The following is a 113,073-nucleotide window of genomic DNA, read 5'->3' as shown; positions in this document are numbered from 1 at the left end:
CCAAGACTGACGTCTCAACCAATCGAATTGGTCAGATCACATCTGGTGGCCAATGCAATCGCATGGCCACCCTGGTGAAACGGATCCGCGTTGCGTGACACCAAAACCCGTCACCGGTGACGGTGCTCAAGCAATCTGCTGGTAGATTTCAGCAACTTTGGTAACGGCCGCCTCGGGGCTCAGTTCCTCGCTTTCGCCGGTCCGGCGGCAGGTCAGTTCAACAACGCCATTCTTCAGACCGCGCGGGCCGACCGTGATCCGCCAGGGCAGACCAATCAGGTCCATGGTCGCAAACTTGCCCCCTGCCCGTTCATTGCGGTCATCATAAAGCGGCTCCAGCCCCAAGGCCGTCAGAGCGTTATAGATTTTGTCGCAGGCGGCATCCGCTTCTTCATCACCCTGCTTCAGGTTCACGATGCCGCAATGGAACGGGGTCACGCCCTCGGGCCAGATGATGCCTTTGTCGTCATGGCTGGCTTCGATGATCGCGCCGACCAGACGGCTGACACCGATCCCGTGGCTGCCCATATGCACCGGAACCGGTTTTCCATCCGGGCCCTGCACGGTCGCACCCAGCGGCTCGGAATACTTCGTGCCGAAGTAGAAGATCTGCCCAACTTCGATACCACGCGCCACGCGGCGGCGTTCTTCGGGGATCTGATTGAACAGCGCCTCGTCATGCGTTTCATCCGTGCGCGCGTATTTCGAGGTGAACTCTTCCAAGATCGCCTGACATTGTTCGCGGCTGTCATAGTCAATCTCACGATCACCAAAGGTCAGGTCGGTAACGGCGCTGTCATAGAAGACCTCGGATTCACCGGTATCGGCCAGCACCAGGAATTCATGCGTATCATCGCCGCCGATGGGCCCGGAATCCGCGCGCATCGGGATCGCCTGAAGGCCCATACGCTCGTAGGTACGCAGATAGCTGACAAGATGGCGGTTATAGGCGTGCAGCGCGTCTTCCTTGGTGAGGTCGAAGTTGTAGCCGTCCTTCATATAGAACTCGCGGCCCCGCATCACGCCGAAACGCGGGCGGATTTCGTCGCGGAATTTCCACTGGATCTGATAGAGGGTCAGCGGCAGGTCTTTGTAGCTGTTCACGTGGCCACGGAAGATATCGGTCACCAGTTCTTCTGCCGTGGGCGTGAACAGCATGTCCCGGTCATGCCGGTCCTTCATCCGCAGCATCTCCTGACCATAATCGTCATAGCGGCCGGATTCGCGCCACAAATCCGCCGACTGGATGATGGGCATCTGAATCGCGATGTGACCGGCCCGCGCCTGTTCTTCGTGGACGATATTTTCCAACTTGCGCAGCACTTTGAAGCCCAGCGGCAGCCAGGAATAAATCCCGGCAGAGGCCTGCTTGATCATCCCGGCACGCAGCATCAGCCGATGGCTGACGATCTGGGCCTCGGACGGGTTTTCCTTGAGAACGGGCAGAAAGTAACGGCTGAGGCGCATGGGTTAACCTTCAAAGGTAAATTTCGACTTCAAAGGTGATTATGTCAAACCACCGCCGGGGGCAATCGGGCATTGGTGTTTTTGCGACTTCGCGTCAGTCGGTTTTTTGATTGACCCTGCAATCGGGAATTCCAATTGTGGCGCTAACTCAAAACCCATGAGGCCTTGATGCAGACCATTCAGGAACCCGCCCGCAGCATTCCCGTTGTCCACTCTACAGACGTGCTGGTCGTCGGGTCCGGTCCTGCAGGTTTGGCCGCAGCACTGGCCGCAGCGCGGACAGGTGTGGACGTCTCGCTGGTTGACCGGTTCGGGTGCATGGGCGGCAACATCACCGCCGTCGGCGTCGAAGGATTCGCGTGGTACCGGCACGAGCAAACCGTCGAGGCCGGCGGCATCGGGATGGAATTCGAAACCCGCGCCAAAGAGATGGGCGCGGCGGTGCCCGAAAGCCAGTCGCTCAGTTATGAACTGGACAGCGAAGGGTTCAAGCTGGTGGCGGACAAGCTGGTCGAAGAGGCGGGTGTTCACCCGATGCTGCACCGGCAATTCGTCGCCCCCGTCATGGAAGGGGACCGGATCATCGGCATCATCACCGAATCCAAGGCCGGGCGCGAGGCGATACTGGCCAAGGTGGTAATCGATGCAACTGGCGACGCCGATGTGGCCCATCGCGCGGGGGCCCCGACGCATAAAACGCCACGGGAGGACATGATGGCCGCCTCTGTCATGTTCCACCTGGCCGGAGTGGACAAGCGCGCCTTTATCGAGGGCGTCAAGGCCGACCCGCAGACCTACAAGGACTGGGGCGGCGGCGGTGAGTGGAACATCGAAACCAGCGGCAAAGAGGACGACATGTTCTCGCCCTTCGTGCACAAGCCCTTCCAGCAGGCCATCGATCAGGGGCTGATCCCGCCGCATCTGAACACCATCGCCGGCACCTGGGGCGCGATGCATGACACGGGCGAACTGACCTACATGAACCTCATTCACCTGGCCGGGATCGACGGGACCGACCCCGACAGCCTGACGCGCGGTGAAATCGAAGGTCGGCGCCAGTCAATGTTGGCCATCGAAGCCCTGCGCCGGTTCATGCCCGGCTGCGCGAACGCTCGGCTGCGGAATTTCGGTATGACCATCGGCATTCGCGACACCCGCAAAATCGATGCGGTATACAACATGACCGAAAACGACGCCCGCCATCAGGGCCGGTTCGAGGATACGATCGGCATCTACCCCGAATTCATCGACGGGTATGGCATCCTGATCCTGCCGACCACGGGGCGGTACATGCAGGTCCCGTACCGCTCGATGCTGCCCAGGGGCGTCAAGGGCCTGCTGGTCGCGGGGCGGTCACACGGTGCCGACCGGGTAGCCCATGCCGCCACGCGCAACATGGCCTGCTGCGCCGTCATGGGTCAGGGCGCGGGCGTTGCAGCCGCGATGTCGCTGAAAAGCAATCAGGACCTGGATCAATTGAACCTGGCACCTGTTCACACGGAACTAGAGCGTCAGGGGGTCAGGATTCACTGATGGACAGAATTCCGACAATAGACATCTCGCCGCTGTCCGATCCTGGCAGCGCAGCCTTTGATGCAACGGTACAAAGCATTATTGAGGCCTGCACGGGGATCGGGTTTCTGTCCATCACCGGAACAGGTGTGTCCCAGCAGACGGTGGATCAGGTCCGTCAGACCACACGAGAGATCTTTGCCATCAATGAAGCCCGCAAATGGGATCAGGCCATCACACGCGAGAATTATCGCGGTTATATCCCGATGGGTTTTTTCACACCCAACGATGGATCCGGCAAAGCCGACAAATACGAGGGTTACAAGCTGCACCACGAGGTTGCCGCCACCGACCCCGTGCGCGCCGAGTGTGCCCTGTACGGCCCGAACCTGTGGCCCGCTGAAGTCCCCGAGGCAAAAGAGGTCATCCTGGATTATTGGCGTCAATTGGATCAGGTCACTGATGTGTTGTTGGGCGCCTTGGAATCCGGCCTAGGCTTGACCTCTGGCATTTTGCGCGACGCGTTCCGAAACCCGATGACCAATATGACATTGCTGCACTATCCCCCGCAGGCTGCGGATGAAGCGGGTTATGGCATCCATCCGCACAAGGATACGGACGCACTGACCATCATCGCGCCCGATCCGGTGGGCGGGCTCGAGGTGCAGACCCGCAGCGGCAAGTGGATTTCACCTGACTGCCCACTCGGCGGTTTTGTGGTGAATATCGGCGACATGCTGGAGCTGTGGTCAGGCGGGCGGTTGAAGTCCACGCCACACCGGGTGGTGAACAGATCGGGCAAGGAACGGTACTCGTTCCCCTATTTCGCCGTACCCCGCCATGACGTCATTGTTGAGCCATTGTTGCCCGCCCTGCCCGGCTTTGACCGCCCAGCGGTTCATTGTGGTCACTGGTCGGCGGAAATCTGGCGCACCAACTGGCCCGATGAAACCGCAGAAGAAGACACCCCGGAACTGGGGACCTTGTACGATTGATACCGGCAAAGCCCTTCCCAATGAAGCGCTTGCATCATGGGCTTTGATGCGCCAAGAACGCCTGCAAGGGCCTGAACAAGGGGATTGCCATGGCTTTGCCGGTAAAGGATCAGCTGAGATACTGGGGCATCGCCGCTGCGGTTTTTGTTTTGATCCTCTGGGCCTTGGGGGATGTCCTGCTGCCCTTCGTCATTGGCGGAGCAATTGCGTATTTTCTTGATCCCGTTGCGGATCGACTGGAGCGGTTGGGCCTGTCGCGCGTCGCAGCCACAGCCATCATCACCGTCATCGGCGTTCTGGGATTTATGTTGGCGGTCCTGATGGTCGTACCTGCCCTGATTACCCAGCTGCTGGATCTGATCGACGTTCTGCCCGATCTGTTCAAGCAATTGCGCGGGTTCATTGAAAAACAGTTCCCGTCGCTGCTGGACCGGGAATCAAACACTCATCAGATGCTGGTGTCCTTCGGCGACATGCTGAAATCCAAGACCGGGGATGTCCTGCAAACGGTTCTCGCGTCGCTTGGATCTGCGATCAACATCGTCGTCTTGCTGGTGATCGTACCCGTCGTGGCTGTTTACCTGCTGCTGGACTGGGATCGCATGATCGCTCGCATCGGAGAACTCCTGCCGCGTGACCATGCCCCCACCATCAGGCGGCTGGCCGGTGAGATTGACACCGTGCTGGCCTCTTTCGTGCGCGGGATGGGAACGGTCTGCCTGATCCTTGGCACCTATTATGCGGTTGCCCTGATGCTGGCCGGTCTGCAATTTGGCCTGATCGTGGGTTTCATTGCCGGATTGGTCACGTTCATCCCTTACCTGGGCGCCCTGATCGGTGGTTCGCTGGCGATCGGGCTGGCGCTGTTTCAGTTCTGGGGTGATTGGGCGCATATCGGGCTGATCGCGGGCATCTTTGCCATCGGACAGGTCACCGAGGGGAATTTCCTGACACCCAAGCTGGTGGGCAACTCTGTCGGGCTGCACCCGGTCTGGCTGCTGCTGGCCCTGTCTGTCTTTGGGGCTTTGTTCGGCTTTGTCGGTATGCTGATCGCCGTGCCCGTGGCCGCCGCATTGGGCGTGCTGGCCCGATTTGCCACATCGCTGTACCTGGACAGCCGACTTTATACCGGTCTTGAAGGTCAGGATCAGGAAACCGAGTAAATGCCCCGACAACTCAGCTTTGATCTGCCCGCCAAGACTGCGCTCGGGCGTGAGGATTTCTTTGTGTCGCCTGCCAATGCTTTGGCTGTGGCGATGATCTCGGCCACATCCTGGCCGGGAAACAAGCTTGTTCTGACTGGCCCGGCTGGCGCAGGTAAAACCCATCTGGCGCATGTCTGGGCCGCGGAAACCGGCGGACGCATCATTCAGGCCGCCGACTTGCGGTATGACGACGTCCCGGATCTGGCAAGCAGGCCAATTGCCGTCGAAGACGTGCCCATGATCGCCGACGATGCCGAACAGCAGAAAACGCTGTTTCACCTGCACAATCTGGTTCTGGCCGAAGGGCACGCCTTGTTGATGACAGGTCGGCTGGCCCCGAAATTCTGGGAATTGCCGCTGGCGGACCTGCAAAGCCGGGTCGAAGGTGCCCATCACGTGGCGCTGGACCCGCCCGACGATGCATTGCTGGGCGCGGTTCTGGCCAAACTGTTCGTAGATCGGCAGTTGAACCCCGGTCCCGAGGTAATCGCCTATCTCGTCAAACACATGGATCGGCGATTTGAAACTGCGGCCGACGTGGTGGCGCAACTGGATCAATTGGCCCTTATGGAAAAGCGCGATATCACCCGTTCCCTGGCCGTGCGGGTTCTGAACATGAGCCCGGATGAGATCGAGACGGGTGATTGACCCGCACCCGCCAATTTCGCATCCTCACACAGCATTACCTGGAAGACACATGGATCAGACCGCTGCAACCGACATCCCTGACTGGGGACCTTTCGGAAAGCCACTATTCGACGAGCCCGGAACCCGGGCTTTGTCGCGTGTCGGCGTTGTCGATGTCGGATCCAACTCGGTCCGGATGGTCATCTTTGACGGTGCGGCCCGATCACCGGCCTATTTCTACAATGAAAAGGTCATGTGCGAATTGGGCGCGGGCCTGTCCGAGACCGGGCGGCTGAATCCGCGTGGGCGCGAACGCGCGCTGGCGGCGCTGCGACGGTTTCAGAATCTGGCGGTTGATCTGGAATTGCCGGGTCTGCATGTCGTGGCCACGGCTGCTGTGCGCGAGGCAAAGGACGGACCGGATTTCTGCGATCAGGTGAAGGCGGAAACCGGGCTGCACGTGGAAGTCATCACCGGGGAAGAAGAAGCCCGTTTTTCAGCTCAGGGTGTGCTGCTGGGATGGCCCGGCGCCTATGGCCTGATCTGCGACATCGGCGGGTCTTCGATGGAGCTGGCCGAGATCGGGGACGGTCAGGTGGGCCGCCGCCTGACCTCGGCGCTCGGGCCACTGAAACTGCGCGATATCAAGGGCGGACGGCGTGCACGCAAGGCTCATATCAAAAGTACCATGGAAAAGCTGCGCGATGAGATGGGTCCGCAGCGGGATCGTCTGTTTCTGGTTGGCGGCAGCTGGCGGGCCTTTGCCCGGCTGGACATGCTGCGGCGCGGCTATCCGCTGAACGTGCTGCATGAATACCGGATGACGACAAAACAGGTTCGTGAAACGATCAAGTTCATTGAAAAGAGCGATCATGAAAAACTGCGCAGCCAGGCCGGTGTATCCAGCTCGCGCATGTCGCTCATCCCTTACGCAATGGACGTTCTGGCCCGGCTGATCCGAACGTTCAAACCCAAGGACATCGCCATTTCCAGCTACGGGATCCGTGAAGGATTGCTGTATGAACAGATGTCGCAGGAGTTGCGCGACCGGGACCCGTTGATCGAAGCAAGCCTTTTTGCCGAATCCAAGGATGCCCGCCTGCCCGGATTTGGCCGAAACCTCTATGATTTCGTGATGCCGCTGTTCAAATCAGCGCCCCCCAGCAGCGTTCGGCTGATCAAGGCTGCGTGCCTGCTGCACGATGTCAGCTGGCGTGCTCATCCCGATTACCGGGCCGAAGTCTGTTTCGACAATGTCACCCGCGCCAATCTGGGCGGTTTGAAGCATTCGGAACGTGTCTTTATCGGGCTGGCCTTGCAGCACCGGTATCGCAACAAACGCGAGGGCAACCGCTTTGCGCCCCTGTATGATCTGCTGGACGAAAAAGGCCAAAAAGACGCCGAGATTCTGGGCAAGGCCATGCGCTTTGGCGCGATGCTGTGGATGCATAATGACGCCAATATGGGTCGCCTGAAATTCTATCCCAAAAAGCGCGAGCTGGAGCTGTACCTGCCCGAAGCAGCGGCCCCCCTGTTCAGCGAAGTTGCCGAAGCGCGCCTGGATTCTCTGGCAAACGCCCTGAAATCCGAAACGCGCGTGATCATCAGGGGCTGACCATCGATCCGATCAGATATCAGTTGCGCCTTCGGGCAACGCTTCATCTTCGTTTTCAGGCTCTGGCGGTCCCTCGGCCTGTTTCCTGCGGATGATGATGTCACCATTGGGCAAGATCTCGGGCGCTTCATAAGCGCTCCAGTCCTTGATCTCGGCCCCCAGCTCGGCCAGTGCCGGGCCCATTTCCCGCAAGAACGACTGCATCGCCGGGCCAAACTCATCCGCGAGGCCCAGCAGCTCATCCAGCGCCGGTTCCATTTCCTTGCGCAGACCTTCGAAGAACAGCTCGGCCCCCTGCTCCATCAGGGATTTGCTGTTGTCCTCCTGCGACATGGCGGGTGCGGCAATGCCAGCCGTGATCATGCTGATCAGCAAAACGTGTTTCATACCTGATATATAGTCCCCCTGCAGCAGGCGTGAAAGGTCACAGGTCGATGTCCAGCGTGACCGGGAAATGATCCGACGCCGTCAACAGCGCCTGTCGCAGGTCCGGTGCGGACCAGCAGAACGCATCGCGAAACGGATGCCAAATACGCCAGGCCGGACGGTAGGCACGCAGATCCTGGGTAATCATTATATAATCCAGAAGAGCCTCGAGAAACCTGCCTTCTTCCGGACGGGCAAAGCGGGCCGTGGAAGGTATCGATCCGGGCCGAAAACCATGAGCCGTCACCGCGTGCGGATCGAACAAACCCGCTTGCAGCAAAATCTCGACCGAAGACCGGCCGAACAGGTGTTCGAACTCATCCAGCCCGGGGCCATCGTTCAGGTCTCCCAGCAAAATGACGGGTTCTTGGTTTGCAACGTGCATCTCGACCCGCCTTGCCAGCCAGACCGCCTGTGCCAATTGCTTGCGGCGGTTGGCAATCGAGATACGGATCGCCTCATCCCGCGACCCAGCCCCATGCGGAGCCTTTGATTTCAAATGAGCTCCGATCAGCCGGACCTCGCGGCCCGATTGCGTGGTCACCGCCAATTCCATCGGTGGTTTGGAAAACCGCACAACATCCTCGGTCGCATCTATATCCAGGTCGATTCTGAACTCGCCATCAAACCGGGGGGCCAAGGGGTCGTCGATGTCACCCCTGGGATCATGGCGCGCGGTAAGAACGGTCCTGTCGTAAAGCAGCGCCAGCTCCTGATGGGTGTCGTTGGCAAACCCCATCACCGCGTCAGAGGTGCGCAGATCAAAAGCCTCGGCAAAGGTTTGCAGGGCCCGCACCGTATTCTGGCGTTTGCCGGTGTTCGGAGCCTCGACGATCAATACCGCGTCTGCGTCAATCGCGGTCAGCACTTTTGCAATCGCCTCGACCTGCTGCGCCTTGGTGACGTCATGCCGCCCGGACCAGGTGTCATCGACAATCAGATTGTCTTTTTGATCAAAAAGATTGGCGAACCATTCGATATTGTAGGTCGCCAGCCGCATCCTGTCAGGCCCGCGCGCCGTTGATCTCATCCCAGGCGCGGTTGATGTCGATCATCTTTTTCTCGGCCAGTCTGATCGCCTCTTCCGGGACACCGCGCGCCATCATGGCGTCCGGGTGCGTTTCGCGGACCAAGTGTCGCCAGACTTTGCGGATATCGGGCAATGGCATGTCCTGCGGCACACCCAGAACCGTGTAAGGATCTTTTGGCGCATCCGGAACAAATCGCGCCCGCAATGCTTTGAATTGAGCGTCGGTCTGCCCGAAGATCTTGCTCACTTCTTCCAAGAACGCGTTCTCATTGGGGTGGTAGAACCCATCGGCCATGGCGATGTGAAACAGCCCTTCCATCAGGTCGCAAAGCGTGGTGCTGTCTTCGGCAAACATCCGGGCGATCTTGCGGGCATAGTCCTGATACCCCGCCACATCCGTGCGGGCCATGTTGAAGACCCGCGCGGCACCTTCCTCGTCTTCACGCGCGATCTGGAACACATCGCGGAATGCCGTAACCTCGTCTCGTGTCACCTGACCGTCTGCCTTGGCCATTTTTGCACCCAGCGCAATCACTGCAATCGTGAAAGCCACCGAACGTTCCGGGGGCGAACGCAGCTTTTCAAAAACTGCGGTCAGGCTTTCGCCTTGGGCCAGCGCACTGAGCGCTTCGGATATGCGGGTCCAGATCGACATGGGCATACACTAGCGTCACAATCCGGGACTGTCAGGTGCGACAGATCACTCAGGCGAAAGAATTTTCTGCATCAGCACAAGATCCAGCCGTTGACCCCATTTGAACCCTACTTCGGGCATGCGACCAACCTGCGAAAAGCCCAGCGCCGCGTGGAACGCCACAGCGCCCGGATTGGCCGAGGAGATGCCTGCGACCAGCACATGCACCCTTTCGGTTTGTGCGACCTGCTCCAGCGCGTGCATCAAAGCACGCCCAACGCCCTTTCCGCGCGCGTCCGGTGACAGCTGGATCGAGTGTTCGCGCGTCTGCGCATATCCGGGCCCCGCACGAAACGGGGCATGGGTGGCAAAACCAACAACTTGCCCATCAAGTTCGGCGACCAGAAATCCGGTGCCCCGCGCCGCGATGTCCTCGGTGATTTGCGTCGTGCTGCGCTCAACGGTCGTGAACGTGATCAGGGACTCGCGAATGATCGCATTGGTGATCCTGGCGATTGCGGGCGCATCAGCCCCCACGGCCCGCCGAATGATCATTCCAGCACCCGGACCCCATGGGGCGTCTCGAATTCAGCCCTGAGCGCGGCCGGGCCGGTGTCGAACACCACATATTCCAATGCACCCAGATGTCTGGCCAGCGTCAATGCATCCGGGTGGTACACAACCAAACGTCGCAGCCGACAGGCGCTGTCTTGCAGCATGTCGGCCGGGTGAAGGTCGCCCTGCCATTCGATAAGTGCGGGAAACAGATTGTCGAACGGCAAGCGCCCGGTTGGCGGAACCGCCATGCGCCATCGTAACGCCCCCCGGGTCAGGTCGATCGGTTGCCCGACACCATCGGGAAACACGGAAAGCGAGGCTTCGATATCGTCGACCCTGCAAATCCAGTTGGTCAGACGCGGGCTGCCCTCGAAGCGGTCCAGATCGAACCATCGCGTTCTGCCCGGAGTTTGCGCCTGCGGGTCGATCGCGATCGCCTCCAGATAGAGACCGTCCCTGAGGCCAAGCAATTTGTTGTATGTCCCGAACGTCTCGTGCTTGCCGCCGGGTTGCAGCGCAACGCCAAGCGCTTGTTCGATATGGGCAGTTGCGTCTTCCAGCGTTTCACCCGCGACGGCCAGATGATCCAGTAACATGCGCCACCTCCTGCAAGTATTACGGCCAGATCCTTGCGGATCTGGCCGTATGTTTTCGCCAAAGAGGCGCAATCGCAAGATGTTTCGAAGAAAACCTGACCTTCGTCAGCCGCGCGCTTCGCGGATCAGGCGCAGGATGTCCTGAGCGGCCTCGGGAATGTTGGTGCCCGGGCCAAAGATGGCCTTGACCCCATGATCATAAAGGAACTGGTAATCCTGCTGCGGGATCACCCCGCCGCAGATCACGATGATGTCCTCGGCCCCGGCCTTTTTCAGCTCTTCCACCAGTTGCGGGGCCAATGTCTTGTGCCCTGCCGCCTGCGAGGAGATGCCGACCACATGCACGTCATTGTCGACCGCGTCCTGCGCGGCCTCGGCCGGTGTCTGGAACAAGGGGCCCACGTCCACGTCGAACCCGATATCGGCAAAGGCGGTTGCAATGACCTTGGCCCCACGGTCATGACCGTCCTGCCCCATCTTGACCACCAGCAGACGGGGGCGACGGCCTTCGGCGTCGGCGAATTCCTCGATAGATTTCTGGATCGCGGCAAAGCCTTCGTCACCCTCATAGGCCGCCCCATAAACGCCGGCCAGGGTTTTCACTTCGGCGCGGTGGCGGCCGAATTCCTTTTCCATTGCCATGCTGATCTCTCCTACGGATGCGCGGGCACGGGCGGCCTCGACCGCAGCGGCCAGCAGGTTTCCGCCCTCTTGGGCAGCCTTGGTCAAAGCGTCCAGCGCCTGTTGGCAAGCGGCCTCGTCACGGGTTGCACGGATGCGTTCCAAACGCGCGACCTGGGCCTCGCGTACGGCCACGTTGTCGACGTCCAGAATGTCGATCGGGTCTTCCTGTTCCTTGCGATACTTGTTGACCCCGACGATCACCTCTTCGCCCCGGTCGATCATGGCCTGGCGGCGCGCGGCGCTTTCCTCGATGCGCAGCTTGGGCATGCCGCTGGCCACGGCCTTGGTCATGCCGCCCATTTCCTCGACCTCTTCCATCAGGGCCCAGGCTTTCTCGATCAGTTCATTGGTCAGGCTTTCGACGTAATAGGACCCCGCCAGCGGATCGACCACATCGGTCACGCCGGTCTCTTCCTGCAACACCAGCTGCGTGTTCCGGGCGATACGCGCCGAAAAGTCGGTGGGCAGCGCGATCGCCTCGTCCAGAGCGTTTGTGTGAAGCGACTGTGTGCCGCCCAAAACCGCGCTCATCGCCTCATAGGCGGTGCGGATCACGTTGTTGTAGGGGTCCTGTTCCTGCAAGCTGACACCTGACGTCTGGCAGTGGGTGCGCAGCATTTTGGACCGTTCGGATTTCGCGCCGAACTCGGTCATGACCCGGTGCCACAGCGTGCGCGCGGCGCGCAGTTTGGCGATCTCCATGAAAAAGTTCATGCCGATGGCAAAGAAGAACGACAGCCGGCCTGCGAACTTGTCCACGTCCATCCCGGCCTGTGTCGCGGCCCGAACGTATTCGCGCCCGTCAGCCAGGGTATAGGCCAGCTCCTGCACCAGGTTCGCGCCGGCCTCTTGCATGTGATAGCCCGAGATCGAGATCGAGTTGAACTTGGGCATCTCGTTCGAGGTATACTCGATGATGTCCGAGATGATCCGCATCGAAGGTTCCGGCGGGTAGATATAGGTGTTGCGCACCATGAATTCCTTCAGAATGTCGTTCTGAATGGTGCCGGACAGGACGGACTTGTCATGACCCTGTTCTTCACCCGCAACAATGAAGTTCGCCAGGATCGGGATCACCGCGCCGTTCATGGTCATCGAGACCGAGACCTTATCGAGCGGGATGCCATCGAACAGGATCTTCATGTCTTCGACACTGTCGATGGCCACGCCAGCCTTACCAACATCACCAACCACGCGGGGATGGTCGCTGTCATAGCCGCGGTGGGTGGCCAGATCGAAGGCGACCGAAACACCCTGCTGGCCCGCCGCCAGGTTGCGGCGATAGAAGGCGTTGGATTCTTCGGCAGTCGAAAAGCCCGCATACTGACGGATCGTCCAGGGACGGCCCGCATACATCGTGGCCTTCACACCGCGTGTAAACGGACCAAAGCCCGGCAGCGAACCCATATGCGGCAAACCGGCGGTGTCTTCCTGCGTATAGAGCGGTTTGACCGCGATGCCCTCCAGCGTCTCTTTGGTCAGGTCGTCCAGCGGACGTCCGCGCAGCTCTTTCTCGGCCAGCGCTTTCCAATCCTTGGTGTCGGTCATTTCGGTTTCCTCTCGTCAATTCGGATGGCGGCAGTCGATAGCTTCCGCATTGAGGTCTTGCGCTTGGCCGTTTCATTCAGGCGCAAGCGCGACATTTTGAGTGTTTGGTACAAATCGTCGGTCGCAATCGGTGGCACAGAGGCTATATTCGAAGGAACAGGAGGCCACATGACACGCACGCTTGCCTTTGTTTTTTCGACACTAATCCCGCTGTCCGTCTGGGCGGCGGATGGCACGGCGACGACGGAAGACAGTTTTGTCCGCCCGGTAGGTGACAGCGAACTCAGCGATTTTCTCTGGGTCAGCCGCCCGATCGTGGTCTTTGCCGACACGCCGGCGGACCCGCGGTTCCAGCAACAGATCGACATGTTGCTCGAAGGTGAAGCCGCAATGCGTGAGCGTGACGTGGTGGTTCTGACCGATACCGATCCATCGGCGCGGTCGCCGATCCGGTCACAGCTGCGCCCGCGTGGGTTCCAGATGGTATTCGTCGACAAGGACGGCGTGGTCAAACTGCGCAAACCTTCTCCGTGGAGCGTGCGCGAGATTGGCCGGTCCATCGACAAGACACCCCTGCGCGAACGCGAAATCCGCGAACGGCGCGAAGGCGGCTGAACGCTTTCGCCAGCCCGAAAGACCCCGGCACGGAATGCCGGAGGCTTTGACTGGTATGGCAAAAGCGCGATCATGATCACTCGAACTCGATGATCACTTCGTCCACGGCGAGGCTGTCGCCGGGGCCTGCATTGATCTTGGCAACGGTGCCCTTCCTCTCGGCGCGCAGGATGTTTTCCATCTTCATCGCCTCGATGGTGCACAGCGCCTGGCCTTCCTGCACCTCTTGCCCCACTTCGACGTCGATCTTCACGACCAGGCCGGGCATCGGGCACAGCAGCATTTTCGAAGTGTCCGGCGGCAGTTTTTCAGGCATCAGACGCGCCAGTTCGGCCTGGCGCGGGGTACGTATCTGCACCTTGAGATCCGCGCCGCGGTTACGGATGCGGAACCCGCCCGAGATCTTGCCCACCTTCATGACCAGCGGCGCGTCATCGACCGTCATGACAGCAAGCTGATCGCCCGGAGTCCAATCACCCGTCACCCGCATTTCCTGACCGTCGTCAAACCTGATCGTGGCCCCATCCTGATCCGCGTCAACCTTGACGGGCCACTGGATCTCGCGCCCGAAGGAGACGACCCAATCGGTGCCGACCTTGCGTTCGTGATTGTCCATCCGGCCCGACACCCGGGTCCGGCGAATTTCAGCGACGCGATGCATGGCCGCGCAGGACGCCGCAATCCGGCGCAGGTCTGCCTCGGCCAGTTCGACGCCCTCGAACCCGTCGGGGTATTCCTCGGCGATGAAGGCCGTGGTCATATCGCCGCTGATGAATTTCGGATGATCCATCACGGCGGACAGGAACGGCAGGTTGTGGCCAATGCCTTCAACCTCGAAACTGTCCAGCGCCACGCGCATCGCCTCGATCGCCTGATCACGGGTCGGAGCCCAGGTACACAGTTTGGCAATCATCGGGTCGTAATACATGCTGATCTCACCGCCTTCATAGACGCCGGTGTCATTTCGAACGGCAACATCGCCTTCGGGCGCATCCCCCTGCCATTTGCCGTTGGCCAGCATCGGTCCGGCTGCCGTCTCCTGAGGCGGGCGATACCGGGTCAGACGGCCAATCGAGGGCAGGAAGCCGCGATACGGATCCTCGGCGTACAGGCGGTTTTCGATCGCCCATCCGGTCAGTGACACGTCGTCCTGCGTGATCGACAGCTTTTCACCCGCTGCCACGCGGATCATCTGTTCGACCAGATCAACACCTGTGATCAGTTCGGTAACAGGGTGTTCCACCTGCAAGCGCGTGTTCATTTCAAGGAAATAGAAGTTCTTTTCACCGTCAACGATGAACTCGACTGTGCCTGCGCTGGAATAGCCCACGGCCTTGGCCAGCGCCACGGCTTGTTCCCCCATGGCCTTGCGCGTCGCTTCGTCCAGAAACGGCGACGGTGCCTCTTCCACGACTTTCTGGTTGCGGCGCTGGATCGAGCATTCGCGCTCGCCCAGGTAGATACCGTTTCCATGACTGTCGCACAGAACCTGAATTTCGATGTGACGCGGTTGGGTCACAAATTTCTCGATGAAGATCCGGTCATCCCCGAACGAGCTTGCTGCTTCGTTCTTTGACGACTGGAAGCCCTCGCGCGCTTCGTCATCATTCCACGCGATCCGCATGCCCTTGCCACCGCCCCCGGCGCTGGCCTTGATCATGACAGGATAGCCGATCTGGTTCGAGATTTTGACCGCCTCTTCCGCGTCTTCGATCAGCCCCATGTATCCGGGAACTGTCGACACGTTTGCTTCCTGAGCGATTTTCTTCGAGGTAATCTTGTCGCCCATCGCCTCGATCGCGCCTTTCGGAGGACCGACAAACGCCACGCCTTCGGCTTCCAGCGCCTCGGCAAACTTGGCGTTTTCGGACAGGAAGCCATAACCGGGATGGACCGCCTGCGCGCCGCTCTGGCGGATGGCGTCCATGACCTTGTCGATCACGATGTAAGACTGGTTTGCAGGTGGCGGGCCGATATGAATGGCTTCGTCCGCCATCGACACATGCAGCGCGTTCTTGTCCGCGTCCGAGAAAATGGCGACGGTGCCGATACCCATCTTGCGGGCGGTCTTGATAACCCGGCAGGCGATCTCGCCCCGGTTGGCGATCAGGATCTTATTGAACATGGAACGTCCTTTGGCTTGGTGTTCTGGAAACGCAAAACGCCGCCGCAGGGAACAATCCCCACGACGGCGTGATCCGCGATGACGGGCGGGACGACATGCGCCCCGCAAAATATGCGTTAGTTACAGGTGTTCTGCGTTTTGCAGTACAGCACGTTGCCCGCCGCGCCGACGGCTGCGCCAAACAACGGGTCCGCGTTGAGGACCGCCGCCCCCACTGCCCCGGCACCTCCGCCGAGGATTGCCTGTTCGCCCGTGGTGTCTCCGCAGGCGGCCAGGCCCGCGCAGGTCGCCGCAGCAAGGATGAAGCGTGAGAATCGCATTGTATCTGCCCTTTTTGGTTTCTTGGTTCTTTTGGGGTCAGATGCGCGAAACACGCCCTGTTATTCAATATCAACGGGTGCGCAGACGAGTTTTGTGCGGGATTTTGCCTTTTTTTGTCCGATACAGGCAAAAAGAAAAACGCGGACAGGACTATGTGGGGAACACAAGCCTGCCCGCGCAAGGAAGGGGTACGGAATAGTAGGTGCATGTGCGGCGCAGGCAAAGTAGAGCCGCACGGCCTATCCAGTTTGCACAGCACAATATTGCCAGCAAACACAGGATTGTTTCCGATCGGGATTTCGGCTGGAATCTGCCCACACCGGGAAATGCCGCGCAACTTCGCGCCGATACCGGTTCGGTACTTCTCGGGCGTTTGAGGCCGCTTTGCCGTCACAGTTTCGTGACAGATCAAGCTGCTTTCCGCGCGTTTCGCGGTTGCAGCATCACGACCTTCTGCCAGCGACGGGCATACAGAACCGCCTTGCGCCAATGCGTTGTCCAAGCGGCTCAAGACGTCGTGTTTAAGCGCAATGGAAAACACACATTTTCTTGAAAAATCAACGCCTTCACTTCCCACTCTCGTGATTTCCCAAGGTTTGAACCTCGTGAAACGGTCCGTGTGCACACTCGCACTCAAAGGAATACCCACATGACGAAGACTAGAAAAAAGGCACTCCTGCTTGCTGCCTCCACGCTCAGTGTGACCGGCACGCTTGCCTTTGCCCAGGATGCCCAAACCCAAGCCGAACTTGACGCCTTGCGCGCCCGGGTCGAGGCGCTGGAATCTGGCAGGAACAGCCCCGCCAACGGAGACTTCCGCATCGGCAACACCGTTCTGGATGTTTATGGCTACGTGAAGGCCGACTTCTTCTACGATTTCGATTTCGATCAGGGGGATACGGCGTTCGTGAATGTCATCGGGGAACCCTCGGCTGCGACCGATGGCACATTTGGTGCCACCGTCCGCCAATCGCGGATCGGTCTGCGCACCACCACCCCAAGCGGCATCGGCGATATCGGCGGGCAACTGGAACTTGATCTGTTCGGTTCGGGCGGAACAGCCGAATTGCGTGTACGCCACGCCAATATCACCATCGGTGACAACTGGCTTATCGGTCAGACCTGGACCAACTTCATGCCGCTGGACACTTACCCGACCTCGGTGGAATTCAACGGCCCCGTTGGCATTCCTTTCGCACGGGTTCCGCAGGTTCGCTATACCAACTCTTTCGGAACGAACACGTCCTTCGCAGTTTCGATCGAAGAGAATGTCGGCGGTTCGAATTCGGATGATCCGGTTTTGACCGCATCCGCCGAGCACAATGACGGGACATATGTCGCGCGCGTGTCCGGCCTTTATGGCAAGGCGCAATCCGGCAATATCGAAGTTGATCAAACCGGGTTCACGATATCCGGCTCGGTTCGCCCGTGGCAGGGCGGCCTGTTCCAGGTCAACTATGTGAACGGCGAAGCACTCGGCCCGTACCTGATCGGCCTTGGTGATCCCATCGTGAATGGCCAGGCCAACGACGTGGATGGCTACACCATCGAATTCCGGCAGGATCTGAGCCCGAAATGGAATGTTGGCATTGCATACGGCAAAGAAGACTATGACCTGCCGACCTCGACCGGAACCCTGTCGTTTACCGAGCTGGAAACGATCCACGTCAACGCATTTTACAAGGCAACCGAGGATCTGACACTCAGCGCCGAGTACATCTATGGCGAACGGAACGACGCGCCGACCGGCAGAACCTTTGATGGAAGCCGCGTTCAGCTCGCCGCTCAGTTGAACTTCTGATTCCGCACACGGACCCTGCCCGGATTCGGGCAGGGTCATCCCGAAACCGGTCCTGAAGGGCTGATATGCGGCGGCTTTGATCACGATCAGCCTGTCCCGTCGATTACGTCGGGAAAGGACGCACGTGCGGCGTCCACATCGATCACCAGCATCGCGTCATAGCTGGCCGGATCAAATGGGTCTTCCGCCGGAATGACTTCGCGCCCGAAAAGCCAGCTGAGCCGTCCGGCATCCAGATTGCCCCGCTCGAACGGCTGATCGCCGAAATGGGCCCAAAGGGCCTCCATGAAGGCGGCATCGGCACGTTTGTCCGCCGGTTTGCGATCCCGGAACCGTTCCCGCCGCGTCAGCGGCGTCACGCCTTTGGGATTGGCGCGCCGAATTGTGAACTGATAATCGGTGCCTGAAAGACGCCCCGGGAACCCGCGATGTTTCAGCATGGCGACACTCCACAGCTTTGTTTTGCAGACAATAATAGTTCGAACCCGAACCTGGATGGGATCATGTTGCGCACCTCCAAAGCCGCACCGTTGGTCTGAGATGCTTTGACGTCATGAATGTGTAAGTTCATGGTCAAAGCCCCTCCCAGATACACCGGGACTGCTCCAGCCGGTAGGCTTCAAAATACTGTGTCGCGTCCGGCGCGGTGTCGCCGAATTCCACCGGGCGATCAGACAGGGAAATGACAACTCTTGATGGCTGCAATTCGTGCTGAGCCACGTAGGGAACGGCAAGAATCTGGCACAGATGCTCCATATCCTTCGACGCCACGTCATAGCCGATCCGTCCCACTGAGGCTCCGATCTTCGGGGCAACAAATCGAAAGCGCACCCAAAGCTCACCGGGGTTGTTGTCCAGCAGGACATCGCTCAGATGCACCGGCTGACCGGACGGCACCGGCAAAGAGCTATCTGTCTGGGCAAAAACGGAAGTGCCGAGCGCGCACAACACCAGACATATGGCACGATCCCGGACCCACCGAAGGCAGGCTCCTCCTTCCGGGATCGCGCGCGCAGTGCTTTTGGCCTGCGCGGTTCTATGTCTGACGGGTCGGATCATTCAACCATTTGTCGCTTTTTGTCAATTCCGCCGCAATTTTGAGCATTTTTCGCTCAGAATCGGACTGCCAGTGCCAACAACCGGGGCGAACAAAGCCGCCCCGAATGGATCAAAGCGGAATATTGTCGTGCTTTTTCCATGGGTTCTTAAGCTTCTTGCCGCGCAAACTGGCAAAGGCCCTGGACACGCGCCGGCGGGTCGAATGCGGCATGATCACCTCGTCGACGAACCCGCGTTCGGCGGCGACAAAGGGGTTTGCAAACCGATCTTCGTAATCGGCGACATGCTGTGCGGTCTTTTTCGCATCATGCAGATCTGCCCGGTGAATGATCTCGGTTGCGCCCTTGGCACCCATCACCGCGATTTCGGCGGTCGGCCAGGCATAGTTGAAATCGCCGCGCAGGTGTTTGGACGCCATAACAACATAGGCACCGCCATACGCCTTGCGCGTGATCACCGTGACCTTGGGCACAGTCGCCTCACCATATGCATAAAGCAGCTTTGCGCCGTGCTTGATCACACCGCTGTATTCCTGCTGTGTGCCCGGCAGAAAGCCCGGAACATCGACAAGCGTCAGGATCGGAATTTCGAAACAGTCGCAGAACCGCACGAACCGTGCCGCCTTGCGCGAACTGTCGATATCCAGACATCCCGCCAAGACCATCGGCTGGTTTGCCACCACACCTACGGTCTGACCTTCCAGCCGGATAAAGCCGGTGATGATATTCTTGGCGAAATCTTCCTGAATTTCGTAGAAATCACCCTCATCGGCTATTTTGGTGATGAGTTCCTTCATGTCATAGGGCGTATTCGGATTGTCCGGAACCAGAGTGTCCAGCGAATCCTCGATCCGGTGCGGGTCATCAAAGAACGGACGCACCGGAGGTTTCTCGCGGTTGTTGAGCGGCAGGAAATCCACCAGACGGCGCACTTCTGCCAATGCTTCCACATCGTTTTCGAACGCCGCATCGGCGACCGAGGATTTCCTGGTGTGGGTCGAGGCGCCACCCAGTTCTTCGGCCGTTACAACCTCGTTGGTAACCGTTTTCACGACGTCGGGGCCCGTCACGAACATGTATGACGTGTCTTTGACCATAAAAATGAAGTCAGTCATCGCAGGGCTGTAAACCGCACCGCCGGCGCATGGGCCCATGATTACGCTGATCTGCGGAACCACACCCGAGGCCGTGATGTTGCGCTGAAACACTTCGGCATAACCCGCCAGAGATGCCACACCTTCCTGGATTCGCGCACCGCCCGAGTCGTTGATTCCGACAATCGGTGCACCGTTTTGCACCGCCATATCCATGATCTTGCAGATTTTCTGGGCATGCGTCTCGGACAGCGATCCACCAAAGACCGTAAAGTCCTGGCTGAACACATAGACCATGCGTCCGTTGATGGTGCCCCAACCCGTGACAACGCCATCACCCGCAGGTTTTTGTTTTTCCATTCCGAATTCGGTGCAACGATGACTGACGAACATGTCGAATTCTTCAAAGCTGCCCTCATCCAGCAGCAACTCGATCCGCTCTCGCGCCGTCAGCTTTCCGCGCGCATGCTGGGCATCGATCCGCCTCTGCCCGCCGCCCAGTCGCGCGTCGTTGCGGCGGTTTTCCAACTCGGAAAGGATGTCTTTCATGACGATTATCCCCTGTAAAATTTGCCGGGACCCTACCCCTTTGCGCCTCTCATCCAAAGCTCTTTTCGGCAAATTTGCAAATATTCAGCAACAACAATCTGGATAACTGTAAACTTGCAAAGTCTCTCGTTGAGATAACTGGATGGCTGGCAATCCAGAATTCCATGATTATACATGTGAACCATGCAGTTCAGCTCTCGCGCGGTTCGCCGCACACCACCCACATTGGCGACACTTGTATTGCTCGCGGGCTTGTCTGCGCTGAGCATGAACCTGTTTCTGCCGAGCCTGCCGAACATGGCAGCGTATTTCGGCGCCGATTACAAGGTCATGCAGTTGTCGATCGCGTTGTATCTTCTGGTCAATGCCGTTCTGCAAATCCTGATCGGGCCGCTCGCAGACAAGGCTGGTCGCAGGCCGGTTCTGCTGTGGGGGATCGGCTTGTTCCTGCTGGCCACGCTTGGATGCATCTATGCGCCCAACGTTGAAATCTTTCTGGCGTTCAGAATGTGCCAGGCGGTCGTGGTTGTCGGCATGGTCCTCAGCCGGGCTGCGGTAAGGGATATGTACGATCAGGACCAGGCGGCATCGATGATCGGATACGTGACAATGGGTATGGCCGTGGTCCCGATGATCGGCCCCGCGATCGGCGGGCTGCTGGAGGAAAGCTTTGGCTGGAAGGCGAACTTCTGGCTGCCTTTCGCCGTGGGCGCCTTGACGCTTGCCTTGACCTTCGCGGATTTTGGCGAAACGTCAGCCAAAAGCGGCAAGACCCTTGTTCAGCAATTCAAGGAATATCCTGAACTTCTGACCTCGCCACGGTTCTGGGGCTATTCGCTGTCCTGCGCGTTGTCTTCGGGCACATTCTTTGCCTATCTCGGTGGTGCGCCCTTTATCGGAACCGAACTGTTCGGTCTAAGCGCGGCACAGGTCGGCATATATTTCGGCGCCCCCGCAGTCGGCTATTTTGTTGGCAACTTTCTGAGCGGTCGGTTTTCCATGCAGATTGGAATCAACCGGATGGTGCTGTGGGGCAGCCTGCTGAACGCCTTGGGCGTTGCGCTTTCGGCATCCTTGTTCCTCACAGGTCTGGGCACCGCCCTCAGCTTTTTCAGCTTGATGACCTTTGTGGGCGTCGGAAACGGCATGGCCATTCCCAATGCAACTTCCGGCGCACTGTCGGTTCGTCCGCATCTGGCGGCAACCGCCTCGGGGTTGAGCGGCGCAATCATGCTGGGCGGCGGCGCAGGCCTGAGCGCGCTAGCAGGCACCCTGCTGACCCGGGAAACCGGCGCCATGCCCTTGCTCTGGCTGATGCTCACCTCCGCAGTTCTGGCGATTTTCGCAATTGGATCCGTCATTCGGCGAGAGCGGCAATTGGGGCTGTAACGACTTGCCCCGAAAACTTTGCAAAGTTAATCTTCCAAAAAAGAAAACTTGCAAAGGCACCTCATGGCCACCCAAAAGCTCTATGCCGGCGCGAAACTGCGTGAAATGCGCACGCGACTGACCCTGACACAACGCGAATTCGCTGCGAAGCTGGGTGTTTCACTCCCATACCTGAACCAGATGGAGAACAACAACAGGCCGATTTCGACCACGGTTGTGTTGGCTCTGGCGCAAGAATTCGGCATGGATGTCACCGAGCTCAGCACCGGCGACAGTGAGCGACTGGTGTCGGATATGCGCGAGGCTCTGGCCGACCCGGTTTTTGCGGATATTCTGCCGCCACTTGCCGATTTACGCCTGACGGCATCAAACGCCCCGGCATTGGCCCGCGCATTTATCGAGCTGCACAAAACCTACCGCCAAACACATGAGCGTCTCGCCTCTCTGGACGAAGCTTTGGGACGGGAAGACGCCCGAATGCAGGCCAGCCCCTGGGAAGAGGTGCGAGACTTCTTCCATTATTGCGACAACTATATCGACGCCGTGGACCGGGCGGCAGAGCTGTTCGCCAATCGCGCGGAAAGCCCGGGCAGTATCCGGCAGGCCGCTTTGAACAGCCTGACTGAGCGTGGCATTCAGGTGATGTTCTCTGACATCGCCCCTTTGCGTACCTATGACGCCGAAAGCAAAATCCTGCGCCTTTCCTCCCGCTCGACTCCGCAAACGCAAGTGTTTCAACTGCTGTTGCAAGTGGCATTGATCAGTCAGGACAAACTGCTGGAAGCGACACTGGATTTTGCCAAGTTCCAAAGCGACGAGGCGCGGTCCATCGCCAAGATCGGCCTTGCCAATTACTTCGCCGGCGCGTCCTTGATGCCCTATTCCGCATTTCTGACCGCCGCTCAGGAAGAGCGCCACGATCTGGAGCTGCTCAGCAACCGGTTCGGCGCATCGATCGAGCAGGTTGCGCATAGACTGTCGACTCTGCAACGCCCCGGCGCAAAAGGTATCCCGTTCTTTTTTGTCCGCGTGGATCAGGCCGGGACGATCACGAAACGGCACTCGGCCACGCGCCTGCAATTTGCGCGGTTCGGTGGCGCCTGCCCCCTTTGGAACGTGCATCGGGCCTTTGAAACGCCGGGCCATTTCCTGAGGCAACTGGCAGAAACGCCGGATGGTGTGCGTTACATCTCGCTGGCTCGGGATGTGTCGAAATCAGGCGGCTCATTCGGCGCACCGGTCAGGCGGTACGCAATTGCGCTGGGGTGCGAGGTGCGCCATGCCCCGGCGCTCGTGTATGCCGACAACCTCGACATAAACAACGCCAGCGCCTACGAGCCCATCGGCATTTCCTGCCGCATCTGCGAGCGCCAAAACTGCCACCAGCGTTCGGTCCCGCCGCTGGAACGCCGCCTCAGCATCGATACCCATACGCGCGGCACCCTGCCATACGAAGTCACCTGATGTCCCATGGCCGAAACTCTACCGGGAGAGCCCCGACCCGGGCCGGGGCAGCGAGTGCCCCGGCACTGGCGTTCAGGCCTTGGACAAAATCGCCCAGATTTCGTCTTTCAGCGCTGCCCGCTTCTTGCGCAAATCAACTTCGGCCAGCTCTTCCATGGGTTCGACGTTGGTTTCAGCCCGATGCACAACGCGATTGACCTCGTGATACTCATCAGCCAGACGGGCAAAATGCGCGTCCGTTTGCTTGAGCTGGCTCATCAGTTCAACCTTGTCCGGAAACTCTTCGGCCAGTTCATGCGGGGTGTGGGACATGTCTGTTCGCTCCTTCATATGTCGTTGCATATCAGTGGTAGAAGCGTGACGCGGTGCCCTCTTTGACGCGGATCAATTTCATACAGGAAAAATTCAGAATTCAGCGCCGCGCAGCACGCCAACCCGCAGAACGTGCTTCGGCAGCAGAGCAGAACCATCGCTCGCCCTTGGCTGCACTGATCCGGGTCTTGGCATAGTACCTCTGGCCCGGTTCGTGAAAGATCCTTTCGCCCTTTGACGAAACATTTCCTTTGATCAGGCATGTTTCAGAGGATTTCGGCTTCTTGCGGGCCCTGTGCACCCAAGGCACCTGAATCTGTGTCTTGTGCAATCCCCTGTTTCCAATCCTCGCGACCTGCTCGGCACCTGCGTACGCGTCCGAATATTTGCGGTACGCAAAGGCCAAGCCCTGCTCTACAATCCGGGCAGCGACATCTTCGCGTTCCACGCTGCACCGGGCAACGATGCGACCGTAGCGATCCCGATCCACCGGGACACAAGTGGTCATCCGTCCCTGAAACTGGTTCTGAACCATATTAGTGACCCACGCCCCGCATGGCCAGTTTGATCCGTCGGAATCCTGACAGGTCTGATCCAGTTCGGGCGCATCGATACCGTGCAGCCGCACCCGGACACCGCCGACATGCCAGGTATCCGCATCAACGACGTCAACCCGACCTGTAAACTGTTCTGCGGCATGAGTCAGACCCGGCACCAGAAGAACAAAAATGAAACAAATCCTTAACATGCCCCCGATATGCGCGGTATTTCACACACATTCAACCGGGGGCCGTTTGGATAGGTTAACGTTGAGCGGTCGCCCAGTTGGGGTGAATCCACGGACGATCATTGGCCTTCGGCAACGGATCCCTGCCCAAAAGCGAATCCGACACTTTTTCGCCCACCATGATCGACGGCGCATTCAGGTTGCCGTTGGTGATTTGCGGAAAGATGGAACTGTCCGCAACGCGCAACCCGTCCACGCCGATGACACGGCCTTCGGGGTCGACCACCGCGTTCTTGTCATCCGCGCGCCCCATCCGGCAGGTGCCGCAGGGGTGATAAGCGCTTTCCGCATGCTCCGCGATAAAGGCGTTCAGTTCTTCATCCGTTTGAACCGCGGCACCGGGCTGGATTTCTTTGCCCGCAAAGGGCTTGAAGGCGGCTTGTCCAAAGATTTCGCGGGTCAGTCGGATACAGGTGCGGAAATCCTCCCAATCCTTTTCATGGCTCATGTAGTTGAACTTGATCACCGGCGCGTCTGCGGCTTGGGCCGAGCGCAATGTGACCGCCCCGCGTGACGGCGACCGCATCGGGCCGACATGCGCCTGAAACCCGTGCCCCTCGGCAGCGGCCTGCCCATCATAGCGAACCGCAATCGGCAGGAAGTGGTATTGAATGTCGGGGTATTCCACGCCCGGTTTCGACCGGATGAACGCCGCGCTTTCGAACTGGTTCGATGCGCCCAATCCCGTTTTGGTAAACAGCCATTGCGCCCCGATCAGGCCCTTGCTGACCAGGTTCCAGTGCTTGTAGAGCGTGATCGGTTGCAGCGACGCCTGTTGAATGTACAGCTCCAGATGGTCCTGTAGGTTGGCACCAACCCCCGGGCGATCCGCCACGACGTCGATCCCATGCTCGGCCAGATGCGCTGCTGGGCCGATACCGGACAACATCAGCAGCTTGGGCGAATTGATCGACGATGCAGCCAGAACGACTTCGCGCCGGGCCCTGATGACTTCTTTCCTGCCGCCACGGATCAGTTCGACCCCAATGGCGCGACCGTCTTCCATGACAACCCGAGACGCAAGACCGCGCACGATATCGCAATTGTCCCGCTTGAGCGCGGGTTTCAGATAGGCATTCGCCGCAGACCAGCGCCGCCCCTTCCAGACGGTCTGCTCCATCGGGCCAAAGCCTTCCTGCTTTTCACCGTTGTAGTCACCCGTGACTTCGTAACCGGCCTGCTGACCTGCGTCCACAAAGGCCTGAAACAACGGGTTTTCGCGCGGGCCGCGCGACACGTGCAACGGACCGTCAGTGCCGCGCCAAGCCGGATCGCCCCCATGGCCGCCGTCGTGCCAGGTCTCCATCCGTTTGTAATAAGGCAATACATCCGCGTAAGACCAACCGTCAGCCCCCATCTCGGCCCAGGTGTCGAAATCGCGCGCGTGGCCGCGAACATAGACCATGCCATTGATCGAGGACGACCCGCCGATCACCTTGCCGCGCGGACAGGCCAGGCGACGGTTGTTCAGGTGCGGCTCGGGCTCGGACTGATACCCCCAGTCATAGCGCGACATGTTCATCGGATAGCTCAGCGCCGCCGGCATCTGAATGAACGGCCCCATATCGGTGCCGCCGTGTTCAATCACCAGAACCGAGGCCCCCGCCTCGCTCAGACGATATGCCATTGCGCAGCCTGCGGACCCTGCGCCGACGATGACAAAATCTGCTTCCATTTCCACAACTCCTGCCCCACCGAGAAGGTTGGATGCCTCCGGCGGGAGTACTTTCGAAAAGATGAAGAGGTTATTCGCCGCGCGGGAACCGGGCGTTTTCCTCGACGATGTTGAGATCCATGTGATTGCGCATGTAGCGTTCCGACGCTTTTTGCAGCGGCTGATAATCCCACGGGTAGTAGCCGCCCTGCCGCAGCGCTTCGTACACAACCCAGCGCCGCGCCTGGCTGGCGCGGACATCGGCGTCGAAGCGATCCAGATCCCAACGGGTCTCGGATTTGGCGCGCAGTGATTGCAGCGTACCTGCGTGTTCGGGGCTGTCGGCCAGGTTGTTCAGTTCGTGCGGGTCGGCTTCAAGGTCAAACAACTGATCGGGGTCCAATGCGCAGCGATTGTATTTCCACTTGCCATATCGCAATGAGACCAATGGCGCGTAGGATGCCTCGGCCGCGTATTCCATGGCCACCGGTGCGGTTCGTTCTTCGCCCAGCGCCAATGGCACGAGGTTTTCGCCATCGGTCCAGGGAGCGATTTCGGCCATGTCTACGCCGGCCAGCGCCCCCAGGGTCGGCGTCACGTCTAATGTTGATACCGGAGCATCTATCCGGCCGGCGGGCAGATCAGGCGACGCGATCATAAGCGGCACACGCGCCGAGCCTTCGTAGAAGTTCATCTTGAACCACAAGCCGCGTTCGCCCAGCATGTCGCCGTGATCCGAAACGAACAGGATGATCGCCTCTTGCCGGGTCGTTTCCAGCACTTCGAGGATTTCGCCGATCTTGTCGTCCAGATAGGAAATATTGGCGAAATAGGCGCGGCGCGATTTGCGGATATCTTCTTGGGTGATGTTGAAACTGCGCCAGTCATTGGCATCAAAAATCCGCTGAGCATGCGGGTCCTGATTGTCATAGCCGATATCAGAAACTTCGGGCAGCAGATGCTCGCAATCCTCATACAGATCCCAGTACTTGCGACGGGCTACGTATGGGTCATGCGGATGGGTGAAGCTGACGGTCACACACCATGGGCGGTCATCCTTGCCGCGTGCCAGATCATAAAGCTTGGCTTTGGCGTTGTAGGCGACCTCGTCGTCATATTCCATCTGGTTGGAAATCTCGGCAACGCCCGCGCCGGTGACGGACCCCATGTTGTGATACCACCAGTCGATCCGTTCACCCGGCTTGCGGTAATCCGGGGTCCAGCCGAAATCGGCCGGATAGATGTCGGTGGTCAGGCGGTCTTCGAACCCGTGCAACTGATCGGGGCCGACGAAATGCATCTTGCCGGACAGGCAGGTGTAATAGCCCGCGCGGCGCAGGTGATGCGCGTATGTGGGGATGTCGCTGCGGAACTCGGCCGCGTTGTCATAGACCCCTGTGCGCGACGGCAATTGACCGGACATGAAGCTGGCCCGCCCGGGCGCACACAAGGGCGACGCCGTGTAGGCATTGGCAAACCGGGTTGACCGTTCCGCCAGTTTCTTCAGGTTCGGAGCGTGAAGCCAGTCAGCGGGACCATCTGGAAAGAGAGTCCCGTTCAACTGATCCACCATCAGGATCAGAATGTTCGGTTTTGTCATTTTTCAGCCTCGAGCAGAGTGTCGAGCACACGCATCGCGTGGCTCACGGCCAGTTGCGGTTCTTCGGGGGCGCTGAGTGCGGCGCGGATGTACAGACCATCAATCAGGGCAACCATGTTCTCGGCCGCCTCTTTAGGGTCGGCCAACTTGTGCCGCAGGGCGTGGGTCAGATTGGATTTGATGCGGGCCTGGTAGATCTGCCACAGGCGCAGGGCGTCATCATTGGTCTGAGCCAACACATAGAAGGTCATCCAGGCCGCGATCACATCGGGTGTGAAACAAGAGGGCGCAAAACACGCCCTGACGATCGCCTGCGCCCTGTCGTCCGGCGCGGCTGCTTTCAACTCGCCTCGCGCCTCTTTGCCGAAGTCCGACAGGATCTGCCGCATGGCAGCCAGAAAGATCTGATCCTTGCCGCCGAAATAGTGGTGCGCAAGCGCGCTGGACATGCCCGCACGCTTGGCAATCTGGCTGACGGTTACATCAAGGGATTTCTTCACGCCCAATTCAGCGATTGTCGCACGAACAATCGCATCCCGGCGGATTGGCTCCATTCCGACTTTTGGCATCGTTCTCCCCTTGAGCAGGCGTCACGGGACCACGCTAGGGGGTTTTTATTGACTCGTCAATTAATGAAAAATCGGGGAGCGTTGTCGTTACAGCTTCGGCGCAATACTCGGAGGCGTCAAGTCCCGGCGGTTCAACACGAATTCGCGCCATGAGATAAAGCTTACGGCGGCAAGGATCAGCGTGCCGCCCGCGACAACCCACACGTCAACGCTTTCATGGAACACTGCGGCGCCCAGGATCGTGGCCCATATCAGCTGAAGAAACGTCACCGGCTGCGTGACGGCCACTGGCGCCGCCTGAAGTGCCAAGGTCATGAAGTAGTGCCCGGCTGTCGCAAAGCTGGCCACCAGAAAAAGAACCCCGAGATCCCGCAGGCTTGGCTGCGTCCAGACGGCGACCGCAAATGGTATCAGGGCTATGGTCACCCAGATCGACAGATGCGCCACGACGACGGATGGCGGTACATCACGCACCAGAATCTTGGCCAATAAATACGACCCCCCAAGTGTCAGGGCCGTTCCCAGCATGGCCAGATGGCCTGATGACACGTCGCGAAAACCGGGCCGCAGGATGATCAGGACGCCAACCAGAGCGACCAGAATGGCTGCAATCCTGCGAAAGGCCAGTTTTTCACCCAGAAACAGGGCCGCCCCCAGGGTGACGTAAACCGGCGTCATGTAATTCATGGCGGTGACCTCGGCCAATGGTATCTGTGTCATGGCAAAGAACCAGAGCATGACCGCAACCGCATGCACGACCCCTCGCAGGCCGAACAGCGTCAGCAGGCGGGGTGTCAGATGTGTCGACATGATCGACCGCATGGCTGGCAAAAGAAACACCAAACCCAGCACATACCGCAGGAAGGCGGCCTGGATGGAATTCATCGATGTGCCCAGCGACTTCACCAGCGCGGTCATCACGACAAAGGACAAGCCGGCGGCGAACATCCAGAACATGCCGGCAAGCGGGCGGGACGATACGGTGGATGAAGTCATGTTCAAGGTTGAACACCGAAACCCGGCCGGGAACAACCCTTCACATGATAACAAGTTTCAGTGCGATACCCAGCATGACGATGCCAATCCCGGCATCCAGCACCTGCCACGCCCGGGGGCGCGCAAAAACCGGGGAAAGGATACCCGCGCCGTAACCAAGCGAAAAAAAGAACACGAAGCTGGATGTCATCGCGCCAAGGGCGAAACCCAGCCGGTCGTCATATTGGGCCGAGATCGAGCCGATCAGCACGACCGTATCCAGATACACATGCGGATTCAGCCAGGTGAACGCGAATACCGTCAGCAGCGCAGCCTTGAGGCTGGTTCGCTTTCCATTGCCGATTTCCATCACCGAACCTCCCAGCCAGGATGACCGCAGACTGCGCAAGCCATACCAGATCAGGAATGCCGCCCCACCGTATCGCATCACGGTTTCGAACCAGGGTGCGGCCTGTGCCAGAGTGCCAAAACCTGCCACGCCTGCTCCGATCAGGATGGCATCAGACACCGCACAGGTCAGGCACAGAAAAAACACATGCTCGCGCCGCAAGCCCTGCCTCAGGATAAAGGCGTTCTGCGCCCCGATGGCGAGGATCAGGCTGAAACCCAGCGCAAAACCGGCGATCACGGATGTAGGCATGATATCTCCTGCGTTGTCACTGCGTTGACTAATGGCCGCGATACGATCTATCAAATTAAAGATGTTGCCCTCTGTTAAGTTTTGCTAATGCTGCTGGACCCTCACCAACTGGCCGCCTTGTCCGCCATTCTGCGCCATGGCAGTTTTGATGCAGCGGCGGCGGAGCTGGCCGTGACCCCTTCGGCGATATCCCAGCGGATAAAGGCGCTGGAGGATCGGGTGGGCGCCTCGCTCATCCATAGGGGAACCCCTTGCACCGGAACGCCCGCCGGGCAGCGCATCGCGCGCTACGCCGAAGATGTCGGTCTGCTGGAATCGCAACTGGCCCGTGAATTGGCGCTGGTACAAGAACCCGGGTCCGCGCGGGTTCGCATTGCGGTTCCCGCCGACATTCTGGCGACCTGGTTCATTGACGCGATGGCGCGTGTGCCCGACATGCTGTTCGACCTTGTGATCGACGATCAGGACCATTCGGCAGATTGGCTGAGGCGCGGTGAGGTCAGCGCCGCCGTCACCGTCGGCGGACAAACCATAAGCGGTTGTGACGCGCTTGAACTGGGCGTGTTGAGGTATCTGCCCACCGCCAGCCCGGACTTTATCAATGCGTGGTTCAAGGACGGCGTGACCGAGGAGACGCTCAGAAAAGCGCCTTGCCTTGTCTTCAACCGGAAAGACGGCCTGCAAAAAGCGTGGATCGCTCGTCACACCGGCAACCGTCTTTCACCGCCTTCCCACTTCCTGCCGTCTTCGCAAGGGTTCGTTGATGCCGCGATCGCGGGAATTGGCTGGGGTATGAACCCGGCAGCCCTTGTGCAAGACGCCATGGCGCGTGGACAGTTGCGCCCGATCGTTCCCGATGCGCCACTGGACGTCGCGCTCAGCTGGCAGGTCGGGCGTGTTCTTGCGCCAGCGCTCAAACCTCTTACACAGGCAGTCCAGCATGCTGCGCAACGGGTTTTGCTCCCGGCGCAACGCAAATAGTCAGACTCATTCGATCGGAGGAACCAATGTTCTCACGCGACGCCCTCAGTTATGACCCCATTCCCCTGCCCGACCGATGCGAGATCAGTGATGCAGACATGCAGGGCGCGGCTGTGGCTTTTTTTGAAAAAATGCGACGGCGTCATACCGTTCGGGATTTCACCACGCGCCCGGTGGCCCGCGATGTGATCGAAACCTGCCTGCGCACCGCGGGAACAGCGCCGTCAGGTGCAAACCATCAACCCTGGCACTTTGCTGCCATATCGGACCCAAAGCTGAAACTGCGCATCCGCGAGGAAGCCGAAGAAGAAGAGCGCCGGTTCTATGCGGGAGGGGCGGGCGATGAATGGATCAAGGCACTGGAACCCATCGGGACCAATGCGGTCAAAGAGCACCTGACCACCGCCCCGTGGCTGATCGTGGTCTTTGCCCAACGCTGGGGGCAATTCGAAGACGGGACGCGGTACAAGAATTACTACGTGCCAGAAAGTGTGAACATTGCCACCGGCTTTCTGTTGGCCGCGCTACATCACGCCGGTCTCAGCACCCTGACCCATACCCCGAATCCGATGCGGTTTCTGAACGACGCGCTGGACAGACCCGCATCCGAGAAACCGACAATGATCATCGCAGTTGGTCATCCCTCGGACACCGCGACCGTACCTTCTGTGGCAAAGCTGAAGAAGCCTTTGGAAGAGATTTCCTCGTTCTTCTGAGCGGACCTGCATTAGTTCTGAGGCCGGGGGGAATCTTCCCGGTCGGGCGACATCGTCAGGTAGCACGTCACGCAAGCCATCAGACTGGCCGCGACTATGAACGCGACCGCCAAGGCAACCTCATGCATATGGGCGACTGCGGCCAGCGCGGCCGAAAGCAGCACCGCCAACAATCGAGTAAACGATTTGATAGCTGCGGATCCCTGAACGCGTTGCTCCTTGGGCGCGACGTCCAGGAAATAGAGCTTGCGCGCGCTGCTGATCCCGGTCACCGCGACGGTGACGACGAACAGCGCTATCGCGTGCAGGTGTACATCGTGATCGATACCCATGTAGTGGAATGCCAGCAGAACACCTCCGGTAGCGGCCACCATGAGTGTCCCGACCACCATGACGGCACGATGAGATTTCATGTTCACGACCTGCCACAACGGCCCCGAAACAAGATAGCCCGAAGCGGATGAAACAATCATCGCGGTCAGACCCTTGGCCGAGCCATGATGCGCCTCTGCCGCTATCAGCGCGAAGAACGGGACGGATAGCGACACAGCCACCAAAGGTATACGCATAACCATGTAACGCCGAAACCAGGTGTATTCGAACATGCCAAGGATACCCCGGGCATTGGCCGTGAACGACAGCTTGGGTTTGCTTCCAGTCTTTTTTGCTGGTTCCGCAGAGCGGGCATTCTCGGTCATTGCCAGCATCAACAGCCCTGAAAGCATGAAAAACGCAACCGATACGCCGATCATGGTTGAATGGCGTGAAAAAGGTGGGTTTTCCTTGGTGATCTGATGCACCAGCAGGGCCAGACCGATGGCACACAGGCCCCCGCCCCCAAGTTGCAGGTAATGCATGACCATGCGCGAACGCGAGTGGACATGATCGCCCAACAGATCGGTGAACATCAGGTTCTGAACTTCATCCACCAGACCGATCACGAAGAAGACCGCCACGAAAACCACTGCGATCAACGGAACGACCCCGGTCGCGGCGGCCACCATCGCCAGAACAAGACAGGCACCGATAACGGCTTCGGTCAGAGCGATGGCGCGCTTCTTTTGCGATTTCGCCGCTATGGGTTGCGCCAGAAAAAAGTCGGAAATCATACTTCCAACCATCCGCACCGAAACCAGCGCGCCCGCCACGAACATCGGCAATTCGAATGACACGGCCAGAAACGGCAAAACCACCGATGGGCTGCCCAAAGTCCACGCAACCTGAGACACGATACTCTGCCCAGCAAGAACCGGCACGTTTCGCTTGGTCTTATCAGAGGTCACATCCGTCATGGATCTTTCGGTGGCATCGTCCCAGAACTTCCGAGTTGTAACAGCCTAAGCGTTTCGAGGGTTTCAGCCAACACCTCTTCGAAACTGCCCGAAAACGAAAAAACCCGGCGGTCGAGCCGGGTTTCGCCATCAAGTTCCGCAACAGCTCAGAGCTGCGCCATCACCTCATCCGAGGCTTCGAAATTGGTCGTGACACGCTGTACGTCGTCATCGTCTTCCAGCGCATCCACCAGCTTCATCAGCTTTTGCATGTCTTCCAGACCCAGCTCGGTCGTGGTGGTCGGTTTCCAGACCAACTTGGTGGATTCAGATTCACCCAGCGCAGCCTCCAACGCGTTCGAAACGTCGTTCAGATCCGTATCCGCACACCAGATGATGTGGCCATCCTCTGAACTTTCGACATCTTCCGCGCCAGCCTCGATGGCGGCTTCGAAAATGGTGTCTGCGTCACCTGCCGTCGCCGGATAAATCACTTCGCCCTTGCGTTCGAACATGAACCCGACCGAGCCCGTTTCGCCCAGATTGCCACCGTTCTTGGAAAAGGTCGAACGCACGGTCGACGCAGTGCGATTGCGGTTGTCCGTCATGGTTTCAACGATCACGGCCACGCCGTTGGGGCCATAGCCTTCATAGCGGATTTCTTCGTAATCGTCGCCTTCACCGGCAGTGGACTTTTTGATCGCGCGGTCAATCACATCCTTGGGAACCGAGTTCGACTTGGCCTCTTTCACGGCCAGACGCAAGCGCGGGTTCTTTTCAGGATCGGGGTCGCCCATCTTGGCGGCAACGGTGATCTCTTTCGACAGTTTGGAAAACAGTTTGGACCGCGCGGCGTCCTGACGCCCCTTGCGGTGCTGGATGTTGGCCCATTTTGAGTGGCCTGCCATAATGCGTCCTCGTCATCGTGATTGCGTGTTCGGCGCTCATATAGACGTTTGCAGGGGGCAGGATCAAGAGAGCGGCTTGCGACGGCTTCACCGGCTAGTATGGTGACGGCATGACAACAGACCAGATCATTCTTTTTGCGCTTTTCATCACCGTCTTCGGAATGCTGCTATGGGGCCGGTTTCGATACGACCTTGTGGCCTTTGCCGCACTGATGATCGGCGTCGTGCTGGGCGTCGTGCCCGTGGATGGCGCCTTTGCCGGGTTCGGCCATCCGGCGACTATCATCGTGGCGCTGGTTTTGGTGGTTTCTGCCGGTTTGGTCCGATCCGGAGCAGTGTTCCTGATCACCCGCACGCTGGTTGATGCCTCGCGGGGCTTGGGCGCGCATATCGCCCTGATGGGTGGGATCGGCGCGGTTCTGTCGGCCTTCATGAACAACGTGGCAGCCCTTGCACTGCTGATGCCCGTGGACATTCAGACCGCACGCAAAGCCGGCCGGTCTGTGGGCCTGTCGCTGATGCCGCTGAGCTTTGCCACGATTCTCGGCGGGATGGCCACGCTGATCGGGACCCCCCCGAACATCATCATCGCCTCGATCCGGGCCGAAACACTGGGCGAGCCGTTTCACATGTTCGATTTTGCCCCGGTCGGTGGGCTGGCCGCGATTGCCGGCCTTGCCTTTGTTGCACTGGTAGGGTGGCGCCTGATCCCCAATCGCGGGCCGCAGGCTGAAACATCGGAAACCTTGGCCGAATACATCGCCGAGCTGACCGTTCCCCCGGAATCCGCCCATATCGGCAAACGGGTCAGCGAGCTTTATGAGGCGGCCGAGAAATCGGACGTGGCCATCATCGGTTTGATCCGGGATGGCAAGCGTCGCTATGGCCGGTCGGCGCACGCCGTTTTGCAACAAGGTGATGCGCTGGTTCTGGAAGCCCGACCCGAGGCGCTGGACGAGTTCCGTGCCGCGCTCAACCTGGATTTCTCGGACACGCGCCGGCAGGAATTGCTGACGGCTGAGGGGGACGGGCTGGAAGTGATCGAAGTCGTCGTGCCGGAAAGCGCGCGCATCACAGGTCGCACGGCACAAGGGCTTGGGCTGGCCTGGCGGCAAAGCACCGTTCTGATGGGCATCTCACGCCAGGGGCGCAGGATCACCGAACAGGTCCGCAAGACCGAGGTGGAACCGGGCGATATCCTGCTGCTGCTCTGCCCCCGCGACCGCGCTGCGGATGTTACGGAATGGCTGGGTTGCCTGCCCCTTGCCGGACGCGGGCTGAACGTTACGGCAAACGACAAGGCGTGGCTGGCCATCGGCCTGTTTGCCGCCGCTGTCTTGGCCGCAAGTGTCGGGTTGATCTATCTTCCCATTGCTTTGGGGCTGGTGGTGATTGCTTATGTGCTGACCAAGATCATGCCGATCACCGAGATTTACAATCACATCGAATGGCCGGTGGTCGTACTGCTGGGGTCTATGATCCCTCTGGGCAGTGCTTTGGAGACCTCGGGCGGAACCGAACTGATCGCAAACGCCCTGATCCAGCTGACCGATGGTCTGCCCGCCTGGGCCATTCTGACCGTACTGATGGTCGTCACGATGACTTTGTCAGACGTGTTGAACAACACCGCCACCGCCATTGTCGCCGCGCCGGTCGGGATACAAATGGCACGCACGCTCGAGGTGTCACCCGACCCGTTTCTGATGACCGTGGCCGTTGCGGCCTCGGCTGCGTTCCTGACCCCCATCGGGCACAAGAACAACACGCTGGTTCTGGGCCCCGGCGGCTATCGTTTCGGGGATTACTGGCGCATGGGATTGCCCTTGGAGATGCTGATCATCGCCGTTTCTGTTCCCGCCATTCTTGTGTTCTGGCCGCTGTGACGGGTAAAGGCTGCGCATGAAACCCTTTTTGATCCTGCAACTGCGCCCCGAAACCGATGCATCCGACGCCGAATACGCCTCGATCCTGAACCGGAGCGGGTTGTCTCCTGAACAGACGCGTCGCATCCGTCTGGATTGCGAAAACCTGCCAGGGGAGATGGATGTCACAGACTACGCCGGTGTCATCGTGGGCGGCGGACCTGGATGCGTCAGTGACGACCCGGCGACCAAATCCCCGCTGGATGCCCGGATCGAGGCGACGATCATGGGGTTGATGCCGCAGATCATCGCACAGGATCACCCGTTCATGGGCTGCTGCTATGGCCTTGGCATTCTGGCGGCGCATCTGGGTGGCGACGTCAGCAAGGCCCGATATGGCGAACCCGTCGGACCATCCACGTGCCACCTGACCCCGGAAGGGCAGCAGGACCCTTTGACCGCAGGGTTGGAACCCACCTTCGACGCATTCGTTGGTCACAAGGAAGCGGTTCAGGCGCTGCCCGAGGGTTGCGTTCACCTTGTCACGTCAGACCCCTGCCCGTTCCAGATGATCCGCTGGGGGCAGAACGTATATGCCACGCAGTTCCACCCCGAGGCCGATGCCAGGGATTTTGAACAACGCATCAATATCTACAAGAACCACGGCTATTTCCCGCCTGAAGACGCGCAAGAACTGATTGACCGCTGCCATTCGGCCGATGTCACACAACCCGGCGAGATCCTGCGCCGGTTCGTCCGGCGATACGAGTGACCCAACGGCGCGGTTGCCTGCGCCTTGCCCCCTCGCTTAGGCTGATCTGACGCAACTTTGGGAGGAGTTGTCCTTGGATCTGCTCATTAACGTCGGTCTGCCGGTTTCACTGGCCGTTATCATGCTGTCTCTGGGCATCGGGCTGGAGGTGGCAGACTTCCGCCGTGTCCTGAGCCGACGACGCGCCTTTGCCATCGGGGCGGCAAGTCAGGTTGTTCTATTGCCGGTGGCGGCCTTTGTGACGGTCAAATTTTTTGCTTTGCCGCCTGAGATCGCCGTTGGTTTCATGCTGCTCAGTTTTTGCCCGGGCGGCGTAACCAGCAATATCCTGTCAAAGCTCGCCAAGGCCGATGTCGCGCTTTCAGTCAGCCTGACCGCCGTGATCAGCCTTCTGTCGATGGTAACCGTACCAATATTGGCCGCGTGGTCGATCGCGCATTTCATGGGCGACGAAGCCCCCGAGGTTTCGATCACCGGGCTGGCTGTTGCATTGTTTCTGATAACAACGCTACCCGTGGCAATCGGAGTCGGAGTTCGCAACTTTGCAACAGGGTTTGCAAACCGTGTCGAGCCGGGGTTGTCGGCGCTCGCGACCGTTTTGTTCGTGCTGATCATTGCCGCGGCACTGGCCGGGAACTGGCAATTGTTCGTCGACAATCTCGGCATCATGGGCGCAGGCTTGATTTCTTTGAATATCGCCCTGCTGTTCATCGGATTGGGGCTGGCGCGGATAACAAACCTGTCCTGGAATGAGTGCAAGACGATCTCGATCGAAACCGGAATTCAAAATTCCACGCTGGGCATTACACTGGCGGCGCTGATCACGAATACCGAAAGCGGGTTCAGCCCGCTGGCCCTGCCCTCGGCGGTTTATGGTATTACGATGTACGCCGTGGTTCTGCCGTTTCTTGTCTGGTTCCGCAGGCGCTGAAAGGACCGTTATGACAAACAACACTGCTGATGCGATCGTTGTCGGGGCTGGTCTGGCCGGATTGGCCGCCGCTGCCGAACTGGGCGACCGAGGCAAGAAGGTAATCATACTCGATCAGGAACCAGAAGGTTTTCTGGGCGGTCAGGCCTTCTGGAGCCTGGGTGGCCTGTTCATGGTCGACACGCCGGAACAACGCCGCATGGGGATCCGCGACAGCCACGATCTGGCGTTGCGCGACTGGATGGGCAGCGCGCAGTTCGACCGCGAAGAAGATACCTGGCCCCGTAAATGGGCCGAAGCCTATATCGAGTTCGCCGCCGGTGAAATGCGTCCCTGGCTGCATGACATGGGCCTGCGCTGGTTTCCGGTCGTGGGCTGGGCCGAGCGCGGCGGGTCCTACGCAAACGGGCACGGCAATTCTGTCCCGCGCTTTCACATCACCTGGGGCACCGGACCCGGCGTGCTGGAACACTTCATCCGCCGGGTCCGCGACCATGTCAGTGCCGGCCTGATCCAGATGAAATACCGCCATCAGGTCAGCCACATCATCATGCAGAACGGCGAGGCCAAGGGCGTCTCGGGCGAGGTGCTGGCCGATGACGCGGCCCCGCGCGGCGGCAAGACCAACCGCGACGAGGTGGGCGAGTTCGAGGTCTATGCCCCGTCGGTCATCGTGACCTCGGGCGGGATCGGTGGCAATTTCGAGATGGTGCGCCAGAACTGGCCCCGCGACCGTCTGGGCGAACCGCCCAAGGACATGGTGGCGGGTGTGCCCTTCCATGTGGACGGTCGGATGATCGCCATCAGCGAAAAGGCCGGCGGCCATGTCATCAACGGCGACCGCATGTGGCATTACACCGAAGGCGTGCGCAACTGGGATCCGATCTGGCCCGCCCATGGCATTCGCATTCTGCCCGGCCCCAGCTCGATGTGGTTCGACGCGCGCGGAAACCGGTTGCAGCCCCCCTGCCTGCCCGGGTTCGATACGCTGGGGACACTGCGCGAAATCCTGAACACCGGGTATGAATACAGTTGGTTCGTTCTGACTCAGAAGGTGATCAAGAAGGAATTCGCCCTGTCCGGGTCTGAACAGAACCCGGACTTCACGTCAGGCAGCTGGAAAGAGGTTATTCGTCAACGCATACTGTCCGGGTCCAAAGCGACCGCCCCGGTCGAGGCATTCAAGGAGAAGGGCGAGGATTTTGTTGTTGCCAACACGCTGACCGAGCTGGTCAACGGGATGAACCATTTGGGTGGGGGGCTGATAGACGAGGCCCATTTGCGTGCCCAGATCGAGGCGCGGGATTCTCAGGTCGACAATCCGTTCTCAAAAGACGCGCAGATGATGGCGATCCTTGCAGCCCGCAATTATCGTGGAGACAAACTGATCCGCACCGCCAAGCCGCACAAGTTCCTGGACCCCAAGAATGGCCCGCTGATCGCGGTCAAGCTGCACGTGCTGACCCGCAAGACACTGGGCGGTTTGCAGACCAATCTGGACAGTCAGATGATCGGCGCCGACGGCCAGGTGGTGCCCGGCCTGTTCGCAGCCGGTGAAGTCGCCGGGTTCGGTGGCGGTGGTTATCACGGTTACAACGCGCTGGAAGGGACCTTTCTGGGTGGCTGCATCTTTTCGGGTCGCAACGCAGGGCGATCGAGGGCCGTCGCCTGACAACCCTGCCCTTTTACTTGCGCTCCAGTTTGATCACCGGCTCACCCTGAGCATCCAGCAAGGCCAGCGCGTTGCCTTGCATCGCGAAGGTCGTGACAGTTTGCATCGCTTTCAGAAACTGCCGCTCGACCTCGTCCAGCGGGGGTGGGCACGCCATGAGCGTTGCAGCCATATTGTCCGGGAACGCGATCCGATTGGCAGAAATCTCGGCCTGGCCACTGTACCTGTTACAGCCACCACTACCTGAAAACGCTCCGCCCTGCCCGAAAGCAAGCTCAGGACGTTTCTCTGTCTCGACAGGCGCACCATTGAGGCCCGAAGCGACCCATTCGGTGTTTTCCAGCATCGCGGCACCTTGGTGTTGCACCTGAATCATCAGCAGGTCAGCTGAATTCTCGGCCCCATCTGTCAGAACCGGGTAGACGGTATCGGTGGTGAACAACAGGTTTTGCCCCTGCATGACCGAAGCACGCACGGCATATCTTCGCCCGTCCTGGATCAACGCATCATCATAGGTCAGTTCAAACTGTGCCGGCACACCGGTCAGGGCATATCTCTGCGCGGCAAGTGTTTCGGCCGGCGCATCCGCCAATGAGATGTCCTGAAGCTCGACGAACAAGGTCGTGTCGGGCGGAAGCGCAATACGCTCTCGGTAGGTTGCGGTTCCTTCGACGGTTCCAGCAAGCGATGTGCCGCTCAAAACGGTGGCGAAGGCAACCGCAGGAAACGTGGTGCGGACGAGTGTCAGCATGGCAGTACCCTTCAAATATCAGTTCTACAAAAGATTGCTGTTCATCCGACATTTACAAGTACGCCGCGAGCAAAGCGGCAAATCTGTGCCGATGTCATAACGGCCAGATCAACGGGATCAGCAGGGACGCCAACAATCCGACCGTCAGGTTCAGCGGCACGCCCACTTTCATGAAGTCGGTGAACCTGTAGCCTCCGGGACCATAGACCATCATGTTCGTCTGGTATCCGATCGGTGTTGCAAAAGATGCCGAGGCCGCCATCATGACCGCGACGACCAGCGGACGCGGATCTATTCCAACAGCCTGCGCCAGACCGATGGCGATCGGGGTGACAACAACCGCAACGGCGTTGTTGGAGACCAGTTCGGTCAGCACCGAGGTCAGCAGATAAATCGCCCAGATAATCAGGAATGGCGGCAAGGCACTGAGCCCCGGCGCAACGGCCTCGACGATCAGGGAAACCGCGCCCGAGCTGTCCAGCGCAGCCCCTATGCCCAGCATCGCGAAGATCAACGCCAACAGACGCCCTTCAACAAAGGAAAACGCCTCATCCGCGTCGATACAGCGGGTCAACAGAACCACGGCGCAGGCCACAATCGACAACAACAGGATGGGCGCAATGCCCAGCGCGGCGAGGGCGACAATCCCTACAAGAGCACCAATCGCAATGGGTGCATGGCTTCGACGGAATGCTCGAGCCGATGGTTGTGTGACGTCCACCATGTCCATATCAGCCGCCAGCCGCTGGATATCCGCCGGGGCACCTTCCAAAAGCAACGTATCCCCAACCCTGACCACCAAATCATCCAACTGACGGCCGATATTCTGGTTGCGACGGTGCACGGCCAGCACGTAAACGCCATAGCGACGCCGAAGCCGCATCATCCCAAGGGTCCGCCCCACCAGACGGCATCCGGGCGTGATCAGCACCTCAACCGTCTTGGTTTCAACGGCGGATACCTGATCCACGCGTTTGAGTTCCCGGTTGCGCTGAAGGCTCAGAAGTTCGGTCATCTCGGTGCGTAAAACCACCCGGTCGCCGACCTTCAGTTCGACGCCTTTCAAGTTGCGCCGCAACGACTCATCCCCCCGGATGACATCGATCAGACGCACGCCGGGGCGTTTGAACAACTGCACGCCCGTCACTTCGCGCCCGATCAGGTTGCTGTCCGGCGGAATGACGGCCTCGGTAAAGAACTTCATCTTGGACCGGTCACTGAGCAGCGACGCCATGCTGTCCCGCTCGGGCAACAGTTTGGGCGCGATGAAGCGCAAATAGATCATGCCGTAGATCACCAGCGCGATCCCCAGCGGCGTGACTTCGAAAATCGTAAAGGGTTTCATCCCCTGCGCGCGGGCCACGCCATCCACCAGCAGGTTGGTGGACGTGCCGATCAATGTCAGCGTGCCGCCCAGAATGGCCGCATAACTCAGCGGAATCAGCAATTTGGACGCGGGAACATTCAGGGTGCGGGCAATTTGCACAAAGACCGGTATCATCACCACGACCACTGGCGTATTCGACACCACCGCCGAGGCCAGCACGACAAACCCCATAAGCAAAGCGATGGCAATACGCGGGTTTACCTGAGCCTGCTTCTGCGCGGTCGAGGTGAACGAGTCCAGGGCTCCGGTCCGCACCAAGGCCCCCATGATGATGAACATCGCGGCAATCGTCCAGGGTGCCGGGTTGGACAGAACCGCAAGCGCGCTTTGATAGGGCAGGATGCCGGTTACAAGCATCAGTGAGACACCGCCAATCGCCACGACTTCGGTCGGATAAACCTCGCGCAGGAACATGATGAACATGCCCGCAACGATGACCAGCGCCAGAACTGCGCTTCCTGTGTCTGTCAGTGAAAGGAAATTCATTCGTGGTATTCTGTCCGAACCCCGGCCCAAGCGCCTGATGACATGCAGTTTCACGCATTGCGCCCGACAGAGCAAGCCTGACGATGACTATTCGGGCCCGGCTTGTTCCAGACGCCCGCCGACGCGCACCATGCGCACGGATTTGGCCTGTCCGTCACGATCATCGGTTTCCACGAACACGCCGCTCAGTGTGGCCTCGCCATTTGCGGGGGTAAAGCGCGCCTTGGGCATACCGGTGATGAACCGTCGCATCGGCTCTTGCTTGTCCATGCCGATGACCGAATCGTAGTCTCCGCACATGCCTGCATCTGTCAGATACCCGGTGCCACCCGGCAGAATCTGCGAATCCGCGGTTGGCACATGGGTATGCGTCCCAACAACGAGGCTGGCGCGCTTGTCGCAGTAATGCCCCATCGCCATCTTCTCGGACGTCGCTTCGCAATGCATGTCCACGATGATTGCTTGCGCCTGACCTCCCCTGGGATGGGATTTCAGGATCGGCTCAATGGCTGAGAACGGATCATCGAACGGACGCTTCATAAAGACCTGACCCAACACCTGAACCACCAGAACCTTGCGCCCCCCCGGCGCCGTGAACAACCGATGACCCCGCCCCGGCGCGCCTTTGGCGAAGTTCACGGGTCGTATGATGCGCTGTTCCTTCTCGATGAATTGCAGCATGTCTTTCTGGTCGAACGCATGATCGCCCAGCGTCAGGCAATCTGCCCCGGCGTCGAGCAACAGCCTGGCGTGATCTCCGCTCAACCCCATGCCGTTCGACGCGTTTTCGCCATTGACCACAACAAAATCCAGCCGCCATTCGTCGCGCAGGCGCGGCAAATGCTGTTGAACGGCAGCGCGGCCCGCGCGCCCCATGACATCGCCAAGAAACAGAATCTTCATGATCCGGGTCGTAGGGGCTGTACAGGGCAATAACAAGGCGGAAGCGTGAAATTAACGGCAGACTTCGGGGTTGAAATCAAATTCTGCCGTGGCAATGTTTCGATACGTCTTTTGAATACAGAAGGAATTCTTCGTGAAGTCGTCAATTGTTCTGACCGGCTGCCTTTTGGCGGTAACTGCTGCCGCGGCCGAAGGCACCAAGACATCCATGCCCAACCCCGCCGCGACCTTCTGCATTGAAAACGACGGGACCTACCAGCTTCGTAAAAACGAAGACGGCAGCGTCTATGGCATCTGCATCCTGAAAGACGGCACCGAGGTGGATGCCTGGGATTACTTGCGCAGCCATTTCGAACAGTAGCAGCTAGAAGGTCAGCACGCGGCTTTCCGTGACAACCATGTCCAGTGGTTGGTCGGTTGGCTCGAGCGGCAGATCCGCAGTCTCTTGCGCGTCAAAAGCAAAGCCAATGGCAAGCGTCGGGCGTTTGGAGCGCAAGCCTTCCAGCGTTCGGTCATAAAACCCGCCGCCATACCCCAGGCGGCCACCATTTGCATCGAAGGCGACCAGCGGCACGATCAGGATTTCGGGGTCGAAATAGTCATCCACCTGGGGCACTTTTGCACCGAACGGGCCATCCTTGAGCACACCGTCCGGCGTCCAGCGAGAGAATTTCAGCGGCTGACCGGCTGCCTGAATGACAGGCACCCCCACCGGGCCATAAGCCGATGCCTCGGCCATCGCAGGCACCGGGTCGATCTCGGTCCGGATCGGCATGTAACCTGACAGGGGAACGCCGCGATGGCCTGCCAGAACCTCGGACAAGCGCCCGGCTGCGCCCGGCAAGCGGGCATCAAACGCGGTCTTGCGGCGGGCAAACGCCGCTTTGCGCGCTGCGGCTTTGATTTCGGTCAGATCGGTCACAGGAGCACCACGCTGGCAAGCCCAAGAAATATGAAGAAACCCATGACATCCGTCGTGGTTGTCACAAAGGTTCCCGACGCCAGCGCAGGGTCGATGCCCAAGCGGTCCAGCACGACTGGTACTACCGTACCTGCAAAGCCTGCGATGATCATGTTCACGACCAAGGCCGACCCGATCACGACACCCAGCAGCGGGGAATCGAACCACAGCATCCCCACTGTCCCCAACACGATGGCAAAGCATAGCCCATTCAACATGCCCACCAGCAGTTCCCGCCTGATAACACGTATCACGTTTGCATTTGTCAGGTCGCGCGTCGCCAAGGCACGCACCGTAACGGTGAGCGACTGTGTTCCAGCATTGCCGCCCATCGACGCGACAATCGGCATCAGGATGGCCAGCGCGACCAATTGATCAATCGCCGCCTCGAATTGCGAAATCACCAAAGAGGCACAGATCGCCGTGCACAGGTTCACCGCCAGCCAGGGCAACCTTCGCCGGCTGGTTGCCGCCACGCTGTCGGACAACGAGCTTTCGTCGCCGACACCGGCAAGACGCAGGATGTCTTCTTCATGCTCTTCATCCAGAACGACCATCGCGTCATCAATGGTGATGACACCGACCAAACGGCCATCCGCATCCACCACCGGGGCCGAGATCAGGTGATACTGGTTGAAGGCATAAGCCACGTCTTCCTCATCCTGATCGACAGGGATGATGTGAAACTCCTCCTCTGCCAGATCAAGCAGCGGCACGTCACGCCGCGCCGCCATCAGCTTGCCCAACGTCACCTGCGCCACAGGTTTCAGGCGCGGATCGACCAGAACGACGTGATAGAACTGCTCGGGCAAATCGTCATTGGCGCGCATGAAATCAATGGCTTGGCCAACGGTCCAATGCTCGGGCGCCATGACCACTTCACGCTGCATGAGGCGACCCGCCGAGTTCTCGGGGTAGGACAGGGCCTGCTCGGCTGCGATCCGTTCGGAATCCTCCAGCGCGTCCAGAATGGTTTCCTGCTGCGGTTCCTCAAGGTCTTCAAGCAGGTCAACGACATCGTCGCTTTCCATCTCGCGCACGGCATCGGCCAGAACATCCGGGTTCAGGACCGAGATCACCTCTTCACGAACCGATTCATCCAGTTCAGACAGGATGTCGCCGTCAAACTCTTTGTCGTACAGGCGAATCAGGCGCGACCGGTCAAACGGATTGATCTGTTCAAGAAGGTCGGCAATGTCGGCCGAGTGCAGCGGCTCCATCAACTCAACCAGCTTGTCGCGGTCGTCTATATCCACCGCGTACAGGATTGCCGCTACTGCCTTGGGATCCAACGCATAGGCGTCTTCATCCCGGGGCTGATCGTGTCCGGCTTCGTCTCTGCCTGTCGTCATGCTCTGCCCCTTTTTTACGATTTGCTCTTAAATAGAAGAAGCAGCTACCGGAAAACAATGACAATGCGCCGATTTACCCACTTCTTTCGTCCGCCTATGCTGGTGTGCGGTTCCAAACAGGCGGAGAACAGGGAAAATGGCGCAAAAGACGCTTTTGAAAGGGCGTGTTCTGAGTTTCACAGGCTCACCCTTCGACGGAGAGCCGACCGAGGCGACCCGGTTGGACGAAGCGGTCGTGATCGAACACGGGCGAATTACCGAGATCGGCACCATCGACGCGCTGAAAAAAGCCCATCCTGACGCAGTCACGAAGGATCACGGATCGCGCTTGATCATGGCTGGGTTCGTCGACCCGCATGTGCATTATCCACAGACGGCGATGATCGCCAGCTGGGGCAAGCGGCTAATCGACTGGCTGAACACCTACACCTTCCCGGAAGAGATGAAGTTCGGCGATTTCGACTATGCGGCCGAGATCGCCAACCGGTATCTGGACCTGACGACCGCCCACGGCACCACGACCATGTGCAGTTTTTGCACGATTCACCCTGAAAGCGTGGATGCCTTTTTCACCGCGGCGCAACAGCGTGGGCAGCGTGTGGTCGCCGGCAAGACCTGCATGGACCGTAACGCGCCCGAAGGTCTGCGCGACACCGCGCAGACGGCTTATGACCAGTCCGCCGCACTGCTTGAGAAATGGCACCGCGTCGATCGCCTGTCCTATGCGATCACACCACGCTTTTCGCCAACCTCGACCCCGGAACAGCTTGAGGCCATGGGCGCGCTTTGGGCCGAACATCCCCATTGTCTCATGCAAACCCATCTGAGCGAGCAAACGGATGAAATCGAATGGGTCCGGTCCCTGTTCCCTGATGCAAGGGATTATCTGGACACCTACGAGAAATTTGGCCTGCTGGGCCAGAACGGCCTGTATGGCCATGTCATCCACCTGGAAGACCGGGAACGGGATCGGCTGCGCGAGGTCGATGCCTCTTTGATTCATTGCCCCACGTCGAACACGTTCATCGGATCGGGACTGTTTGACATGAACGGGCTGATCCATGATGGCCGCCGGATCGGTCTGGCCACGGATACCGGCGGCGGGTCCAGCTTTTCGATGCTGCGCACCATGGCCGCCGCCTATGAGATCGGCCAATTGCGCGGCCGCCCTCTGCACCCGGCGCAATTGCTGTGGTTGGGCACGGTCGGATCGGCCCGGAGCCTGCGTATGGACGACTGCATCGGAAACATCACTCCGGGGATGGAGGCGGATCTGGTCGTGATCGACCTCGCCTCGACCCCCGCCATCGCCCAGCGCGAGGCCCATGCAGAAGACGTTTGGGAAGCGATCTTCCCGACGATCATGATGGGCGATGATCGGGCCGTGGCAGAGGTCTGGATCGGCGGGCGGCAGGCGGCTTAAGCCTGCAACGCCCGGGCCAGCGTGTTCTGACGCTCGATCACGCGGGGCAGATCAATGGTCGTTATGTGCCCGTCACGTACGATCTGGCGGCCTTCGACGAACAGGTGTTTCACCGACATCGGCCCCGCCAGAAGCAGCGCCGCCGGATCCCAACTGCCCGCGCTTTCGATGCCGCAGATATCCCACACCGCAATATCGGCACGTTTTCCGGGCATCAGCCGTCCGCAATCGGGACGTCCCAACACATCCGCCCCGCCGCGCGTCGCGATCTCAAGCGCTTCGCGGGCCGACATGGCATCCGCACCATTGGCGACCCGCTGCAACAACATGGCCTGGCGCGCCTCAAGCATGAGGTTGCCATTGTCATTGCTGGCCGATCCATCCGCGCCGAGGCCGACCTTGACACCCGCATCGCGCATCGCCCGCACCGGCGCGATACCCGATCCGAGGCGGCAATTTGAACAGGGGCAATGGGCCACGCCTGTTTCCGAGCGCGAGAACAGATCAATCTCGGCCCCGTCCAGCTTGACGCAATGGGCGTGCCAGACATCCGGGCCGGTCCAACCCAATTCCTCGGCATATTGCCCCGGGCGGCAGCCGAATTGTGCCTGCGAATAGGCAATATCCTCATCATTCTCGGCCAGATGGGTATGCAGCATCACGCCCTTGTCCCGCGCCAGCAACGCCGCATCGCGCATCAGGTCCCGGCTGACGGAAAACGGTGAACACGGGGCAAGGCCAACGCGGCACATCGAACCCTCCGACGGGTCGTGAAACGCATCCACGACACGTACCATGTCGTCCAGAATGGCGGCTTCCTTTTCCACCAGATGGTCCGGCGGCAGACCCCCATCGCTCTCGCCGATGCTCATCGCGCCGCGTGTCGGATGAAACCGCATCCCCAACTCGGATGCGGCAGCGATCGTATCCTCAAGCCGCGCACCGTTGGGATAGAGGTAAAGGTGATCGGAACTGAGCGTGCACCCCGACAGCGCCAGTTCGGCCAAACCGATCTGGGCCGAGGTGAACATTTCCTCCGGCCCGAAACGCGACCAGATCGGGTAGAGCGTTTGCAGCCACCCAAACAGCAACGCATCCTGTCCGCCCGGCACCGCCCGTGTCAGGGTTTGATAAAGATGGTGGTGGGTATTCACCAGGCCGGGCGTCACCACACAGCCTGAAACATCATGCACCTCACCCTGTGTTTCCAATCCCCGCCCGATCCGGGCAATCTGCCCGTCGCGGACCAAAATATCGGCCTTGGACAATTCCTGCCGGGACTCGTCCATCGTCAGGATCAGATCAGCATTCTTGAGTAGGGTTTCCGTCATTTCGCGCTCCTGCATCTGCCCGTCTCATGCAAGAAGTGCGTCGGCCGGTGGAAAACGGGCACAAGAACCGGCCATCCCCGGTGTAGTTGCCTTTGATGCGCAGGGCAACAGGATTCAGAATTGGCGGAGTATCTCAAGCGCTGCGGCGTGCAGGTCAGCGTTGGCCGCAGCCAGGGCCCGACCGCCTTGATGCGCGGGGCCGCCCTGCCAATCAGTCACGACACCGCCAGCCGCCTGAATAACGGCAATCGGCGCTTGAATATCATAGGAATTCAAGCCCGCCTCGATCACCAAATCCGCCTGCCCGGCAGCCAGAAGCGCATAGGCATAGCAATCCATTCCATAGCGCGTCAGCTGTACCTGATCGGACACGGCCTGAAACCCTGCGCGGTCCTGCGGGGTTCCAACCTCGGGGAAAGTGGTAAACAAAGTCGCCTGATCCAGCGCCCTGGTATCGCGCGTTCGAATTCTTCTGCTGCCCTGCGGACCGGTCATGTGAGCACCGGAAGACGATCCGACAAAGCGCTCTCCGATATACGGCTGATCGATTACACCCATAAAAGGCCCGTCCTGATCACTCAGCGCAATCAAAACACCCCAGGTTGGCGTGCCGCTGATAAACCCACGGGTGCCATCGATGGGGTCCAGTACCCAGGTACGGCCACTGGTGCCCGTATGCGCGCCGAACTCCTCGCCCAGCACACCGTCATCCGGGCACCGCCGCGCCAGAACGTCCCGCATCGCCTGTTCAGCGGCGCGGTCAGCCACGGTGACCGGGTCGAACCCGTCGGTCAGTTTGTTGGCGGTTTCCAGATTTGTTTGACGAAAAAAGGGGAGTATGGCCTCACGCGCAGCCTCGGCCATTTCTTCGGCAATTTCGATATCGCTCAGTGTCGTCGGTTGCATGGCCCCGAGGTGCGGGCAATCCGCGACAAAGTCAAGTCAGTCAGGCAACGTCGCTGAGAACCCGCGCCAGTTCGAACAGGCGGCGACGCTGGTTTTCCGGAATCGCATAGTAAGAGCGCACCAGATCCAAAGCTTCTTTGTCACCCATCAGGTCAGCAGGGACGGATTTCTTGTCCTCATCGCTTTTCTGGGCTTCTTCCAGACCTTCGAAGAAAAAGCTGACCGGAACATCCAGCGCCTCGGCGATGTCCCACAGGCGGGATGCGCTGATTCGGTTGGCACCGGTCTCATATTTCTGGATTTGCTGAAACTTGATACCAACTTGCTGCGCCAACTGTTGCTGGGTCATCCCAATCAGCCAGCGGCGATGCCGAACGCGCTTGCCCACATGGACATCGACGTGATGAGTCATTGGTATTCTCCTATACTACACAAACATCTGCACGGGATTTTGCGACGTCCGATATCGCAGTTTTAGAGAGCTCCCCTTAACCGCTCCCTAATACGGACTGTACCGCCCCCCGTTTACAGCACTGACTGCATATAATGCCGGTTTTGAGATTTTTTTCAAGCTGGTTGAGTCGAACACCCCTGACAGGGATTTGTGGTTGTATTACCCCAAGCCTTTACAGAAACGTATTCCTGCAACTGAATCCGCCTTCAAAATAGGGCCCTTTTCCGCCCGCGCAGCAAACGGATTGACTTTTCTGGCGGCACACGCGCCTATGTCGCAAATTCTTGAGGAACGATATGCGGGCCTATTGCATTCCATCCGACGGGGCGTCTGCCCAGCTTTGTGACGTGAAAATACCCGAGCCGGGCGAAGGTCAGGTGCGGGTCGCCATAAAAGCGTGCGGCCTGAACTTCGCCGATCTGCTGATGCAGACGGGCGCGTATCAGGACACGCCACCTGCCCCATTCACTCTGGGCATGGAGATCGCCGGCGTCGTGGATACAGTCGGTCCCGGCGTTTCGACGCTGAGGCCGGGCGACCGGATCGCGGTCTATTCAGGTCAGGGCGGGCTGGCAGAATACGGCGTGTTCGACGCGGACCGCGCGATCGTGCTGCCGGACGGCACCGGCTTCGAAGACGCCGCCGCCATCCAGATCGCATATGCCACCAGTCACATGGCCCTTGAACACAGGGCACGCCTGCAACCGGGTGAAACCCTTCTTGTCACCGGCGCAGCGGGAGGCGTCGGCCTGACCGCCGTCGAAATCGGCAAACTCATGGGCGCCACGGTCATCGCGCAGGCACGCGGCGAGAACAAGCTTGCCGTTGCCCGTGCCGCTGGTGCCGATCATCTGATCGATGCTTCCGAAGACTTGCGGGAACGGGTCAAATCGCTGGGCGGCGCGGATGTCGTCTATGACGTCATCGGCGGGGATGTGTTCAAGGCCGCTTTCCGCGCGACCAATCCCGAAGGGCGTTTGCTGCCCATCGGATTCGCCGGGGGCGACATCCCGCAGATTCCGGCCAATCATCTTCTGGTCAAAAACCTGACCGTGATCGGGGTGTATATCGGTGGCTATCTGAAGTTCCGCCCCGAAGCTGTGCGCAACAGTTTTGAAACCCTGTTCAAGTGGCATTCAGAGGGCAGGATAAAACCGCATATCAGTCACGTCCTGCCACTTGAAGACGTCGCGCAGGGAATGCAGTTGCTGAAAGAGCGAAAATCGACGGGCAAGATCGTGATCACGCCCTGATCGCGATCACCCAACCACCGCCCGCAACTGCGTACCGCCCAGCAATCTGAAGTTCTGACGCACCAATTGTGCCAGAGCCTCGACAACCGCATCCCGGCCCGGTTCCCCACCGTATAGATTGATCATATGCGCAGGCAAATCCGGCAGAGCCCCACCCGAGTCGATCTGTTCAAGATGCGCGGCCTCGGTTCCGTCCAGCATTGCGTGTACGGCAAGATCGGCACTGACCGTGGCTTCTATTGTCCGGTCGTTTTCGGTTTCCACCGACAGTTCCCACGGTACTCCGGCGGCATCCAGTGCCGAAATGACCTGCGGTCTGAACAAGCAGCGCCGTCCAAGCGCCAGAGGCAACGGACGTTTGCGCCATGCAGATCCGCCCGGCGCACCGATCCAGCGCAACGGCAGCTCTGCGATGGTCTCTGCGCCATCGGCCGAAGACGGTTCGGTCGTCAGGATCACATCACATTCGCCCCGCTTGTACATGTCTTTCAATTGCAGTGAATAGGACGACACCAACTGCACCCTGACACGGGGAAAATCGGCGTTGAACCGTTGCAGGACCCGGGGGATCGCGGGGTAGACGATGTCATGGGGAACGCCCAGAACCACTTCGCCTTCAAAGGCCTGGTCGGTGAGTTTCGAGATTACCTCGTCATTCAGGGCAATCATGCGGCGCGCGTAGGCCAGCAGTTGCTCACCGGATGCGGTCAGGGCAATTGTTCTGCCGCTTCGGTCCAGCAACTCCAGGCCCAGCAGCTCCTCCAGCCGTTTCAGCTGCATGGACACCGCAGACTGCGTCAGGTGCAGAAATCCGGCAGCGCGGGTCACACCGCCCTGATCCGCCACCGCCACAAAGGATCGCAGGGTTGTAATGTCCAAATTCCGCATCTTCACGATTCCTTATGCGTTCCATCAAAAATATTCGTTTTCAAAATATGTCATACGCACCCATATCAATCAAGGAAATTGATGACATCCGACGAAACCATCGAGAATACAGAAAGGACAAGTTATGACGCAACTCGCAATCCATAATCCCTGCAAACCGGCCAAACGTTCTTTGGTGTCCCTGATCTCTCAAGCGTTCGAACTGTCCAGACAGCGGCGAAAGCTGGCACAGCTGGATGCCGCCATGCTGGACGATATCGGTCTGACCCGCGAGGAAGCAACCTCAGAAGCAGAACGCTTCTTCTGGGATGCACCTCAATTCTGGAAAAGGTGACTGTGACTCTCATATTTTTATGGCGATGGGCGACGTCGAGTCGCCTGTTGGCATTTTTGTTGCGTGTTTTAGTCGGTTTTCCCGCGGAATCTCTTGAAACACAGCCCCTTGTTGCCGATATTTAGATGGAAAACCGCCCCGCTCTGCCGGGGCGCTCTAACTTGACGACTAGGGAGACCCTTTGATGGCACAATTCGACACGATCCGGACGGCATCCGGCGCGCGCGCCGCCGAGATTGATCAGGGCCTGCGCGCCCACATGAACAAAGTCTACGGCACAATGTCCGTCGGCATGCTGATCACTGCACTGGCGGCATGGGCTATTGCCGGTCTGGCAGTAACCAGCGATCCAAGCAACGCGGTCGCACAGATCGGCGCAGATCGCTATCTGACCAGCCTGGGTGGCGCGCTGTTCCTGTCGCCGCTGAAATGGGTGGTCATGTTTGCGCCGCTGGCCTTTATCCTATTTGGCTGGGGTGCCCTGATGCGCCGCGGCTCAGCCGCGACAGTTCAGCTTGGCTTCTTCGTCTTTGCCGCGGTAATGGGCATCTCGATGAGCTCGATCTTCATGATCTTCACGCCCTACTCGATTACCCAGACCTTCCTGGTGACGGCAATCGCCTTTGCTGGCCTCAGCCTTTATGGCTATACCACAAAGCGGAACCTCAGCGGAATGGGCACCTTCTTCATGATGGGTGTGATTGGTCTGCTGGTTGCAATGATCATCAACCTGTTTCTGCAATCCGGCGTGATGATGCTGGCCATCTCGGCCATTGGCATCCTGATCTTTGCCGGTCTGACCGCGTTCTACACGCAGGACATCAAGAACACATACGTCGCCCATGCTGCGCATGGCGATCAGGAATGGCTGGACAAAGCGGCCTTTGACGGCGCGCTGAGCCTGTACATCTCGTTCCTGAACATGTTCCAGTTCCTGCTGATGTTCATGGGCCAGCAGGAATAGGGCTTGTTGACACCTGAATTGGTTTGGGGCCGGTCATTGACCGGCCCTTTTCTTTGCGCGCCGGACTTCTTTTGCCCGAAAATGAAAAGCCCCGCCTGACAAGGCGGGGCTTTCTGTTTCCGAAGCGTTTATGTGTTCAGCTACAGTTCAGCGGAATGGCAAAGCCCGAGCTCTTCTCGGATGTTCCTTTGCGGAAAACACCGCCAGCCGGCAGACAGCCGGTGAAACGCTCTGTTTCTTCCGCAAAGCCCACACCGATCGAATTGTCGACTTTCACACTGTTGGAATGCGTGCGCAGCACACCAAACAAAGTGCCGTTCACACTGACAGTGCTGAGGAACAGGTTCGTGTCGCTCCCTTGCAATTGCACCGCAGTGTCCGGCGTCTGGCCGCCGTTGTCGATTGCAACCGATGCGACCTTGGAAGGATCCACCTCATCACTCAAAAGCGTGACTGTCCGCAGTTCCGCCAGTTCTGCCGGAACGTTGGTCGCATCTGGCAGAAAGGCTACGGCTCCGGGTACGTCCGAAATCGTGCGTGGTTCGCCATCGATTCCAGTAAACCCGACACCTTCGCGGTTAAACGGGTCTTCACAGGCCGCTAGGGTTAGAACGGCAATTGTGGATAACAAGATTTTTTTCATGGCGGTCAACATTTTGTGGCGGTTTGCTGAAGCGTACTTGCAGGTTCCCACAAAAAGCAAGCCGCAGGGGATGCGATTGTCCCAAACGCTGATGCGCCACTGCAACGGACTGCCCAGGCCTGCCACCCGCCGAAATCAGGAAACCGGAACTGAAAAAGGGCTCTGTGCACCAGAGCCCTTTTTCGGAATTTCCAAATGGAATGGCAGATTACTTGATCTTGCCTTCCTTGTACTCGACATGCTTGCGAACGACCGGGTCGTATTTACGAATGGTCATTTTCTCGGTCATGGTGCGCGCGTTCTTCTTGGTCACGTAGAAGTGGCCCGTGCCCGCGGTCGAGTTCAGACGGATCTTGATTGTCGTCGGCTTCGCCATGGTTATCTCCTGCGTCCGAAAAGGCAGGGGCCTTTCGGTTGAATTCCTATGAGCGTGCGCTTTTACGCGCTGCACCGCCCATGTCAAGGCCAATCGGATGATACCGGCTCAGGAATCTGGTGCAGGTTCACCCGGGCAGGGTTGGCGCGCCCATATAGGTGTGAATCTGGTCTCTTTCCGCGTCCGAAAGACCCAACGCGGTGGACAACTGCCGCAGATAGGACGCCTCGCGCGCGTTGTCCAGACGGATCGCAGCCAGGGATGTCGCATAGATCTGCGTCTTGAGCGGCGCACCAGAATCAGCCGCCAATCCCATGACGTCAATCGGTGCGTTCAGCTGCTCTTGCACGAATGCGCGCTCTTCCTCGCTGACGTCATCGCCCAATTCACCCAGAATGATTTCCTTTTCCTGCTCATCCAGCTCGCCATCCGCCTTGGCAGCTTGGATCATCGCCCGAAGCATCAGCTTCGCCTGCTCTTCCATCGCCGCACCCGCGGGCGTGCCGCCGAACACGGTTTCCATCATGTCACCCGTGTGTTGATTGGCCGTCTTGGCCGCCCCCTGCATGGCATTCAACAATCCACCCAATCCGGCGGCCCCGGCTGTGCTGCCGCCGATGCCCATCTTGCTCATCATGTCCTGCAAGCCTGACGCGCCACCGGGCAGACCAAACTGTTCTGCCATTTTGCCCAGCTGATCCGCGCCGAAACCACCGCCGGCGCCTTGCATCTTGTCTTGCAGCCCAGCCATGCCGCCCATCTTCTGATATTTTTCCATGCCCTTGGCCGCAGCAAAACCAATGGCAACGGACGCCAGCGTTTTCATAAAGCTCATAATCAACCTCCCAAATCTTCAAATTGGTTCCAAAAGCCTAACAGCCGAATGCAATCCCGAATACTGCGCTCAACCCCAACGCGACTGACGCGCACCATAACACCTGAAGAAGGGGCTTTATCCGGCATCATGTTTGTGCATATCACGAATTCGTGATAAGTTCGCCCATCCAAGAAGCCGAATTCAGGCTCGAAGGCCGAGGCAGCGTGAATGGGGGCAACCTGCAACGAGCAGAGTTGTTCCACGCGACTTTTCTTGGGGGGCTATCATGACAGAATGGGCTATTCAGGCCGAAGAACTGGCCAATTGCAATTGCAATTTCGGTTGCCCGTGTCAGTTCAGCGTACTTCCGTCTCATGGAAACTGCGAGGCGGTTGTCGTTTTCGACATTCAAAGCGGTCACTACGGTGACACTGATCTGGGCGGGCTTCGGGCGGCAGGGGTCTATCATTGGCCGGGACCAATTCATGAAGGCAACGGTCAGATGCAGCTGATCATTGATGAAAGCGCAAAGGCTGACCAGCGGGCCGCGTTGCAAGCGATCATGACCGGTCAGGACACGGATGAAATGGCTACGTTCTGGTATGTCTTCAGCGCCATGGCGCCTTTGAAACATGAAACGCTGTTTGTTCCGATCGAGCTGGATTGGAACCGCGAAGAGCGCAGCGGATACGCCAAGGTTGCCGGGGTTTTCGATGTCGTGGTCAATCCGATCCCTCATATCGTATCGGGCGCACCTCACCGCGCGTCGATACAATTGCCGAATGGCTTTGAATACCGCCATGCCGAGGCGGCATCGGGCAGTGCGACGACAAAAGGTGGTCAGATCAGCCTGACCTTTGACGCGACGCACGCTCATCTGGCGCATCTGAACATCTCGGGCCATGGCGTCTTGGGCGCTTAGGCAGAGAACCCCCATGGCCAAACAGAACGCATCGCCCCGGGGCCGGACGGTTGAGCGGTTGCTGAGACAGGACAACGCGATTGTTCTGGGAAGCGTCCTTCTGATCATCCTCGGTGCAACCTGGTACACGATAGCCGGCGTCGGGATGAACATGTCCGCGGTCGAGATGACCCGGATGGCCGGCCCGGTCGGAGACCCTATGCAAATGGGCCCGGCAGCAGCGTGGAGCGCAAGCTATGCTTTGCTGATCTTTCTGATGTGGTGGGTCATGATGATCGCCATGATGACCCCGAGCGCTGCGCCTGCCGTTCTTCTGTTCATCGCGGTCAAGCGGACAGGGCCTGAAACGCATCGGACGGTTGCGTTCAGCCTGTGGTTTTTATCCGGCTATCTGGTGGTCTGGGGGGCGCTCAGCCTGATTGCAACCGCATTGCAATGGGGGTTGGAACATGTCGGGCTGTCCGACGGGCCGATGATGACGATCAGCTCGGGCGTCTTCGCAGGAAGTATTCTGCTGGCGGCTGGCGCCTATCAGTTTTCAGGTTTGAAAAACGCATGCCTGCGCCACTGTCAAAGCCCCGCACGTTTCCTGGCCGATCACAACCGACCCGGAACATTCGGTGCATTCCGAACCGGTATCCTGCACGGCACGTATTGTCTGGGATGCTGCTGGGCACTGATGTTGCTGCTGTTCGTCGGTGGGATCATGAATCTCTACTGGATTGTCGGAATTGCCGCCTATGTCGCGCTGGAAAAACTCCTGCCCGGGGCCCGGTGGCTTGTGCCGGTGACAGGTTCTGCGCTGATCGGCGCTGGCCTCTGGTTCATCACGGCGCCGTTGTTTTCTGGCACCTGATTTTCGACGGCCCCGGGGTCGGCTGACTTGAAGACCCAAAAACGATTTGATGTAACAGGAGGTATCCATGCCCATTTTCATTACTTACGCATCTTACTCGCAAGCCGGTGTCAAAGGCATGTTGCAAAAGCCCGAGAACCGCACCGGTCCGGTGAAGGCTCTGCTGGAAAAAGTAGGTGGCAGGTTGCTGTCCTTCTACATGACAACCGGCAGCAACGACGTGGTCGTGATCAGCGAAGCCCCTGATGGCACAGACGCCGTGGCCGTTGGCATGGCCGTCGCCGCATCGGGTGCAGTGACGAACATTGAAACCGTTCGCGCCTGGACTGCGGACGAGTTCACGTCGATAACCGAAAAGGCGGCGGCGCTGACCGGCTCCTACACGCCGCCCGGAGGATAGGAGGATACGCGCGGAGGACCTGTAAGCCGGATCTTGTTCCGGGGTTGCCCCCTTCGATGACCATTCCTCTAGGCCGTGCATTGCTGCACGGCTCAAGCTGCCAACCCGGTCCCTCTCGGCCAAGACGCGCTTAGCGGCGGTATCGGCTTGCGCCGACCGGCCCGCGCGGGGACCCTATTTGGCATTGCTCCCGGTGGGGCTTGCCGTGCCGCCGCTGTTGCCAGCGGCGCGGTGGGCTCTTACCCCACCGTTTCACCCTTACCCTTGACCGAAGTCGCAGGCGGTCTGATTTCTGTGGCGCTTTCCGTCGGGTTACCCCGCCCGGGCGTTACCCGGCACCGTTGTCTTGTGGAGTCCGGACTTTCCTCTCGGGCCTTGCGACCCCAGCGGCCATCCGGCCCTCCGCGCTTGGGCTGGGTAGGCTCTGCGCTCTGCATCGTCAAGAGTGGAAAGGGGTTAAGGGGCCAGCCCCTTCTTGGCCTGCGGCCAATTCAACCCCGGGATATTTTCGGCCAGATGAAGTGCGGATCAGGAGTGCCGGATCAACGGGGCGAGGTCGGCTTGCTGCAATGGCCCCCTGCCCCATGGGCGGTATCGAAGACGGACGGCATGCAACAGAGTTTCATTGTCTACATCAGCGTTGAAACCGGCGGCTTGAGCCAGGTTTCGGAACTGGCCCTCTGATGCAGTTGGCAGACCAGCGGCATTTCCGCGGGGCGCGGCCAGCAAATTGCGCTCGAGCCGCGACCAGTCAAATCGCGGACCGGGGTCAAATTTGCGCCCGGGCGCCATGTCCGAATGGCCGATAACACCGTTTGGCAAGATGGCCCAACGGTGCATTATCTGGCGCAACAGCTGTTCCAGCCGGTGCATCTGGGGTTCCGGGAACGGATGCTTGCCGGTGTTGTCCAACTCGATGCCAATGGAACGAGAGTTGATGTCGGTCTGACCGTGCCATTCTCCGGCACCCGCGTGCCAAGCGCGGTGCTCTTCACGCACCATCTGCCACAGCGTGCCATCATTGCCGATCAGGTAGTGGGCCGAGACCTCGGCCTTTGGGTCGCACAGACGATCCAGAGCCGCCTGCGCGCTGTCCATCGCCGTGTAGTGGATCACGATCAAAGACGGCGTCAGACCACCCCGGCGTTCGCCGAAATTTGGCGACGGATGCCAGATCGGGCTCAGGGCGTCAATTGCTGACGGCACTGCGGAACGGGCTTGGGTCCCAGCCACATGCATAGCCGTCCCCATCCGGGTCCAGACCTTTGCGATCACGCTGGGGGCCGCCATTGGACAGAAACTCGATCTGAGCCTGATCGGGGGATGGGAATTGCGCGCAGTTCCTCTGAGCCTTGGCCTGAAGGTTGAAGCCCGAGCGGCTGTAGAGTTGGGTGCCGACGGGATTGGACGTGCTCAACGCGTATTGCACGATGTTTGTCTGGCCGCTCGCCGTACGCTCGGGCACTGCCGTAGGGGCCACGATTTCGTAGGTCTGGCGGTTCTGCTCGATCCGGGCGGCGTCGGATTCGATGCTGCGGCGTTCGGACACGGCAGAAAAATCCTGTTCATCCGAAATCGCACCAGTGTTCGCCACCGGAACCGCCGTAGCAGCGGCTGGGTCTTGGCCAGATGTGCTGGCCAATGCCGCCGCGGCCTGGTTGGCGATATCCGCGTTTTCACCCGTCGCAACAGTCGCCGCACCAGGAGCGCCCAGCGGTTGTTGTGACACATCGACCGGAGCCAGCAGAGGGTTGCCGACCGCACCCTGACCTGCCAATTGAGCCTCGCGCTGCGCCTGGTATTCAGGCGTGTTGAAACCTGTGCTGGTCAGCGGCGCGACATCCGTGCATGCAGCTGCCAGTGCAAGAGCGGGCACCAAAAGCAAAACGCGCATTGTTTGGCTCCGTGTCTAGTGCTTCAGTTGCCCGAGGCTTACCACCATTTCACGGGCTTGGCCACAAAACCGGCCGCATTTTCCAGCGCATAGGCGGTGTTGAGCAGATCGCCTTCTTCCCAAGGACGCCCGATCAGTTGCAATCCCAGCGGAAGGCCTTGTGTGTCCAGCCCTGCGGGGACCGAGATACCGGGCAAACCGGCCAGGTTCACGGTCACTGTAAAGACGTCGTTCAAATACATTTGAACTGGATCTGCTTCGGTCATTTCGCCCAGACCGAAGGCTGCCGATGGGGTTGCCGGGGTCAGGATGGCGTCGACCCCGGCCGCGAACACGTCTTCGAAGTCTTTCTTGATCAGCGTGCGCACCTTGCGGGCACGGTTGTAATAGGCGTCGTAGAAACCAGCCGACAGAACATAGGTACCGACCATGACCCGGCGCTGCACTTCGTGACCAAAGCCCTCGGCGCGGGTCTTTTCATACATCTCGGTGATGCCATCCCCCTGCGCCAACTGCGCACGATGCCCATAGCGGACACCGTCATAGCGGGCGAGGTTCGAAGACGCCTCGGCCGGGGCGATCACATAGTAGGCAGGCAGCGCATACTTGGTGTGCGGCAGCGAGATATCGACGATCTCGGCCCCCGCATCCTTCAGCATCGCGGCACCGTCGGCCCAGAGCTTTTCGATCTCGGCGGGCATGCCGTCCATGCGGTATTCCTTGGGGATACCGATCTTCTTGCCCTTGATGTCTCCGGTCAGCATCGCTTCGAAATTCGGGACGGCCAGGTCCGCACTGGTCGAATCCTTGGCGTCATGACCGCACATGGTTTCCAGCATGATCGCGGCGTCGCGGACATTCTTGGTCATCGGCCCGGCCTGATCCAGCGAGGATGCAAAGGCAACAATGCCCCAACGAGAGCAGCGACCATAAGTCGGCTTGATGCCGGTGATGCCGACAAAAGCCGCGGGCTGGCGGATGGAACCGCCGGTATCGGTGCCCGTTGCCGCAAGGCACAGATCGGCAGCAACGGCCGCCGCCGACCCGCCGGACGAGCCACCCGGCGTCAGCTGCGTATCATCGTTGCCACGACGCCAAGGGCTGACGGCATTGCCATAGACCGATGTTTCGTTGGACGACCCCATGGCGAATTCGTCCATGTTCAGCTTGCCCAGCATAACGGCACCTGCGTCAGCCAGTTGCTGTGAAACAGTGGATTCGTATTCCGGCTTGAATCCTTCAAGAATGCCCGACGCGGCTTGCGACGGCACGCCCTTGGTGCAGAACAGGTCCTTGATGCCGATCGGCAGGCCACACATTGACGGAGCGTCGCCACCTTTGATCCGTTCATCCGCCGCCTTGGCGCGTTCCATCGCGATCTCAGGCGTCTTGTGGACGAATGCGTTCAGCGCATCTGCTTCATCAATGGCTTTCAGGCAGGCGTCTGTCAGCTCAACAGAAGTGACGTCGCCGGCTCGCAATGCGTCGCGGGCCTCGGCCAGACCCATTTTGTTCAGATCGCTCATGTCTTACTCCACCACTTTGGGGACTGCGAAGAACCCTTCGCGGGCGTCGGGGGCGTTGGCCAGAATCTTGTCCTGCTGATTGCCATCGGTGACTTCGTCCTGACGACGCTTGAGGCGCATGGGTGTGACCGAGACCATCGGCTCGACACCTTCCACATCCACTTCGTTCAGCTGTTCGATGAACCCCAGGATGGTGTTGAACTCGGATGCCAGCGCCGGCAGCGCGTCATCCTCGACCTTGATCCGGGCCAGTTTGGCCACTTTGGCGGCGGTGCTTTGGTCAATCGACATCGGCTTCCCTCATCTACGTTAGGGGGCGTTTACCCGTCTGTAGCGACAGTCGCAAGACCGGGGTGCCATGGGCAGGTGCGAGTTTGGAATTCCCTCCACTTCTGCGGCCATTCAAAACTGAATGGCCGGTATGCAAAAAAGTAAACCGAATAGTTCATTATCGATCTTGAAAACTGAACTGTACTGTTCACTTTATTTATGCGACATAACGCAAACCGGAGAAAAAACATGAAACCCCTGATAACAGCCGCAGTCTTGTCCGCCACGATTTTGGCCGCACCGGCCATGGCTTTGGGTATCGACACAAGCAACCTGACACGCACGTTGACCTTCCCGTCCCCTATCGCGGAACCGGTCACGCAGGATCAGGTTAAACCTGCCAAGTAAAGCGCAGGTCCCGGCCGGGTCAGATATCCCCTCTCTGACCCGGCCGTTTTTCATTTTCGAGGATGCACATCCCAGGGCAAGCCGTTAGCATGACGTCGAATACAGAACAGAACTGCGCCGAGGTTTCGTAGTTCAGGCAAGCCAGTGGAGCAGATGATGAGCGCGCAAAAACAAGCGGTTCTGGACGCAATCGACGCAGCCAATGCAAATGACCCCAACCAAGACGATGGCCGCCCTGCGGCACTGCTGTATGGCGAACGCATGAGTGCCGAGTTGGACCGCCTGTTTCCGGACGCTTCTGACGCCCTTCAGATCGCCGCGCGCGGGCAGCATGTGGAACGTTGGAAACTTGCCCGCAGTGAATATCCCGAAGGCCGGGCTGGATACCTATCATGGCGCAAGGCGCAGGGCGAACACCATGCCGACGTGGTCATGGGGTTGATGACCCGTGAAGGTTATGACGCGGAACAGGTCGAGGCCGCAGGGCGCATGCTGCGCAAACAGGGCATCAAGCGCGATGCAGAGGTGCAGGCGCTGGAAGACGTGATCTGCTTTGTATTCCTGAAATGGTATTTCCAGCCCTTTGCCGCGAAACACTCGGCCGAGAAAATCCAGAGCATCGTTGAAAAAACGGCTCGCAAGATGTCGCCCGAAGGCCGCGCTCGGGTGTTGAGCGAATTTGATCTGCCCGACCATCTGGCGGCAGCCTTTCAGAACTAGGATCGGACCAAGGCGGTTTCGTTGACCTCCTTGTCACGAAGCTCGGAGGACACACGCGATCCTTCCGCGCCTCAAGACGCCGGGCCTTTGCCAAAACGGCCCCTGACAAGAGCCGCGCGATACACTTCGATCATCCAACCCAGCATGATGGCATTCAGGATATGCCACATGAAATGCGTCCCCATCGGCCATTGCCTGCAAATTGGCAGATCGACCGCCCGGAAAGTGATCGATAGAATCAGGATCAGAGCCCCAAGCGTCATCCCTCTGGCCAAGTTCGGATCATTGCCCCGCAGCAGGAACGCGTAGATCAGGATCAACAAAGGGACCGGCGCATAAGCCGCCGACCCACCAATCCCCGGCACAAGCTGGAACAGGGGCGCAACGGCCGCCGCATAGGGAAGAAACAGAAGTGTACCGCAGATCGCCAATCCAGACGACATGCGACAGATGTCGCGGTTCACCGCATATATATAGACCAATATGAACAGCAGGATCGGCGCCACATCCGCCAAGGCCGCCCAAACCCGGGCATGGGTGTGAAACAGATAGCTTCCGATCCCGATCATGGCCAAAATCACGACCAGACCCTTGGCCAGCGGCATGTCCTGATCACGCACGCGCCGCCACATGATCCATGCGGCAATCAGAAAAGCAGCGTTCGTGATCGCATTGATCGGCTCGGCCCAATAGTCCGGCGACACGCGTTCGCAATAGCCATCAATTTCTCGAATCCAGTCCATGGAATTTTACATAGCCGATGCTAGGCTGCTGCCAAGAGACCTTATGGGAGGAAAACCGGAATGAACATTATCTGGCTGGGCCATGGCAGTTTTCGCATTGAAACTCAGGGGCAGGTTCTGTTGATCGACCCGTGGCTGACCGGCAATCCGGTCTTGCCGGAAGATCAGCATGATGCAGCGCTGGATGGTGCGTCTCATATCCTTCTGACCCACACGCATTTCGACCATGTGGTTGACATTCTGCCGCTGGCCAAACACCTGAAAATCCCCGTTGTCGGACAGTATGACCTGATGGGATACTGGAGCGAAGCGGAAGGCATCGAGACCATCGGTTTCAACAAGGGTGGCACCGTCGACCTGAACGGCGTCAAGGTGACAATGGTTCCGGCCTCTCACAGTTCGACTTTTTCAACACCAGATGGTCTGCGCACCGGCGGCAGCGAGGTCGGCTTCATGATCGCGGCCGAGGGGCGTATGCTCTATGTTTCGGGCGATACCGACATCATGGCGGACATGGATTGGATGGGGGATTACTACAAGCCCGATATCGGCATCCTTTCAGCCGGCGGGCATTTCACCATGGATATGAAAGCCGCCGCCTATGCCGCGAAACGGTACTTCGACTTCAAGACGGTCATCCCATGCCACTACAGGACGTTCCCCATTCTGGAACAATCCGCACGGGCATTGATCGACGGATTGCCGGGGGTCGATGTGATCGAACCTGAGGTCATGAAAGCCATCACCGTCTGACGACAGCGCAGCGCGTCAACCCGGCGCGTCTTTGCGGCGCGCTTCGAAGAAGGCCTTCAAAAGCGCGGCGGCCTCTTCGCCTGCAATCCCGTCATAGACCTCGGGCACGTGATGCGCCTGTGCATGTGAAAACACGCGCGCGCCATGCGCCACGCCCCCGGATTTGGGGTCTGCCGCACCGTAATAGATCCGCCGGATGCGCACGGCCGCCAAGGCTGCGGCGCACATCGCGCAAGGCTCCAGCGTGACATAGAGATCGTGATCCGGCAGCCGTTCAGAGCCCGCCTGCGCACAGGCTGCTCGCAAGGCCATGATTTCCGCATGGGCCGTGGGATCATTCAACTCGCGCGTCCGGTTTCCGGCCGCGGCCACGACCGTTCCGTCCGGACCAACGACAACAGCCCCCACGGGCACCTCCCCCCTGTCGGCTGCCGCTCGCGCCTCGGACAGGGCCTGTTGCATATGCGATTTGAACACCATGCCCCTGACTGCATCAGAAACCCGCCTTTCGCAAGCGCGCGGGATGCGGTATGGCCCTGACATGAACAAGACCCCACCCCCCGGCGATCGGATCGCCAAAGTCCTGGCCCGCGCTGGTGTAGCGTCGCGGCGCGAGGCGGAACGCATGATCGAAGCAGGCCGCGTGGCAGTGAATGGCAAGACCATCGACAGCCCAGCCCTGAACGTGACGGCGAAAGACAAGATCGCAGTCGACGGCAAGCCGGTCTCGGAACCGGAACCGTCGCGTCTCTGGCTGTATCACAAGCCCGCCGGGTTGGTGACGACGACCAGCGACGAAAAAGGACGAGAGACAATTTTCGACAAGCTGCCCGACGACATGCCACGGGTGATGAGCGTCGGTCGGCTGGACCTGAATTCCGAAGGATTGCTGCTGTTGACCAACGATGGCGGCATCAAGCGCAAGCTGGAACTGCCCTCGACCGGCTGGTTGCGGAAGTACCGCGTGCGGGTGAACGGTCGCCCGAAGGACGAGGATTTCGAACCGCTGCGCAAGGGGCTGGTGATCGAGGGAGAGCGGTTTCAGCCAATGACCGTGTCTCTGGATCGCCAACAGGGCGCAAATGCCTGGCTGACGATCGGCCTGCGCGAAGGCAAGAACCGCGAAATCCGTCGCGCGATGGAAGATATCGGCTTAACCGTGAACCGACTGTTGCGCGTGTCCTATGGCCCCTTCCAGCTGGGGACCCTGAAACAGGGCGAGGTCGAGGAAATCCGCCGCCGCGTTCTGCGCGACCAGCTGGGTCTGGACGCCGAGGACAAACCCGACAACGCGCCCAAACGCCCGTCACGGCCACAAAGAAAACGGCCTCGGATCGGCAAGAATCCCCGCAAGTGATGCGGGTTCGGCAACCTTCCCCCTAGCGCTAAGCCCGCGTATCCCCTAAATTTTCAGTGAAAGCTGCTATTTGGGGGGCGTGATGTCCGGAAGCGGAGTGCAAAAACTGGCCTACGCGGCACTGCTGGTACTGTTGTTCGGCGTCTGCACTGGCTTGCTCGGGGGTCTGTAAGCCATGGCAAAACGGTTTGGCGGCAAATACAGCCCGCACGGCGATGAATCGGAAAACACCCCACTGCCGAGGGGTCAGTTTGACGGCGCGCGGGTCGAGCCCGCTGGCGCACGTGCGAATATTCTGTTTGTGCCCGCCATTCCTCTGGTATTTCTGTCCCTGAACGACGGCGCGATTGGCATGACCATGGGGCTGGTCGCCGCTGGTTTCCTGACGGCGGCCGCATTCTTGCTGCGGGAAGGTCTGAGGGCCGAGGCCGCGTACAACGCCCGCAAAACCGCCCGACGGCCCGCTTTTCCGCGCAAGATATTTGCCAGTGTTCTCACGGGCCTTGGCGCAGGCCTTGCGTCTTACAGATCCGAGTTTCTGGACGCTGAAGCAACAGCGCAGGTCAGCCTGTTGGCCCCCGCGCTGTTTGGCGTGGCAGCGACCGTTCTGCATTCTGTCTCATTCGGCCTTGATCCGATGAAGAACAAGGGCATGGAGGGGGTCGACACCTTTCAGCAAGACCGCGTGGCCCGCGTGGTCGATGATGCCGAGAAACATTTGTCGGAAATGACGGATGCCATAAAACGCGCGGGCGACCGACGCGTCGAAGCCCGGGTCGAGCGATTTCAGGACACCGCACGTGACCTGTTCCGCACGGTCGAGGAAGACCCCCGCGATCTGGCCGGTGCCAGAAAATACCTGACCGTTTATCTACAGGGCGCGCGTGATGCGACTGTCAAATTTGCCGATATCTACGCGCGCACCCGCGACGCGCAGGCACTGGCCGACTATTCCGCCCTGCTGGACGATCTGGAACAGAATTTTGCCGCGCGTACGCGGAAAATGTTATTGGATGACCGCAGTGATCTGACGGTCGAAATCGACGTGCTGCGTGAAAGATTGCAGCGCGAAGGCGTCCGGCTGGACTGACCGGCCATATTTGAGCGAGGAACATCCCCATGTCCGATGAGATCAAGAAAAAGGCGGTACAGGCCGAAACTCTGGTACAGGAAGTCACCGCAGTTGCCCTGCCCGAACCACAGGCCGAGGTCGTGTCGCTGGAGGAAGCCGACGAACCCGTCAGCGCCGAAATCCGCAAGCGGATGAATGAAATCGACATGGACAACACCAATTCGATCGTCGCGTTCGGCTCGTCCGCGCAGGCCGAGTTGCAGGAGATCAGCCAGGCCATGCTTGCGGATGTGCGCAACAAGGATGTCGGCCCGGCCGGTGACAGCCTGCGCAACATCGTAACCACGATACGCGGGTTCTCGGTCAGTGAACTAGACGTGCGCCGCGAGCGCAGCTGGTGGGAAAAACTGTTGGGCAGGGCTGCACCATTTGCGAAATTCACCGCCCAGTACGAAGAGGTTCAGGACCAGATCGACCGCATTACCGACGATCTACTGGGGCATGAGCATACGCTGCTCAAGGATATCAAGTCTTTGGACATGCTGTATGAAAAGACCTTGGATTTCTATGATGAACTGGCGCTGTACATCGCGGCGGGCGAAGAGAAGCTGACCGAGTTGGACAGCCACGACATCCCTGAAAAGGAGGCCGAAGTTCAGGCCGCTCCGGAAGACCAGCAAGTGATGAAGGCGCAGGAACTGCGTGACATGCGCGCGGCGCGGGACGACCTTGAACGCCGGGTTCATGACCTGAAACTGACACGACAGGTCACGATGCAGTCCCTGCCGTCGATCCGCTTGGTTCAGGAAAACGACAAATCGCTGGTCACCAAGATCAACTCGACACTGGTGAACACCGTCCCGCTTTGGGAAACGCAACTGGCCCAGGCGGTTACGATCCAGCGCAGCGCCGAAGCCGCCGCCGCGGTGCGGGATGCCAATGACCTGACCAACGAGCTTTTGACCTCGAACGCAGCCAACCTGCGTGAATCGAACAAGATGATCCGCGAAGAAATGGAGCGCGGTGTGTTCGACATCGAAGCAGTCAAGCAGGCCAATGCCGACCTGATTGGCACCATCAACGAAAGCCTTGCGATTGCGGACGAAGGCAAGGCCAAACGCGCCGCAGCCGAAGCCGAGTTGCAGAAGATGGAAAAGGAACTGCGCGACACTTTGGCGTCCGCCAAGGCACGGCGCGACGGAACTGGCGACACTGCCGGTACGGCGGTACCCGGTTAAGGGCGGGATCGGCGTGCGGGCCTTCGGTTACTTGAAAGGAACCTTGGGGATGGTATCGCTCTTGGCCTTGGCCAATTGCGACGAGACCCTGACGTCATCCGTTGTTCCACAACCTCGCCCGACACCCGCACCCGAGGCAGCCAATGCTTATGTGCCGCCATCTGCCGCAAGTCAGGATCTGGCGCGCTTTTATCGACGGGTTGAACGGGACCTGCTGGTGCGGGGGCTTTTACGCACCGATGGGGGCGGCCCCGACACCCCCTATGATGCCGACGATCTGGCGCGGAATTTCGAAGCGATCGCGTTCTACAGCGAATATCCGACGCAAAGCGTCGCGGCTGGCTCGCGTCAGACGGACGGGCAACTCAGCCGATGGTCCGGCTCTGTCCGGATACAGACCGAGTTCGGCCCCTCCGTGCTTCCTTCTGCACGGCAGCAAGATGCAGATCAGGTTCGGTCCTTTGCCACCCGTCTGGCCAGATTGACCGATCATCCGGTTTCCGTCGTCTCCCGCAACGCCAATTTCCATGTCTTTTTTGCAGGCAAGGATGACAGCGCCTATGTCGTATCCCGCCTGAAACAGCTGATCCCGAATATCAGTCAGGATTCGCTGAATCTGGTGGCCAATCCACGCGCCAATTTCGACTGTCTGGTGTTTGCGTCGGCTACGACCTCATCACCACACAGATATGTACGTGCCGTTTCCCTTATCCGGGCCGAATTGACGGATCTGGGCCGCCAAAGCTGCATTCACGAAGAAATTGCTCAGGGTCTTGGCCTGTCCAACGACAGCCCGGCAGCGCGACCTTCGATTTTCAACGATGATGACGAATTTGCCCTGCTGACCAGTCACGACGAAAAGCTGCTGACGATGTTGTATGACCCGCGATTGCAGCCCGGCATAGACGTTGATGAAGCACGACCCATTGTACGAATAATCGCACATGAATTGATGGGGCAGCCGCTCTGACCCCGATGACAGGAGAACCCAGATGGGAATTTTCGATTTTCTGACCGGAGAATTCATTGATGTCATTCATTGGGTGGACGACACCCGTGACACGATGGTCTGGCGGTTCGAACGCGAAGGCCACGAGATCAAGTATGGCGCCAAGCTGACCGTGCGCGAAGGTCAGGCGGCGGTATTCGTACACGAAGGCCAACTGGCCGACGTGTTCACGCCGGGCCTTTATATGCTCGAAACCAACAACATGCCGATCATGACGACGCTGCAACATTGGGATCACGGGTTCCAGTCGCCCTTCAAGTCCGAGATCTATTTCGTCAACACCACCCGGTTCAACGACCTGAAATGGGGCACCAAGAACCCGATCATGCTGCGCGACCCGGAATTCGGCCCGACCCGGATCCGCGCCTATGGTACTTATACGGTACGTGTGAAAGACCCGGCCAAGTTCCTGATCGAGATCGTGGGCACCGATGGTGAATTCACCATGGACGAGATCAGCTTTCAGATCCGCAACATCATCGTGCAGGAATTCAGCCGGGTCATTGCAGGCTCGGGCATTCCGGTTCTGGACATGGCCGCCAACACCGACGATCTGGGCAAGCTGATCGCGGCCGAGGTCTCACCCGTGCTCGACGGCTACGGCCTCGAGATGCCGGAATTCTATATCGAAAACATCTCACTGCCGCCGGCGGTCGAGGCAGCGCTGGACAAGCGCACCTCGATGGGGCTGGCGGGGGATCTGGGCAAGTTTACGCAGTATTCCGCAGCCGAGGCGATGACGGCGGCCGCCAGCAACCCAAACGGCGGTGGCGGCATGGGCGCTGGCCTTGGTATGGGAATGGGCATGGCGATGGCGAACCAGATGTCGAACATGGCAGCGGGTCGGCCGTCAGGCCCGTGGGGCGCGCCCGCGCCCGCTGCCCCGCAACCGTCTGCGCATGTCACCCCGCCGCCCCCGCCGCCGGTCGAGCATGTGTGGCACATCGCGGTGGACGGACAGACCAGCGGCCCGTTCTCGAAGGCCAAGATGGGCCGCATGGCCAGCGACGGCGAGATCACGCGCGACACCTACGTGTGGACGCCCGGTCAGGACGGCTGGAAGAAGGCGGGCGAGGTGCAGGAACTGGCGCAACTGTTCACTATTCTGCCGCCGCCCCCGCCCGGCGCATGAGGGCACCGCATGGCCGGCCTTGGAAAACGCTCGAAAAAGGGCAGGCGCAAGACGCGTCCCGACCCGCATTTCGTCTGCCCTTGCTGCGACTATGTCACCCTTTCGGAACGCGGAAAGTACCTGATCTGCCCGATCTGTTTCTGGGAGGACGAGGACATCCATTATGACACGAACCCACGCGAGCCCTCGGCGGCCAATCACGGCCTGACGCTGGCCGAGGGGCGGAAAAATTTCAGGACGATCGGGGCCTGCGAAGCCGAAATGCTGCCGCATGTCCTGCCCGAGGAAGACCGCGCGGACTATCTCTACTTCCCTCTCAAGGACTGAGCGCCTCATGACTCATGCCCCTGCCCCATCACCTGATTTTGCGGAACACCGTTTTCCGTGTGACCAGTGCGGCGCGGACTATCGGTTCGACCCGAAATCCGGCACGCTGACCTGCGATCACTGCGGCCATTCCGAACCGATCGGGGCTGGCCCCTGGGGCGGCGCCAGCCTGCGCGAGCTGGATTTCGACGCGGCCATCGCCGACCGCTTGCCTGACAGTGAAATCGAAGAGACGCGGGTTCTGTCCTGCCCGAACTGTGCGGCGCAGGTTGAATTCGACCCCAACACCCATGCTGCGGAATGCCCGTTCTGCGCCACCCCGGTCGTTACGGACACCGGGATAAACCGGCATATCAAACCGAAGGGCGTTCTGCCCTTTGCTCTGGATGAACGCTCGGCCCACAGGGCGATGAGCGATTGGCTGGGGCGGCTGTGGTTCGCGCCGAACGGGCTCAAGGAGTATGCCCGCAAGGGCCGCAGGATGCAGGGCATCTATGTGCCCTACTGGACCTTTGATGCCGACACGAAATCGGCCTATCGCGGAGAGCGCGGCACGGTCTACTATGAAACCCGCACCATCATGCGGGATGGCAAACGGGTGCAACAACAGGTGCCCAAGGTCCGCTGGACGCCCAAGTCCGGCCGGGTGGCCCGGTTCTTTGACGACGTGCTGGTATTGGCTTCAAGGTCTCTGCCCAAGGCTTACACGGATGCTCTGGAGCCTTGGGATCTCCCGGCTCTGGAACCCTACCAGCCAGAATACCTCGCCGGTTTTCGGGCCGAGGCCTATACGGTTGAACTGAAAGAGGGATATGCCGAGGCCCGCGCACATATGGCCCGCGTGATCGAGCGGGATGTGCGTTTTGATATTGGGGGCGACAGGCAACGTATCCATGCGGTGGACACTGATGTGCGCGATGTCACATTCAAACATATCCTGCTGCCGGTCTGGTTGGCGGCCTATAAGTATCGCGGCCAGACCTATCGTTTCGTGGTGAACGGCCGGACCGGTCGGGTTCAGGGAGAGCGCCCCTGGTCGGCAATAAAGATCACGATCGCCGTTGTACTTGGCCTGCTGGTTGCCGCAGGTGTCGGATATTTGATGGCAACAGGACAGCAATAACAGCCTCTTGTACAATTTACACCGCACCGTCATCCTCAGGCCTGCAACGTTGAGAAGAGGTCCACGTGTCGATTGCTGAATTGAATGCCTTGCTGGACAAACGTCATTCCTGCCGCGCCTTTCTTCCGGACCCGGTACCGCAAGACCAGATCGCGCAGATCGTGACCAGCGCGTCCCGGGTGCCAAGCTGGTGCAACGCGCAACCTTGGCAACTGGTCATCACCAGCGGAGACGAAACCGACAGGTTCCGCGACGCGATGTCAAACGAGGCGGAAAACGGCACACCGGCCCCGGATCTTCCATTTCCCACGTCTTACTCCGGCGTGTATCAAGACCGCCGCCGGACGTGCGGCTGGGCACTCTACAGCGCGGTTGGCGTAGAACGGGGGGACCGCGAAGGGTCGGCGCAGCAAATGATGCAGAACTTTGCCCTGTTTGGCGCACCACATTGTGCCATCATCTCAAGCCCGGCAGAGCTTGGACCTTATGGTGCAATGGATTGCGGCGGCTTTGTCACGGCTTTCGCGCTCGCTGCTCAGGCTTTGGGCGTGGCAACCATCCCACAAGCGGCATTGGCCGCATACAGCCCTTTTTTGCATCAGTATTTTCAGATCCCCGATGATCGTTTGATCCTGTGCGCAATTTCCTTTGGCTATTCGGATACGGATCATCCTGCAAACAGCTTCCGGACGGAACGTGCGGCATTGGGTGACTTTGTGGACTGGCGCGGCTAAACCGTCGCTCAGGCAGGCTCAACATCTCGGGGGAGGAACCAAGTGCGCGCATTGCTGCAAAGAGTGACACAGGCCAAAGTGTCGGTCGAAGGCACCGTCATCGGCACAACCGGCCCTGGGCTCATGATTCTGGTCTGCGCCATGCAGGGCGACAGCAAGGCACAGGCAGAAAAACTGGCCGAGAAAACTGCAAAACTGCGGATTTTCAAGGACGACGCCGGCAAGATGAACCGCTCGCTTCTGGATGTTCAAGGCTCTGCTCTGGTGGTCAGCCAGTTTACGTTGGCGGCGGACACTTCCAGCGGCAATCGCCCCGGATTTTCAAACGCAGCCCCGCCCGAGCTGGGAGAGCAGTTGTACAAGGTCTTCGCCGAGCACCTTGGCGCGCAGGGTGTCGCGGTGGAAACCGGACAGTTCGGTGCGGACATGGCGGTAGAACTTGTAAATGACGGGCCGGTCACGATCTGGGTGGAGAATTGATGGATATTGAGAAGCAAGCCGTCACGTTGTGGCAGGCCGGTGTTGAGGCCGTCGGCGGGTACGAGGCCACCCTGGCCGCCTTGCCTGATGTCCCGAAACCCGACCGTATTCTGGCCGTGGGCAAACCCGCCGCAGCCATGGCGCGGGCTGCGCTGGAACATTTCGGCGCCATCCCAACGCTTGTGGTCACCAAAGACGACCATGGCCGCGACCTGCCGGGTGGGGTCGAGGTGATCGAGGCGTCGCACCCCGTTCCGGACGACCGCAGTCTTGCGGGCGGGCGGGCGCTGCGCCTCGCCATGGAACAGATGGGGCCCGGATCACATGTGCTGCTGCTGGTCTCGGGCGGCGCGTCATCCCTGGCCGAGGACCTGCTTCCCGGAACATCGCTTGATGACCTCGGGGCGTTGAACCGCGAACTGCTGTCGAAAGGGCTGGATATCCGCGCGATGAATGCCGAGCGTCGCAAGCTGTCGCGTATCAAGGGCGGCGGTCTGCTGTCCCATTTCGCCGGAGACCGCGCCACTGTTCTGGCGATCTCGGACGTGCCCGGAGACGATCTGAACGTCATCGGCTCGGGAATCGGAGCATTGCCCGACAACCCTTCCTTTGCGGCGACCACCCGGATCGTTGCTTCGAACGCGCATGCACGCAATGCCGCTGCCAAAGCAGCGGAAAAAATGGGACTGAGGGTATTGACCAATGATGAGGCCCTGCACGACGACTATTTGAAAGTCGCGGCGCGTCTTGGGCCCATGCTGCGAGGAATGGAAAAGGGCGTGATGATCTTTGGCGGAGAACCGACCGTGGTTTTGCCTGATCACCCGGGGCGTGGCGGCAGAAATCAGGCCCTTGCGCTTGCCTTGGCCAAAGAGATTTCAGGCCAGACGGATCTTGCGGTGGTCGTGGGCGGCACCGACGGCACGGACGGTCCGACAAATGCGGCGGGTGGAATCATAACAGGCGCAACCTGGGGTGATGGCGCAGATCTTGCACTTCTAAAAGCCGACAGCGGGTCTTTCCTGGAAAAAGCCAATGCTTTGCTGACAACAGGGCCAACCGGCACCAATGTCATGGACCTGGTTGTCGCGATACGTGGATGATTTGACGCTTATCATGCTGCTTTGGCCCGCAATCGACCGGAAACTACCCGGAAATGCAGAATGCACCTGAACACCCACTCAGCAATTGCCGCACACCGGACAAGAAAGAGAGGGCTTCGGCCTTCGGTATTTAAGAGAAATAACCTTGCCCGGTCCGCGGAAATAAGCCAACGTTGACTCATGCGTCAACAAAAAGCCCCCCGAGGGGCTGGAACCACTCAATAGGGAGAACACTCATATGAACGAACAAATCACGTATATGGCCGGTCAGGTCACAGCCGGGAAGATGACTCGCCGCGAATTCATGGGGAAAGCTGCGGCTCTGGGCGTTTCGGCTGCCGTGGCCAGCACGATGTTCGCGGACGCAGCACGCGCGGCAGGCCCGAAAAAGGGCGGTGACCTGAAATTTGGCCTTCAGGGTGGCGAATCCACCAACTCGCTGGATCCAGCGACCTATGCCAGCTCGGTTCCGTTCCAGAACGGCAAGCAATTCGGCGACCAGCTTGTAGAAGTTGCCCCCGATGGGTCCATCGAACCGCGCCTGGCGGAAAGCGTCGAAGGCAGCGCGGACGCCAAGGTCTGGACCTTCAAACTGCGTCAGGGTGTCGAATTCCACAACGGCAAGACCATGACCAGCGAGGACGTGCTGAAGACCATGCAGCGCCACTCGAACGAAGACTCCAAGTCTGGTGCTCTGGGCATCATGAAGGGCATCGAGTCAATGAAAGCCGACGGCGACAACTTCCAGGTTACGCTGTCCGAGCCGAACGCGGACCTTCCGTATCTGATGGCCGACTACCACCTGATCATTCAGCCCGATGGCGGCATGGACAATCCAGGGGCAGGTATCGGAACCGGACCTTACAAGGTGGAAGTGGACGAACCCGGTGTGCGCCACTTGTTCACAAAATACGAGAACCACTGGAACTCTGATTTTGGCAACTTCGACAGTGTTGAAGTCGTGGTTATCAATGACGCGACCGCGCGTACCGCTGCACTGCAATCGGGTCAGGTCCACGCCATCAACCGTGTTGAACCAAAGGTCGCGGACCTGCTGGGGCGCGCACCCAATCTGACCGTGCATTCGACCGCTGGCCGTGGCCACTATGTCTTTATCATGCACTGCGATACCGCACCGTTCGACAACAACGAACTGCGCACGGCCCTGAAGTATGCCATCAATCGTACCGAACTCGTAGACAAGGTTCTGCGCGGCTATGGCTCGATCGGGAATGACATGCCGATCAACGCAGCCTATCCTCTGTTTGATGAGACCATCGAACAGCGCGAGTTCAGCGTGGAAAAAGCCGCCGAGCACTACAAGAAGTCCGGTCATGACGGTTCGCCGATTATCCTTCGTGTTGCAGACGGTGCCTTCCCGGGTGCCGTGGATGCCGCAGCCCTGTTCCAACAGACAGCGACCCAGGCCGGAATCCCGCTGGAAATCAAGCGCGAGCCGAATGATGGCTACTGGTCTGAGGTTTGGAACGTGCAGCCCTTCTGTGCCTCTTACTGGGGCGGTCGTCCGGTGCAGGACCAGATGTATTCGACCGCGTATCTGTCGACGGCGGACTGGAATGACACACGGTTCAAAGTTCAGGCATTTGACGACCTGCTGTTCGCGGCTCGTGCAGAACTGGATGCCGAAAAACGCAAGAAGATCTACAGCCAGATGGGCCGCATGGTCCGCGATGAAGGCGGCCTGATCTGCCCGATGTTCAATGATTTTGTCGAAGGTGTCAGCAACCAGCTGGATGGTTGGGAAAGCGACCCGACGCAGGAGATGATGAACGGCAACATGTCCCGCAAAATGTGGTTCGTCTGATACGGGCATCGGATAATGCATCCTATCATAAAACTGGTTTCCCAGCGCCTCGCGCTGGGAATTCTATTGCTGTTCGGCGCTTCGGCCTTGATTTTTGGCCTGACCGAAGCTCTTCCCGGAGACGCCGCGCAAGCCGTCCTGGGGCAGTCCGCAACCCCCGAGGCCTTGGCCAACCTTCGCGAAGAAATGGGCCTGGATCGCCCGGCCCTGACCCGTTATTTTGAATGGCTGGGCGGCATCGTTCAGGGCGACCTTGGCCAATCGCTGACCAACAAGCTTGATATTGCCGAGAGCATCGGAAAACGCCTCGGGAACACGTTGTTCCTGGCTTGTTTTGCGGCAATCGTATCCGTCCCGCTTGCGATTTTCCTTGGGCTACTGGCCGTCCGGTACCGCAATCGCTGGCCCGACAAACTGATTTCCGCCGTCACGCTGACAACGGTTTCTATCCCCGAGTTCCTGATCGGCTATGTCGTGATCTACTACATCTCGGTCAAACTGGGATGGTTTTCCTCGCTTGCGATGATCAACGACTCGATGTCGTTCTGGCAAAAGCTGAACGCGATTGCGCTGCCTGCCTTCGTTCTGACATTGGTGGTCCTGGCGCAGATGATGCGGATGACCCGCGCTGCAATTCTGAACCTCATGCAATCAGCCTATATCGAAACGGCCGAACTCAAGGGCCTGAGCACGTTTCAGGTCATCGCGCGGCATGCCTTTCCCAACGCAATCTCACCCATCGTGAACGTTGTTATGCTGAACCTCGCCTATCTGGTTGTTGGCGTGGTCGTGGTCGAAGTCGTGTTCGTCTATCCCGGCATGGGGCAGTACCTTGTGGACGCCGTGACCAAACGTGACGTGCCGGTCGTTCTGGCCTGCGGCGTGGTGTTCGCGGCTGTCTACATCGGCCTGAACATGGTCGCGGATATCGTCTCGATCCTTGCCAACCCAAGACTGAGGCATCCGAAATGAAGAACATTCCTATTTCGGCTCTGATTGGCCTCATGTTCACCGGCGCCTATTTCTTCGTGGCAATCGCAGCCCCGTTGATCGCGCCTTACGGGATGGCGGAAGTGGTCGGCGATGTATGGGAACCGGCCAGCGCCGAGCACCTGCTGGGCACCGACAACATCGGCCGTGACCTGCTGACCCGCATGATCTATGGCGGGCGCACGACGATCTTCATTGCCGCCGCCGCGACATTGCTCAGCTTCTTGACCGGTACATCGCTTGGTCTTCTGGCCGCCGTTCTGGGCGGTTGGGCGGATCAGGCGCTCAGCCGGACGGTCGATCTGATCATGTCCATCCCTACGCTGATCCTTGCGCTGGTCATTCTGGCCATCGTTCCGGTCACCGTTCCGATCCTGATCCTTGTCATGGGTCTTCTGGATGCGACACGCCCCTATCGCCTGTCGCGGTCCGTCGCCGTGGACATCAACGTGATGGATTATGTCGAAGCCGCGAAACTGCGTGGTGAGGGGCGGATGTGGATCATCTTCCGGGAAATCCTGCCGAACGCATTGTCACCGCTGGTGGCCGAGTTCGGCCTGCGGTTCATTTTCATGGTGCTGTTTATCTCTACCCTGTCCTTCCTGGGTCTCGGCGTTCAACCGCCGCTGGCCGACTGGGGTGGCATCGTGAAGGAAAACAAGGACGGCATCGTCTATGGCATTGGCGCGGCCCTGTACCCCGCCGTGGCCATCGCGACGCTCGCGATCTCGGTCAACCTTGTGGCTGACTGGATCCTGAACCGAACCACATCGCTGAAAGGAGGTCGGGGATGAGTGATACCCTTCTCAAGGTCCGTGATCTCAAGATCGGTGCGACCGTTTACCCACCGGGTGAGAAACCCCATGACATCGAAATCGTGCACGGGGTCAGCTTTGACCTGGAGCGCGGCAAGGTACTGGGTCTGATCGGTGAATCCGGCGCAGGGAAATCCACCATCGGTCTTGCCTCGATGGCCTATGGCCGGGGTGGCGTCGAAATCACCGGCGGCGAGGTCTGGGTCAACGGGCGCGACATCCTGAAATCATCACATAGCGATATTCGGAATCTGCGCGGGGGCGAGGTTGCCTATGTCTCGCAATCCGCTGCCGCGTCGTTCAACCCGGCCAAGAGGATCATGGATCAGGTTGTCGAAGCGGCTGTCGAGCACAAGAAGTTTTCTCGCAAAGAAGCTGAAGGCCGCGCGCGCGAACTGTTCGCAAAGCTGGGCTTGCCCGATCCTGACAACATCGGCAGCCGCTATCCGCATCAGGTCTCGGGCGGTCAGTTGCAGCGTTGCATGACTGCGCTGGCACTGTGTCCTGAACCCGATCTGGTGGTGTTCGACGAACCGACCACGGCGCTTGATGTGACCACCCAGATCGATGTTCTGATGGCAATCAAGGATGCCATACGCGATACCGGCGTTGCTGCTTTGTACATCACGCATGATCTGGCGGTCGTTGCGCAGGTCAGCGACGATATCATGGTTTTGCGGATGGGTGACACAGTCGAATACGGCAGCACCGACCAGATCATCAACAACCCGCAGGAAGAATATACGCAGGCTTTGGTCTCGGTGCGTTCGATCGAGCACGAAGAAAAGCAGCCCACACCGGAACCGCTGCTTACCGTTGACGGGATCACCGCGCGCTACAAGGGGCTGAACTTCGACGTGCTGCACAACGTCAATGTCGAGCTTCATCCGGGGCAGACACTGGCGGTCGTGGGCGAATCCGGCTCGGGCAAATCCACGCTGGCCCGGGTGATCACCGGCCTGTTGCCGCCGCGCGATGGCGAGATCCGTTTTGCCGGTCGCACGCTGTCGCCGGACCTTGCAGGGCGGTCTCGCGAGGATCTGCGCGAGTTGCAGATGATCTATCAGATGGCAGACGTGGCAATGAACCCACGCCAGACCGTCGGCACCATCATCGGCCGCCCGTTGGAGTTCTATTTCAACATGCGCGGCGCTGAGAAACGTAAACGGATCATCGAATTGTTGGATGAGATCGAGCTGGGCGAAAAATTCATCGACCGCTATCCTGCGGAACTGTCCGGAGGTCAGAAACAGCGTGTCTGTATCGCCCGGTCACTGGCAGCCAAGCCCAAGATGATCATCTGTGACGAGGTCACTTCGGCACTGGATCCGCTGGTGGCGGACGGCATCCTCAAGCTGCTGCTGGACCTGCAAAAGATCGAGGATGTGGCCTATCTGTTCATCACCCACGATCTGGCGACGGTCCGCGCGATCAGCGACAGCATCGCGGTGATGTATCAGGGTCGCGTGGCCCGTTATGGCTCGAAGAGTCAGGTGCTGAGCCCGCCCTTCGACGATTATACCGACCTGCTGCTCAGTTCGGTGCCTGAAATGCATCTGGGCTGGCTGGAAGAGGTCGTCGCCCATCGCAAGATGGAAAGCGCCGGCAACTGATCCGGTTCGTGACATTTCGATTAAGGTTTGAATCCCGGCACCTTGTTTGAAGACAGGTGTCGGGATTTTGCTATTGGGGGCGCAAAGTGGCAGCCGATAGACGTCGAATCTCTTAGGGTCGCCGGAACGCAATGTTTCTCAAAGGGCCTCGACATGGACCGCAAGCTTCTCCTCATCATTCTGGACGGTGTCCCCTATCGCAATTTTCGCCGCCTGTTCGGCAATCTCGAAGGCTGGGTCGACAGTGGTGAAGCACGGCTTTGGAAACTGCGTGCCGTGCTGCCTTCGACATCGGCCAGTTGCTATGCGTCGATCCACACGGGCGTGACACCGCAAGAACATGGCTGCACCGGGAATGGAAACGTATTCCGGCTGAGCCACAAGGACGTGTTCAGTCAGGTGCGTGAAGCCGGTGGTGTGACCGGGGCGGTGACACACAGCTATTGGTCGCAGTTCTTCAACCGTCATCCCTTCGATTACGTCCGCGACATCGAATATGACGAACCCGAAAGCGCGACGATCAACCATGGCCGTTTTCACAGCATGACCGGCTATGGCAAAGCCAACCAGATGACGCCATCCGATGTCGACCTGTATGCCACTCTGACCAACCTGTGCCTGCGTTTCGGGCTGGACTATGGCATTCTGCACACCTGCACGCTGGACAGTATGGGCCACCGTTTTTTCCACGATTGTGAAGAAATGGATCACGCCTGTTTTGTTGCCGACGAAATGCTTGCGCCTTTCATCCCCCGCTGGCGCCAGTTGGGATATGAAGTGATCGTCACCGCGGATCATGGCCAGGACGAGCGCGGCCACCACGGTGGGCGCGGCCCGCTGCAACAGGAAACGGCGCTGTACTATTTCGGTGACGCAGAAGGGCCAGACGCCGAGATCGTCATAAACCAGTTGCAATTGGCCCCGACCATCCTAAGCCGAATGGGTGCCCCCATTGCAGAGACAATGAAGGCCGAACCGTTTCTGCGGTAATGGTCATGCGGCTTCGGGGCCGCTTATGCGGCCTTCGCCGCCACCACTGTCGCAAATACCTGGTATCCGTAAAGCGGCCCGTTTCGAGCACGTCTTTCGTGCTCGGCCACAAGCCCCGCTGCCAGTTCTTTTCCGATATCACCTCGCTCGTACATTTGCTTGGTGGTCAGATCGACCCAAGGCAACATCTGCTCGGGTGTTGAGACAACTCTGCTTTGCACGTCAAAGTGCCTGACAGAAAGTCCGGCATCGGAAATCATTGACCTGAGTTTTGCGACGACAAAAGGATCGGTTACAAACTCGCGGACGAACTCTTTTGCGCAGATATCCAGTGGATCATTTGGAAAAGAGCTGAACGTCGCTTTGGAAAAATCAGCGTCACACACAATCAACAGACCATCAGGCTTCAGCACTCTGAACGCCTCGGCAATCAGGGATTCGGGGTCTTCTACATGCGTGAGCACCGTGTGCATGATAACCGCATCGACGGCTTCATCTTCCAAAGGCAGCGCGGCACCGTCCGCCACTTTAAACGTCAGATTCGAATACTCTTTGGCCCGATCGTTGGCTTCCGAGACAAACCCTTTCGAGGGTTCGAAACCTATGACGTTCGCCGGGTGGCAGTGTGATGCGATGCGACGTGTGACGGCGCCTGCACCGGCCCCAACCTCGACAACCGTTGATGCATCCGTGACGTTCAGATGACCCAGATAGGCGGCAACGATCCGTTCCATGGCCGGGTCCGCTTGCCGTTGGTCCATTGAATCCGCAAACAACTTGATGAATTCAGGCCCGGCGGCATCAACGTTCTGGAAGGGGTCGGTCATAAGGTAATATCTCCTCGGAGAATTTGAGTGAGCTTACCACAGCCAGCCGATTTTCGGCATACAGGCCCCAAAAAGGACCAGAGCCTTCAAATCACTGCATCAGTCGTAGGACCAGATCCCCTGCCCCAGCGCTTCTATCGCAACCGAAATACGTTCAAAACTGTCAGCCGCACGTTTCACCGAGGTTCTCGCGCGCAGATACCCGTGCACAAGACCGAACTCATTGATCCAGTGGGCCTGCCCGCCCGCCGCATTGATCCGACTGCAATAAACCTGCCCGTCGTCACGCAGCGGATCGCAATCAGCCGTTACAACCACGGTCGGCGGCAGGTTTGAATAGTCACTGTCCTGCAACGGCGCATAGGTCGGATCGCCCTGGGGCGGATCGCCCGCGCATCGGACGGTTTCATAAAACTTGATTTCATCCAACGTCAGCAAGGGGGCCTGGGCATGTTCCTGGTAGGACCCCCGGGTGCGGTCCCCACCGAGGCCCGGATAGATCAGCACCTGCCCCAGGATTCCGTCCATACGCCCGCGCGCGTAGTGGGATACCGCAGCAGCCAGATTTCCACCGGCGCTGTCACCGGCCAAAACCAATGGGTCTCCGAATTTGGTTGCGGCCCAGTTCGCAGCCGCCCAACAGTCATCAAACTGTGCCGGGTGCACATGTTCAGGACACAGCCGGTAATCGACGGCGACGACCCGGTACCCGGTTTGGGCGCATAATTCAGCGCAAACATCGTCGTGACTTTCCAGACCACCAACAACGAAACCGCCACCATGAAAATAGATGACGGTTCGGGTTGGTTGCCCGGCAGAGTAAATTCGAACCGGAACACCATCAGCGGTCCGGTCTTCTGTTTCCACCCCAGCCGGGCGTGGTTGGCGAAAGTCCTGACACATGGTGTCATAGACACGGCGCTGATCCTCGATCGACAGATCGACCGCGTCATCGGGATAGCTTTCTGCCGTGCGACGTATGAACGCCCAGGTTTCTTCGTCGATCAGGCGTTCATAGTCCATTGTCCCTCCGGCTTATTCAGACCACTCCCATGGCCGGGTGTATACCCCCAGCACTTTTGCAACATCGTCTTCCGAAGATCCGTTCGCGTCAAGCTGCGCGACAAGGCCGCGCTTCTTGTCATCGATGACAGAAACAACCCGCGCCGCCAATCCTGCATCCTCAAGGGCGCCGTTGTAGATACGAGTGATGGCCTGTTTCCGAAGATCAGGCTTGAACACCTTGCCAACCGCCGTTTTGGGCAGCTCATCCAGAATGGTCATGTGCTTGGGCTGCGCCGCGCGTTCATGCACGTGAATCTTGCAGTAATCCATCAGCTCTTTTTCTGTGACCGACGCGCCCTCGACCAGTTCGACAAAGGCGCAGGGAACTTCACCGGAATGCGCGTCCGGCTGGCCGATGGCACCGGCAAAAGCAACGGCGTCATGGCCCAGCAAAGCCTCTTCGATCTCGGCAGGGTCGATGTTGTGACCGCCACGAATGATCAGGTCCTTCGCGCGACCGGTGATCCACAGATACCCATCTTCGTCGAAGCGCCCCAGATCGCCAGTGCGCAGGTACTTGTCAAAGTGATACAGGTTAACGTTCTTGTCGGCCTCGGTATAGGTATTGCCCGCATAGACACCCGGGTTCGAGATGCAGATCTCACCGATTTGATCGGTGCCGCACTCGGTCGGTCCATCTGGCCCATCCTGCAAGATCTTGACGTCTGTATAGGGGAAGGGAATACCGATGGATCCGATCTTTTTCTCACCATCTACCGGGTTGCACGAGACCAGACACGTGGCCTCTGTCAGACCGTACCCTTCGACAATGGTGACGCCGGTTGCTTCTTCAAACCGGCGGAACAGCTCCACCGGCAACGGGGCCGAACCCGAGAAGGCCGTTTTTACGCTTGAGATATCGGCATCGACCGGGCGCTGCATCTTGGCTGAAATCGCGGTTGGCACGGTAATGATGAAGCTCACCTTCCAACGCTCGATCAGCTTCCAGAAATTGTCGAACACCCCGTCGCCGCGATATCCCTGTGGCGTCGGGAAAACCACATGGGCACCGGAGGATACGGCCGCCATCACAATCACATGCACCGCGAAAACGTGGAACATGGGCAGCGGGCACATGATGACGTCGTTTTCGTCAAACAGAAGCGTGCTTCCCAACCAGCCGTTGTAGATCAGGCCGGAATACTTGTGCTGCGCCACCTTCGGCATACCCGTGGTACCGCCGGTATGAAAATAACAGGCGACACGATCTTCCTTGCTGTCTTCAAACGTCAGCGTCGTCGGCTGCTTGGCCAGTTCCGTGTGGAAGCTCTTGTAATCCGCATGGGCCAGCTTTTCCTTGTCGCCCATCTTGGGGCGCAGGAACGGCACCAGCCATGATTTGGGCGGGGTCAGATACCGGTTCAGGTCGATTTCCAGAATGGTATTGACCTTGGGTGCGTGGCGCACCGCCTCTTCGACCTTCTGCGCGACATCTGTTTTCGGGAAGGATTTCAGCGTCACCACGACCTTGGCGCCGGTCTCGCGTAGGATCGCTGCGATCTGTTCCGGTTCAAGCAGGGGGTTGATCGGGTTCACGATCCCCGCAACCGCACCGCCCATCATCGTGACCAGTGTCTCGTTGCAGTTGGGCAGCACATAGGCGACCACGTCTTTTTCACCCACACCCAGCGAGCGGAACAGGTTCGCCGCCTGGTTGACCTGGCTCAGAAGCTGCGACCAGGTCAGAGTTTCGGCCTTGTCCTTCGGGCCCGAGAACAGTTGGAAGCTCATGGCTTTGTGGTTGGGGAACTTCCCTGCGGTGCGCGACAAAAGCTGATGGAAGGTGACGGGCAAATCCCGGTCCTCCCACGGCATTTCCTGTTCCATGCGCTTCTTGTCTTCCAAACCCACAAAGGCCATGTGGTTCCTCCCGTATTATTCTCCCGCGTTTTGCGCGGGCTTGTTATGCGCAACCAAGATGGAAGCAAAACGAACCTCGCGCAAGCGAGGCCTTAGCCTTCAAAGGGAGTAAAATGTAGAATGACGCTACGGCGAATGTGCAAGTGCCGGAGCGTCACTCTTATTCTGCGGCGACACCATCGGTGAACTGCAACCGTGCAAGGCGTGCATACAGCCCGTCCTGAGACACCAGATCCTCGTGGCGGCCTTGTGCCACGATGCGGCCTTCCTCCAGCACAACGATGCGGTCGGCTTTCTTTACGGTTGCCAATCTGTGCGCGACGATCAGGGTCGTGCGCCCGGCACGCATCTTGTCCACCGCGCCCTGCACTGCGCGTTCGCTTTCCGCATCCAGCGCCGAAGTCGCCTCGTCCAGCAGCAGAACCGGCGCGTCGCGCAGGATTGCACGGGCAATGGCAATACGCTGCTTCTGCCCGCCGGACAGCATGACACCGCGTTCGCCGACAAAGCTGTCATATCCTTCGGGCAAGGCCGCGATAAAATCATGCGCGGCAGCGGCCCGCGCGGCAGATTCGACTTCTGCATCCGAGGCGTCCAGACGCCCAAAACGGATGTTTTCCCGCGCGGATGCAGCAAAGATCACAGGGTCCTGGGGCACCAAAGCCATGTGGCGGCGAAAGTCTGACCGGTTGATGTCGCGCAGATCAAGACCGTCCAGCGTCACGCGGCCCGAGTTTGGATCATAGAAGCGCTGGATCAGTTGGATCACGGTTGTTTTTCCCGCCCCCGATGGCCCGACGAATGCGACCGTCTCGCCGGGTTTCACCAAAAGCGAGAGATGATCCAGTGCAATCGTATCGGGGCGCGCCGGATAGCGGAAGCTGACGTCTTCAAACCGGATTTCGCCCTGAACGTCTTTGGGCAGCGCTTTGGGATTGGCGGGGTCGGTGACAGTATCTTCTGCATGAAGCAGCTCGACCAGACGTTCGGTGGCACCTGCGGCGCGCTGAAGTTCGCTCCAGATTTCGGACAGGGCCGCGACCGAGCCCGCCATGATGATCGAATAGATGACGAACTGGATCAGAACGCCTTCGGTCATCACGCCATTTCGCACGTCGTTGGCACCCATCCACAGAACACCCACGATACCCGAGAAGACCAGGAAGATCACGATCACCGTCAGAACCGCGCGGGTCTGTATGCGGCGCAGCGACACGCGGTAGGATGTCTCGGTCATCTCACTGAACTGCTGGCGGCTGGCCTGTTCATGAGAAAAAGCCTGAACGGTCTGCACCGCGCTCAATGCCTCACCGGCGTTGCCGGACGAGGCCGCGATCCAGTCCTGATTCTCGCGGCTGATCACGCGCAGGCGGCGGCCAAGTACGAGGATAGGCACGATGACCACCGGAATCAGCAACAATACCAGCCCGGTCAGCTTGGCGGATGTCAGCAGCATCAGAACCAGCCCACCGACGAACAACAGTATGTTTCGCAGGGCAATGGACACTGACGAGCCGAGGACCGATTGGATCAGCGTCGTATCGGTGGTGATCCGGCTTAGCACCTCTCCGGTCATGATGCGTTCGTAGAATTCCGGGCTCATGCCGATGACCCGATCAAACACCGCCTTGCGGATATCGGCCACCACCCGTTCGCCCAGACGGGTCACAAGCGCGTATCTGATACCGGTGCCCACGGCCAGAACAGCGGCAATGCCGAGCGCGGCCAGAAAATACCAATCCAGAAGCTCTCCATCCTGAATGCGGAAATTGTCGACGACGCGCCGTACTGCCAGTGGCAGCGTCAGGGTCATGCTCGCCGTCAGAATCAACGCCAGCGTCGCGCCGATCATCAGGAACTTGTAGGGTTTCATGAACGGCCAAAGCGAGGCCAGAACCCCAATCTTCTTTGAACGCGCGCGTTCCTCGGAGGCTCCGGGCGCGGCGGTATGCGTTGGCTTGCTGGCGGCTTGTCTTGCCATGTCTGGCCCTTGTGTCCTGATCGGTACTGAGTGACCGCTTTCTTGGAGGTACAGTCAAGTATGGTCAAGCATCACAACCACAATCGGCAGGTCGAAAGGGCCATTTGACGCAGAATTTCAGGGAAGGAGTGGAGCGGGTAGACGGAATCGAACCGACATAGCCTGCTTGGAAGGCAGGGGCTTTACCATTAAGCTATACCCGCAAATGGTCTGCGCTGGTTAAGTCATGCTTTCGGGATCGTCAAGCCGGAAGTGGCAAATTTAGTGGCGCTATTTTTCCGATACTGCCCGGCCCGACACCGGCCCGTCAGTCCTGATTGCGAAATATCCGGGTCGAGGAAAAGAACCGCTCCAGTTCTTCGATCCGTTCCTTGCTTTCTTCCCATCGTGCCTCCTGCACTTCTGCAATCAGCGTTTCCGAGATCAACTGCAAGGCAATGGTCGAATCCCAACTGGATGGTGCCTCGACCAATGCGTGGAAAGAATAATTGGCGGTCTTTCCGATCGGTGACCCCCATTGATCCGTAAACAGCACAACCGTGACGCCCCGGCCCGAGGCAACCTGTGCCAGCTTCTCCAGATGCGCCTCGTAACGGCGGATGTCGAAAATCACCAGAACGGATGATTCATCCATATCCAGCAGGTATTGCGGCCAGACATTCGCCGAATTGCCCAGCATCGTCACATTGGGACGGATGATCTGCATGTGATTGAACAGGTAATCCGCGTTTGACCGGGTGATGCGGCCGCCAACGACGTAAAGATGGCGCTCTGTCTCGGCCAAAAGATGCGCGACGGTATCGAACATCTCTTTGTCCAGACGTTCCAGCGTGTGGCGCATGTTGGTCCATACCGCCTGGGCAAAGCGCGTTGTCGGATGTTCCGCCTCATCATCCACAACCCAGGCGTCCCGTTTCGAGATCGGCTTCTTGATCTGCGCCGCCACTTCTTCACGCAGCGCATCCTGCAAGTCGGGGAACCCGTCAAATCCAAGCTTGCGCGCCATGCGAATGACGGTCGGGGTCGAAACCTGCGCCGCGGCGGCCAACTTGGTGATCGATTGCAAACCGGCCATCGGATAATCCTGCAACAGGACCGAGGCCAACTGACGTTCAGACCGTGTCAGATCGTCCAGTTCATCCTGAATCCGCTGTTTGACAAGTTTGGCAACGGTGGCCATCGGCGCCCTCGTTTCTTGAATTTGTTACAGAATATGTTCGTTTGAAATTTTGTCTACAGAAATTTTCTTGACAGGTGAGAAGTTGCTGTAACAAATGCTACCTATGCGTCACGAGACCGAGTCATCATTGCTTTTGCCGGCGGAAGCCCCGGCAGCCCGCGTGCTCAATGCGCACGGTCGCGCGCGTGCTGTGCTGATATGCGAACATGCAAGCCGGTTTGTTCCTGCCGCGCTGGATGGATTGGGGCTGGATGAGGCGGCGGCCAGCTCTCATGCGGCCTGGGACATCGGCGCGCTGGACCTGTCGGTGGAGCTGATGGGCGCTTTGGATGCGCCGCTGGTCCACTCGCGCGTCAGCCGGCTGGTTTATGACTGCAACCGACCGCCCGAACGCGAAGATGCCATGCCGCAGGTCAGCGAAGTGTTTTCCGTTCCCGGAAACATGAACCTGACAGATGCTCAGCGCGCCCAGCGAGTTCGCGATGTCTATGAACCTTTCAAAACGCTGGTTTCGTCCACTTTGGACGAACGGCCCGAACCTCCGGTTGTCATCACGATCCACAGCTTCACGCCTGTCTACAAGGGAACCCCCCGAACGGTAGAGCTGGGGATTCTTCATGACGCAGACGACCGCGCCGCACAGCTGATGCTGAGCCACGCGGAAGGCTCAGGACTACGCGTGGCTCTGAATGAGCCCTACTCGGCCACGGATGGCGTCACGCACACGTTGCGCGAACACGCGGTCCGGCGCGGGCTTCCAAATGTCATGATCGAAGTCCGAAACGATCTGATCGACACCGCAGAAGGCGTGAATCGCATTGCGGGATTGCTGACGCCAATTCTGCATTCGGTCATCAAAGACATATCGCACGCAGAGGCGAATCCATGAAAACAGAGGTATCGAGATGAATTTCATGCGGGGATATGTGGCGGTCATTGACCGCACGAACCGCTGGATCGGGCGCGTTGTCATGTACGGAATATTCGTCATGATGGGCATCCTGCTCTGGTCCTCGATCTCGAAAACGTTCTTTCTGCCATCGCTATGGACACTGGAGATGGCCCAGTTCGCAATGGTCGCCTACTATATTCTGGGCGGCCCTTATTCGATCCAGATGGGGTCCAACGTCCGCATGGACCTGCTGTACGGCGAATGGTCCGACCGCCGTCGAGCGTGGACGGATGCGATCACCGTCCTGTTCCTGATCATCTACCTGGGCGTGATGATCTACGGCGGATACGACTCGCTGAGCTATTCGCTGCAATATGGTGAACGCAGCCCGACCGCGTGGCGTCCCTATCTGTGGCCAATCAAGGTCATTATGGTCGTGGGTCTGTTCCTGATGCTGCTTCAGGCGATCTCGGAACTGTTCAAAGATATTCTGCGCCTCAGGGGCGATGACATCCCGCGCGAGGTGATCTGATGTCTTACGAGTTGATCGCCATCCTGATGTTTTCGACCATGATGCTGATGCTGATGACCGGGCAGCGCGTTTTTGGCGCGATTGGTTTTGTTGCCGTGATGGCCGCCCTGTTCCTGTGGGGAGATCGCGGCGGCTACGATATTGGTTTTTCGGCCGCCATGAAACTGATGAAATGGTATCCGCTGCTGACGCTTCCGATGTTCATTTTCATGGGGTACGTGCTGGCCGAGTCCAAGATCGCAGACGATTTGTACAAGATGTTCCATGTCTGGATGGGCGGTCTGAACGGTGGGCTCGCGATTGGCACGATTGGCCTTATGGTGCTTATTTCGGCCATGAACGGCCTGAGTGTCGCGGGCATGGCCATCGGAGCGACCATTGCGCTGCCGGAACTGCTGAAACGCGGCTATGACAAGAAGATGGTGACAGGAGTAATACAAGCCGGGTCATCACTGGGCATCCTCGTGCCACCCTCCGTCGTGCTGGTTCTTTACGCGATGATCGCGCGCCAGCCGGTTGGGCAGCTGTGGCTTGCCGGGCTGCTTCCCGGACTGATGATGGCTGCAATGTTCATCCTGTATATCGTGATCCGCTGCCGCATCAACCCGGCCCTGGGGCCTGCTTTGTCAGCAGCGGAACGCGACGTGCCCATGGCAGAGAAAATGCGCCTGCTGCGCGCGGGCCTGCTGCCTTTGGGTATTTTCGCCGCGATGATGGTGCCCTTCGTCAACGGCTGGACCTCACTGGTCGAAAGCTCGGCCATCGGAGCGTTGACGGCGTTCGCCGCGGCCATCCTCAAGGGACGTATGACACGTGAGGTTTTCGAGACGTCTGTGCGGTCAACGCTGGGCATCACCTGTATGTTCATGTGGATCATCCTGGCTGCGCTTGCCTTTGGCGCTGTATTCGACGGGTTGGGCGCCGTTCGGGCAATCGAGAACCTGTTTACCGAACGGCTGGGCCTGAACCCGTGGGTGATCCTGATCTTGATGCAGCTCAGCTTTATTCTGATGGGAACGTTTCTGGACGACACGGCCATGCTGGTGATCGTCGCGCCTTTGTACGTGCCACTCGTGGGGGCGATGGGGTTCGACCTGATCTGGTATGGGGTTCTGTACACGATCACGACCCAGATCGCCTATATGACACCGCCCTTCGGTTACAACCTGTTCCTGATGCGCGCGATGGCGCCGCCAGAGATATCGCTGCGCGACATCTACGGTTCGATCCTGCCCTTCGTGATGGTGATGACGCTGGCGCTGGCGATCATCATGACATTCCCGCAGATCGCGCTGTGGCTGCCTGAATACATCTACAACAAATGATCCCGGATCAAACCGGGGCTTCGCGGGCAATCCCCGCACAATCGAAACTGACCAACGGAGAGAGAGAATGACGAACAGACGTACATTTCTGAAAGGTGCTGCGGCCGCTCCCGCCGCTGCTCTGGCGACGCCTGCACTGGCGCAATCGACCATCAGATGGCGGATGCAGACCTATGCCGGCCCGGCGCTGGCCGAACACGTGATCGACCCGGCCATCAAGATGTTCAACACGATCGCCGGCGACCGGATGCAGATCGAGCTGTTCTATGCCGACCAGCTGGTTCCCACGGGCGAGCTGTTCCGCGCCATGCAGCGCGGCACGATTGATGCCGTTCAGTCGGATGATGACTCGATGGCGTCACCCACCGAGGTCACCGTGTTCGGCGGCTATTTCCCCTTTGCCTCGCGCTATTCGCTGGACGTGCCGGTTCTGTTCAACCAGTACGGGCTGAACGAGATCTGGGACGAGGAATACTCGAAAGTCGGCGTCAAGCACATCTCGGCCGGTGCCTGGGATCCGTGCCACTTTGCAACGAAAGACCCGATCAACAGCCTGGCGGACCTTCAGGGCAAACGTGTGTTTACCTTCCCGACCGCGGGCCGCTTCCTGTCTCAGTTCGGCGTTGTGCCGGTCACCCTGCCCTGGGAAGACATCGAAGTCGCGGTTCAAACCGGCGAGCTGGACGGCATCGCGTGGTCCGGCATCACCGAAGACTACACTGTCGGCTGGGCGGATGTGACCAATTACTTCCTGACCAACAACATCTCGGGCGCCTGGGCCGGTTCGTTCTTTGCCAACATGGATCGCTGGAACGAGCTGCCCGAAGATTTGCAGACCCTGTTCCGCGTTTGCACCGATCAGTCACACTATTATCGTCAGTGGTGGTACTGGGGCGGCGAAGCCAGCCTGCGCGTCAACGGAGACAAGATGCAGCTGACGTCGATCCCGGACGAAGAATGGGCAACCGTCGAAGCCGCGGCCGTTGCCTTCTGGGATGAGATCGCAGCCGAATCTGAAACCAAGGCGAAGGTTGTTGAAATCTTCAAACAGTACAACGCCGACATGCTCAAGGCTGGACGGCCGTACCGCTACGGCTAAGAATTGGCCAGGCGACCCGCCCCTTGCATGGGGCGGGTCAAACAGGACGAATGGCCGATGATGGATTTCGGCAAAGACAAAGGTGGCACATGCTCACGTTCGAACATCTGAAAACGCAGGTATCCGAAGGTTCGGTTGATACGGTTTTGGTCTGCATGGTGGACATGCAGGGCCGGTTGATGGGCAAACGCTTTCACGCGGGCCATTTCGTGGCAGGCGCATGGGAAGAGACCCATTGCTGCAACTACCTGCTGGCCACCGATCTGGAGATGGCAACACCTGATGGCTATGCCTCGACCAGTTGGGAACGGGGCTATGGCGATTATGTCATGAAGCCGGACCTCAGCACCCTGCGCCCGGTGCCGTGGCTTGAGGGCACGGTGATGGTGATGTGCGATGTGCTGGATCATCACACCCATGAGGAAGTGCCGCACGCACCGCGTTCAATCCTGAAAAAGCAGGTCAACCGTTTGAAAGCCATGGGCTATGACGCAATGACGGCGACCGAGCTTGAGTTTTTCCTGTTCGAGAAAAGCTTTGACCAGATCCGCAAGGAAGGGTTCCGCGATCTGGAGCCGATCTCGGGCTATAACGAAGACTATCACATCCTTCAGACCACCAAGGAAGAACATGTGATGCGCCCGATCCGCAACCATCTGTGGGATGCGGGTATTCCGGTTGAGAACTCCAAAGGTGAGGCCGAGACCGGACAGGAAGAGCTTAACATCAAATACGCACCCGCGATGGAAACAGCCGAGTATCACTCGATCGCCAAGAACGCTGTAAAAGAGATCGCGTGGCAACATGGTCATGCGGCGACCTTCCTGCCGAAATGGCATCACGATAAGGTGGGCAGTTCGTCCCATGTGCACCAGTCACTGTGGGCGGATGGACAGCCTGCCTTCTATGACGCTGGGGATGATCTGGGCATGTCGGCGCTGATGAAAAGCTATATGGCCGGTTTGCTGAAATATGCCCCTGATTATACCTATTTCATGGCGCCCTACATCAACAGTTACAAACGCTTCATGAAAGGTACCTTCGCGCCAACGCGGATCATCTGGTCTGTGGACAACCGCACTGCCGGGTTCCGCCTGTGCGGTGACGGCACCAAGGCCGTACGTGTCGAGTGCCGGATTCCGGGCTCAGATATGAACCCCTATCTGGCGATGGCTGGCATGCTGGCGGCAGGGATCGCGGGCATCGAGGAAGGGCTGGATCTGCAACCGCCGACCAAGGGCGACGTTTATCAGGGTGAGACTGCCATGATCCCGGGCAACCTTCGTGCGGCGCGGGATGCGCTGCATGGTTCGGCCATGTTGCGGGCGGCCATGGGAGATGACGTCGTCGACCACTATACCCGTGCCGCGGAGGTCGAGATCGAGGAATTCGAACGCGTGGTCACGGATTGGGAAATCGCCCGCGGGTTCGAGCGGGCGTGAAGTCGGGTCGTGCTGGGGGCTCTGCCCCCAGACCCCCGGGATATTTTTGGCCAGATGAAGCAGGGTTCCTGTTTCTTTCGGAAATGGAGTGAAAATGGGGCAGATGTTGAAATGTGTCTCGCCGATCGACGGATCGGTTTTTGCCGAACGTGAAGTGTTGTCGCGAGAGGCCGCTTTCGGGGCCGCGGCCCGCGCTCGGGCTGCTCAGGCGGACTGGGCGGCCCGTCCGTTGCAGGAGCGGATTGATCTTGTGATGGCTGGCGTGGCCGCCGTTGGCGCCATGAACGATGAGATCGTGCCCGAACTGGCCCATATGATGGGTCGCCCGGTGCGTTATGGTGGTGAATTCGGTGGGTTCAACGAACGCGCAAGCCACATGGCGAAGATTGCAGAGACGTCTCTGGCAGATATCGCCGTGGGCGAGGATGCGACGTTTAAGCGTTATATCAAGCGCATCCCGCATGGGGTGGTCTTTGTGGTGGCACCCTGGAACTATCCTTACATGACGGCGATCAACACGGTCGCACCGGCGCTTATCGCGGGCAACACGGTCGTCCTGAAACACGCGACACAGACCTTGCTGGTGGGCGAGCGCATGGCAAAGGCGTTCCATTCGGCAGGAGTGCCCGAGGACGTGTTCCAGAATGTGTTCCTGAGCCATGACGCGACCAACGATCTGATCGCGGGCAATGCATTTGATTTCGTGAACTTCACCGGATCAGTCGGCGGCGGTCAGGCGATGGAACGTGCCGCGGCCGGCACGTTTACCGGCGTCGGCACTGAACTGGGGGGCAAGGACCCCGGCTATGTCATGGACGACGCCGATCTGGATGCGGCGGTCGAGACGCTGATCGACGGGGCCATGTTCAACTCGGGCCAGTGCTGTTGCGGGATCGAGCGGATCTATGTCCACGAAAGCCTCTATGACGCCTTTGTCGCCAAGGCAGTGGGCATCGTGCAGGGCTACAAGCTGGGCAACCCGCTGGACGCCGAGACAACGATTGGCCCGATGGCCAATGTGCGGTTTGCCGATGAGGTGCGATCCCAGATCGCCGAGGCGGTTGCATCCGGCGCGGTCGCGCATATCGACACCTTCGCAGAAGACGATGGCGGCGCGTATCTGACACCGCAAATCCTGACCAATGTCACCCATGACATGCGCGTGATGCGGGACGAAAGCTTTGGGCCCGTGGTGGGCATCATGAAAGTGTCCTCGGACGAGGAGGCCATCGCCTTGATGAATGACAGTGAGTTTGGCCTGACTGCCAGCCTGTGGACCCGCGATGTGGATCGTGCGGCGCAGGTGGGTGACCGGATTGAAACGGGCACTGTGTTCATGAACCGCGCCGACTATCTGGACCCTGGCCTGTGCTGGACGGGCTGCAAGAATACCGGGCGTGGCGGCGGTCTGTCCGTGATTGGATATCACAACCTGACACGTCCCAAATCCTACCACCTCAAAAAGGTAACGGGCTAAGGACGACGGCCTGCTTCGGACCCACCCCCTCGCCGAAGCAGGCCTTTTTTTGCAAAGGAAACCTGACATGACACTTGTTGGAAACTGGTCCTATCCGACCGCCATCAAATTCGGAGCCGGGCGCATCAGGGAATTGCCCGAAGCCTGCGCCGCCGCCGGAATGAAGAAACCCTTGCTGGTCACGGACAAGGGGCTGGCCGATCTGCCCATCACCAGCGCGACACTGGATATCATGGAGGCCGCCGGTCTGGGCCGCGGCCTGTTCAGCGATGTGGACCCCAACCCGAATGAGAAGAACCTGGAAGCCGGAGTTGCGGCCTATAACGCAGGTGGCCATGATGGGGTGATCGCCTTTGGCGGCGGCTCGGGGCTGGATCTGGGCAAGATGGTCGCCTTCATGGCCGGTCAGACGCGCCCAGTTTGGGATTTCGAGGATATCGGCGACTGGTGGACGCGAGCCGACGCCGACGTTATCGCGCCAATCATTGCCGTTCCGACCACCGCAGGGACAGGATCGGAAGTGGGCCGCGCGAGCGTCATCACCAATTCCGAGACCCATGCCAAGAAGATCATCTTTCATCCCAAGGTTCTGCCGACCGTGGTGATTTGCGACCCGGAGCTGACCGTCGGAATGCCCAGGTTCATCACGGCAGGAACAGGCCTGGACGCCTTTGCGCATTGCGTCGAAGCCTTCTCGAGCCCGCATTATCACCCGATGAGCCAGGGCATCGCGCTGGAAGGGATGCGGCTGGTGAAGGAGTACTTGCCGCGCGCTTATGCTGACGGCTCCGATATCGAGGCCCGCGCCCAGATGATGAGCGCCGCTGCCATGGGTGCAACGGCTTTCCAGAAGGGTCTTGGCGCGATCCACGCGATGAGCCATCCAATTGGCGCGGTATTCAACACCCATCACGGCACCACAAACGCGGTCTGCATGCCCGCCGTGCTGAACTTCAACGCCCCCGCCATTGCAGACCGGTTCCAGCAAGCCGCGGCATATCTGGGCATCGACGGCGGCTTCGATGGTTTTTGCGCCTTCGTGCAGGATTTCAACGACAGCCTTGGCATCCCCCGCACTCTGTCCGACCTAGGTGTGACCGAAGCTTCAATCCCAGAGCTTGTCGAAGGCGCGATCATCGATCCTTCATGCGGTGGAAATCCGATTGAGTTGACGAAAGACAACCTGACTCAGCTGTTCAAAGCAGCGCTGTAAGAAACCAAAGGGCCCGGCGAAACCTGCCGGGCCCTTCGCGTTCGGATTGCCAAGATCAGATCAATGCCCGGTCAAAACCAGAGTGTTCACCGGCATCAGGATCAAACGCAGGCGCAGACCCGCTGCATGCACCACGCCGATCGTGTCGACCACGTGCAGGAAGGCCGCCTCCCAAAAGCCCAGATCTTCGTGCTCCAACCGCTCGTGATTGTCTGTGTAGACATTGGCCAGACAATTGCTGCCCGGTGGAATGTCATCGGCCATACCTTTGTACAGCGGCTCCATGTAAACCAGAATCGAGCCCGGATTATTGTTGGTCTGCACGTCCCGCAATTCGTCCGATGGGCGGATCTGGCCGGAAGGAATGACATCCTGCACCTCGACCACCACGGTGGGGATCACGGTGAATGGTTTGGTCATGCAGCCCAATTCGCCAATCATGCCCGGCTTGATCACCTGGGCAGACAGCTGGCTGAAAGCGGCCTGAAAGCGGTCATGTCCGGTGTGCGATGGCACTAGAACACCAGCAGGGCGCAACAGCGGGCTTACGTAATCACCGACCTGAAGGCCGAACTGTTCGACCCGCCCCGTGACGCCCGCTATGATTACGGTTTTGTCCAATTCGGTCTGCGCAGCATCCAGTTGCGCAATGGCACTTGCCAGCTGCGCGGGGATCAGTTCTTCAATCTGCTGCTCAACCGCAGCACGTTTGGATTCCGCTGCAAGAACCTGGGCCTCTCGCTGGGCAACAAGGTTTTCCAGCCTCTCAATCTCGGCCAGCCTTACCGCGCTTGACCCTTCGTCACGCAGGGTTGTGTTGCGCTCAAGATCCTCCAGAGACTGGGCAAGCGCTGCCTTGGCACCTGCAATTCCAGCTTCGGCCTCGGCCAAATCGGTTTCCGCAACCTTAAGTGAGGCCTGCACCTGTGCAATCTGCGCATTTGCCGCCTGAACCTGTGCAGTCTGGCTGAAATCCTCGATCCGGAAAATCGGTTGCCCAGCGGTTACCAGTTCGTTGTTCTTGACGAAAACCTCGGAAACACGGCCACCCAATTGCGGCAGAATGGTCACTGTTCGGAAATAGGATGCCGCGGTTTTACTGGCCGGATGAAAATAGAACAGCGTGGTGATCACGGTCAGCGCCAGAATGGCACAGGTGGTCAAACCCCAACGCAATTCGTACCACATGGTAAACAAGGTAATCTCGTGACCGATCCGCTTACCCTGAACGAACCGGCGGAACAGATAGTCGGGCAGCACAGTTACCAGGGCGCAGAGCATGGTCTCGATCATGTGGTGTGCTCCTGCGTATCGCTGGCTTCGGACTCCGGCGATGCCGGTACCGTTGTTTCAGGCACTGTCTGCGGAACAGGAGACGGACCAAGAGAACGAATGGCATCGGCAATATTTCTAAGCGGGGTGGCAAAATCCGGAAACTGGAACCCCGCGACCAGAATGGCGGCAATCCAGAAAAGCCCATTATGTGTGAACAGTGCCAGCAGCGCCAGAATACCCACCAATTGGAATTGCGGGTGATTGTTTTCGTGGGCCATTTTTTCAGGAACCGAATGAAGTGTCAGGTATCCGACACCGATCAACACCACCAGAACGACGAAAAAAACGACCATGGCGGAGAAAAGGTAATCGCTTCCGTCAGCTGCGACAACGTATCCGGGAATATGCCCCGTGGCCATTGGATGAAGGTCTGCTGCGGTCACCTTACCCTCCTGTTTATTTTGATACTTCTTTGACCGGGTTGAAGCACGATTTCAAGGCTGCTTATAGTCTGAAAACCCAAACGCGTGGCGAATAAGGAGCATTAGGGTCAGCATGGAGTTCAAGAAACCCATTGCATATCCGTTTCGAACGGATCGCAAGTCATGATTGATTTCCTAGTCATCGGCGGCGGAATCGCCGGGCTGAGCGCCGGTGCGCGCCTGTCGCAACACGGAACTGTGGTGGTTCTCGAAGCCGAAGACGCCCTGGGCTATCACGCATCGGGCCGGTCGGCGGCGTTGTTCGAAGAAAGCTATGGGCCTCCCTCGGTCGTCGCCCTGAACAAAGCGGGGGCTGCCTTTCTTCATACGCAGAATGGCGGTTACCTGACACCGCGCGGATTGATGCTGGTCGGAGCAATTGACCAGCCCGACGTTTTCGAAGCCGATCGCGCCGATCTGAACATGGTGAAGATACCGATGGATCAGGCGATATCGCGCGTTCCGATCCTGAACCCGGACAAGGTCGGGTTTGCAGCCATCAGCGAAGCGGCCTTTGACATCGATACAGATCGCCTGTTGCAGGATTTCGCCCGGACCATCCGGCAAAACGGAGGAACGGTTTCGACGAAAAGCAAAGTCACCGGCATTCGAAAAGAAAAGCACTGGGTGGTCGAGGCCAATGAGATCTTTGAAGCCCGCATTCTGGTCAACGCAGCCGGTGCCTGGGTGGATGAGGTTGCGCAGCTTGCAGGGCTGCCCGGTATCGGCATCATACCCCGTCGTCGGTCAATGGCGCGTCTGCCCGCCCCCGGAGGGCATGACGTTTCTGTCTGGCCGATGATGCTGGGCGCTGGCGAGACATGGTACGCCAAACCGGATGCGGGCAAGCTTCTGGTCTCACCCTCCGAAGCCGATCCGGTTCCGCCGCAGGATGCCTATGCAGATGATATGGTGCTGGCAGAGGGGCTGGCGCGGTATGAAGAGCTGATGACCGTGCCGGTCACAAGGGTTGAAACGAATTGGGCAGGTTTGCGCAGTTTTGCCCCGGATGGGACCTTGGTGCTTGGGCGCGACCCGCTGGACCCTTCGTTTGTCTGGTGTGGCGGTCAGGGCGGGTATGGTTTTCAAACCTCACCGGCGGCCTCGCAACTGCTGTGCGATCTTGTTGTCGGAAACACACCCGAACTGGAACCTGACATAGTAGGCATGTTGACCCCTGACAGGCTGAAACGATGATCAAACGCAGCCTCCCCTCTTCTGCAAGCGTCGCCAATGCGTCTGAAGATGGCAAGCTGGTGGCCCCGGCAGCATCCCGGAACACGGACGCCCTGTGTGCACTGCTGCAAGAATGGGGCCCGTCCCGGGGCCAGGCATTGGAAATCGCAAGCGGAACTGGTCAGCATGTCAGGACCTTCGCCGAAGCGCTGCCCGGGCTGACGTGGCAGCCTTCGGAAGTTGACCCAGAGCGGCGCGTGAGTATCGACGCCTATACCCGAAACCTGCCAAATGTCACGCCGGTCGCAGAACTGGATGCAACGATATCAGGCTGGCACAGGCGGTTTGACGGCCAGGATCTGATCGTTTTGATAAACTTGATTCACTTGATCAGTTGGCAGGAAACCAGAACCCTCGTTTCGGAAGTCGCCCAATCCCTGTCACCACAGGGGCGGTTCATCTTGTACGGTCCGTTCAAACGCTCGGGCCTACTCACCAGTGACGGGGATGTTCGCTTTCATGAGGCTTTGTTTCAACAAGACCCCGAAATCGGTTACAAAAACGACGAGGACATTCTGGACCTGTTCAAAAACGTTGGCCTGCACGCGTTGGCACCGGTCGAAATGCCTGCCAACAATCTTGCATTCATTGCCGAGCGCCCTGACGTCTGATCGAGATCAAAGTCAAACAGCTGCACCCCGCTTCATATTCCAGTTGAAAAATATGAAGAAGGGCACTCAGCAATGGCATGGCAAGAAAAACTCTCGGCGACACGAAAGAGTTTGCGAAACCTGAACGGATCCATCCCCGATACCACGCGCGCATTCGGAGCGCTTGGCAAAGCCGTCAAAGAGGGCGGGACGCTCGACTACAAGACGAAGGAACTCATTGCGTTGGGCATGTCGATCAGCCTGCGCTGCGAACCCTGCATCACCCTGCATACCGAAGCTTTGATCAAGGCAGGTGCGACACGGGAAGAAGTGTCCGACGTGTTGGCCATGGCGATCCAGATGGGTGGCGGCCCAGCCATGATGTACGCGGCCAAGGCGCTGGAATGCTTCGACGAACTCTCAGCATGACAAAAAGAAAAGGCCCCGAAGGTTTCCGGGGCCTTTCTTCGATCAACCGTCCTTGCGGATGGTTTCGTTTTTCGGGTCGTAGGGGCTGTCGCAGGTCACGACCGCATCCCACAGCTTGTCCTGCATCTTGACCTTCAGCTTTGTGCCTTCGACTGCCAGCTCGGGCTTTACATAACCCATGCCGATGGACTTCTCGAAGGCCACGGAATACCCGCCCGAGGTCAATCGACCCACACGCTCGCCTTCCGGTGTGTACAGTGCCTCGCGGCCCCATGGGTCGGCATCCTCCGGCCCATCGATCAGCAGGGTACAGCATTTCACGCGCACGCCGGTCTCTTCCAGCTTGGCCTTGCCGTAGAAGTCTTTCGACAAGTCGACAAAGCGCGGCAGGTCGGCCTCCAGCGGGGTGGCGTCGCGGCCCAGTTCGGTGCCGAAGGCGCGATAGGATTTCTCCTGCCGCAGCCAGTTCTGGGCGCGGGCACCGACCAGTTTCATGCCGTGCTTCTCACCGGCTTTTTCAAGCAGGTCGAACAGGTAGTTCTGCATCTCGATCGGGTGGTGCAATTCCCAGCCCAGTTCACCGGTATAGGCCACGCGGATCGCGTTGACCGGGCACATGCCCAGTTCGATCTGACGGGCCGACAGCCACGGGAAGCGCTTGTTGGACAGCGCGGTTTCAGGCTCGGCGTCCTTGATGACCTCTTTCAGAACGTCGCGCGATTTCGGCCCGGCGATGGCAAAGACGCCCCATTGGGTGGTCACGTCTTGGATCTCGATGTATCCGAACTCCTCCATCTTGTCCTCGGCCGCCTTACGCAGATAGTCGGCGTCGTACTCGGTCCAGGCGCCGGCAGAGACGATGTAGTAGTTGTTCTCGCCGTTACGAACGATGGTGTATTCAGTGCGCGTGGTGCCGTGCGAGGTCAGCGCGTAGGTCAGGTTGATACGCCCGACCTTAGGCAGCTTGTTGCAGGTGAACCAATCCAGGAACTGGGTCGCACCGGGGCCTTTGACGACGTGCTTGGTAAAGGCCGACGCATCGATCAGACCAACGCCCTCGCGGATCGCTTTGGCTTCCTCAACGGCATATTGCCACCAGCCACCACGGCGGAAGCTGCGGCTTTCCTTGTCGAAGTTGTCCGGCGCGTCCAGCGGGCCGAAATAGTTCGGACGTTCCCAGCCGTTGACCCAGCCGAACTGTGCACCACGCGCTTTCTGACGGTCATAAGCCGGAACGGTACGCAGTGGACGGCAGGCTTCACGCTCTTCGTCCGGGTGGTGCAGGATGTAGACGTGCTCATAGCACTCTTCGTTCTTGCGGGCCGCGAACTCGGTGGTCATCCAGTTGGACGAGTACCGCTTGGGGTCCAGCGACGCCATGTCGATCTCGGCTTCGCCATCGACCATCATCTGCGCCAGATAGTAGCCGGTGCCGCCTGCGGCGGTGATCCCGAACGAGAAACCTTCGGCCAGCCACATGTTGCGCAGGCCCGGAGCCGGACCAACCAGTGGGTTGCCGTCAGGGGTGTAGCAGATCGGGCCGTTGAAATCGTCTTTCAGGCCGGATTCAGCGCACGATGGAACGCGTTCGGCCATTGCCATGTACTGATCGGCAATCCGGTCCAGGTCCAGCGGGAACAGGTCAGCGCGGAAGCTGTCCGGTACACCGTGTTCGAACTGCGCCGGTGCGCCATGTTCGTAGATGCCCAGAATCCAGCCGCCGCGTTCTTCACGCGCATAGGATTCGTTGTCAGCATCGCGGACAACGGGGTGTTCCGGGTTTCCAGCTTCACGCCATTTGACCAGCTCAGGGTCTTTGTCCATGACGATGAAGGTGTGCTCTACCGGAATCGCGGGCATTTTGATGCCCAGCATTTTGGCAGTGCGCTGTGCGTGGTTGCCCGATGCAGTCACGACATGCTCAGCAGTGATTACCACTTGCTCATCTGAAGGAACGAGGTTGCCGCCCTTCTCGACCATCTTGGTGCAGGTGACTTCCCAGTGGGTGCCGTTCCAGTGGAAGGCGTCGGCCTGCATCTTGCGCACGATATCAACGCCGCGCTGACGCGCACCTTTTGCCATCGCCTGTGTCACGTCGGCCGGGTTAATGTAACCGTCTTCGGTGTGATAGATCGCACCCTTCAGGTCCGAGGTCTCGATCAGCGGCCAGCGTTCCTTGATCTGCTCCGGGGTCAGCCACTCATAGTCCACATCGCAGGTTTCCGCAGTGGAGGCATAGAGCATGTATTCATCCATGCGCTCTTGGGTTTGCGCCATGCGCAGGTTGCCGACCACGGCAAAGCCCGCGTTCAGGCCGGTTTCTTCTTCAAGCGTCTTGTAGAAGTCGACCGAGTATTTGTGGATGTGGGTTGTCGCATAGGACATGTTGAACAGCGGCAGCAGACCAGCGGCGTGCCAGGTGGAGCCGGAGGTCAGCTCATCCCGTTCGATCAACATCACATCATCCCAGCCAGCCTTGGCCAGGTGATAGGCAATCGAGGTCCCAACGGCGCCGCCGCCAACAACCAATGCTTTGACTTGGGTTTTCATAACCGGGCGTCTCCCCTTGAAATCAGTTGACACCATATGGCGCACTTGAAGGGGATCGCGCGACATTCATCCGACCAGTGATATGAAAAAAACGACCCGATCATCGAATGCGGGCCGCAGATCGGTCATGAAACCCGTGATCTCAACCGCTGGAGCGACAGCGCTTGCTTGTCCCGATCGTGGTGCAGACGAGTTTCTTAGTCTCCTCTGCCGGTGTCTTCGCCGCAGGTTCCTCTGGCTGTACAGGTTGAGCCTTTGCATCAAGCCGACTGTCCGAAATCCCGACACGCGCGGATACCGAGGCAACATAACCTTTGAGGCCCAGCCCGGTCTCGGATGCCTTGGCCTGCTGATAATAATCCAGCCCAGCAACGACAACTCCACAGACTGCTGCAAACCCTGCCAGATATTTTGCGCTCATGTCGACCACCTGTTCTCAATCGAGGATGTGAAACCAGAACATGTGGACGATTTGAAGGCGCAATGCGGGCCAGAACGCGAAAACCGCTAGGATTGGCCCGCCAAAACCTTGCCGGGATTCATGATGTTCTCGGGGTCCAGAGCGGCCTTGATCGCCGCCATATACTGCGTGGCAGCACCCAGTTCCTTGATGAGGTAAGGCATTTTGCCCTGACCGATTCCGTGTTCACCTGTACAGGTGCCTTCCATAGAAATTGCCAGATCATTCAACCAGCCGACAAACTCTTCGGCTTTGGCAACTTCTTCGGTATTTTCCATGTCGATCAATAGAAGCGAGTGGAAGTTCCCATCCCCCACATGCCCGACCATTGGCGCGAGCAAACCAAGATCGGATGCCTTCTGTTGGGTGCCGGTCACACATTCCGCCAGACGCGAGATCGGCACGCAGACATCCGTTGAAATACCGCGCGCGCCGGGGCGCAGTTGCAGGCACGCCCAATACATATCATGCCGGGCCTGCCAAAGCTTGTTCCGTTCTTCGGTGGTCGAGGTCGCAGCAAAGTCAGTGCCGGCGAACTCCTCGGCGATCTGACCAAAGGTTTCAGCCTGTTCCGCTGCACCGCTTTCAGAGCCATGAAATTCAAGCAGCAACAATGGCGTTTCCGGCAGGCGTAGCCCGGAATAGGCGTTTGCCGCCTGAACCGACATTTCATCCAGCAACTCTATTCGGGCGACCGGAATGCCATACTGAATGGTCATCATCACAGCCCGACACGCTGCATCGACCGATGGAAAAGAACACCTGGCCGAGCTGATCGCTTCGGGGATACCCTGCAACCGCAGAGTCAGCTCGGTGATGATCCCCAAGGTGCCTTCTGCCCCAATCAGAAGGCGTGCCAGATCATACCCGGCCGATGATTTCTTGGCCCTGTGACCGGTACGGATGATCTGGCCGTCCGGCATGACCGCCTCGAGGCTGAGAACGTTGTCCCGCATCGTTCCGTATCGCACCGCATTGGTGCCCGACGCGCGGGTCGCGGCCATACCGCCCAGCGAGGCATTCGCCCCCGGGTCAATCGGAAAGAACAACCCCTGATCCCGCAAATGGGTGTTCAGCGCCTCACGCGTGACGCCGGGCTGCACGACGCAATCCAGATCTTCGGCGTGGACAGCCAGCACCTTGTCCATCTGCATCAGATCGACCGAGATCCCCCCCGCTGGCGCATTCACATGCCCTTCCAGCGACGTTCCAGTGCCGAATGGGATCACCGGCACCCTGTGCGCGGCACAGGTTTTGACGATTTCCGAAACCTCCTGCGATGTATGCGGGAAAACCACAGCATCCGGGCTCTGGTTTTCGATCCAGGTCGTGGTGTGCCCGTGCTGTTCCCGGATTGCGGCACCCGTTTGCAGCCTGTCGCCAAAGCGTTGTTTCAGAACGCCTATGGCGGTTTCGATACCTGTTTCATTCCGAGGCAAAGCGGTCGCCTGCACCATCGTCATCCTCCCTTGCCGCAGCACATCGCGGGCCTTTCAGTGTATGACTAATTGGCCCACCAAGTGCGGGCAATCCCCACAAATACCGAGGGTCTATTCGCCCAGCGCGATACCTTCGCGACGGGGGTCAGCGCCACCGCTCAGCCCTTCGCCGATTTCGATGGCGTGAAGGCCAGATGTCAGGTCACGCGGGTTTACCTCGAACCCAAACTGAGTCAGCCCGTCGGAAAAGCCTTCGGCAGAGGTCCCGGCCTCGACATCATACGTCCCGAAACGATTGACGAGATGTGGCAGCGACACGGCTTGTTGCACATCCATGCCCCAGTCGGCCCAAGCGATGATCGACTTGGCCACATAACCGATGATCCGACTGCCGCCCGGAGAACCAATGGCCAAAACCGGTGTGCCATCCTGCATCACGATGGTTGGGCTCATGGAGGAACGCGGGCGTTTTCCGGGCTCCAGCCGGTTGGCGATCGGCACGCCGTTACTGTGGGTCTTGAACGAAAAATCCGTCATTTCGTTGTTCAGAAGGAACCCGTTTGTCATCAGGCGTGAACCAAAGCCGTTCTCGATGGTCGTGGTCATCGACAGCACGTTGCCATAGCCGTCGACGATCGAGATATGCGAGGTCGAAGGCAATTCCAGCGACACGTCATCCGCCCAGTTCAGCGCGTGATCGAATTCCGGCTGACCGGGTCCGACCTCTGCCAGCGCGCCTTCAGTGTTCAGCAATTCCGCTCGTTGCGACAGGTAGGCCGGATCAACCAGCCCCTTGGTCGGCATGGGTACGAAATCGCTGTCGGCCATGTACCGGCCCCGGTCCGCAAAGGCGAGGCGCGAAGCGTCTCCGATCAGCCGCCAGGCCTCGGCGCTTTCCGGCCCCATGGCCGCCAGATCATGGCTGTTCAGCATCCCCAGAATTTGCCCCACGGTCAGTGCACCCGACGACGGCGGGCCCATGCCGCAGACTTCGTAGGCGCGGTATTCTGCGCAAACCGGCTCGCGCTCGATCACCTGATACAGCGCAAGATCCGCACCGGACAGAACACCGGGATTGCCCGGAGCGTTGCGAACCGTGCGCACGATATCCGCGGCAATCTCACCGCCGTAGAATCCGGCCGCCCCGTCACTGGCCAGCACACGCAATGTTTCGGCATAAGCCGGGTTCATCAGGCGCTGCCCCTGTTGCAGCGGTGCGCCCCCCGGCAGAAAATACGCGGCCGTTTCCGGAAAGCGCGACAAACGCTCGGCATCTTTTTCGACAAGGCTGGCCAGGCGCGGGGACACCAGAAAGCCTTCATCCGCCAACCTTATTCCATCGGCAAACAAACCAGGCCACGAGGAACGCCCCCAGCGGCGATGCGCCTCTTCCAGCAAGGCAGGTGTGCCCGGCGTCCCCACAGACAGCCCACCGACAACCGCATCGAAGAATTTCAGCGGTTCACCATTTTCGTCCTGAAACAAGGTCGGCGTGGCCGCCAGCGGCGCCGTTTCACGCCCGTCCAGAGTTGTGATCTGACCGGTCGCTGCATCGTACCAGACCAGAAACGCACCGCCGCCCAAGCCCGAGGATTGAGGCTCGACCAGGCCCAGCACGACCTGCACCGCAACCATGGCGTCTGCGGCAGACCCACCTGCGCGCAATACTCTGGCGCCGGCTTCCACCGCCAGCGGGTTGGCCGCGGCGACCATCCAGTTCTGGGACGTGACCGGAACGCCATCCAGCTTGGCCTTGAGCGCCGCGATGACCTCGTCGGTCATGGCCTGTACCTGCCCTTTCGTGGCCGTTTCCGGCGCAACGGCATCGGCCGCTTCCTGAGCGAACCCCGGAGCTGCAAAACAAAATGCAGAAAACAGTAGAACTGAAACACGTCTCATCTGATCAAATCCTCCAATACATCCCTGATTTTCAAAACCGCGCGCCAAACACGCTGTGAACAAGTCCAAGCTGCACGCCATCAACACACGGCGGACGTCCGCAGCACGCGTTAGGCCTTTGCGTCGTCTACCAATCGATCCCGATCATAACGGGTCATACCGCGGAACTCGGGCAACCACGCTTCACGCCGGGAGACCCAGCTTTCATATGTTGGCGTCAACTGGTCTGGCGCATCAAGGCACCCAAGATGCACTTCAACTTCAACTCCGCTGCGCGCAAAGACCGGAGAGCCGCAGCCCGGGCAGAAGAACCTGTCAGCATAACCGCGCGCTTCGCCGGAAACCTCAATTCTGTCATCCGGGAAAACGGCCGCTGCATAGAACAAAGCGCCATGATGCTTGCGGCAGTCCAGACAGTGACAGATTCCGACCCGCAGAGGACGACCCGAAGCCCTGATGCGCAGATTTCCACAACGGCACCCTCCTTCATAGACGTCCATTCCTGCTCCTTTCCAGAGCGCTACAGCATCGCCGGCACGACCTGATCCGGCGGGCGGTGGCCGTCTTCGAAAGTCTTGATGTTGATGATGACCTTCTCGCCCATCTCCACCCGGCCCTCCAGCGTTGCCGATCCCATATGAGGCAACAAAACCACATTGGGCAGCTGCCGCAGACGCGGGTTCACGTCAGTGCCCTTTTCGTAGACATCCAGCCCCGCCCCCGCAATTTCACCTGCGCGGATCATCCGGGTCAGGGCGTTTTCATCCACGACTTCGCCACGTGACGTATTTACGATCACTGCCGAGGGTTTCATCAGTTTCAGACGACGTGCGTTCATAAGATGGAAGGTCGACGGCGTTGAAGGGCAATTGACCGAGATCACATCCATTCGCGCGACCATCTGATCCAGGCTTTCCCAATAGGTTGCCTCCAGCTCCTGCTCGGTCTCGGGGTGCCGCCTGCGGCGGTTGTGATAGTGGACCTGCATTCCAAACGCTTTCGCACGTCGCGCCACCGCCTGCCCGATCCGGCCCATGCCCAGAATGCCCAGACGACGACCTCCGATACGACCTCCCAGAAACGCGGTGGGCGCCCAGCCGGACCAATCTCCCTGCTGCATCACGCTCAGACCTTCGGGAATGCGTCTGGTAACGGCCAGGATCAGGGCCATCGTCATGTCGGCGGTGTCATCGGTCAGCACCCCCGGCGTGTTCGACACCAGAATTCCACGCTGACGCGCGGTGGACACGTCGATATTGTCGACACCGGCACCGTAATTGGCAATGAGCTTCAGCCGTTCGCCCGCCTGGCCCAGCAGACCGCCATCAATCGCATCAGTTACCGTAGGCACCAGCACATCGGCGTCTTGCACTGCGGCCACCAGTTCCTCGCGCGTCATCGGAGTGTCATCTTCGCGCAAGCGCACATCAAACAACTCGCTCAAACGTGTTTCGACCGCTTCGGGCAACCGTCGCGTAACGACAACACTCAAACGTTCTCTTGGCACCTCGGCCCTCCCACTGCTTTGCAAACGGACGCGCGCCATGGCATCGTGGCGCAGGAAAAGGCGGGGCACAAGAACCCCTTTGGCATTGAGTCCACCTTTTTTCGGAACCGGATCAACAGGCATAAGAGCAGGCAGTCAGTGAGTGGTATTCGACCGGTAAATCGCCGTTGTCTGGCGACACTATCCGTATTTCTGATCATGTTCGGCGCATGGGCTGCGTTTGCCGACGTGAAACGTGGACCGGTCACCAACCTCCCCCTGCCCCGTTATGTCTCGATGAAAGCGGCAGAAGGCAACGTAAGACGCGGACCTTCTTTGACGCATCGAATCGACTGGGTGTTCAAACGGCGCGGAATGCCGCTTCAGGTCACTGCCGAATACGGCAACTGGCGACGGGTTCAGGACCGCGACGGCGCTGGAGGCTGGGTTCACTACGCCCTGTTGTCGGGTGTTCGGACAGTGCTGGTTGAAGCCGATATGTTGCCTGTCTATGCCCGACCCGATCCGACCTCACCCGTGAATGCGCATTTCGAATCCGGGGTCGTGGCCCGACTGGGAACCTGTTCGCTGGACTGGTGCCAAATCTCTGCCGGCGGATATCGAGGCTGGACATTGAAATCGAACCTTTGGGGCGTCGACCCGTCCGAGGTTCGCGAATAGACACAGGGCTGACCTTCCCCCGCGTTTCGGACCCGCGACAAGGTGTTTGAGTTTCCCGCCGATATGCTGTGAAACTCGACCAAAACGGAGGCTATCATGCGCGCAGTTACATATTCCACCTTCGGAGACCCGGCCGATGTCCTGCGGATACAGGACCTCCCTCTGGTCCCGCCGGGTCCGGGTGAGGTCACGGTTGAGCTGTCCTTTTCCGGGGTGAACCCTTCCGACGTCAAAGCCCGCGCCGGGACCAGACCGGGCGTGACAGAGCCGCCGTTCCCCCTGATCATCCCGCACAGTGACGGCGCTGGTGTAATCTCGGCCGTTGGCGATGGCGTATCCGCATCTCGGATCGGTCAGCGCGTGTGGATCTGGAACGGGCAATGGCAACGCCCTTTCGGCACCGCCGCCAGCCACATCACCCTTCCCGATGCGCAGGCCGTGGCTCTGCCGGATGCGGTGTCGTTGCAGACCGGCGCGATTCTGGGCATCCCCGGTCTCACCGCCTGCCATGCGGTGTTTTCAGGCGGCCGCCCCGATGGGCATACGATCTTGATACATGGTGGCGCGGGCACCGTTGGCTTTCTGGCCGTTCAGCTTGCCAAATGGGCGGGCGCGCGCGTGATTGCGACCGCCAGCCCTCGCAACTTTGACCGGGTCAGGGAAGCCGGCGCAGATATCGTGATTGATTACGCCAGCGAGGATCTTTCCACCGAAGTTCTCGATGCAAATGAAGGAAAGACGATCGACCGAATCATCGACGTTGAATTCGGCCTGAATATTCAAACAAACGCCGCGGTCATCGCCGAGAACGGTCGCATCAACGCCTATGGGTCCGCGCAGGACATGACCCCCGTGTTTCCGTTCGGACCGATGATGTTCAAAGCCATGACGCTTGAGACCATTTTGATTTACCTTCTTCCGCCGGATCTTCGTGCCAATGCCGTGAAGACCCTTCACAAGGCCTTGGCGGATGGCGCTTTGACCTGCCCTGTTCAAAAGGTTTTTGCACTTGAGGAATGCGCGTCTGCTCATGCAATGGTGCAGGACGGAAACCGGACCGGAGCCGTGTTGATCGACACCAAATGACCGCCCTGAAAAAAATCGGTTCAACCTGAGTTTTTTTGACAAAACGCTCTTGATCCCCGCCAGCAACAATCGTAGACAGCCGCTCACCGTTGGGGTGTAGCCAAGTGGTAAGGCAGCGGTTTTTGGTACCGTGTATCGTAGGTTCGAATCCTACCACCCCAGCCAGATCATCAGGACATGGTTGAACAGTAGGCACTTGGAGCCAAACCCTCCAAGAAATGCCCCCGTTTATGCCCCCGCTCAGATCACACATGTCTTGCTAGTCTGTCTTTCTGTCTGCACGTCAGCGGTGACCTCCCCCAAACAGAGGGAGAGGCCGATAGCGGTTATGGCTGAGTATAGTCGGCATAGGGATAAGTAATGGAAAACGCGGGATAAAGAGGAGAAGAGAAACTCAAACCTCTCCCCCTCCCGATCACCCCAGTTTCCTCATCCCCCAAGAGAATCCAGATACGCTATCCTCTCGCTGAAGATACGCTGACGGGCCCGATAGACAGGGCAGCGGGGGAGATAACGCATTTCCATGTAATCATCGACCAAGGTAAGCGTCCGTTGAACCCAACCTAACGCTTGCCGCTATCGGGGGCTAAGTGTCCACTATCGATGGTGGACACTGTGAGGTACTCTATGAGCAGGCGGAAGAAACGGGGGCATTTCTTGGAGGGTTTGGCTCCAAGTGCCTACTGTTCAACCATGTCCTGAAGATCTGGCTGGGGTGGTAGGAATCCTTGCCCACCGATGAAACCCATCAATTTTTCCAACCGGTGGCCGGAACTGGGGCGGTTTCGGGGGCATTTTACCGCTAGATCGATCGTTCACTGGCGCTGTGACAACCGCTGACGACTGGTTCCGGGGGCTGACGGGTGGTCTCTGGTGCTGGCGGGCGGCGGAAACTTGTAATGGCGCTCTGTGTCCCAGTTCACAGAACCTCTCGTTCATCCAAGTTAACGTTACGTCATCAATGGGAGGTCGTAATGCTTCGTAATGCTTCAAATATCTGGCACACTCGCACCGAACACGCAGTAACCATGATACACCCGGTTGTGCGTATCTTGCGTCATTGCACCCAGATGCAACGCCAAGTGAACCGCTACCACTGAATTCGAGCGCGGGTAACACTTTTCCGAGGTCAGCTTCTGTGCGCCACGCAAAGGTTGGATAACTGGCTGTTTTGAGCTCTAAGCAGTTAGGCCGACCGGCTGGCGACTGTTTGTTGGCATTGATGAAGTGGCTGACCCTTGGCGCAGAAGCGGACGTTCGAGCGGACAACGGCGAATGACCGTATCGAGCCCAAAGAGCGTGATGCTGCACATGTCACGAATGTCGCGAACATCGCTGAAACCCACCGTTCATGTTCCTTCTTCAGTTTATAGATACCTATGTGAAGTTGACCCATAAGCACTAATATGAAGTGGCCCTCCAGCGATCAATCGAGGTCATTTTCCGATGAGTTTTCCGATGATTCCGCTCAAAGGGTTCAAAGGATTAAGGTATTTCTTTTCCGTCTTGACCGTAACGACAATGGCACCGTCTGGTTTTTTTTCCGTCGTGGTGGTTTCGATTTCTTCGATTTTTCCTTTCTTAGCAATGACAATGTACAGCGCCCCAAAAAGCGCCCCTAGCACCAGCAATTCAACTCCTGCAATCGTCTGACGTTTCGAACTGTCTTGAATAGCGGTTTCAATACCAGCACGGTATTCAGTCTCCCAAAGACCCAGTAAGATTGCTCTCAACAGTCCAACCGTATCGTCGGAAAAACCCTCGGCAGATTGCTTCATACTGGCTCGAAAGTTGATAAGCTCGTCTTCAGGGATTCCGAGCTCGGCAATAACTTTTTCCTCAGCATGAATCTCGTCAGCAACGTCCAAGAGATCAGGCAAAACTGATCTCGACACCTCCAAAACTTGCGCATCACTCAAATTTTCAATTTCGTTAGAATCACTCATCACTGGTTCCTTCGCTTCAAGTTATGGCTGGAACCAAACACTCTCATTGCCCTGCACGCAATGGCAGAAACTCCATCCCGTTCCGCGTCCCGTGTAACGTCAAACACTACATCCTGAACTGACTTTGTCTCTTCTTGTACAATGCGTCTCACGATTTCTGAGGTGAGTTCCATTCCAGCGATGCTCGGCATCTCCCACAAGGGGGCTACAAGGCAGTTTGTTCCAGACAAGAACAGGGAACGTTCCAAACCTAACCGTTCCCATCCGAGAGCTGTCAAAACGGATCCTCCTTCACAAGAAGAGGTAACCACGATTGAAGCCGAGGAGGACAAAGTTGTACTTCCCGAGAACTCAAAAGAATAGTTCTTTCTCGCCTTGTCCCCCATCATTGCTACGGCAGATGGCGGGAGACCTCCTTTCGAAGAGACGAGAAGATTAAAATACCCAGACTGAGCGTCCAAATAGCCATGAGCTGTTATTCGGCAGACGTCCGACGCCTGTAAACACTGTGCAAGATCTGAAGCAGACGCCTCTCGCCCAATCTTGTGCACATAGGCCTTCACATTCGGCTCGGAAGAAGAGGTCCGTTCCAGTGCCTCTCCAACCGAAATTTGTTTTGCGACGATGTCATCTCGGTCTCCTGCTCGCCACACAGAAAAATCTGCCAACCTCAATTCACGAGGAAAGCCCCGTGATCGCTCATCTAACCTCAGAGCACTGGACAGGCTTGGCGCAATCGACACGCTGTTGTGTTCACCGAGCGCTAAGCTTAAGAAAGTCGGGTCTGCAGGGCCACATATGATGCGGAAGTTTTTGTACTCCCACAATGCACTCGGAATTGTCTTTCTAAAACTCTCCAGCTCCCCCAGGACTTGAGCCATTCTGTCCAAGCAAAGCGTACTACTGGTGGTGGGAAGACGATTGATGTGAAAACTGATCATACTTCCCAACCGTTTGGTCCGACTAGCAGTAATCGAGAATTCTAGCAGGGTGGAAACTAGCCCTGTTCCGACTGTGTAGCTCACGTATGCCATCAATTTGCCTTCGCCGGGCGGCGCAAAGAACTGAAAAATGGCCGTTTCTGCATCAGAGAGTAATTTCTTGGTATTTTCGTCTGTCGCTGCAAGCAGGGACGCGTTTTCTCCTAGTCGCGAATTTATTCGACGCGCTATGACCGGCGATGCTTGAAAATCTACCGCAGCCCTTGTCAAGCTTGGTGAGATTGCGTTGTTGGACCGTGCCCAACTCGCGATGTCCGCAACTATCGAAATATCAGTTTGGAAGTGACCAAAAAGAGAAAGTGGATCACCGTCTGGGTCTGTCTTCTCGACATGGTCGTCCAAAGACTGCAACGTATTCAATATTGCATCATTCAACTCTGCCGCTGAATGTTTGCGCGACACTAGAAGCCTTAACTTGTTCGCCTGAACTCTCCAACTATGGCCCCCAACTTGGCCGAACTCGTCTATGAAGGCTTCAGCCTCCTCTGGACGCGAGTCTGAGGACAGCAAATTTGAACCGAGAACAATTAATCCAGCTTTCGCTTCGGACAGACCTGCAGAAAAATCTCCTCTTCGAAGGCTCTCACTGATCAACAATAATACGTTGTCGATCTGATCCCTTGATACTTTTTTGCCCAACTTTTTTTGAATTTCTAGGCTTCGAGCCGTCGGATAGGCCGTGAACCCAACTGGAACTTTGTTGAGGTCCAAGGCAGCGTGTGCATCATAGATTTCAAGCGCTTGCTGCAGCTTTCCCTTTGAGTAATAGGCCTCAGCTATCATCAGCGATAGGCTGCGCTCATCAACTCCGCTAATGGAACGACCACGCAGAAGTTTTTCCGACGACAATAACCTCTTAGTGGCTTCTTCTTGACGTCCTTCAAGGATCAGACAAATGACGTAGCTCGTCTCAATGCCAATCGCTTCGTCACTGTTGGCCAAGGGAAGAATTTTCTCAAATATCTCCGCTGCTTCTGAAGTTCTACCCATACTCCTTAGGACAATTGCACTGTTTCTCATCAGCACCAATACATCACCGGGAGAGATTCCTTCGCCTTCCTTCCTAATCGCAGTTTCGTAATGTTCCAAAGCGTCTTGATAGCTGCCCGCATATCGATGACAATTTCCTATTTCGCAATGGAAATAGGATTCAAAGGGAAACCCCAAGGTTTGTTCTTTCGGATAGCTCCAGTCGTCAAAGCTTTTTGTGATTTCATCAGAAAACTCCATCCCGGTTTGGTACCAACCATACGAATTGAGAGCCTGAATAAGGGGGCATGCCAAAGCAAACCTGTCCCGGTCTTCGCCTTTAAGAACAATTTGAAACGCAGTGTGAAATACGATTTCGTGCCACTCTGACGAAGTTGAAACCAACATATTTCTGATCAGGAAACGCATGCCTTCAAGCACATCAAGGTCATCTTGCTGCATAATGTGATTGAATAAATCCAGCATCAGCGGTGCAACTTGATCCCGCTTGAGGTTGGTTAGTTGAATGGTAGGTTGCGTAATCGCCGCTTCCCTCGGATATATCCTCTGGACTACGCGGTTTGCCATCATCGCTTTCTCGACCTTAGAGGTTATGTCGCTCTCGTTGTCCGAACTGGACCTCCCGAAATCTGTGACCGCGCGCGCAAACGTGGACCTATCGATCATTCTTCGAACAACTTCCGGAGCGATCAATTGGCGCTCGTTAGAACCATTTGATTCCCTCATGAATTCAAAAAATGCCGTAAAGTCGCTGTATTCCTCCTGATCCGGAAAAGGATCGTGTGATGCCAAATAGCACAGAGCTGCGGCTGAAACGAAAATGTACTTAGTTGTGATCCAACCATCACCATCCTCAGTGACTTGGGAAACCAACTCTCGGTAAGCCTGCAACAGATGTTCAGATGTTTCGGGATAACGAAGGAAGCCGACTGGCAACGCATCAAGTACCCTAGAAACTCCCCAGTTTATGTCACCGGATTCTTGTACCCCATTTAAGAGTGAAGACACGGAATACGCATAAGCCAGCCGCCCCAAAAGGCCGCGCAGGTAATCCAGCCGACGTGCGAACTCTTCTTTAGACAAACGCTCGTCGTTCTCGGACGCGGGCTGAAAGACAGGCGCATTCTCAATGTCATCTGCTACGCTAGACTTAATTTCGACCGCACCTGAAGCAACGATGATCAGGGAAGCAAAAAACTCGTCGTCAATATCGTGATAGTGAGACAAGACCGCCTGAAAAACGTTGATACTGTCATCCTGCAAAGCCAAAAATATATCTTTGAATACTTCAAGTCGTGGAACCATTTCCCTCGTGATGAATTCTCGCCGAAATTGCCGCTTTTCTGCTGAACAGATCAGCTTTCTGCCGCCCGAGAGAAGGTTGGTATGTCTAATCTTTTCAATCAGTTCGCCTTCTGGTAACGGCGAAATCACATGGAGGGCGCTATCGGTACCTATCGCGGCTCCGTCAATAATTTCGTTATCGTAGCCACAAACTGGGCAGCTAGTAACGTTCTCTTTTTCGACGAACATCAAGGCAGTTCCGACCGGGTTTTCTGGGAAGGTCGCCATCTTGATTTGGGGACCGAAGTCAGAGAACTCAAATACGTGATCACACTCGCCGCTCGGATTTTCACACTTCCGATGCATAACAGAGTTCCTAATTCAAAATGAAACAAATTGAGACAAAGGTAGACTTCTACATGCTATCGGTAAAGGTGTTAAGCTAGTATCAGTTGGTACGATTTCGCAGCCTTTGAAACACTAAGAATTATCTCCAAACTATATTTGATGTACTGTCTGTCCAGTCCATCATCGAACAGACCAAGGATCAGTTTTGAACCTGCAGATAGGAAAACGATCAACGTCGCCTGTCAGGTGTTAGAAGCCGTTCAAGTTTATCTTGTCAAATTCGGCTCAGACGACGGACACGTGCGGCAGGTCGCCTGACTCTGGTCTGTCAAGTTTTCGCACATGGTCCGCCTCTCACACGTTCGACCTTCACGACAACGGAGCGCGCAAAGAGCTCTTCGAGAGGCAGCCCAGCCTCGCCTTTGGAGGCTGATGTCGTAATGAAGTTGGAACGCGCTTCCGCAAGCTCTTCCTGCTTGGAGAAC

Annotated in this window: 109 protein-coding genes, 2 tRNA genes and 1 other RNA gene (2 of these 112 running past the window's edge); 55 read left to right on the top strand and 57 right to left on the bottom strand. The window is 58.7% G+C overall.

Features of this window, described 5'->3' with window-relative positions; genetic code table 11:
- A protein-coding gene (locus tag ACR0DJ_RS03405) for a hypothetical protein (protein WP_480683882.1) crosses the window boundary here: on the top strand, positions 1–10 show its final stretch. The gene continues 350 nt to the left of window position 1, outside the view; only the last 10 of its 360 coding nucleotides appear in the window; the start codon falls outside the window, past its left edge; its stop codon occupies positions 8–10.
- Positions 11–126: 116 nt separating this feature from the next.
- Here the strand turns inward: ACR0DJ_RS03405 and proS are convergent, their stop codons facing one another.
- Positions 127–1,467, bottom strand: coding sequence for a proline--tRNA ligase (proS, locus tag ACR0DJ_RS03400; RefSeq protein WP_152458706.1), 1,341 nt, complete (start codon positions 1,465–1,467; stop codon positions 127–129).
- A 168-nt stretch (positions 1,468–1,635) separates the two neighbouring features.
- Here proS and ACR0DJ_RS03395 point away from each other — a divergent pair, with 168 nt between their 5' ends.
- From ACR0DJ_RS03395 to ACR0DJ_RS03375, 5 genes are all read left to right on the top strand, one after another.
- Positions 1,636–3,000: an FAD-dependent oxidoreductase gene (locus tag ACR0DJ_RS03395; protein ID WP_480683880.1), complete on the top strand. Its 1,365-nt coding sequence runs from the start codon at positions 1,636–1,638 to the stop codon at positions 2,998–3,000.
- Positions 3,000–3,974: an isopenicillin N synthase family dioxygenase gene (locus ACR0DJ_RS03390; RefSeq protein ID WP_480683879.1), complete on the top strand. Its 975-nt coding sequence runs from the start codon at positions 3,000–3,002 to the stop codon at positions 3,972–3,974. The genes ACR0DJ_RS03395 and ACR0DJ_RS03390 overlap by 1 nt, the downstream gene beginning before the upstream one ends.
- 89 nt (positions 3,975–4,063) lie before the next feature.
- Entirely contained in the window at positions 4,064–5,137 is a 1,074-nt protein-coding gene (locus tag ACR0DJ_RS03385) for an AI-2E family transporter (RefSeq protein ID WP_480683878.1), read from the top strand.
- Positions 5,138–5,827 (top strand): P-loop NTPase family protein, encoded by a 690-nt coding sequence (locus ACR0DJ_RS03380; protein WP_425078632.1) that lies wholly within the window; start codon positions 5,138–5,140, stop codon positions 5,825–5,827.
- A 49-nt stretch (positions 5,828–5,876) separates the two neighbouring features.
- The gene (locus tag ACR0DJ_RS03375; RefSeq protein WP_480683876.1) at positions 5,877–7,421 is read left to right on the top strand and encodes a Ppx/GppA family phosphatase; all 1,545 of its coding nucleotides are present in this window, start codon (positions 5,877–5,879) and stop codon (positions 7,419–7,421) included.
- A gap of 12 nt (positions 7,422–7,433) precedes the next feature.
- Here the strand turns inward: ACR0DJ_RS03375 and ACR0DJ_RS03370 are convergent, their stop codons facing one another.
- The 6 genes from ACR0DJ_RS03370 to scpA all read right to left on the bottom strand — a co-directional run bounded on the left by ACR0DJ_RS03370 (position 7,434) and on the right by scpA (position 12,897).
- A complete protein-coding gene (locus ACR0DJ_RS03370; protein WP_425078634.1) occupies positions 7,434–7,808 on the bottom strand; it encodes a hypothetical protein in 375 nt (124 codons plus the stop codon).
- 37 nt (positions 7,809–7,845) lie between these two features.
- Positions 7,846–8,847, bottom strand: coding sequence for an endonuclease/exonuclease/phosphatase family protein (locus ACR0DJ_RS03365; protein WP_480683875.1), 1,002 nt, complete (start codon positions 8,845–8,847; stop codon positions 7,846–7,848).
- A 4-nt stretch (positions 8,848–8,851) separates the two neighbouring features.
- Positions 8,852–9,532, bottom strand: a complete 681-nt coding sequence (locus ACR0DJ_RS03360) for a TerB family tellurite resistance protein (protein ID WP_480683874.1) — start codon at positions 9,530–9,532, stop codon at positions 8,852–8,854.
- A gap of 45 nt (positions 9,533–9,577) precedes the next feature.
- Positions 9,578–10,066 carry an N-acetyltransferase family protein gene (locus ACR0DJ_RS03355; protein ID WP_480683873.1) on the bottom strand — a complete coding sequence of 163 codons (489 nt, stop codon included), beginning with the start codon at positions 10,064–10,066 and terminating at the stop codon, positions 9,578–9,580.
- On the bottom strand, positions 10,063–10,665 hold the full coding sequence (locus tag ACR0DJ_RS03350; RefSeq protein ID WP_170343661.1) for a VOC family protein: 603 nt from the start codon (positions 10,663–10,665) through the stop codon (positions 10,063–10,065). The genes ACR0DJ_RS03355 and ACR0DJ_RS03350 overlap by 4 nt, the downstream gene beginning before the upstream one ends.
- Positions 10,666–10,770: 105 nt before the next feature.
- Entirely contained in the window at positions 10,771–12,897 is a 2,127-nt protein-coding gene (scpA, locus tag ACR0DJ_RS03345) for a methylmalonyl-CoA mutase (RefSeq protein WP_257599119.1), read from the bottom strand.
- Positions 12,898–13,065: 168 nt separating this feature from the next.
- Between scpA and ACR0DJ_RS03340 the strand changes: the two genes are divergently transcribed.
- Entirely contained in the window at positions 13,066–13,512 is a 447-nt protein-coding gene (locus ACR0DJ_RS03340) for a DUF4174 domain-containing protein (protein ID WP_170343659.1), read from the top strand.
- Positions 13,513–13,588: 76 nt separating this feature from the next.
- Here ACR0DJ_RS03340 and ACR0DJ_RS03335 read toward each other — a convergent pair whose 3' ends face one another.
- Complete coding sequence (locus ACR0DJ_RS03335) at positions 13,589–15,637, bottom strand: acetyl-CoA carboxylase biotin carboxylase subunit (protein ID WP_257599120.1); 2,049 nt, start codon at positions 15,635–15,637, stop codon at positions 13,589–13,591.
- A gap of 116 nt (positions 15,638–15,753) precedes the next feature.
- Complete coding sequence (locus ACR0DJ_RS03330; protein WP_170343657.1) at positions 15,754–15,957, bottom strand: hypothetical protein; 204 nt, start codon at positions 15,955–15,957, stop codon at positions 15,754–15,756.
- Positions 15,958–16,607: 650 nt separating this feature from the next.
- Between ACR0DJ_RS03330 and ACR0DJ_RS03325 the strand changes: the two genes are divergently transcribed.
- Entirely contained in the window at positions 16,608–17,759 is a 1,152-nt protein-coding gene (locus ACR0DJ_RS03325; RefSeq protein WP_480683872.1) for a DcaP family trimeric outer membrane transporter, read from the top strand.
- A gap of 86 nt (positions 17,760–17,845) precedes the next feature.
- Here ACR0DJ_RS03325 and ACR0DJ_RS03320 read toward each other — a convergent pair whose 3' ends face one another.
- From ACR0DJ_RS03320 to ACR0DJ_RS03310, 3 genes are all read right to left on the bottom strand, one after another.
- Positions 17,846–18,199: a hypothetical protein gene (locus ACR0DJ_RS03320; protein WP_257599122.1), complete on the bottom strand. Its 354-nt coding sequence runs from the start codon at positions 18,197–18,199 to the stop codon at positions 17,846–17,848.
- A gap of 133 nt (positions 18,200–18,332) precedes the next feature.
- Positions 18,333–18,818, bottom strand: coding sequence for a DUF6497 family protein (locus ACR0DJ_RS03315; protein ID WP_425078639.1), 486 nt, complete (start codon positions 18,816–18,818; stop codon positions 18,333–18,335).
- Between the two features lie 109 nt (positions 18,819–18,927).
- Positions 18,928–20,460: an acyl-CoA carboxylase subunit beta gene (locus tag ACR0DJ_RS03310; RefSeq protein ID WP_480683871.1), complete on the bottom strand. Its 1,533-nt coding sequence runs from the start codon at positions 20,458–20,460 to the stop codon at positions 18,928–18,930.
- 183 nt (positions 20,461–20,643) lie between these two features.
- On the opposite strand from ACR0DJ_RS03310, the gene ACR0DJ_RS03305 reads away from it, so the two are divergent.
- Positions 20,644–21,849, top strand: a complete 1,206-nt coding sequence (locus tag ACR0DJ_RS03305) for a multidrug effflux MFS transporter (RefSeq protein WP_425078641.1) — start codon at positions 20,644–20,646, stop codon at positions 21,847–21,849.
- Between the two features lie 63 nt (positions 21,850–21,912).
- On the top strand, positions 21,913–23,313 hold the full coding sequence (locus ACR0DJ_RS03300) for a helix-turn-helix domain-containing protein (RefSeq protein ID WP_170343651.1): 1,401 nt from the start codon (positions 21,913–21,915) through the stop codon (positions 23,311–23,313).
- A gap of 72 nt (positions 23,314–23,385) precedes the next feature.
- Here ACR0DJ_RS03300 and ACR0DJ_RS03295 read toward each other — a convergent pair whose 3' ends face one another.
- The 7 genes from ACR0DJ_RS03295 to ACR0DJ_RS03265 form a co-directional block, all read right to left on the bottom strand.
- On the bottom strand, positions 23,386–23,625 hold the full coding sequence (locus ACR0DJ_RS03295) for an HP1242/YdcH family protein (protein ID WP_170343650.1): 240 nt from the start codon (positions 23,623–23,625) through the stop codon (positions 23,386–23,388).
- Between the two features lie 100 nt (positions 23,626–23,725).
- Positions 23,726–24,373 carry a thermonuclease family protein gene (locus ACR0DJ_RS03290; RefSeq protein ID WP_480683869.1) on the bottom strand — a complete coding sequence of 216 codons (648 nt, stop codon included), beginning with the start codon at positions 24,371–24,373 and terminating at the stop codon, positions 23,726–23,728.
- Positions 24,374–24,428: 55 nt separating this feature from the next.
- Positions 24,429–26,087 (bottom strand): choline dehydrogenase, encoded by a 1,659-nt coding sequence (gene betA / locus ACR0DJ_RS03285; protein ID WP_480683868.1) that lies wholly within the window; start codon positions 26,085–26,087, stop codon positions 24,429–24,431.
- 70 nt (positions 26,088–26,157) lie between these two features.
- On the bottom strand, positions 26,158–27,666 hold the full coding sequence (gene betC / locus ACR0DJ_RS03280; protein ID WP_480683867.1) for a choline-sulfatase: 1,509 nt from the start codon (positions 27,664–27,666) through the stop codon (positions 26,158–26,160).
- A complete protein-coding gene (gene betI / locus ACR0DJ_RS03275) occupies positions 27,663–28,235 on the bottom strand; it encodes a choline-binding transcriptional repressor BetI (protein WP_257599127.1) in 573 nt (190 codons plus the stop codon). Before betI ends, betC begins: the two co-directional genes overlap by 4 nt.
- Positions 28,236–28,322: 87 nt before the next feature.
- Complete coding sequence (locus tag ACR0DJ_RS03270; RefSeq protein WP_257600869.1) at positions 28,323–29,231, bottom strand: DMT family transporter; 909 nt, start codon at positions 29,229–29,231, stop codon at positions 28,323–28,325.
- Positions 29,232–29,271: 40 nt separating this feature from the next.
- On the bottom strand, positions 29,272–29,871 hold the full coding sequence (locus ACR0DJ_RS03265; RefSeq protein ID WP_425078645.1) for a LysE/ArgO family amino acid transporter: 600 nt from the start codon (positions 29,869–29,871) through the stop codon (positions 29,272–29,274).
- An 87-nt stretch (positions 29,872–29,958) separates the two neighbouring features.
- Here ACR0DJ_RS03265 and ACR0DJ_RS03260 point away from each other — a divergent pair, with 87 nt between their 5' ends.
- On the top strand, positions 29,959–30,852 hold the full coding sequence (locus tag ACR0DJ_RS03260; RefSeq protein WP_480683865.1) for a LysR family transcriptional regulator ArgP: 894 nt from the start codon (positions 29,959–29,961) through the stop codon (positions 30,850–30,852).
- A 26-nt stretch (positions 30,853–30,878) separates the two neighbouring features.
- Positions 30,879–31,568: a nitroreductase family protein gene (locus ACR0DJ_RS03255; protein WP_170343643.1), complete on the top strand. Its 690-nt coding sequence runs from the start codon at positions 30,879–30,881 to the stop codon at positions 31,566–31,568.
- A gap of 11 nt (positions 31,569–31,579) precedes the next feature.
- Here ACR0DJ_RS03255 and ACR0DJ_RS03250 read toward each other — a convergent pair whose 3' ends face one another.
- Together ACR0DJ_RS03250 and ACR0DJ_RS03245 are read right to left on the bottom strand one after the other, a co-directional pair.
- Positions 31,580–32,860 carry an MFS transporter gene (locus ACR0DJ_RS03250; RefSeq protein ID WP_170343642.1) on the bottom strand — a complete coding sequence of 427 codons (1,281 nt, stop codon included), beginning with the start codon at positions 32,858–32,860 and terminating at the stop codon, positions 31,580–31,582.
- Positions 32,861–33,006: 146 nt separating this feature from the next.
- Positions 33,007–33,747 (bottom strand): YebC/PmpR family DNA-binding transcriptional regulator, encoded by a 741-nt coding sequence (locus ACR0DJ_RS03245; RefSeq protein WP_170343641.1) that lies wholly within the window; start codon positions 33,745–33,747, stop codon positions 33,007–33,009.
- A gap of 110 nt (positions 33,748–33,857) precedes the next feature.
- Between ACR0DJ_RS03245 and ACR0DJ_RS03240 the strand changes: the two genes are divergently transcribed.
- The 4 genes from ACR0DJ_RS03240 to ACR0DJ_RS03225 all read left to right on the top strand — a co-directional run bounded on the left by ACR0DJ_RS03240 (position 33,858) and on the right by ACR0DJ_RS03225 (position 38,984).
- Positions 33,858–35,630 carry an SLC13 family permease gene (locus tag ACR0DJ_RS03240; RefSeq protein ID WP_170343640.1) on the top strand — a complete coding sequence of 591 codons (1,773 nt, stop codon included), beginning with the start codon at positions 33,858–33,860 and terminating at the stop codon, positions 35,628–35,630.
- Positions 35,631–35,646: 16 nt separating this feature from the next.
- Positions 35,647–36,381 carry a glutamine amidotransferase gene (locus ACR0DJ_RS03235; RefSeq protein WP_480683863.1) on the top strand — a complete coding sequence of 245 codons (735 nt, stop codon included), beginning with the start codon at positions 35,647–35,649 and terminating at the stop codon, positions 36,379–36,381.
- A 73-nt stretch (positions 36,382–36,454) separates the two neighbouring features.
- Complete coding sequence (locus tag ACR0DJ_RS03230; RefSeq protein ID WP_170343638.1) at positions 36,455–37,312, top strand: bile acid:sodium symporter family protein; 858 nt, start codon at positions 36,455–36,457, stop codon at positions 37,310–37,312.
- A gap of 10 nt (positions 37,313–37,322) precedes the next feature.
- Positions 37,323–38,984 (top strand): FAD-binding dehydrogenase, encoded by a 1,662-nt coding sequence (locus tag ACR0DJ_RS03225; protein ID WP_480683862.1) that lies wholly within the window; start codon positions 37,323–37,325, stop codon positions 38,982–38,984.
- 13 nt (positions 38,985–38,997) lie between these two features.
- On the opposite strand, the gene ACR0DJ_RS03220 is transcribed toward ACR0DJ_RS03225, so the two are convergent.
- From ACR0DJ_RS03220 to ACR0DJ_RS03210, 3 genes are all read right to left on the bottom strand, one after another.
- Positions 38,998–39,735 carry a YbaY family lipoprotein gene (locus tag ACR0DJ_RS03220; RefSeq protein ID WP_480683861.1) on the bottom strand — a complete coding sequence of 246 codons (738 nt, stop codon included), beginning with the start codon at positions 39,733–39,735 and terminating at the stop codon, positions 38,998–39,000.
- Between the two features lie 94 nt (positions 39,736–39,829).
- The gene (locus ACR0DJ_RS03215) at positions 39,830–41,608 is read right to left on the bottom strand and encodes an SLC13 family permease (protein WP_480683860.1); all 1,779 of its coding nucleotides are present in this window, start codon (positions 41,606–41,608) and stop codon (positions 39,830–39,832) included.
- An 87-nt stretch (positions 41,609–41,695) separates the two neighbouring features.
- On the bottom strand, positions 41,696–42,511 hold the full coding sequence (locus tag ACR0DJ_RS03210) for a TIGR00282 family metallophosphoesterase (RefSeq protein WP_480683859.1): 816 nt from the start codon (positions 42,509–42,511) through the stop codon (positions 41,696–41,698).
- Positions 42,512–42,644: 133 nt separating this feature from the next.
- On the opposite strand from ACR0DJ_RS03210, the gene ACR0DJ_RS03205 reads away from it, so the two are divergent.
- Positions 42,645–42,872, top strand: a complete 228-nt coding sequence (locus ACR0DJ_RS03205) for a putative hemolysin (RefSeq protein ID WP_480683857.1) — start codon at positions 42,645–42,647, stop codon at positions 42,870–42,872.
- A 3-nt stretch (positions 42,873–42,875) separates the two neighbouring features.
- On the opposite strand, the gene ACR0DJ_RS03200 is transcribed toward ACR0DJ_RS03205, so the two are convergent.
- Positions 42,876–43,433 (bottom strand): 5-formyltetrahydrofolate cyclo-ligase, encoded by a 558-nt coding sequence (locus ACR0DJ_RS03200; protein WP_480683856.1) that lies wholly within the window; start codon positions 43,431–43,433, stop codon positions 42,876–42,878.
- A complete protein-coding gene (gene mgtE / locus ACR0DJ_RS03195; protein WP_425078656.1) occupies positions 43,430–44,824 on the bottom strand; it encodes a magnesium transporter in 1,395 nt (464 codons plus the stop codon). Before mgtE ends, ACR0DJ_RS03200 begins: the two co-directional genes overlap by 4 nt.
- 136 nt (positions 44,825–44,960) lie before the next feature.
- Between mgtE and guaD the strand changes: the two genes are divergently transcribed.
- Positions 44,961–46,247: a guanine deaminase gene (gene guaD / locus ACR0DJ_RS03190; RefSeq protein WP_480683855.1), complete on the top strand. Its 1,287-nt coding sequence runs from the start codon at positions 44,961–44,963 to the stop codon at positions 46,245–46,247.
- On the opposite strand, the gene ACR0DJ_RS03185 is transcribed toward guaD, so the two are convergent.
- The 3 genes from ACR0DJ_RS03185 to ACR0DJ_RS03175 form a co-directional block, all read right to left on the bottom strand.
- Entirely contained in the window at positions 46,244–47,578 is a 1,335-nt protein-coding gene (locus ACR0DJ_RS03185) for an 8-oxoguanine deaminase (RefSeq protein ID WP_480683854.1), read from the bottom strand. The two genes, guaD and ACR0DJ_RS03185, sit on opposite strands and share 4 nt — an antisense overlap.
- A gap of 114 nt (positions 47,579–47,692) precedes the next feature.
- A complete protein-coding gene (gene hisN / locus ACR0DJ_RS03180; RefSeq protein WP_257599139.1) occupies positions 47,693–48,484 on the bottom strand; it encodes a histidinol-phosphatase in 792 nt (263 codons plus the stop codon).
- 40 nt (positions 48,485–48,524) lie between these two features.
- Complete coding sequence (locus tag ACR0DJ_RS03175) at positions 48,525–48,896, bottom strand: helix-turn-helix domain-containing protein (protein WP_480683852.1); 372 nt, start codon at positions 48,894–48,896, stop codon at positions 48,525–48,527.
- A gap of 338 nt (positions 48,897–49,234) precedes the next feature.
- On the opposite strand from ACR0DJ_RS03175, the gene ACR0DJ_RS03170 reads away from it, so the two are divergent.
- Positions 49,235–50,191: an NADPH:quinone oxidoreductase family protein gene (locus ACR0DJ_RS03170; protein WP_480683851.1), complete on the top strand. Its 957-nt coding sequence runs from the start codon at positions 49,235–49,237 to the stop codon at positions 50,189–50,191.
- 6 nt (positions 50,192–50,197) lie between these two features.
- On the opposite strand, the gene ACR0DJ_RS03165 is transcribed toward ACR0DJ_RS03170, so the two are convergent.
- Positions 50,198–51,079: a LysR family transcriptional regulator gene (locus tag ACR0DJ_RS03165; RefSeq protein ID WP_170343626.1), complete on the bottom strand. Its 882-nt coding sequence runs from the start codon at positions 51,077–51,079 to the stop codon at positions 50,198–50,200.
- 124 nt (positions 51,080–51,203) lie between these two features.
- On the opposite strand from ACR0DJ_RS03165, the gene ACR0DJ_RS03160 reads away from it, so the two are divergent.
- Both ACR0DJ_RS03160 and ACR0DJ_RS03155 read left to right on the top strand, forming a co-directional pair.
- Positions 51,204–51,413: a DUF1127 domain-containing protein gene (locus tag ACR0DJ_RS03160; RefSeq protein WP_170343625.1), complete on the top strand. Its 210-nt coding sequence runs from the start codon at positions 51,204–51,206 to the stop codon at positions 51,411–51,413.
- A gap of 184 nt (positions 51,414–51,597) precedes the next feature.
- Entirely contained in the window at positions 51,598–52,377 is a 780-nt protein-coding gene (locus ACR0DJ_RS03155; protein WP_170343624.1) for a Bax inhibitor-1/YccA family protein, read from the top strand.
- 136 nt (positions 52,378–52,513) lie between these two features.
- On the opposite strand, the gene ACR0DJ_RS03150 is transcribed toward ACR0DJ_RS03155, so the two are convergent.
- The 3 genes from ACR0DJ_RS03150 to ACR0DJ_RS03140 all read right to left on the bottom strand — a co-directional run bounded on the left by ACR0DJ_RS03150 (position 52,514) and on the right by ACR0DJ_RS03140 (position 54,231).
- Positions 52,514–53,020 carry a hypothetical protein gene (locus ACR0DJ_RS03150; RefSeq protein ID WP_257599141.1) on the bottom strand — a complete coding sequence of 169 codons (507 nt, stop codon included), beginning with the start codon at positions 53,018–53,020 and terminating at the stop codon, positions 52,514–52,516.
- Between the two features lie 208 nt (positions 53,021–53,228).
- Positions 53,229–53,396, bottom strand: coding sequence for a 50S ribosomal protein L33 (gene rpmG / locus ACR0DJ_RS03145; RefSeq protein ID WP_037309480.1), 168 nt, complete (start codon positions 53,394–53,396; stop codon positions 53,229–53,231).
- Between the two features lie 127 nt (positions 53,397–53,523).
- Entirely contained in the window at positions 53,524–54,231 is a 708-nt protein-coding gene (locus ACR0DJ_RS03140) for a tellurite resistance TerB family protein (RefSeq protein WP_257599142.1), read from the bottom strand.
- 268 nt (positions 54,232–54,499) lie between these two features.
- On the opposite strand from ACR0DJ_RS03140, the gene ACR0DJ_RS03135 reads away from it, so the two are divergent.
- From ACR0DJ_RS03135 to ACR0DJ_RS03125, 3 genes are all read left to right on the top strand, one after another.
- Positions 54,500–55,135 carry a DUF1326 domain-containing protein gene (locus ACR0DJ_RS03135; protein WP_425078662.1) on the top strand — a complete coding sequence of 212 codons (636 nt, stop codon included), beginning with the start codon at positions 54,500–54,502 and terminating at the stop codon, positions 55,133–55,135.
- Positions 55,136–55,148: 13 nt separating this feature from the next.
- On the top strand, positions 55,149–55,991 hold the full coding sequence (locus ACR0DJ_RS03130; protein ID WP_480683848.1) for a DUF2182 domain-containing protein: 843 nt from the start codon (positions 55,149–55,151) through the stop codon (positions 55,989–55,991).
- Positions 55,992–56,058: 67 nt separating this feature from the next.
- On the top strand, positions 56,059–56,391 hold the full coding sequence (locus ACR0DJ_RS03125; protein ID WP_152458759.1) for a GYD domain-containing protein: 333 nt from the start codon (positions 56,059–56,061) through the stop codon (positions 56,389–56,391).
- Positions 56,392–56,397: 6 nt separating this feature from the next.
- Here ACR0DJ_RS03125 and rnpB read toward each other — a convergent pair.
- From rnpB to gatC, 5 genes are all read right to left on the bottom strand, one after another.
- Positions 56,398–56,797, bottom strand: an RNA gene (gene rnpB, locus ACR0DJ_RS03120) — RNase P RNA component class A.
- Positions 56,798–56,919: 122 nt separating this feature from the next.
- Positions 56,920–57,630 (bottom strand): N-acetylmuramoyl-L-alanine amidase, encoded by a 711-nt coding sequence (locus tag ACR0DJ_RS03115; protein WP_425078664.1) that lies wholly within the window; start codon positions 57,628–57,630, stop codon positions 56,920–56,922.
- Positions 57,581–58,285: a hypothetical protein gene (locus ACR0DJ_RS03110; RefSeq protein WP_170343619.1), complete on the bottom strand. Its 705-nt coding sequence runs from the start codon at positions 58,283–58,285 to the stop codon at positions 57,581–57,583. Before ACR0DJ_RS03110 ends, ACR0DJ_RS03115 begins: the two co-directional genes overlap by 50 nt.
- Positions 58,286–58,323: 38 nt before the next feature.
- The gene (gene gatA, locus ACR0DJ_RS03105; protein ID WP_480683847.1) at positions 58,324–59,811 is read right to left on the bottom strand and encodes an Asp-tRNA(Asn)/Glu-tRNA(Gln) amidotransferase subunit GatA; all 1,488 of its coding nucleotides are present in this window, start codon (positions 59,809–59,811) and stop codon (positions 58,324–58,326) included.
- 3 nt (positions 59,812–59,814) lie between these two features.
- Entirely contained in the window at positions 59,815–60,102 is a 288-nt protein-coding gene (gene gatC / locus ACR0DJ_RS03100) for an Asp-tRNA(Asn)/Glu-tRNA(Gln) amidotransferase subunit GatC (protein WP_117868236.1), read from the bottom strand.
- 228 nt (positions 60,103–60,330) lie between these two features.
- Here gatC and ACR0DJ_RS03095 point away from each other — a divergent pair, with 228 nt between their 5' ends.
- Both ACR0DJ_RS03095 and ACR0DJ_RS03090 read left to right on the top strand, forming a co-directional pair.
- The gene (locus ACR0DJ_RS03095) at positions 60,331–60,489 is read left to right on the top strand and encodes a hypothetical protein (RefSeq protein ID WP_170343617.1); all 159 of its coding nucleotides are present in this window, start codon (positions 60,331–60,333) and stop codon (positions 60,487–60,489) included.
- A gap of 156 nt (positions 60,490–60,645) precedes the next feature.
- On the top strand, positions 60,646–61,209 hold the full coding sequence (locus tag ACR0DJ_RS03090; RefSeq protein WP_425078665.1) for a DUF4202 domain-containing protein: 564 nt from the start codon (positions 60,646–60,648) through the stop codon (positions 61,207–61,209).
- A 71-nt stretch (positions 61,210–61,280) separates the two neighbouring features.
- Here ACR0DJ_RS03090 and ACR0DJ_RS03085 read toward each other — a convergent pair whose 3' ends face one another.
- The gene (locus ACR0DJ_RS03085; RefSeq protein WP_480683846.1) at positions 61,281–61,952 is read right to left on the bottom strand and encodes a ceramidase domain-containing protein; all 672 of its coding nucleotides are present in this window, start codon (positions 61,950–61,952) and stop codon (positions 61,281–61,283) included.
- Positions 61,953–62,012: 60 nt separating this feature from the next.
- On the opposite strand from ACR0DJ_RS03085, the gene ACR0DJ_RS03080 reads away from it, so the two are divergent.
- Positions 62,013–62,705 carry a metal-dependent hydrolase gene (locus tag ACR0DJ_RS03080; RefSeq protein ID WP_170343614.1) on the top strand — a complete coding sequence of 231 codons (693 nt, stop codon included), beginning with the start codon at positions 62,013–62,015 and terminating at the stop codon, positions 62,703–62,705.
- Between the two features lie 15 nt (positions 62,706–62,720).
- Here the strand turns inward: ACR0DJ_RS03080 and ACR0DJ_RS03075 are convergent, their stop codons facing one another.
- The gene (locus tag ACR0DJ_RS03075) at positions 62,721–63,185 is read right to left on the bottom strand and encodes a nucleoside deaminase (protein ID WP_480683845.1); all 465 of its coding nucleotides are present in this window, start codon (positions 63,183–63,185) and stop codon (positions 62,721–62,723) included.
- On the opposite strand from ACR0DJ_RS03075, the gene ACR0DJ_RS03070 reads away from it, so the two are divergent.
- From ACR0DJ_RS03070 to ACR0DJ_RS03000, 15 genes are all read left to right on the top strand, one after another.
- On the top strand, positions 63,184–64,062 hold the full coding sequence (locus ACR0DJ_RS03070) for a pseudouridine synthase (RefSeq protein ID WP_480683844.1): 879 nt from the start codon (positions 63,184–63,186) through the stop codon (positions 64,060–64,062). The two genes, ACR0DJ_RS03075 and ACR0DJ_RS03070, sit on opposite strands and share 2 nt — an antisense overlap.
- Positions 64,063–64,237: 175 nt before the next feature.
- The gene (locus ACR0DJ_RS03065; RefSeq protein WP_480683843.1) at positions 64,238–65,152 is read left to right on the top strand and encodes a 5-bromo-4-chloroindolyl phosphate hydrolysis family protein; all 915 of its coding nucleotides are present in this window, start codon (positions 64,238–64,240) and stop codon (positions 65,150–65,152) included.
- A 29-nt stretch (positions 65,153–65,181) separates the two neighbouring features.
- Positions 65,182–66,372 carry a toxic anion resistance protein gene (locus tag ACR0DJ_RS03060; protein ID WP_480683841.1) on the top strand — a complete coding sequence of 397 codons (1,191 nt, stop codon included), beginning with the start codon at positions 65,182–65,184 and terminating at the stop codon, positions 66,370–66,372.
- 49 nt (positions 66,373–66,421) lie between these two features.
- Positions 66,422–67,342, top strand: a complete 921-nt coding sequence (locus ACR0DJ_RS03055; protein ID WP_170343609.1) for a DUF2927 domain-containing protein — start codon at positions 66,422–66,424, stop codon at positions 67,340–67,342.
- 22 nt (positions 67,343–67,364) lie between these two features.
- A complete protein-coding gene (locus ACR0DJ_RS03050; protein ID WP_480683840.1) occupies positions 67,365–68,513 on the top strand; it encodes an SPFH domain-containing protein in 1,149 nt (382 codons plus the stop codon).
- Positions 68,514–68,522: 9 nt separating this feature from the next.
- Positions 68,523–68,840 carry a CPCC family cysteine-rich protein gene (locus ACR0DJ_RS03045; RefSeq protein ID WP_257599150.1) on the top strand — a complete coding sequence of 106 codons (318 nt, stop codon included), beginning with the start codon at positions 68,523–68,525 and terminating at the stop codon, positions 68,838–68,840.
- A 7-nt stretch (positions 68,841–68,847) separates the two neighbouring features.
- Positions 68,848–69,963: a TFIIB-type zinc finger domain-containing protein gene (locus ACR0DJ_RS03040; RefSeq protein WP_425078672.1), complete on the top strand. Its 1,116-nt coding sequence runs from the start codon at positions 68,848–68,850 to the stop codon at positions 69,961–69,963.
- Between the two features lie 65 nt (positions 69,964–70,028).
- Positions 70,029–70,697 carry a nitroreductase gene (locus ACR0DJ_RS03035; RefSeq protein WP_480683839.1) on the top strand — a complete coding sequence of 223 codons (669 nt, stop codon included), beginning with the start codon at positions 70,029–70,031 and terminating at the stop codon, positions 70,695–70,697.
- Positions 70,698–70,739: 42 nt separating this feature from the next.
- On the top strand, positions 70,740–71,177 hold the full coding sequence (gene dtd / locus ACR0DJ_RS03030; protein ID WP_480683838.1) for a D-aminoacyl-tRNA deacylase: 438 nt from the start codon (positions 70,740–70,742) through the stop codon (positions 71,175–71,177).
- Positions 71,177–72,280 carry a DUF4147 domain-containing protein gene (locus ACR0DJ_RS03025; protein ID WP_480683836.1) on the top strand — a complete coding sequence of 368 codons (1,104 nt, stop codon included), beginning with the start codon at positions 71,177–71,179 and terminating at the stop codon, positions 72,278–72,280. Before dtd ends, ACR0DJ_RS03025 begins: the two co-directional genes overlap by 1 nt.
- Before the next feature lie 238 nt (positions 72,281–72,518).
- A complete protein-coding gene (locus tag ACR0DJ_RS03020) occupies positions 72,519–74,105 on the top strand; it encodes an ABC transporter substrate-binding protein (protein ID WP_257599155.1) in 1,587 nt (528 codons plus the stop codon).
- 15 nt (positions 74,106–74,120) lie between these two features.
- Entirely contained in the window at positions 74,121–75,077 is a 957-nt protein-coding gene (locus tag ACR0DJ_RS03015; protein WP_480683835.1) for an ABC transporter permease, read from the top strand.
- The gene (locus tag ACR0DJ_RS03010; RefSeq protein ID WP_425078677.1) at positions 75,074–75,889 is read left to right on the top strand and encodes an ABC transporter permease; all 816 of its coding nucleotides are present in this window, start codon (positions 75,074–75,076) and stop codon (positions 75,887–75,889) included. The genes ACR0DJ_RS03015 and ACR0DJ_RS03010 overlap by 4 nt, the downstream gene beginning before the upstream one ends.
- A complete protein-coding gene (locus tag ACR0DJ_RS03005; RefSeq protein ID WP_425078678.1) occupies positions 75,886–77,523 on the top strand; it encodes an ABC transporter ATP-binding protein in 1,638 nt (545 codons plus the stop codon). Before ACR0DJ_RS03010 ends, ACR0DJ_RS03005 begins: the two co-directional genes overlap by 4 nt.
- Positions 77,524–77,676: 153 nt before the next feature.
- Positions 77,677–78,513: an alkaline phosphatase family protein gene (locus ACR0DJ_RS03000; RefSeq protein ID WP_480683833.1), complete on the top strand. Its 837-nt coding sequence runs from the start codon at positions 77,677–77,679 to the stop codon at positions 78,511–78,513.
- A gap of 23 nt (positions 78,514–78,536) precedes the next feature.
- On the opposite strand, the gene ACR0DJ_RS02995 is transcribed toward ACR0DJ_RS03000, so the two are convergent.
- The 6 genes from ACR0DJ_RS02995 to ACR0DJ_RS02970 form a co-directional block, all read right to left on the bottom strand.
- Positions 78,537–79,340, bottom strand: a complete 804-nt coding sequence (locus ACR0DJ_RS02995; RefSeq protein ID WP_480683831.1) for a class I SAM-dependent methyltransferase — start codon at positions 79,338–79,340, stop codon at positions 78,537–78,539.
- 99 nt (positions 79,341–79,439) lie between these two features.
- Complete coding sequence (locus ACR0DJ_RS02990) at positions 79,440–80,363, bottom strand: alpha/beta hydrolase (RefSeq protein ID WP_480683830.1); 924 nt, start codon at positions 80,361–80,363, stop codon at positions 79,440–79,442.
- Positions 80,364–80,375: 12 nt separating this feature from the next.
- On the bottom strand, positions 80,376–82,265 hold the full coding sequence (locus ACR0DJ_RS02985; RefSeq protein WP_480683828.1) for an acyl-CoA synthetase: 1,890 nt from the start codon (positions 82,263–82,265) through the stop codon (positions 80,376–80,378).
- A gap of 160 nt (positions 82,266–82,425) precedes the next feature.
- Positions 82,426–84,246, bottom strand: a complete 1,821-nt coding sequence (locus ACR0DJ_RS02980; RefSeq protein ID WP_170343594.1) for an ABC transporter transmembrane domain-containing protein — start codon at positions 84,244–84,246, stop codon at positions 82,426–82,428.
- 129 nt (positions 84,247–84,375) lie between these two features.
- Positions 84,376–84,449 (bottom strand) — tRNA-Gly (locus ACR0DJ_RS02975).
- A 104-nt stretch (positions 84,450–84,553) separates the two neighbouring features.
- Positions 84,554–85,426: a MurR/RpiR family transcriptional regulator gene (locus ACR0DJ_RS02970; RefSeq protein ID WP_170343593.1), complete on the bottom strand. Its 873-nt coding sequence runs from the start codon at positions 85,424–85,426 to the stop codon at positions 84,554–84,556.
- 103 nt (positions 85,427–85,529) lie between these two features.
- Here ACR0DJ_RS02970 and ACR0DJ_RS02965 point away from each other — a divergent pair, with 103 nt between their 5' ends.
- The 7 genes from ACR0DJ_RS02965 (at position 85,530) to ACR0DJ_RS02935 (ending at position 93,406) form a co-directional block, all read left to right on the top strand.
- On the top strand, positions 85,530–86,315 hold the full coding sequence (locus ACR0DJ_RS02965; protein WP_480686225.1) for an N-formylglutamate amidohydrolase: 786 nt from the start codon (positions 85,530–85,532) through the stop codon (positions 86,313–86,315).
- Between the two features lie 16 nt (positions 86,316–86,331).
- Positions 86,332–86,850: a TRAP transporter small permease subunit gene (locus ACR0DJ_RS02960; protein WP_170343591.1), complete on the top strand. Its 519-nt coding sequence runs from the start codon at positions 86,332–86,334 to the stop codon at positions 86,848–86,850.
- Complete coding sequence (locus ACR0DJ_RS02955; protein WP_480683825.1) at positions 86,850–88,175, top strand: TRAP transporter large permease; 1,326 nt, start codon at positions 86,850–86,852, stop codon at positions 88,173–88,175. Before ACR0DJ_RS02960 ends, ACR0DJ_RS02955 begins: the two co-directional genes overlap by 1 nt.
- A 67-nt stretch (positions 88,176–88,242) precedes the next feature.
- Positions 88,243–89,274: a TRAP transporter substrate-binding protein gene (locus ACR0DJ_RS02950; RefSeq protein ID WP_170343589.1), complete on the top strand. Its 1,032-nt coding sequence runs from the start codon at positions 88,243–88,245 to the stop codon at positions 89,272–89,274.
- Between the two features lie 89 nt (positions 89,275–89,363).
- Entirely contained in the window at positions 89,364–90,716 is a 1,353-nt protein-coding gene (locus ACR0DJ_RS02945; RefSeq protein WP_480683824.1) for a glutamine synthetase family protein, read from the top strand.
- A gap of 94 nt (positions 90,717–90,810) precedes the next feature.
- Positions 90,811–92,193, top strand: a complete 1,383-nt coding sequence (locus ACR0DJ_RS02940) for an aldehyde dehydrogenase family protein (protein ID WP_480683823.1) — start codon at positions 90,811–90,813, stop codon at positions 92,191–92,193.
- Between the two features lie 67 nt (positions 92,194–92,260).
- Entirely contained in the window at positions 92,261–93,406 is a 1,146-nt protein-coding gene (locus ACR0DJ_RS02935) for an iron-containing alcohol dehydrogenase (protein ID WP_480683822.1), read from the top strand.
- Between the two features lie 60 nt (positions 93,407–93,466).
- Here the strand turns inward: ACR0DJ_RS02935 and ACR0DJ_RS02930 are convergent, their stop codons facing one another.
- Both ACR0DJ_RS02930 and ACR0DJ_RS02925 read right to left on the bottom strand, forming a co-directional pair.
- Entirely contained in the window at positions 93,467–94,699 is a 1,233-nt protein-coding gene (locus ACR0DJ_RS02930) for an HlyD family secretion protein (RefSeq protein ID WP_170343585.1), read from the bottom strand.
- The gene (locus ACR0DJ_RS02925; protein ID WP_257599167.1) at positions 94,696–95,124 is read right to left on the bottom strand and encodes a hypothetical protein; all 429 of its coding nucleotides are present in this window, start codon (positions 95,122–95,124) and stop codon (positions 94,696–94,698) included. Before ACR0DJ_RS02925 ends, ACR0DJ_RS02930 begins: the two co-directional genes overlap by 4 nt.
- Positions 95,125–95,286: 162 nt before the next feature.
- Between ACR0DJ_RS02925 and ACR0DJ_RS02920 the strand changes: the two genes are divergently transcribed.
- From ACR0DJ_RS02920 to ACR0DJ_RS02910, 3 genes are all read left to right on the top strand, one after another.
- Entirely contained in the window at positions 95,287–96,360 is a 1,074-nt protein-coding gene (locus tag ACR0DJ_RS02920) for an NAD(P)/FAD-dependent oxidoreductase (RefSeq protein ID WP_480683821.1), read from the top strand.
- The gene (locus tag ACR0DJ_RS02915) at positions 96,357–97,010 is read left to right on the top strand and encodes a DUF938 domain-containing protein (protein ID WP_480683820.1); all 654 of its coding nucleotides are present in this window, start codon (positions 96,357–96,359) and stop codon (positions 97,008–97,010) included. Before ACR0DJ_RS02920 ends, ACR0DJ_RS02915 begins: the two co-directional genes overlap by 4 nt.
- 72 nt (positions 97,011–97,082) lie before the next feature.
- Complete coding sequence (locus ACR0DJ_RS02910) at positions 97,083–97,418, top strand: carboxymuconolactone decarboxylase family protein (RefSeq protein WP_170343582.1); 336 nt, start codon at positions 97,083–97,085, stop codon at positions 97,416–97,418.
- Positions 97,419–97,460: 42 nt separating this feature from the next.
- On the opposite strand, the gene ACR0DJ_RS02905 is transcribed toward ACR0DJ_RS02910, so the two are convergent.
- The 6 genes from ACR0DJ_RS02905 to ACR0DJ_RS02880 all read right to left on the bottom strand — a co-directional run bounded on the left by ACR0DJ_RS02905 (position 97,461) and on the right by ACR0DJ_RS02880 (position 105,273).
- Positions 97,461–99,968: a GcvT family protein gene (locus ACR0DJ_RS02905; protein ID WP_480683819.1), complete on the bottom strand. Its 2,508-nt coding sequence runs from the start codon at positions 99,966–99,968 to the stop codon at positions 97,461–97,463.
- Positions 99,969–100,110: 142 nt separating this feature from the next.
- Positions 100,111–100,389, bottom strand: a complete 279-nt coding sequence (locus ACR0DJ_RS02900) for a hypothetical protein (RefSeq protein WP_170343580.1) — start codon at positions 100,387–100,389, stop codon at positions 100,111–100,113.
- A gap of 86 nt (positions 100,390–100,475) precedes the next feature.
- Positions 100,476–101,885, bottom strand: a complete 1,410-nt coding sequence (locus ACR0DJ_RS02895; RefSeq protein WP_480683817.1) for an FAD-binding oxidoreductase — start codon at positions 101,883–101,885, stop codon at positions 100,476–100,478.
- 93 nt (positions 101,886–101,978) lie between these two features.
- Positions 101,979–103,766, bottom strand: a complete 1,788-nt coding sequence (gene ggt, locus ACR0DJ_RS02890) for a gamma-glutamyltransferase (RefSeq protein ID WP_480683816.1) — start codon at positions 103,764–103,766, stop codon at positions 101,979–101,981.
- 110 nt (positions 103,767–103,876) lie between these two features.
- A complete protein-coding gene (locus tag ACR0DJ_RS02885) occupies positions 103,877–104,266 on the bottom strand; it encodes a GFA family protein (protein WP_170343577.1) in 390 nt (129 codons plus the stop codon).
- Between the two features lie 20 nt (positions 104,267–104,286).
- Positions 104,287–105,273 (bottom strand): 2-hydroxyacid dehydrogenase, encoded by a 987-nt coding sequence (locus ACR0DJ_RS02880; RefSeq protein ID WP_480683815.1) that lies wholly within the window; start codon positions 105,271–105,273, stop codon positions 104,287–104,289.
- A 198-nt stretch (positions 105,274–105,471) separates the two neighbouring features.
- Here ACR0DJ_RS02880 and ACR0DJ_RS02875 point away from each other — a divergent pair, with 198 nt between their 5' ends.
- The 3 genes from ACR0DJ_RS02875 to ACR0DJ_RS02865 all read left to right on the top strand — a co-directional run bounded on the left by ACR0DJ_RS02875 (position 105,472) and on the right by ACR0DJ_RS02865 (position 107,184).
- On the top strand, positions 105,472–105,933 hold the full coding sequence (locus ACR0DJ_RS02875; protein WP_425079047.1) for an SH3 domain-containing protein: 462 nt from the start codon (positions 105,472–105,474) through the stop codon (positions 105,931–105,933).
- Between the two features lie 96 nt (positions 105,934–106,029).
- The gene (locus ACR0DJ_RS02870; protein WP_480683814.1) at positions 106,030–107,019 is read left to right on the top strand and encodes an NADPH:quinone reductase; all 990 of its coding nucleotides are present in this window, start codon (positions 106,030–106,032) and stop codon (positions 107,017–107,019) included.
- Between the two features lie 90 nt (positions 107,020–107,109).
- A tRNA-Gln gene (locus tag ACR0DJ_RS02865) sits at positions 107,110–107,184 on the top strand.
- 1,271 nt (positions 107,185–108,455) lie between these two features.
- Here ACR0DJ_RS02865 and ACR0DJ_RS02860 read toward each other — a convergent pair.
- From ACR0DJ_RS02860 to ACR0DJ_RS02850, 3 genes are all read right to left on the bottom strand, one after another.
- Positions 108,456–108,965, bottom strand: a complete 510-nt coding sequence (locus tag ACR0DJ_RS02860; protein WP_425078694.1) for a hypothetical protein — start codon at positions 108,963–108,965, stop codon at positions 108,456–108,458.
- Positions 108,965–112,606: a CHAT domain-containing protein gene (locus ACR0DJ_RS02855; RefSeq protein ID WP_480683813.1), complete on the bottom strand. Its 3,642-nt coding sequence runs from the start codon at positions 112,604–112,606 to the stop codon at positions 108,965–108,967. Before ACR0DJ_RS02855 ends, ACR0DJ_RS02860 begins: the two co-directional genes overlap by 1 nt.
- A 310-nt stretch (positions 112,607–112,916) precedes the next feature.
- Positions 112,917–113,073: the final stretch of a hypothetical protein gene (locus tag ACR0DJ_RS02850; protein WP_480683812.1), read on the bottom strand. It continues 3,161 nt past the right edge of the window; only the last 157 of its 3,318 coding nucleotides appear in the window; its start codon lies beyond the right edge, outside the window; it ends in the stop codon at positions 112,917–112,919.

Source organism: Ruegeria sp. BF10, assembly GCF_056538725.1.
Note: the sequence above shows the minus strand (reverse complement) of the source record. Positions and strands in the feature narration are given on the sequence as shown.

Excerpts from the sequence above, each read along its gene's own strand:
- proS (WP_152458706.1), bottom strand. The coding sequence starts at position 1,467 with ATGCGCCTCAGCCGTTACTTTCTGCCCGTTCTCAAGGAAAACCCGTCC.
- ACR0DJ_RS03395 (WP_480683880.1), top strand. The coding sequence starts at position 1,636 with ATGCAGACCATTCAGGAACCCGCCCGCAGCATTCCCGTTGTCCACTCT.
- ACR0DJ_RS03390 (WP_480683879.1), top strand. The coding sequence starts at position 3,000 with ATGGACAGAATTCCGACAATAGACATCTCGCCGCTGTCCGATCCTGGC.
- ACR0DJ_RS03385 (WP_480683878.1), top strand. The coding sequence starts at position 4,064 with ATGGCTTTGCCGGTAAAGGATCAGCTGAGATACTGGGGCATCGCCGCT.
- ACR0DJ_RS03380 (WP_425078632.1), top strand. The coding sequence starts at position 5,138 with ATGCCCCGACAACTCAGCTTTGATCTGCCCGCCAAGACTGCGCTCGGG.
- ACR0DJ_RS03375 (WP_480683876.1), top strand. The coding sequence starts at position 5,877 with ATGGATCAGACCGCTGCAACCGACATCCCTGACTGGGGACCTTTCGGA.
- ACR0DJ_RS03370 (WP_425078634.1), bottom strand. The coding sequence starts at position 7,808 with ATGAAACACGTTTTGCTGATCAGCATGATCACGGCTGGCATTGCCGCA.
- ACR0DJ_RS03365 (WP_480683875.1), bottom strand. The coding sequence starts at position 8,847 with ATGCGGCTGGCGACCTACAATATCGAATGGTTCGCCAATCTTTTTGAT.
- ACR0DJ_RS03360 (WP_480683874.1), bottom strand. The coding sequence starts at position 9,532 with ATGTCGATCTGGACCCGCATATCCGAAGCGCTCAGTGCGCTGGCCCAA.
- ACR0DJ_RS03355 (WP_480683873.1), bottom strand. The coding sequence starts at position 10,066 with ATGATCATTCGGCGGGCCGTGGGGGCTGATGCGCCCGCAATCGCCAGG.
- ACR0DJ_RS03350 (WP_170343661.1), bottom strand. The coding sequence starts at position 10,665 with ATGTTACTGGATCATCTGGCCGTCGCGGGTGAAACGCTGGAAGACGCA.
- scpA (WP_257599119.1), bottom strand. The coding sequence starts at position 12,897 with ATGACCGACACCAAGGATTGGAAAGCGCTGGCCGAGAAAGAGCTGCGC.
- ACR0DJ_RS03340 (WP_170343659.1), top strand. The coding sequence starts at position 13,066 with ATGACACGCACGCTTGCCTTTGTTTTTTCGACACTAATCCCGCTGTCC.
- ACR0DJ_RS03335 (WP_257599120.1), bottom strand. The coding sequence starts at position 15,637 with ATGTTCAATAAGATCCTGATCGCCAACCGGGGCGAGATCGCCTGCCGG.
- ACR0DJ_RS03330 (WP_170343657.1), bottom strand. The coding sequence starts at position 15,957 with ATGCGATTCTCACGCTTCATCCTTGCTGCGGCGACCTGCGCGGGCCTG.
- ACR0DJ_RS03325 (WP_480683872.1), top strand. The coding sequence starts at position 16,608 with ATGACGAAGACTAGAAAAAAGGCACTCCTGCTTGCTGCCTCCACGCTC.
- ACR0DJ_RS03320 (WP_257599122.1), bottom strand. The coding sequence starts at position 18,199 with ATGCTGAAACATCGCGGGTTCCCGGGGCGTCTTTCAGGCACCGATTAT.
- ACR0DJ_RS03315 (WP_425078639.1), bottom strand. The coding sequence starts at position 18,818 with ATGATCCGACCCGTCAGACATAGAACCGCGCAGGCCAAAAGCACTGCG.
- ACR0DJ_RS03310 (WP_480683871.1), bottom strand. The coding sequence starts at position 20,460 with ATGAAAGACATCCTTTCCGAGTTGGAAAACCGCCGCAACGACGCGCGA.
- ACR0DJ_RS03305 (WP_425078641.1), top strand. The coding sequence starts at position 20,644 with ATGCAGTTCAGCTCTCGCGCGGTTCGCCGCACACCACCCACATTGGCG.
- ACR0DJ_RS03300 (WP_170343651.1), top strand. The coding sequence starts at position 21,913 with ATGGCCACCCAAAAGCTCTATGCCGGCGCGAAACTGCGTGAAATGCGC.
- ACR0DJ_RS03295 (WP_170343650.1), bottom strand. The coding sequence starts at position 23,625 with ATGTCCCACACCCCGCATGAACTGGCCGAAGAGTTTCCGGACAAGGTT.
- ACR0DJ_RS03290 (WP_480683869.1), bottom strand. The coding sequence starts at position 24,373 with ATGTTAAGGATTTGTTTCATTTTTGTTCTTCTGGTGCCGGGTCTGACT.
- betA (WP_480683868.1), bottom strand. The coding sequence starts at position 26,087 with ATGGAAGCAGATTTTGTCATCGTCGGCGCAGGGTCCGCAGGCTGCGCA.
- betC (WP_480683867.1), bottom strand. The coding sequence starts at position 27,666 with ATGACAAAACCGAACATTCTGATCCTGATGGTGGATCAGTTGAACGGG.
- betI (WP_257599127.1), bottom strand. The coding sequence starts at position 28,235 with ATGCCAAAAGTCGGAATGGAGCCAATCCGCCGGGATGCGATTGTTCGT.
- ACR0DJ_RS03270 (WP_257600869.1), bottom strand. The coding sequence starts at position 29,231 with ATGACTTCATCCACCGTATCGTCCCGCCCGCTTGCCGGCATGTTCTGG.
- ACR0DJ_RS03265 (WP_425078645.1), bottom strand. The coding sequence starts at position 29,871 with ATGCCTACATCCGTGATCGCCGGTTTTGCGCTGGGTTTCAGCCTGATC.
- ACR0DJ_RS03260 (WP_480683865.1), top strand. The coding sequence starts at position 29,959 with ATGCTGCTGGACCCTCACCAACTGGCCGCCTTGTCCGCCATTCTGCGC.
- ACR0DJ_RS03255 (WP_170343643.1), top strand. The coding sequence starts at position 30,879 with ATGTTCTCACGCGACGCCCTCAGTTATGACCCCATTCCCCTGCCCGAC.
- ACR0DJ_RS03250 (WP_170343642.1), bottom strand. The coding sequence starts at position 32,860 with ATGACGGATGTGACCTCTGATAAGACCAAGCGAAACGTGCCGGTTCTT.
- ACR0DJ_RS03245 (WP_170343641.1), bottom strand. The coding sequence starts at position 33,747 with ATGGCAGGCCACTCAAAATGGGCCAACATCCAGCACCGCAAGGGGCGT.
- ACR0DJ_RS03240 (WP_170343640.1), top strand. The coding sequence starts at position 33,858 with ATGACAACAGACCAGATCATTCTTTTTGCGCTTTTCATCACCGTCTTC.
- ACR0DJ_RS03235 (WP_480683863.1), top strand. The coding sequence starts at position 35,647 with ATGAAACCCTTTTTGATCCTGCAACTGCGCCCCGAAACCGATGCATCC.
- ACR0DJ_RS03225 (WP_480683862.1), top strand. The coding sequence starts at position 37,323 with ATGACAAACAACACTGCTGATGCGATCGTTGTCGGGGCTGGTCTGGCC.
- ACR0DJ_RS03220 (WP_480683861.1), bottom strand. The coding sequence starts at position 39,735 with ATGCTGACACTCGTCCGCACCACGTTTCCTGCGGTTGCCTTCGCCACC.
- ACR0DJ_RS03215 (WP_480683860.1), bottom strand. The coding sequence starts at position 41,608 with ATGAATTTCCTTTCACTGACAGACACAGGAAGCGCAGTTCTGGCGCTG.
- ACR0DJ_RS03210 (WP_480683859.1), bottom strand. The coding sequence starts at position 42,511 with ATGAAGATTCTGTTTCTTGGCGATGTCATGGGGCGCGCGGGCCGCGCT.
- mgtE (WP_425078656.1), bottom strand. The coding sequence starts at position 44,824 with ATGACGACAGGCAGAGACGAAGCCGGACACGATCAGCCCCGGGATGAA.
- guaD (WP_480683855.1), top strand. The coding sequence starts at position 44,961 with ATGGCGCAAAAGACGCTTTTGAAAGGGCGTGTTCTGAGTTTCACAGGC.
- ACR0DJ_RS03185 (WP_480683854.1), bottom strand. The coding sequence starts at position 47,578 with ATGACGGAAACCCTACTCAAGAATGCTGATCTGATCCTGACGATGGAC.
- hisN (WP_257599139.1), bottom strand. The coding sequence starts at position 48,484 with ATGCAACCGACGACACTGAGCGATATCGAAATTGCCGAAGAAATGGCC.
- ACR0DJ_RS03175 (WP_480683852.1), bottom strand. The coding sequence starts at position 48,896 with ATGACTCATCACGTCGATGTCCATGTGGGCAAGCGCGTTCGGCATCGC.
- ACR0DJ_RS03170 (WP_480683851.1), top strand. The coding sequence starts at position 49,235 with ATGCGGGCCTATTGCATTCCATCCGACGGGGCGTCTGCCCAGCTTTGT.
- ACR0DJ_RS03165 (WP_170343626.1), bottom strand. The coding sequence starts at position 51,079 with ATGCGGAATTTGGACATTACAACCCTGCGATCCTTTGTGGCGGTGGCG.
- ACR0DJ_RS03160 (WP_170343625.1), top strand. The coding sequence starts at position 51,204 with ATGACGCAACTCGCAATCCATAATCCCTGCAAACCGGCCAAACGTTCT.
- ACR0DJ_RS03155 (WP_170343624.1), top strand. The coding sequence starts at position 51,598 with ATGGCACAATTCGACACGATCCGGACGGCATCCGGCGCGCGCGCCGCC.
- ACR0DJ_RS03150 (WP_257599141.1), bottom strand. The coding sequence starts at position 53,020 with ATGAAAAAAATCTTGTTATCCACAATTGCCGTTCTAACCCTAGCGGCC.
- rpmG (WP_037309480.1), bottom strand. The coding sequence starts at position 53,396 with ATGGCGAAGCCGACGACAATCAAGATCCGTCTGAACTCGACCGCGGGC.
- ACR0DJ_RS03140 (WP_257599142.1), bottom strand. The coding sequence starts at position 54,231 with ATGAGCTTTATGAAAACGCTGGCGTCCGTTGCCATTGGTTTTGCTGCG.
- ACR0DJ_RS03135 (WP_425078662.1), top strand. The coding sequence starts at position 54,500 with ATGACAGAATGGGCTATTCAGGCCGAAGAACTGGCCAATTGCAATTGC.
- ACR0DJ_RS03130 (WP_480683848.1), top strand. The coding sequence starts at position 55,149 with ATGGCCAAACAGAACGCATCGCCCCGGGGCCGGACGGTTGAGCGGTTG.
- ACR0DJ_RS03125 (WP_152458759.1), top strand. The coding sequence starts at position 56,059 with ATGCCCATTTTCATTACTTACGCATCTTACTCGCAAGCCGGTGTCAAA.
- ACR0DJ_RS03115 (WP_425078664.1), bottom strand. The coding sequence starts at position 57,630 with ATGCATGTGGCTGGGACCCAAGCCCGTTCCGCAGTGCCGTCAGCAATT.
- ACR0DJ_RS03110 (WP_170343619.1), bottom strand. The coding sequence starts at position 58,285 with ATGCGCGTTTTGCTTTTGGTGCCCGCTCTTGCACTGGCAGCTGCATGC.
- gatA (WP_480683847.1), bottom strand. The coding sequence starts at position 59,811 with ATGAGCGATCTGAACAAAATGGGTCTGGCCGAGGCCCGCGACGCATTG.
- gatC (WP_117868236.1), bottom strand. The coding sequence starts at position 60,102 with ATGTCGATTGACCAAAGCACCGCCGCCAAAGTGGCCAAACTGGCCCGG.
- ACR0DJ_RS03095 (WP_170343617.1), top strand. The coding sequence starts at position 60,331 with ATGAAACCCCTGATAACAGCCGCAGTCTTGTCCGCCACGATTTTGGCC.
- ACR0DJ_RS03090 (WP_425078665.1), top strand. The coding sequence starts at position 60,646 with ATGAGCGCGCAAAAACAAGCGGTTCTGGACGCAATCGACGCAGCCAAT.
- ACR0DJ_RS03085 (WP_480683846.1), bottom strand. The coding sequence starts at position 61,952 with ATGGACTGGATTCGAGAAATTGATGGCTATTGCGAACGCGTGTCGCCG.
- ACR0DJ_RS03080 (WP_170343614.1), top strand. The coding sequence starts at position 62,013 with ATGAACATTATCTGGCTGGGCCATGGCAGTTTTCGCATTGAAACTCAG.
- ACR0DJ_RS03070 (WP_480683844.1), top strand. The coding sequence starts at position 63,184 with ATGCCCCTGACTGCATCAGAAACCCGCCTTTCGCAAGCGCGCGGGATG.
- ACR0DJ_RS03075 (WP_480683845.1), bottom strand. The coding sequence starts at position 63,185 with ATGGTGTTCAAATCGCATATGCAACAGGCCCTGTCCGAGGCGCGAGCG.
- ACR0DJ_RS03065 (WP_480683843.1), top strand. The coding sequence starts at position 64,238 with ATGGCAAAACGGTTTGGCGGCAAATACAGCCCGCACGGCGATGAATCG.
- ACR0DJ_RS03060 (WP_480683841.1), top strand. The coding sequence starts at position 65,182 with ATGTCCGATGAGATCAAGAAAAAGGCGGTACAGGCCGAAACTCTGGTA.
- ACR0DJ_RS03055 (WP_170343609.1), top strand. The coding sequence starts at position 66,422 with ATGGTATCGCTCTTGGCCTTGGCCAATTGCGACGAGACCCTGACGTCA.
- ACR0DJ_RS03050 (WP_480683840.1), top strand. The coding sequence starts at position 67,365 with ATGGGAATTTTCGATTTTCTGACCGGAGAATTCATTGATGTCATTCAT.
- ACR0DJ_RS03045 (WP_257599150.1), top strand. The coding sequence starts at position 68,523 with ATGGCCGGCCTTGGAAAACGCTCGAAAAAGGGCAGGCGCAAGACGCGT.
- ACR0DJ_RS03040 (WP_425078672.1), top strand. The coding sequence starts at position 68,848 with ATGACTCATGCCCCTGCCCCATCACCTGATTTTGCGGAACACCGTTTT.
- ACR0DJ_RS03025 (WP_480683836.1), top strand. The coding sequence starts at position 71,177 with ATGGATATTGAGAAGCAAGCCGTCACGTTGTGGCAGGCCGGTGTTGAG.
- ACR0DJ_RS03020 (WP_257599155.1), top strand. The coding sequence starts at position 72,519 with ATGAACGAACAAATCACGTATATGGCCGGTCAGGTCACAGCCGGGAAG.
- ACR0DJ_RS03015 (WP_480683835.1), top strand. The coding sequence starts at position 74,121 with ATGCATCCTATCATAAAACTGGTTTCCCAGCGCCTCGCGCTGGGAATT.
- ACR0DJ_RS03010 (WP_425078677.1), top strand. The coding sequence starts at position 75,074 with ATGAAGAACATTCCTATTTCGGCTCTGATTGGCCTCATGTTCACCGGC.
- ACR0DJ_RS03005 (WP_425078678.1), top strand. The coding sequence starts at position 75,886 with ATGAGTGATACCCTTCTCAAGGTCCGTGATCTCAAGATCGGTGCGACC.
- ACR0DJ_RS03000 (WP_480683833.1), top strand. The coding sequence starts at position 77,677 with ATGGACCGCAAGCTTCTCCTCATCATTCTGGACGGTGTCCCCTATCGC.
- ACR0DJ_RS02995 (WP_480683831.1), bottom strand. The coding sequence starts at position 79,340 with ATGACCGACCCCTTCCAGAACGTTGATGCCGCCGGGCCTGAATTCATC.
- ACR0DJ_RS02990 (WP_480683830.1), bottom strand. The coding sequence starts at position 80,363 with ATGGACTATGAACGCCTGATCGACGAAGAAACCTGGGCGTTCATACGT.
- ACR0DJ_RS02985 (WP_480683828.1), bottom strand. The coding sequence starts at position 82,265 with ATGGCCTTTGTGGGTTTGGAAGACAAGAAGCGCATGGAACAGGAAATG.
- ACR0DJ_RS02980 (WP_170343594.1), bottom strand. The coding sequence starts at position 84,246 with ATGGCAAGACAAGCCGCCAGCAAGCCAACGCATACCGCCGCGCCCGGA.
- ACR0DJ_RS02970 (WP_170343593.1), bottom strand. The coding sequence starts at position 85,426 with ATGGCCACCGTTGCCAAACTTGTCAAACAGCGGATTCAGGATGAACTG.
- ACR0DJ_RS02965 (WP_480686225.1), top strand. The coding sequence starts at position 85,530 with ATGCGTCACGAGACCGAGTCATCATTGCTTTTGCCGGCGGAAGCCCCG.
- ACR0DJ_RS02960 (WP_170343591.1), top strand. The coding sequence starts at position 86,332 with ATGAATTTCATGCGGGGATATGTGGCGGTCATTGACCGCACGAACCGC.
- ACR0DJ_RS02955 (WP_480683825.1), top strand. The coding sequence starts at position 86,850 with ATGTCTTACGAGTTGATCGCCATCCTGATGTTTTCGACCATGATGCTG.
- ACR0DJ_RS02950 (WP_170343589.1), top strand. The coding sequence starts at position 88,243 with ATGACGAACAGACGTACATTTCTGAAAGGTGCTGCGGCCGCTCCCGCC.
- ACR0DJ_RS02945 (WP_480683824.1), top strand. The coding sequence starts at position 89,364 with ATGCTCACGTTCGAACATCTGAAAACGCAGGTATCCGAAGGTTCGGTT.
- ACR0DJ_RS02940 (WP_480683823.1), top strand. The coding sequence starts at position 90,811 with ATGGGGCAGATGTTGAAATGTGTCTCGCCGATCGACGGATCGGTTTTT.
- ACR0DJ_RS02935 (WP_480683822.1), top strand. The coding sequence starts at position 92,261 with ATGACACTTGTTGGAAACTGGTCCTATCCGACCGCCATCAAATTCGGA.
- ACR0DJ_RS02930 (WP_170343585.1), bottom strand. The coding sequence starts at position 94,699 with ATGATCGAGACCATGCTCTGCGCCCTGGTAACTGTGCTGCCCGACTAT.
- ACR0DJ_RS02920 (WP_480683821.1), top strand. The coding sequence starts at position 95,287 with ATGATTGATTTCCTAGTCATCGGCGGCGGAATCGCCGGGCTGAGCGCC.
- ACR0DJ_RS02915 (WP_480683820.1), top strand. The coding sequence starts at position 96,357 with ATGATCAAACGCAGCCTCCCCTCTTCTGCAAGCGTCGCCAATGCGTCT.
- ACR0DJ_RS02910 (WP_170343582.1), top strand. The coding sequence starts at position 97,083 with ATGGCATGGCAAGAAAAACTCTCGGCGACACGAAAGAGTTTGCGAAAC.
- ACR0DJ_RS02905 (WP_480683819.1), bottom strand. The coding sequence starts at position 99,968 with ATGAAAACCCAAGTCAAAGCATTGGTTGTTGGCGGCGGCGCCGTTGGG.
- ACR0DJ_RS02900 (WP_170343580.1), bottom strand. The coding sequence starts at position 100,389 with ATGAGCGCAAAATATCTGGCAGGGTTTGCAGCAGTCTGTGGAGTTGTC.
- ACR0DJ_RS02895 (WP_480683817.1), bottom strand. The coding sequence starts at position 101,885 with ATGGTGCAGGCGACCGCTTTGCCTCGGAATGAAACAGGTATCGAAACC.
- ggt (WP_480683816.1), bottom strand. The coding sequence starts at position 103,766 with ATGAGACGTGTTTCAGTTCTACTGTTTTCTGCATTTTGTTTTGCAGCT.
- ACR0DJ_RS02885 (WP_170343577.1), bottom strand. The coding sequence starts at position 104,266 with ATGGACGTCTATGAAGGAGGGTGCCGTTGTGGAAATCTGCGCATCAGG.
- ACR0DJ_RS02875 (WP_425079047.1), top strand. The coding sequence starts at position 105,472 with ATGTTCGGCGCATGGGCTGCGTTTGCCGACGTGAAACGTGGACCGGTC.
- ACR0DJ_RS02870 (WP_480683814.1), top strand. The coding sequence starts at position 106,030 with ATGCGCGCAGTTACATATTCCACCTTCGGAGACCCGGCCGATGTCCTG.
- ACR0DJ_RS02860 (WP_425078694.1), bottom strand. The coding sequence starts at position 108,965 with ATGAGTGATTCTAACGAAATTGAAAATTTGAGTGATGCGCAAGTTTTG.
- ACR0DJ_RS02855 (WP_480683813.1), bottom strand. The coding sequence starts at position 112,606 with ATGCATCGGAAGTGTGAAAATCCGAGCGGCGAGTGTGATCACGTATTT.